The 113,957-nt window shown below is 73.8% G+C and carries 99 protein-coding genes (2 of these 99 running past the window's edge); 52 read left to right on the forward strand and 47 right to left on the reverse strand.

Going from position 1 to position 113,957, the window contains the following annotated elements:
• Both AB0H75_RS27490 and AB0H75_RS27495 read left to right on the forward strand, forming a co-directional pair.
• Positions 1-182: the final stretch of an LLM class flavin-dependent oxidoreductase gene (locus AB0H75_RS27490; protein ID WP_367800920.1), read on the forward strand. It extends 934 nt beyond the left edge of the window; 182 of the gene's 1,116 nt are visible here — the last part of the coding sequence; its start codon lies beyond the left edge, outside the window; its stop codon occupies positions 180-182.
• Positions 179-1,060, forward strand: a complete 882-nt coding sequence (locus AB0H75_RS27495; RefSeq protein ID WP_367800922.1) for a DNA-3-methyladenine glycosylase — start codon at positions 179-181, stop codon at positions 1,058-1,060. Before AB0H75_RS27490 ends, AB0H75_RS27495 begins: the two co-directional genes overlap by 4 nt.
• On the opposite strand, the gene AB0H75_RS27500 is transcribed toward AB0H75_RS27495, so the two are convergent.
• Complete coding sequence (locus AB0H75_RS27500) at positions 1,039-2,193, reverse strand: sensor histidine kinase (RefSeq protein WP_367800924.1); 1,155 nt, start codon at positions 2,191-2,193, stop codon at positions 1,039-1,041. The genes AB0H75_RS27495 and AB0H75_RS27500 overlap by 22 nt on opposite strands.
• Positions 2,190-2,846 (reverse strand): response regulator transcription factor, encoded by a 657-nt coding sequence (locus AB0H75_RS27505; protein WP_367800926.1) that lies wholly within the window; start codon positions 2,844-2,846, stop codon positions 2,190-2,192. The genes AB0H75_RS27500 and AB0H75_RS27505 overlap by 4 nt, the downstream gene beginning before the upstream one ends.
• Positions 2,847-3,006: 160 nt before the next feature.
• Between AB0H75_RS27505 and AB0H75_RS27510 the strand changes: the two genes are divergently transcribed.
• The 3 genes from AB0H75_RS27510 to AB0H75_RS27520 all read left to right on the forward strand — a co-directional run bounded on the left by AB0H75_RS27510 (position 3,007) and on the right by AB0H75_RS27520 (position 6,316).
• On the forward strand, positions 3,007-4,404 hold the full coding sequence (locus AB0H75_RS27510; protein WP_367800928.1) for a hypothetical protein: 1,398 nt from the start codon (positions 3,007-3,009) through the stop codon (positions 4,402-4,404).
• 80 nt (positions 4,405-4,484) lie between these two features.
• A complete protein-coding gene (locus tag AB0H75_RS27515; protein ID WP_367800930.1) occupies positions 4,485-5,360 on the forward strand; it encodes an MEDS domain-containing protein in 876 nt (291 codons plus the stop codon).
• Complete coding sequence (locus tag AB0H75_RS27520; protein WP_367800932.1) at positions 5,357-6,316, forward strand: anti-sigma factor RsbA family regulatory protein; 960 nt, start codon at positions 5,357-5,359, stop codon at positions 6,314-6,316. Before AB0H75_RS27515 ends, AB0H75_RS27520 begins: the two co-directional genes overlap by 4 nt.
• 10 nt (positions 6,317-6,326) lie before the next feature.
• On the opposite strand, the gene AB0H75_RS27525 is transcribed toward AB0H75_RS27520, so the two are convergent.
• The 3 genes from AB0H75_RS27525 to AB0H75_RS27535 are packed head-to-tail and all read right to left on the reverse strand — an operon-like array spanning position 6,327 to position 8,981.
• Positions 6,327-7,580, reverse strand: coding sequence for an MFS transporter (locus AB0H75_RS27525; RefSeq protein WP_367800934.1), 1,254 nt, complete (start codon positions 7,578-7,580; stop codon positions 6,327-6,329).
• Entirely contained in the window at positions 7,580-8,257 is a 678-nt protein-coding gene (locus AB0H75_RS27530) for a phosphatase PAP2 family protein (RefSeq protein ID WP_367800936.1), read from the reverse strand. The genes AB0H75_RS27525 and AB0H75_RS27530 overlap by 1 nt, the downstream gene beginning before the upstream one ends.
• A complete protein-coding gene (locus AB0H75_RS27535; RefSeq protein ID WP_367800938.1) occupies positions 8,250-8,981 on the reverse strand; it encodes a phosphatase PAP2 family protein in 732 nt (243 codons plus the stop codon). Before AB0H75_RS27535 ends, AB0H75_RS27530 begins: the two co-directional genes overlap by 8 nt.
• 122 nt (positions 8,982-9,103) lie before the next feature.
• On the opposite strand from AB0H75_RS27535, the gene AB0H75_RS27540 reads away from it, so the two are divergent.
• Together AB0H75_RS27540 and AB0H75_RS27545 are read left to right on the forward strand one after the other, a co-directional pair.
• On the forward strand, positions 9,104-9,991 hold the full coding sequence (locus AB0H75_RS27540) for a diacylglycerol kinase family protein (RefSeq protein WP_367800940.1): 888 nt from the start codon (positions 9,104-9,106) through the stop codon (positions 9,989-9,991).
• A 116-nt stretch (positions 9,992-10,107) separates the two neighbouring features.
• Complete coding sequence (locus tag AB0H75_RS27545) at positions 10,108-12,378, forward strand: catalase (protein ID WP_367800942.1); 2,271 nt, start codon at positions 10,108-10,110, stop codon at positions 12,376-12,378.
• A 43-nt stretch (positions 12,379-12,421) separates the two neighbouring features.
• Here the strand turns inward: AB0H75_RS27545 and AB0H75_RS27550 are convergent, their stop codons facing one another.
• Positions 12,422-13,018, reverse strand: a complete 597-nt coding sequence (locus AB0H75_RS27550; RefSeq protein WP_367800944.1) for a TetR/AcrR family transcriptional regulator — start codon at positions 13,016-13,018, stop codon at positions 12,422-12,424.
• A gap of 105 nt (positions 13,019-13,123) precedes the next feature.
• Between AB0H75_RS27550 and AB0H75_RS27555 the strand changes: the two genes are divergently transcribed.
• From AB0H75_RS27555 to AB0H75_RS27580, 6 genes are all read left to right on the forward strand, one after another.
• Entirely contained in the window at positions 13,124-14,200 is a 1,077-nt protein-coding gene (locus AB0H75_RS27555) for a Gfo/Idh/MocA family protein (protein WP_367800946.1), read from the forward strand.
• On the forward strand, positions 14,197-15,021 hold the full coding sequence (locus AB0H75_RS27560; RefSeq protein WP_367800948.1) for an NAD-dependent epimerase/dehydratase family protein: 825 nt from the start codon (positions 14,197-14,199) through the stop codon (positions 15,019-15,021). The genes AB0H75_RS27555 and AB0H75_RS27560 overlap by 4 nt, the downstream gene beginning before the upstream one ends.
• Before the next feature lie 94 nt (positions 15,022-15,115).
• The gene (locus tag AB0H75_RS27565; protein ID WP_367800949.1) at positions 15,116-16,585 is read left to right on the forward strand and encodes an aminotransferase class I/II-fold pyridoxal phosphate-dependent enzyme; all 1,470 of its coding nucleotides are present in this window, start codon (positions 15,116-15,118) and stop codon (positions 16,583-16,585) included.
• A gap of 103 nt (positions 16,586-16,688) precedes the next feature.
• A complete protein-coding gene (locus AB0H75_RS27570; protein ID WP_367800951.1) occupies positions 16,689-17,258 on the forward strand; it encodes a DUF5709 domain-containing protein in 570 nt (189 codons plus the stop codon).
• Positions 17,259-17,296: 38 nt separating this feature from the next.
• On the forward strand, positions 17,297-17,899 hold the full coding sequence (locus tag AB0H75_RS27575) for a hypothetical protein (RefSeq protein ID WP_367800953.1): 603 nt from the start codon (positions 17,297-17,299) through the stop codon (positions 17,897-17,899).
• A gap of 19 nt (positions 17,900-17,918) precedes the next feature.
• Positions 17,919-19,106 carry an acyl-CoA dehydrogenase family protein gene (locus AB0H75_RS27580; RefSeq protein WP_367800955.1) on the forward strand — a complete coding sequence of 396 codons (1,188 nt, stop codon included), beginning with the start codon at positions 17,919-17,921 and terminating at the stop codon, positions 19,104-19,106.
• Here the strand turns inward: AB0H75_RS27580 and AB0H75_RS27585 are convergent.
• The 5 genes from AB0H75_RS27585 to AB0H75_RS27605 all read right to left on the reverse strand — a co-directional run bounded on the left by AB0H75_RS27585 (position 19,034) and on the right by AB0H75_RS27605 (position 25,960).
• A complete protein-coding gene (locus tag AB0H75_RS27585; protein ID WP_367800956.1) occupies positions 19,034-19,366 on the reverse strand; it encodes a DUF3040 domain-containing protein in 333 nt (110 codons plus the stop codon). The two genes, AB0H75_RS27580 and AB0H75_RS27585, sit on opposite strands and share 73 nt — an antisense overlap.
• Positions 19,363-21,144: a cytochrome c oxidase subunit I gene (ctaD, locus tag AB0H75_RS27590; RefSeq protein ID WP_367800958.1), complete on the reverse strand. Its 1,782-nt coding sequence runs from the start codon at positions 21,142-21,144 to the stop codon at positions 19,363-19,365. Before ctaD ends, AB0H75_RS27585 begins: the two co-directional genes overlap by 4 nt.
• Before the next feature lie 70 nt (positions 21,145-21,214).
• Positions 21,215-23,047 (reverse strand): prolyl oligopeptidase family serine peptidase, encoded by a 1,833-nt coding sequence (locus tag AB0H75_RS27595; RefSeq protein WP_367800960.1) that lies wholly within the window; start codon positions 23,045-23,047, stop codon positions 21,215-21,217.
• Between the two features lie 8 nt (positions 23,048-23,055).
• A complete protein-coding gene (locus tag AB0H75_RS27600; protein ID WP_367800962.1) occupies positions 23,056-24,882 on the reverse strand; it encodes an N-acetylglutaminylglutamine amidotransferase in 1,827 nt (608 codons plus the stop codon).
• Positions 24,863-25,960 carry a glutamate--cysteine ligase gene (locus AB0H75_RS27605; RefSeq protein ID WP_367800963.1) on the reverse strand — a complete coding sequence of 366 codons (1,098 nt, stop codon included), beginning with the start codon at positions 25,958-25,960 and terminating at the stop codon, positions 24,863-24,865. Before AB0H75_RS27605 ends, AB0H75_RS27600 begins: the two co-directional genes overlap by 20 nt.
• 124 nt (positions 25,961-26,084) lie before the next feature.
• Here AB0H75_RS27605 and AB0H75_RS27610 point away from each other — a divergent pair, with 124 nt between their 5' ends.
• The 3 genes from AB0H75_RS27610 to AB0H75_RS27620 are packed head-to-tail and all read left to right on the forward strand — an operon-like array spanning position 26,085 to position 29,389.
• Positions 26,085-27,200: an acyltransferase family protein gene (locus AB0H75_RS27610; RefSeq protein ID WP_367800965.1), complete on the forward strand. Its 1,116-nt coding sequence runs from the start codon at positions 26,085-26,087 to the stop codon at positions 27,198-27,200.
• Positions 27,201-27,209: 9 nt separating this feature from the next.
• Complete coding sequence (locus tag AB0H75_RS27615; RefSeq protein WP_367800967.1) at positions 27,210-28,388, forward strand: winged helix DNA-binding domain-containing protein; 1,179 nt, start codon at positions 27,210-27,212, stop codon at positions 28,386-28,388.
• Positions 28,389-28,441: 53 nt separating this feature from the next.
• Positions 28,442-29,389 (forward strand): diacylglycerol kinase family protein, encoded by a 948-nt coding sequence (locus tag AB0H75_RS27620; protein ID WP_367800968.1) that lies wholly within the window; start codon positions 28,442-28,444, stop codon positions 29,387-29,389.
• Positions 29,390-29,392: 3 nt separating this feature from the next.
• On the opposite strand, the gene AB0H75_RS27625 is transcribed toward AB0H75_RS27620, so the two are convergent.
• Positions 29,393-30,616, reverse strand: a complete 1,224-nt coding sequence (locus AB0H75_RS27625; protein WP_367800970.1) for a low temperature requirement protein A — start codon at positions 30,614-30,616, stop codon at positions 29,393-29,395.
• Between the two features lie 101 nt (positions 30,617-30,717).
• Entirely contained in the window at positions 30,718-31,506 is a 789-nt protein-coding gene (locus tag AB0H75_RS27630; RefSeq protein ID WP_367800972.1) for an SDR family oxidoreductase, read from the reverse strand.
• 111 nt (positions 31,507-31,617) lie between these two features.
• Between AB0H75_RS27630 and AB0H75_RS27635 the strand changes: the two genes are divergently transcribed.
• From AB0H75_RS27635 to AB0H75_RS27650, 4 genes are all read left to right on the forward strand, one after another.
• Positions 31,618-32,205, forward strand: coding sequence for a TetR/AcrR family transcriptional regulator (locus AB0H75_RS27635; protein WP_367800974.1), 588 nt, complete (start codon positions 31,618-31,620; stop codon positions 32,203-32,205).
• A gap of 373 nt (positions 32,206-32,578) precedes the next feature.
• Positions 32,579-33,424, forward strand: a complete 846-nt coding sequence (locus AB0H75_RS27640) for an SAM-dependent methyltransferase (protein ID WP_367800976.1) — start codon at positions 32,579-32,581, stop codon at positions 33,422-33,424.
• 245 nt (positions 33,425-33,669) lie between these two features.
• Positions 33,670-33,885 carry a hypothetical protein gene (locus tag AB0H75_RS27645; RefSeq protein ID WP_367800978.1) on the forward strand — a complete coding sequence of 72 codons (216 nt, stop codon included), beginning with the start codon at positions 33,670-33,672 and terminating at the stop codon, positions 33,883-33,885.
• A gap of 124 nt (positions 33,886-34,009) precedes the next feature.
• Positions 34,010-35,299, forward strand: coding sequence for a hydroxyacid-oxoacid transhydrogenase (locus tag AB0H75_RS27650; protein WP_367800980.1), 1,290 nt, complete (start codon positions 34,010-34,012; stop codon positions 35,297-35,299).
• Positions 35,300-35,318: 19 nt separating this feature from the next.
• On the opposite strand, the gene AB0H75_RS27655 is transcribed toward AB0H75_RS27650, so the two are convergent.
• The 3 genes from AB0H75_RS27655 to AB0H75_RS27665 all read right to left on the reverse strand — a co-directional run bounded on the left by AB0H75_RS27655 (position 35,319) and on the right by AB0H75_RS27665 (position 36,965).
• On the reverse strand, positions 35,319-35,750 hold the full coding sequence (locus tag AB0H75_RS27655) for a MarR family winged helix-turn-helix transcriptional regulator (protein ID WP_367800982.1): 432 nt from the start codon (positions 35,748-35,750) through the stop codon (positions 35,319-35,321).
• Positions 35,751-35,881: 131 nt separating this feature from the next.
• The gene (locus tag AB0H75_RS27660; protein WP_367800984.1) at positions 35,882-36,274 is read right to left on the reverse strand and encodes a hypothetical protein; all 393 of its coding nucleotides are present in this window, start codon (positions 36,272-36,274) and stop codon (positions 35,882-35,884) included.
• A gap of 154 nt (positions 36,275-36,428) precedes the next feature.
• Positions 36,429-36,965, reverse strand: coding sequence for a hypothetical protein (locus tag AB0H75_RS27665; RefSeq protein WP_367800986.1), 537 nt, complete (start codon positions 36,963-36,965; stop codon positions 36,429-36,431).
• A 150-nt stretch (positions 36,966-37,115) separates the two neighbouring features.
• On the opposite strand from AB0H75_RS27665, the gene AB0H75_RS27670 reads away from it, so the two are divergent.
• Both AB0H75_RS27670 and AB0H75_RS27675 read left to right on the forward strand, forming a co-directional pair.
• Positions 37,116-38,351 (forward strand): FAD-dependent monooxygenase, encoded by a 1,236-nt coding sequence (locus AB0H75_RS27670; RefSeq protein ID WP_367800987.1) that lies wholly within the window; start codon positions 37,116-37,118, stop codon positions 38,349-38,351.
• Between the two features lie 111 nt (positions 38,352-38,462).
• Positions 38,463-38,933 carry a proteasome activator gene (locus tag AB0H75_RS27675; RefSeq protein WP_367800989.1) on the forward strand — a complete coding sequence of 157 codons (471 nt, stop codon included), beginning with the start codon at positions 38,463-38,465 and terminating at the stop codon, positions 38,931-38,933.
• 72 nt (positions 38,934-39,005) lie between these two features.
• Here the strand turns inward: AB0H75_RS27675 and AB0H75_RS27680 are convergent, their stop codons facing one another.
• Positions 39,006-39,431, reverse strand: a complete 426-nt coding sequence (locus tag AB0H75_RS27680; protein ID WP_367801004.1) for a nuclear transport factor 2 family protein — start codon at positions 39,429-39,431, stop codon at positions 39,006-39,008.
• A 110-nt stretch (positions 39,432-39,541) separates the two neighbouring features.
• A complete protein-coding gene (locus AB0H75_RS27685; protein ID WP_367801006.1) occupies positions 39,542-39,955 on the reverse strand; it encodes a peptidase inhibitor family I36 protein in 414 nt (137 codons plus the stop codon).
• A gap of 211 nt (positions 39,956-40,166) precedes the next feature.
• Here AB0H75_RS27685 and AB0H75_RS27690 point away from each other — a divergent pair, with 211 nt between their 5' ends.
• Positions 40,167-41,390: a PP2C family protein-serine/threonine phosphatase gene (locus AB0H75_RS27690; protein ID WP_367801008.1), complete on the forward strand. Its 1,224-nt coding sequence runs from the start codon at positions 40,167-40,169 to the stop codon at positions 41,388-41,390.
• A gap of 41 nt (positions 41,391-41,431) precedes the next feature.
• Here the strand turns inward: AB0H75_RS27690 and AB0H75_RS27695 are convergent, their stop codons facing one another.
• From AB0H75_RS27695 to AB0H75_RS27705, 3 genes are all read right to left on the reverse strand, one after another.
• Positions 41,432-41,764, reverse strand: a complete 333-nt coding sequence (locus tag AB0H75_RS27695) for a chorismate mutase (protein WP_367801010.1) — start codon at positions 41,762-41,764, stop codon at positions 41,432-41,434.
• A gap of 70 nt (positions 41,765-41,834) precedes the next feature.
• On the reverse strand, positions 41,835-41,993 hold the full coding sequence (locus AB0H75_RS27700; RefSeq protein ID WP_367801012.1) for a hypothetical protein: 159 nt from the start codon (positions 41,991-41,993) through the stop codon (positions 41,835-41,837).
• 148 nt (positions 41,994-42,141) lie between these two features.
• Positions 42,142-43,608, reverse strand: a complete 1,467-nt coding sequence (locus AB0H75_RS27705; RefSeq protein ID WP_367801014.1) for a glycoside hydrolase family 43 protein — start codon at positions 43,606-43,608, stop codon at positions 42,142-42,144.
• Between the two features lie 195 nt (positions 43,609-43,803).
• On the opposite strand from AB0H75_RS27705, the gene AB0H75_RS27710 reads away from it, so the two are divergent.
• Both AB0H75_RS27710 and AB0H75_RS27715 read left to right on the forward strand, forming a co-directional pair.
• Positions 43,804-44,082: a WGxxGxxG family protein gene (locus AB0H75_RS27710; protein ID WP_367801016.1), complete on the forward strand. Its 279-nt coding sequence runs from the start codon at positions 43,804-43,806 to the stop codon at positions 44,080-44,082.
• 189 nt (positions 44,083-44,271) lie between these two features.
• The gene (locus tag AB0H75_RS27715) at positions 44,272-45,204 is read left to right on the forward strand and encodes a DUF2382 domain-containing protein (protein ID WP_367801018.1); all 933 of its coding nucleotides are present in this window, start codon (positions 44,272-44,274) and stop codon (positions 45,202-45,204) included.
• A 137-nt stretch (positions 45,205-45,341) separates the two neighbouring features.
• On the opposite strand, the gene AB0H75_RS27720 is transcribed toward AB0H75_RS27715, so the two are convergent.
• From AB0H75_RS27720 to AB0H75_RS27730, 3 genes are all read right to left on the reverse strand, one after another.
• Complete coding sequence (locus AB0H75_RS27720) at positions 45,342-46,613, reverse strand: glycosyltransferase (RefSeq protein WP_367801020.1); 1,272 nt, start codon at positions 46,611-46,613, stop codon at positions 45,342-45,344.
• Positions 46,610-48,859 (reverse strand): glycoside hydrolase domain-containing protein, encoded by a 2,250-nt coding sequence (locus AB0H75_RS27725; RefSeq protein ID WP_367801368.1) that lies wholly within the window; start codon positions 48,857-48,859, stop codon positions 46,610-46,612. Before AB0H75_RS27725 ends, AB0H75_RS27720 begins: the two co-directional genes overlap by 4 nt.
• 77 nt (positions 48,860-48,936) lie before the next feature.
• Positions 48,937-50,400 carry an FG-GAP-like repeat-containing protein gene (locus tag AB0H75_RS27730; protein WP_367801022.1) on the reverse strand — a complete coding sequence of 488 codons (1,464 nt, stop codon included), beginning with the start codon at positions 50,398-50,400 and terminating at the stop codon, positions 48,937-48,939.
• Positions 50,401-50,563: 163 nt separating this feature from the next.
• On the opposite strand from AB0H75_RS27730, the gene AB0H75_RS27735 reads away from it, so the two are divergent.
• The 11 genes from AB0H75_RS27735 (at position 50,564) to AB0H75_RS27785 (ending at position 59,123) form a co-directional block, all read left to right on the forward strand.
• Entirely contained in the window at positions 50,564-51,775 is a 1,212-nt protein-coding gene (locus AB0H75_RS27735) for a sensor histidine kinase (protein ID WP_367801024.1), read from the forward strand.
• Complete coding sequence (locus AB0H75_RS27740; RefSeq protein WP_367801026.1) at positions 51,772-52,380, forward strand: response regulator; 609 nt, start codon at positions 51,772-51,774, stop codon at positions 52,378-52,380. The genes AB0H75_RS27735 and AB0H75_RS27740 overlap by 4 nt, the downstream gene beginning before the upstream one ends.
• A gap of 121 nt (positions 52,381-52,501) precedes the next feature.
• Positions 52,502-52,849 carry a hypothetical protein gene (locus AB0H75_RS27745; protein WP_367801028.1) on the forward strand — a complete coding sequence of 116 codons (348 nt, stop codon included), beginning with the start codon at positions 52,502-52,504 and terminating at the stop codon, positions 52,847-52,849.
• Positions 52,850-53,175: 326 nt separating this feature from the next.
• Positions 53,176-53,913, forward strand: a complete 738-nt coding sequence (locus tag AB0H75_RS27750) for a hypothetical protein (RefSeq protein ID WP_367801029.1) — start codon at positions 53,176-53,178, stop codon at positions 53,911-53,913.
• On the forward strand, positions 53,910-54,302 hold the full coding sequence (locus tag AB0H75_RS27755) for a phage holin family protein (protein WP_367801031.1): 393 nt from the start codon (positions 53,910-53,912) through the stop codon (positions 54,300-54,302). Before AB0H75_RS27750 ends, AB0H75_RS27755 begins: the two co-directional genes overlap by 4 nt.
• The gene (locus AB0H75_RS27760) at positions 54,278-54,976 is read left to right on the forward strand and encodes a DUF3618 domain-containing protein (RefSeq protein WP_367801033.1); all 699 of its coding nucleotides are present in this window, start codon (positions 54,278-54,280) and stop codon (positions 54,974-54,976) included. Before AB0H75_RS27755 ends, AB0H75_RS27760 begins: the two co-directional genes overlap by 25 nt.
• A 36-nt stretch (positions 54,977-55,012) precedes the next feature.
• Positions 55,013-55,999 carry a YihY/virulence factor BrkB family protein gene (locus tag AB0H75_RS27765; protein ID WP_367801035.1) on the forward strand — a complete coding sequence of 329 codons (987 nt, stop codon included), beginning with the start codon at positions 55,013-55,015 and terminating at the stop codon, positions 55,997-55,999.
• 79 nt (positions 56,000-56,078) lie between these two features.
• Positions 56,079-56,819: a hypothetical protein gene (locus tag AB0H75_RS27770; RefSeq protein ID WP_367801037.1), complete on the forward strand. Its 741-nt coding sequence runs from the start codon at positions 56,079-56,081 to the stop codon at positions 56,817-56,819.
• A 79-nt stretch (positions 56,820-56,898) separates the two neighbouring features.
• Positions 56,899-57,204, forward strand: a complete 306-nt coding sequence (locus AB0H75_RS27775; protein WP_367801039.1) for a 4a-hydroxytetrahydrobiopterin dehydratase — start codon at positions 56,899-56,901, stop codon at positions 57,202-57,204.
• Between the two features lie 149 nt (positions 57,205-57,353).
• Positions 57,354-57,731, forward strand: coding sequence for a YciI family protein (locus tag AB0H75_RS27780; protein ID WP_367801040.1), 378 nt, complete (start codon positions 57,354-57,356; stop codon positions 57,729-57,731).
• A gap of 15 nt (positions 57,732-57,746) precedes the next feature.
• A complete protein-coding gene (locus AB0H75_RS27785; protein WP_367801042.1) occupies positions 57,747-59,123 on the forward strand; it encodes an RNA polymerase sigma factor in 1,377 nt (458 codons plus the stop codon).
• 303 nt (positions 59,124-59,426) lie between these two features.
• Here the strand turns inward: AB0H75_RS27785 and AB0H75_RS27790 are convergent, their stop codons facing one another.
• Genes AB0H75_RS27790 through AB0H75_RS27805 form a run of 4 tightly spaced genes read right to left on the reverse strand, consistent with a single transcriptional unit; the run spans position 59,427 to position 62,718 of the window.
• The gene (locus tag AB0H75_RS27790; RefSeq protein WP_367801044.1) at positions 59,427-60,230 is read right to left on the reverse strand and encodes an ABC transporter permease; all 804 of its coding nucleotides are present in this window, start codon (positions 60,228-60,230) and stop codon (positions 59,427-59,429) included.
• Positions 60,227-61,192 (reverse strand): ATP-binding cassette domain-containing protein, encoded by a 966-nt coding sequence (locus AB0H75_RS27795; protein WP_367801046.1) that lies wholly within the window; start codon positions 61,190-61,192, stop codon positions 60,227-60,229. Before AB0H75_RS27795 ends, AB0H75_RS27790 begins: the two co-directional genes overlap by 4 nt.
• Before the next feature lie 18 nt (positions 61,193-61,210).
• Positions 61,211-62,152, reverse strand: a complete 942-nt coding sequence (locus AB0H75_RS27800) for a DUF4097 domain-containing protein (RefSeq protein ID WP_367801048.1) — start codon at positions 62,150-62,152, stop codon at positions 61,211-61,213.
• On the reverse strand, positions 62,152-62,718 hold the full coding sequence (locus AB0H75_RS27805; RefSeq protein ID WP_367801050.1) for a hypothetical protein: 567 nt from the start codon (positions 62,716-62,718) through the stop codon (positions 62,152-62,154). The genes AB0H75_RS27800 and AB0H75_RS27805 overlap by 1 nt, the downstream gene beginning before the upstream one ends.
• A 137-nt stretch (positions 62,719-62,855) precedes the next feature.
• On the opposite strand from AB0H75_RS27805, the gene AB0H75_RS27810 reads away from it, so the two are divergent.
• Positions 62,856-65,804: a hypothetical protein gene (locus AB0H75_RS27810; RefSeq protein ID WP_367801051.1), complete on the forward strand. Its 2,949-nt coding sequence runs from the start codon at positions 62,856-62,858 to the stop codon at positions 65,802-65,804.
• A 20-nt stretch (positions 65,805-65,824) separates the two neighbouring features.
• Here the strand turns inward: AB0H75_RS27810 and AB0H75_RS27815 are convergent, their stop codons facing one another.
• Complete coding sequence (locus AB0H75_RS27815) at positions 65,825-67,009, reverse strand: acyltransferase family protein (RefSeq protein WP_367801053.1); 1,185 nt, start codon at positions 67,007-67,009, stop codon at positions 65,825-65,827.
• A gap of 142 nt (positions 67,010-67,151) precedes the next feature.
• Here AB0H75_RS27815 and AB0H75_RS27820 point away from each other — a divergent pair, with 142 nt between their 5' ends.
• Positions 67,152-69,377, forward strand: coding sequence for an MFS transporter (locus AB0H75_RS27820; RefSeq protein WP_367801055.1), 2,226 nt, complete (start codon positions 67,152-67,154; stop codon positions 69,375-69,377).
• A gap of 105 nt (positions 69,378-69,482) precedes the next feature.
• Here the strand turns inward: AB0H75_RS27820 and AB0H75_RS27825 are convergent, their stop codons facing one another.
• Positions 69,483-69,629: a hypothetical protein gene (locus AB0H75_RS27825; RefSeq protein ID WP_367801056.1), complete on the reverse strand. Its 147-nt coding sequence runs from the start codon at positions 69,627-69,629 to the stop codon at positions 69,483-69,485.
• A gap of 225 nt (positions 69,630-69,854) precedes the next feature.
• Between AB0H75_RS27825 and AB0H75_RS27830 the strand changes: the two genes are divergently transcribed.
• Positions 69,855-71,135: an ArsB/NhaD family transporter gene (locus AB0H75_RS27830; RefSeq protein ID WP_367801058.1), complete on the forward strand. Its 1,281-nt coding sequence runs from the start codon at positions 69,855-69,857 to the stop codon at positions 71,133-71,135.
• A 6-nt stretch (positions 71,136-71,141) separates the two neighbouring features.
• Here the strand turns inward: AB0H75_RS27830 and AB0H75_RS27835 are convergent, their stop codons facing one another.
• The 9 genes from AB0H75_RS27835 to AB0H75_RS27875 form a co-directional block, all read right to left on the reverse strand.
• Positions 71,142-73,739 carry a CBM35 domain-containing protein gene (locus tag AB0H75_RS27835; protein ID WP_367801059.1) on the reverse strand — a complete coding sequence of 866 codons (2,598 nt, stop codon included), beginning with the start codon at positions 73,737-73,739 and terminating at the stop codon, positions 71,142-71,144.
• Positions 73,740-73,782: 43 nt separating this feature from the next.
• Positions 73,783-74,658 (reverse strand): carbohydrate ABC transporter permease, encoded by an 876-nt coding sequence (locus AB0H75_RS27840; protein WP_367801061.1) that lies wholly within the window; start codon positions 74,656-74,658, stop codon positions 73,783-73,785.
• Positions 74,655-75,599, reverse strand: coding sequence for a carbohydrate ABC transporter permease (locus AB0H75_RS27845; RefSeq protein WP_367801063.1), 945 nt, complete (start codon positions 75,597-75,599; stop codon positions 74,655-74,657). Before AB0H75_RS27845 ends, AB0H75_RS27840 begins: the two co-directional genes overlap by 4 nt.
• A 59-nt stretch (positions 75,600-75,658) precedes the next feature.
• The gene (locus AB0H75_RS27850) at positions 75,659-76,978 is read right to left on the reverse strand and encodes an ABC transporter substrate-binding protein (RefSeq protein WP_367801065.1); all 1,320 of its coding nucleotides are present in this window, start codon (positions 76,976-76,978) and stop codon (positions 75,659-75,661) included.
• A 60-nt stretch (positions 76,979-77,038) separates the two neighbouring features.
• The gene (locus AB0H75_RS27855) at positions 77,039-79,138 is read right to left on the reverse strand and encodes an alpha-galactosidase (protein ID WP_367801067.1); all 2,100 of its coding nucleotides are present in this window, start codon (positions 79,136-79,138) and stop codon (positions 77,039-77,041) included.
• 123 nt (positions 79,139-79,261) lie between these two features.
• A complete protein-coding gene (locus AB0H75_RS27860) occupies positions 79,262-80,302 on the reverse strand; it encodes a LacI family DNA-binding transcriptional regulator (protein WP_367801069.1) in 1,041 nt (346 codons plus the stop codon).
• Positions 80,303-80,369: 67 nt separating this feature from the next.
• Entirely contained in the window at positions 80,370-80,576 is a 207-nt protein-coding gene (locus AB0H75_RS27865) for a hypothetical protein (RefSeq protein ID WP_367801070.1), read from the reverse strand.
• A 57-nt stretch (positions 80,577-80,633) separates the two neighbouring features.
• Positions 80,634-83,087 (reverse strand): PEP/pyruvate-binding domain-containing protein, encoded by a 2,454-nt coding sequence (locus tag AB0H75_RS27870; protein WP_367801072.1) that lies wholly within the window; start codon positions 83,085-83,087, stop codon positions 80,634-80,636.
• 71 nt (positions 83,088-83,158) lie between these two features.
• Positions 83,159-84,811: a bifunctional 3-(3-hydroxy-phenyl)propionate/3-hydroxycinnamic acid hydroxylase gene (locus AB0H75_RS27875; RefSeq protein WP_367801074.1), complete on the reverse strand. Its 1,653-nt coding sequence runs from the start codon at positions 84,809-84,811 to the stop codon at positions 83,159-83,161.
• Positions 84,812-85,064: 253 nt separating this feature from the next.
• Here AB0H75_RS27875 and AB0H75_RS27880 point away from each other — a divergent pair, with 253 nt between their 5' ends.
• The gene (locus AB0H75_RS27880; RefSeq protein ID WP_367801076.1) at positions 85,065-86,270 is read left to right on the forward strand and encodes an MFS transporter; all 1,206 of its coding nucleotides are present in this window, start codon (positions 85,065-85,067) and stop codon (positions 86,268-86,270) included.
• Between the two features lie 16 nt (positions 86,271-86,286).
• On the opposite strand, the gene AB0H75_RS27885 is transcribed toward AB0H75_RS27880, so the two are convergent.
• The 4 genes from AB0H75_RS27885 to AB0H75_RS27900 are packed head-to-tail and all read right to left on the reverse strand — an operon-like array spanning position 86,287 to position 89,466.
• Positions 86,287-87,045: an IclR family transcriptional regulator gene (locus AB0H75_RS27885; protein ID WP_367801078.1), complete on the reverse strand. Its 759-nt coding sequence runs from the start codon at positions 87,043-87,045 to the stop codon at positions 86,287-86,289.
• A complete protein-coding gene (locus AB0H75_RS27890; RefSeq protein WP_367801080.1) occupies positions 87,042-87,431 on the reverse strand; it encodes a nuclear transport factor 2 family protein in 390 nt (129 codons plus the stop codon). Before AB0H75_RS27890 ends, AB0H75_RS27885 begins: the two co-directional genes overlap by 4 nt.
• A complete protein-coding gene (locus AB0H75_RS27895; protein WP_367801082.1) occupies positions 87,428-88,687 on the reverse strand; it encodes a DUF3500 domain-containing protein in 1,260 nt (419 codons plus the stop codon). Before AB0H75_RS27895 ends, AB0H75_RS27890 begins: the two co-directional genes overlap by 4 nt.
• Before the next feature lie 41 nt (positions 88,688-88,728).
• The gene (locus AB0H75_RS27900) at positions 88,729-89,466 is read right to left on the reverse strand and encodes a FadR/GntR family transcriptional regulator (RefSeq protein ID WP_367801084.1); all 738 of its coding nucleotides are present in this window, start codon (positions 89,464-89,466) and stop codon (positions 88,729-88,731) included.
• Positions 89,467-89,529: 63 nt separating this feature from the next.
• Here AB0H75_RS27900 and AB0H75_RS27905 point away from each other — a divergent pair, with 63 nt between their 5' ends.
• The 3 genes from AB0H75_RS27905 to AB0H75_RS27915 all read left to right on the forward strand — a co-directional run bounded on the left by AB0H75_RS27905 (position 89,530) and on the right by AB0H75_RS27915 (position 92,437).
• A complete protein-coding gene (locus AB0H75_RS27905) occupies positions 89,530-90,432 on the forward strand; it encodes a fumarylacetoacetate hydrolase family protein (protein ID WP_367801086.1) in 903 nt (300 codons plus the stop codon).
• Positions 90,429-92,033 (forward strand): carboxyl transferase domain-containing protein, encoded by a 1,605-nt coding sequence (locus AB0H75_RS27910; protein WP_367801088.1) that lies wholly within the window; start codon positions 90,429-90,431, stop codon positions 92,031-92,033. Before AB0H75_RS27905 ends, AB0H75_RS27910 begins: the two co-directional genes overlap by 4 nt.
• Positions 92,034-92,158: 125 nt before the next feature.
• Complete coding sequence (locus AB0H75_RS27915) at positions 92,159-92,437, forward strand: WGxxGxxG family protein (protein ID WP_367801090.1); 279 nt, start codon at positions 92,159-92,161, stop codon at positions 92,435-92,437.
• 101 nt (positions 92,438-92,538) lie between these two features.
• On the opposite strand, the gene AB0H75_RS27920 is transcribed toward AB0H75_RS27915, so the two are convergent.
• Entirely contained in the window at positions 92,539-92,922 is a 384-nt protein-coding gene (locus AB0H75_RS27920; protein ID WP_367801092.1) for a hypothetical protein, read from the reverse strand.
• Positions 92,923-93,162: 240 nt separating this feature from the next.
• Between AB0H75_RS27920 and AB0H75_RS27925 the strand changes: the two genes are divergently transcribed.
• Both AB0H75_RS27925 and AB0H75_RS27930 read left to right on the forward strand, forming a co-directional pair.
• Positions 93,163-93,801, forward strand: a complete 639-nt coding sequence (locus AB0H75_RS27925) for a chemotaxis protein CheB (protein ID WP_367801094.1) — start codon at positions 93,163-93,165, stop codon at positions 93,799-93,801.
• 74 nt (positions 93,802-93,875) lie between these two features.
• Positions 93,876-94,118, forward strand: a complete 243-nt coding sequence (locus AB0H75_RS27930; protein ID WP_367801096.1) for a hypothetical protein — start codon at positions 93,876-93,878, stop codon at positions 94,116-94,118.
• Positions 94,119-94,150: 32 nt separating this feature from the next.
• On the opposite strand, the gene AB0H75_RS27935 is transcribed toward AB0H75_RS27930, so the two are convergent.
• Positions 94,151-94,735, reverse strand: a complete 585-nt coding sequence (locus AB0H75_RS27935; RefSeq protein ID WP_367801098.1) for a hemerythrin domain-containing protein — start codon at positions 94,733-94,735, stop codon at positions 94,151-94,153.
• Positions 94,736-94,991: 256 nt separating this feature from the next.
• Between AB0H75_RS27935 and AB0H75_RS27940 the strand changes: the two genes are divergently transcribed.
• Together AB0H75_RS27940 and AB0H75_RS27945 are read left to right on the forward strand one after the other, a co-directional pair.
• On the forward strand, positions 94,992-96,143 hold the full coding sequence (locus AB0H75_RS27940; protein ID WP_367801100.1) for a glutamate--cysteine ligase: 1,152 nt from the start codon (positions 94,992-94,994) through the stop codon (positions 96,141-96,143).
• An 80-nt stretch (positions 96,144-96,223) separates the two neighbouring features.
• On the forward strand, positions 96,224-97,243 hold the full coding sequence (locus AB0H75_RS27945) for a LacI family DNA-binding transcriptional regulator (protein ID WP_367801102.1): 1,020 nt from the start codon (positions 96,224-96,226) through the stop codon (positions 97,241-97,243).
• A 27-nt stretch (positions 97,244-97,270) separates the two neighbouring features.
• On the opposite strand, the gene AB0H75_RS27950 is transcribed toward AB0H75_RS27945, so the two are convergent.
• Complete coding sequence (locus AB0H75_RS27950; RefSeq protein WP_367801104.1) at positions 97,271-99,337, reverse strand: family 43 glycosylhydrolase; 2,067 nt, start codon at positions 99,335-99,337, stop codon at positions 97,271-97,273.
• A gap of 274 nt (positions 99,338-99,611) precedes the next feature.
• On the reverse strand, positions 99,612-101,954 hold the full coding sequence (locus AB0H75_RS27955) for a polysaccharide lyase 8 family protein (protein ID WP_367801106.1): 2,343 nt from the start codon (positions 101,952-101,954) through the stop codon (positions 99,612-99,614).
• Positions 101,955-102,347: 393 nt separating this feature from the next.
• Between AB0H75_RS27955 and AB0H75_RS27960 the strand changes: the two genes are divergently transcribed.
• The 5 genes in view from AB0H75_RS27960 to AB0H75_RS27980 are tightly spaced (at most 11 nt apart) and all read left to right on the forward strand, a layout consistent with a single transcriptional unit that may run on beyond the window.
• On the forward strand, positions 102,348-105,695 hold the full coding sequence (locus tag AB0H75_RS27960; protein WP_367801108.1) for a hypothetical protein: 3,348 nt from the start codon (positions 102,348-102,350) through the stop codon (positions 105,693-105,695).
• A gap of 11 nt (positions 105,696-105,706) precedes the next feature.
• On the forward strand, positions 105,707-105,880 hold the full coding sequence (locus tag AB0H75_RS27965; protein ID WP_367801110.1) for a hypothetical protein: 174 nt from the start codon (positions 105,707-105,709) through the stop codon (positions 105,878-105,880).
• The gene (locus tag AB0H75_RS27970; RefSeq protein WP_367801112.1) at positions 105,877-108,660 is read left to right on the forward strand and encodes a LamG-like jellyroll fold domain-containing protein; all 2,784 of its coding nucleotides are present in this window, start codon (positions 105,877-105,879) and stop codon (positions 108,658-108,660) included. Before AB0H75_RS27965 ends, AB0H75_RS27970 begins: the two co-directional genes overlap by 4 nt.
• A gap of 2 nt (positions 108,661-108,662) precedes the next feature.
• Positions 108,663-109,967, forward strand: a complete 1,305-nt coding sequence (locus tag AB0H75_RS27975) for a ComEC/Rec2 family competence protein (protein ID WP_367801114.1) — start codon at positions 108,663-108,665, stop codon at positions 109,965-109,967.
• Positions 109,967-113,957, forward strand: the 5' portion of a protein-coding gene (locus tag AB0H75_RS27980) for a DUF6603 domain-containing protein (RefSeq protein WP_367801116.1). It continues 356 nt past the right edge of the window; only the first 3,991 of its 4,347 coding nucleotides appear in the window; the start codon lies at positions 109,967-109,969; the stop codon falls past the right edge of the window. Before AB0H75_RS27975 ends, AB0H75_RS27980 begins: the two co-directional genes overlap by 1 nt.

Genomic DNA, 113,957 nt, shown 5'->3' on the forward strand with positions numbered 1-113,957 from the left:
CGTACGCCGAGGTCGCCGCCCTGATCAGGGAGTACGCCGAGGCAGGCGTGTCGGAGTTCGTGCTGTCGGGCTGGCCGCACCTGGAGGAGGCGTACCGGGTGGGCGAGTACGTGCTCCCCCGCCTGGCCCCGGCGCCGGCCGGTCCCGAGCTGTCGCGGGAGGCTCCTACCATACGCGCATGACCCTGCACGGATTCACGCTCACCGCCGAGGGCCCGTTCGACTTCGGCGACTCCCTGCGCTTCGTCGAGGACTGGCCGGCCACCAGCGCGCTGCCCACCGACGGGCGGGCGCTGCGCTTCGCCTACTGCGCGGAGAGCGACTGGCTGCCGATCGGAGTGCGCGTGACGGCGGCGCCCGGCGGGGTCGAGGTGGCCACCACCCGGCCCGCCGGGCCGTCGATCCGCGGCGAGGTGGCGCGCATCTTCTCCCTCGACGTCGACGGCGCCGGCTTCGCCAAGACCGCCGGGGCCGACCCGGTGCTCGACGACCTGCGGCGCCGCCGCCCCGGCCTGCGCCCGGTGTGCTTCTGGAGCCCGTGGGAGGCGGCGTGCTGGGCGGTGATCGTGCAGCGCTCGTCGATGCTCATCGCCGCGCGCATCAAGCAGCGCATCGCCGAGCGCTACGGCACCCGGCTCACCGTGGACGGGCAGCCGTGCCTGGTCTTCCCGCCACCCGTGTCGCTGCTGGAGGCGGGCGGGCTCGGGCTGCCCGCGCAGAAGGAGGAGTGGGTGCGCGGGCTGGCCAGGGCCGCGCTCGACGGCGTGCTGACCACCGAGCACCTGCGCTCGCTCGCCCCCGAGGAGGCGCTGGCGGAGCTGCGCGCGCTGCCGGGCGTGGGGCCGTTCTCCGCGGGGCTCATCCTGATCCGCGGCGCGGGCGCGCCGGACGCCTTCCCCGGCGACGAGCCGCGGCTGTTCGCGATCCTGCGGGAGGCGTACGGGCTGCCCGAGGACACCCCGCCGGCCGCCTACCGCGGGCTGGCCGAGGCGTGGCGGCCCTACCGCTCCTGGGCGTCCTTCCTCTTCCGCGCCACCTCCTACGGCACGCCCGAGGACTGAGGGTCCACCGGCAGCTCGACGGTGATCGACAGGCCGCCCTCCTCGCGCGGCCAGCCCGTCACCGTGCCGCCGTGGGCCTCGGCGATGACCTTGACGATCGACAGGCCGAGCCCGCTGCCCCGGTCCGAGCGCAGCCGGTCGCCGTGCAGCCGGCGGAACGGCTCGAAGATCGTCTCGATCTCGTACGGCGGCACCTGCAGCCCGGTGTTGGCCACGACCAGCTCGACCCGGTCGGCCCTGCGCCGCGTGGAGACCCAGACCTCGCCCTTGGGGTGGTTGTGCCGGATCGCGTTCTCCACCAGGTTCTGCACCAGCCGCTCGACCAGCACCGCCTCGCCGTGGGTCGGGGCGGGGTCGAGCAGCCGGTGAACGGTCACCTCCCGCTCGGCGGCCTCGGCCGCGGCCTGGTCGAGCACGTGCTCGGCCACGTCCGTCAGGTCGAACGGCCGCCGGTCCAGCACCGCCTGCTCGCCCTCGGCCAGCGCCAGCAGGCCGTCGATGAGGCGTTCGTGGCGGGCGTTGACCAGCAGCAGCGACTCGCCGAGGCGCTTGACGTCGTCGGTGGCGTCGGGACGGCGTACGGCGACGTCCACGAGGGTCCTGTTGATGGTCAGCGGGGTGCGCAGCTCGTGCGAGGCGTTGGCGACGAACCTGCGCTGCCCGTCGAAGGCGCGGGCCAGCCGGCCGAGCATGGTGTCGAAGACGTCGGCCAGCTCCTTGACCTCCTCGCGCGGGCCGTCGTAGGCGATGCGCCCGGTCAGGTCGTGGCTCTGGGCGACCTTCCCCGCGGCCTCGGTGACCCGCCTGAGGGGCCGCAGCACCCAGCCGGCCGTCCGCCAGCCGAGCCCGAACGCGCCCGCCGTGGCGGCCAGCACGACGGCCCCGCCGATGGTGCGTACGGCGTCGAGGGTGCCGCGCTGGTAGGCGGCGCGGACCCGCATGGCCTGCCGGCGCGCCACTTCGTAGGTCGTGTCGTTCCTGCAGTACCCGCCCTCGATGCAGCCAGGGGTGAGCAGGTCGGCGCGGTACTCCAGGTTGGCGCGCACGACGAGCCACACGCCGGCCAGCGCCAGCGCCCCCAGGACGAGGAACACCCCGGCGCAGGCCAGGGCGAAGCGCAGGCGCGTGCTCATGGGATGCGGTACCCCGCTCCGGGCACGGTCTCGATGATCTGGGGCTCACCGAGCTTCTTGCGCAGCTTCACCATCGTGGTGCGCACGGTGTTGGTGAACGGGTCGATGTGCTCGTCCCACACCTTCTCCAGCAGCTCCTCGGCGGAGACCACCGCCCCGCGGGCGCGCAGCAGCTCGGCCAGCACGCCGAACTCCTTGCGCGCCAGCGGCACGTACACGCCGTCGCGGAACACCTGCCGGTGGGCCCGGTCCAGCCGCACCCCGGCCCGCTCCAGCATGGGCGGGTCGGCCTTGCGCGCGCGGCGGCCGAGCGCGTGCACCCTGGCCACCAGCTCCTCGAACGCGAACGGCTTGGACAGGTAGTCGTCGGCCCCCAGCGACAGCCCGCTCACCCGGGAGCGCACGTCCCCGGCGGCGGTCAGCATGAGCACCCTGACCAGCCACTCCCGCTCGACCACGGCCCTGCACACCTCGTCGCCGTGCACCTGCGGCAGGTCGCGGTCGAGGATCAGCACGTCGTAGTCGTGCACGCCGAGCCGTTCCAGGGCCGACTCCCCGTCGTAGGCGATGTCCACCGCCAGCGCCTCGCCCCGCAGGCCCTCGGCGATCGAGTCGGCGAGCATCTTCTCGTCCTCGGCCACCAGCACCCGCACGTCCGCCCCCTTGCTCGTTCCATGAACGCCGACGATCCTCGCCGAACCGACATAACGCCGGCATAACCAATTCTGGTGACGATCAGGTTAGCCGCCGACCGCTGGACTGCCTCCCCTACGGCCGGGATCCGCCCGGCCCCGCCGCACGGGAGGACACTTCGTGACTCTCACCCTGCCCCGCGCGGGCGCCCCCGTCGCCGGCCTCCGCACGCCGCCGGGGCACCGGCTGTTCGCCTGCGTGCTCGCCCTGGCCGCCGCGCTGCGCGTGCTGGTCATGCTCGGGTACGACACCGCGCAACTCTACTGGTACGACTCCTTCACGTACCTGGACACGGCGCTGCACCTGCGCCCGCAGGAGGCGTTCCACCCGGCCGGCTACTCCTGGTTCCTGCGGGCGCTGAGCCCCTTCCACAGCGTGGAGGTGGTGGTCGGGGTGCAGCACGCGATGGGCCTGGGCATCGCGGTGATGTCGTACGTCCTGCTGCGCCGCTGGTCGCTGCCCGGCTGGGGGGCGACGCTGGCCACCGTGCCGGTGTTGTTCGCCCCGCCGTTCCTCCGCCTGGAGCACGCGGTGCTGTCCGACCTGCAGGTGATCTTCCTGGTCATGGCCGCGCTGCTGGCCCTGATGTGGCGGCCCGCGGCGATCTCCACCAGGGCCGCCGCGGCGGCCGGCCTGCTGCTCGCGCTGGCCGGGCTGACCCGCACCGCCGCCGTGCCGCTGCTCGGCCTGGCCGCGCTGTACCTGCTGCTGCGCCGCACGCCCTGGCGGCGGGTCGTGGCGCTGGTGCTCGCGGGCGGCCTGCCGCTGCTGGCCTACGCCGGCTGGTACGCCCACCACCACGGCAGGTTCGCCCTCAGCGGCTCCGACGGCGTCGCCCTGTGGGCCCGCACGATGACGTTCGCCGACTGCGCGCGCATCCAGCCGCCGCCCGAGCTGGCCCCGCTGTGCCCGAACGGCACCGTGGTGGACGCCGCCTCCGAGTACGTCTGGGCCCCCGGCGCCGCGATCAACCGCCTGCCCGGCGGCCGGTTCGCCCACAACGACCTGGCCAGGTCGTTCGCCGTGGCCGCGATCACCGCCCAGCCGCTGGACTACCTGCGGGCGGTGGCGGCGGACACCGCGCTGGCCTTCTCCTGGACCCCGGTCGCCCATCCGAAGCGGGTGGTGCCGGCGGTGACCTTCCCCGTCGGGTCGTGGACGCTGCCCGAGGAGCACGCGCTCATCGGGAAGGTCCGCGCCGAGTACGACCGGGACATCCGCGGCATGTCCTCGGTGGAGCCGTACGCGTCGCTCCTGGCGGCCTACCCCTACCCGTGGGCGCTGCACGGCCCGCTGCTCGGGGTGCTGCTGGTGGCCGGCGGGCTGGGCGTGGTGGCCGGGCGCGGGCGGCGGGCGACGCTGCTGCCGTGGTCGTTCGCGGTGTTCCTGCTCGTGGCGCCGGTGGCCGCGCTCGACTTCGACCACCGTTACGTGTTGCCGGCCGTTCCGCCGGCGTGCCTGGCCGCCGCGCTGGCCCTGCGGGGATTGGCCCACAGAATGCGGCATTCGTCCTATTAGGGAGCCTGCCGTAGTCTGGGGGTGATCGACGGGCGGAACCGGCACAGGTCCCGCCTTCCTCAAGATCGGCAGGTGGGTTCGTGCGGCAGATCAAGGATGTGCGGCTCGGCGACCACGTCTGCCTGACGTTCGCCCACGAGACGGAGCAGCGGGCGGTGGCCGGCGCGTTCGTCTCCGACGGCCTTCACCGGGGCGAGCGGGTGATGTACTTCACCGACGAGCCGGCCCCCGACGGGGTGCTCGGCTGGCTGGCGGACGCGGGCGTGGACGTCGCCGGAGCCACCGCCAACGGCCGGCTGGAGGTGCTCACCGCCGCCGGCAGCTACCTGAGCCCCGGCCGCTTCGACCCCGACCTGATGATCGCCCTGCTGCGCGACACGGTCGGCGACAGCCTGGCGGCGGGCTTCACCGGGCTGCGGGTCACCGGGGAGATGAGCTGGGCGCTGCGCGAGGTGCCCGGCGGCGACATGCTGGAGGACTACGAGCGCCGGGTCACCGCGCTGTTCGCCGAAGGTGACTCCGCGGCGCTGTGCCAGTACGACACCCGCCTGTTCCCCGCGCCCCGGCTGGGCGAGCTGACCGTCTGCCATCCGGGCGACGTGGGGATGAACGCCCTGGCCGAGGACGACCGCCTGTGCGTGCTGCCGTCGTACAGGCCGGGCGGGGAGCTGGTCCTGCGCGTCCAGGGCATGATCGACCGCGACAGCGCGCCGGCGTGGCGGGCCGTCCTGGAGCACGCCGCCGGCGCCGGCGGTGACGTGTGGATGGACATAGGGGAGCTGGAGTTCATCGACGTGGCCGGCACGCGCGCGCTCGCGCGGACCGCCGGGCTGGTGGGCGGCGCCGGTCACCGCGTCCGGGTGCGGCATGCGACGCCCCTCTTACGCAGGCTGCTGCGCCTGACGGGCTGGGACGGTGCCGAGGGTCTGAGCATCGAGGAGGACGTCCGTCCATGAGCGCCGCCGCAGCCGACGAGGGAGCGCCGCCGCGGCTGGTGCACCACGCGCTGCTCTACGGCAGTGACGGGGAGTTCCTGTCCGCGACCGAGCCGTTCTGCCGCGAGGGGCTGGCCGCCGGCGACAGGGTCCTGGCCGTGACCACCGCCGCCAACATCGGGCTGCTGCGGGCGGCGCTCGGCGGCGACGCCGACCGGGTCGAGTTCGCCGAGGCCGCCGACTGGTACGACGCGCCGGGCCGCGCCCTGGCCGCCTACGACCGCTACGTGGACGCCCACCGGAACGGGCACGGCCGGATGCGGGTCATCGGCGAGGCGGCCTGGCACGGCCGCAGCGCGGCCGAGGACGCCGAGTGGATCCGGTACGAGTCGGTGCTCAACGCCGCGTTCGCCGGCCGGCCCGCCTGGATCCTGTGCCCGTACGACGAGCGGGCCGTGCCCGGCCACATCGTCGCCGACGCCCGGCGCACCCATCCCGAGCTGCTGACCCCGGGCGGCGACGCCGAGCCCAGCGCCGCCTACGTCGAGCCCGAGCTGTTCGCCTGCGAGCACGACACCCTCCCGCTGCCCCCGCCGCCGGCGCACCCGCTCGCGGACTTCCCCTTCGACGGCGACCTCTACTTCATGCGCCGCGCGGTGCGGAGCGCGCTCGCCCCGCTGGGGACGTCCGAGGAGCGCGTCGGGCTGCTGCTGCTGGCCGTCAACGAGGTGGTCAGCAACGCGGTCGAGCACGGCGGCGGGCACGGCCGCCTGGTGTTGTGGGCCGACGGGCCCGTGGTCGTCTGCGACGTGACCGACCCGGGGCAGATGAAGCGGCTGCTGCCCGGCTACCTGCCGCCCCCGCCCATGTCGGCCCGCGGTCACGGCCTGTGGGTGGTGCGGCGGCTGTGCGAGCTGGTGCAGATCCGCTCCGGCGACCAGGGCACCCAGATCCGCCTCCACATGGCCCGCGGCTGACCCCGCCCTCCTACGCCCCCTCGCGCCCGCCCTGGGCGGTGCGGCCGCGCCCGGCGAAGGCGAACAGGACGCACGCCAGGGCCGCGAGCACGGCGCAGCCCACCAGGGCCGCCCGGTAGCCGAGGGCCTGCGCGGTGGCGCCCGCGGCCACGCCCGACACCAGCGAGCCCGCCGTCGCGGCGTTGGCGAACAGGGTCGTCGCCCGTCCGGCCGCGCCCGGCAGGCGGTCCTGCACGTACGTGATGCCGAGGGCGCCCACGACCGCGATGGCCACGCCGCGCGCGATCTGGGCGAGCACCAGGGCCGTGACGGTGGTGGCGGCCGCCGTGACCGCCAGGTACCCGGCCAGCAGCGCCATCCCGAGCAGGATCAGCCGGCCGTGCCGGGCCCGTCCCGGCAGCAGGACCAGGGCGAGCGCGGCGGGGATCTCCACCAGCGCGCAGACGCTGAACATCAGCCCCACCTCGCTCGCCGGGCGGCCCAGCTCCTCGGTGACGTAGAGCGGCAGGGCCACGGACCCGGCGTACATGGCGGTGTGGAACAACACGAACGCGCCGATGGCCGCCGCCAGCGAGCCGCCCGCGGCGGGCGCGGGCGGCGGGGCCGCGGCGGAGGAGGCGGGCGGGGCCGCGGGCGGCGGCGGGGCGGGCAGGCACAACACGGCCACGACCGTCAGGGCGAAGCCGAGCGCCGTGGCCGGGAACAGGGCGTCGAAGCCCCGCCAGGCCAGCAGCGCGCCGCCCGCCACCGGCCCGGCCGCCCACGCCAGCGACCAGGCCGACCGCAGGACGGGCGTGCCGCTCGCCGGCATCGGCGAGCCGCCGTCCAGGTGGCTGCGGCTCAGCGCGAACACCTGCGGGAACACCGCCTGTCCCGCTCCGAGGAAGAGCACCGCCACGGCCAGCAGCGACCAGTACGCCGTCGCCCCCGTCAGCAGCAGGTAGCCGGTTCCGGCCACCGCCGCGGCCACCAGAGCGGGCCACCGGCCCGGCGCGCGGTCGTAGCGCCGGCCGAGCCACAGGCTGACGGCCATGCCGCTCACCGCCGTCGCCGAGACGAACGTCCCGATCTGGAACGCCGTCAGGTGCGCCCGCTGCGAGCCGAACAGCACGAGGTACGGCCCGGTCATGGACTCGGCGACGCCGAGCAGCAGCACGGCGGCGAGCAGCGGGGGCAGCGGCCCCCGCGGCGCGGCCGTCCGGCCACCACCCGGCGAGGGCCGGCCCGCTTCCGAGGGCCGGCCGTCCGTTTCCGGGGAGCGCACTACGCGGTCACGACCGGCCGGGCCACCCCGCTACGCCGCTGCTCCCGCTCCCGCCGGAACAGGATGGCCCGGGCCGCCACCACCACGCAGACGGTGCCGAGCAGCAGCCCCCAGCTCACGTCGGTGAGGAAGTGCATGCCCCGGTACAGCCGGGAGAAGGCGACGATCAGCGGCGCGGCGATCCCGAGCACCCAGATCACCACCCGCAGCGCCTTGTTGCGCGTGTGCGTGGCGAGCACGAGCGCGAGCCCGCAGTAGAACGCGACGGCCGCGCTGACGTGCCCGGACGGGAAGCTGGAGGTGGGCGGCGCGGGGTCGAGGTGCTGGACCGGCGGCCGGTGCCGCCCGACGACCTCGGTGGTCGCCAGGAAGACCAGCGACTGGCTCCACACGGCCACGATCAGGAAGGCGGACTCCAGCCAGCGCTTCCACGCCAGCCGGAAGGCGATCGCGGCGATCGCGGTGAGGGCGACGATGTAGGGGGTGTCGGACAGACTGCTGCCGTAGTCGGTCAGGGTGTTCCACAGCGAGGTGCGGTCGGCCGCCAGCGTGCGGCTCACCGTCGCCTCGCCGGTGGGCCAGGCGAGGATCGCCTCGCCCACGCCGTAGGTCACCGCGGCCATCAGCAGCAGCGGAGATAACACCGTCATCGCGTAGTACTTCACATGCTCACTCACGGGTCACCTTCACCGACTCGGGTTCCACTCCTTCAGTCACCGGCGAGGCCGGTCTGCGCCCCTGCTCGCGCCGCCACGTCTCGAACGCCGCCGAGGTGGCGGCGATCACCGCCACGCCCAGCACGATCCCGCCGACCACGTCGCTCATCCAGTGCACGCCGAGCGCCACCCGCGTGTACGCCACCGACAGCACCACGAACCACGCCAGCGCCCACGCCAGCCGCCGCCCCCACCGGGGCAGCGAGGGCAGCAGGAGCAGGACGACCACGCCCGCGCCGAGCGTCACGTTGACCGCGTGGCCCGACGGGAAGGAGTCGCCCGGCGCGAGCGCGACGGGGTCCGGCAGGTGCGGCCTGGCCCGCGCCACGACGATCTTGAGCGCGAGGCCGAGCAGTCCGCCCACGGTCACCGTGGTGACCGCCCAGGCGGCCAGCCGGGGCGCGCCCTTGCGGAGCAGCCAGACGGCGTACGCGACGACCGCGACGCGCCACGGCCACGGCCCGAACAGGTCCGTCCAGACGATCAGCAGCCGGGTCACGCCGGGATGGTCGAGCGCGTAGGCGTGCAGGTTCTCGGCGACCTGGCGGTCCAGGTCGTTCAGCGGCATCTTGGCCACCACGAGCAGGAGGGTGAAGGGCACCATGAGCAGCGCCACGGCGAAGCTCGCGACCATGAGCCGCAGCCCCAGGCCGCGTTCGGGATCTTTGAGCAGTGGACGCCTCACGTTCTCCGGCCCTCCCTCGATGCGCGTCCGCCACGGCTACCCCGCACGGGCCGGATGATGCGCCCGGATCATGAAAGCGAAACGTCTGCCTGCCGGCCGCCGGCCGGGGTAGTCGGAGTGGCATGTCCCCCACTGTGGCGGTGATAGCGCACCGCAAGAAGACTTTAGGAGCCGGCCTGGACAGGCTGCGCGTGCTGATCACCGAGGAAGGCGTCTCCGACCTGCTCTGGTACGAGGTGCCGAAGAGCAAGAAGGCCCCCAAGAAGGTCCGCAAGGCGCTCAAGGAGGGCGCCGAGCTGGTGTTCGTCTGGGGCGGCGACGGCATGGTGCAGCGCTGCGCCGACGCGCTCGCCGACACCAAGGTGCCGATGGCCATCCTGCCCGCCGGCACCGCGAACCTGTTCGCCGGCAACCTCGGCATCCCCGTGGACCTGGAGGAGGCCGTGCGGATCGGCTTCCACGGCCGGCGCGAGAAGCTGGACCTGGGCGTGCTGAACGGCGAGCACTTCGCGGTGATGGCGGGCGCCGGGTTCGACGCCGAGATGATCGCCGGGGCCGACGGGGCGGCCAAGCGGCGCCTCGGCAAGCTGAGCTACGTCAAGGCGGCCATCCGCGGGGTCGGCGGCCCGCTGGTGCCCATGAAGATCGACATCGACGGCACGACCTGGTTCGACGGCATGGCGAGCTGCCTGCTGCTGGGCAACGTGAGCACGATCGCGGGCGGCATCGAGGCGTTCGACGACGCCCGGCCGGACGACGGCTGGCTCGACGTCGGGATCTCCACCGCCAAGGGCCCGCTCCAGTGGGCGCGGGTGCTCGGCAGGATGGCGGCCGGGCGCTCCGACGAGTCGCCGCTGGTGCGCATCACCCGGGCGCGGAAGGTGTCGGCGCGCTTCGGCTCGCCCCTGATGTACGAGCTGGACGGCGGCGAACGCGACAAGGTCACCAGCATCGAGGCCGAGGCCGCCCCGGGCGCGCTCACGATCTGCCTGCCCCCCAGGCGGGAGTGACCGGAATCACCTATCAGGGCAGAACTCTCCCGAGTGGCGCTTGGTGACGTGGGTACTGAACGACGCCTGACAGAAGCCGCAAACCCGTCACGGCGTGCGCCGAGGAGATTCCATCGATGAGTGAGTCCAACCCGATCAAGTCCGCGGTCGACAAGGTCGTGGACGCCGTCACCGACCACGGTCACGCGCCGGCGGCCGAGATCCCCGGGGTGCCCAACAGCGCGCCGCCCGCGCTGGAGCAGCCCACCGAGCCAGGGGAGCCGTTGCCGCCCAAGCCCGACCAGACGGGCCCGGACACCTTCTCCCCCACCGGGCAGCCCACCGGCGCGGACCGGGCGGCGACGGCGCAGGGCGGCGCGTACCTGACCACGGCGCAGGGCGTGCGGCTGCGGGACACCGACCACTCGCTCAAGGCCGGCCCGCGCGGCCCGGTGCTGCTGCAGGACCACCACCTGCGCGAGAAGGTCATGCACTTCGACCACGAGCGCATCCCCGAGCGGGTGGTGCACGCCCGGGGCGCCGGCGCGCACGGCGTCTTCCGCTCCTACGGCACCGCCGCGAACATCACCCGCGCGGCCTTCCTCGCCGAGAAGGCGGAGACGCCGGTCTTCGTGCGCTTCTCCACCGTGCTCGGCTCGCGCGGCTCGGCCGACACCGTCCGCGACACGCGCGGCTTCGCGACCAAGTTCTACACCAGCGAGGGCGTGTTCGACCTGGTGGCCAACAACATCCCGGTGTTCTTCATCCAGGACGGCATCAAGTTCCCCGACGTCATCCACGCCGGCAAGCCGCACCCGGACCGGGAGATCCCGCAGGCGCAGAGCGCGCACGACACGTTCTGGGACTTCGTCTCCCTGCACACCGAGGCCACCCACCACACCCTGTGGAACATGTCGGACCGCGGCATCCCGCGCTCCTACCGGATGATGGAGGGCTTCGGCGTCCACACCTTCCGCCTGGTCAACGCGGCGGGCGAGACGACGCTGGTGAAGTTCCACTGGAAGCCCAAGCTCGGCGTGCACTCCCTGACCTGGGAGGAGGCGCAGATGATCGCCGGCGTGGACCCGGACTACCACCGGCGCGACCTCGCCGACGCCATCGAGGCGGGGGCGTACCCGCAGTGGGAGCTGGGCGTCCAGGTCTTCCCGGACAACCCGGAGCAGATGTTCGAGGGCATCGACCTGCTGGACCCGACGAAGATCGTGCCCGAGGAGCTGGCGCCGGTCCAGCCCATCGGCCTGCTGGAGCTGAACCGCAACCCGTCCAACTTCTTCGCCGAGACCGAGCAGGTCGCCTTCCACGTCGGCCACCTGGTGCCCGGCATCGACGTCACCGACGACCCGCTGCTGGCCGCCCGGCTGTTCTCCTACCTCGACACGCAGCTCACCCGGCTGGGCGGACCCAACTTCCCGCAGCTTCCGATCAACCGGCCGCACGCGCCGGTCAACGACATGCAGCGCGACGGCTACCACCAGACCGCGGTGCACCGGGGTGTGGCGCCGTACAAGCCGAACTCGCTGGACGGCGGCTGCCCCTTCCACGCGGGCCTGGGCGAGGGCGCCTTCGTCGAGGTGCCGACCGAGGTGTCCGGGCGCAAGGTGCGCGAGGCGCCGGCGACCTACGCCGACCACTTCAGCCAGCCGCGGCTGTTCTGGCTCAGCCTGTCGCCGACGGAGAAGGAGCACCTCATCGACGCCTTCACCTTCGAGCTGGGCAAGTGCTACGAGCAGGCGGTCAAGGAGCGGCAGCTACGGGTGCTGGCCAACGTGGACCCGGTGTTGTGCCGCGAGGTGGCCCAGGGGCTGGGGCTGCCCGCGCCCGAGCCGTCCGTGCCGCTGGCCGACGCGGCGCCGAGCCCGGCGCTGTCGCAGCTCGGCCGGGAGTGGCCGGCCGACGGGCGGATCATCGGCATCGTCGCCGACGAGTCGTGCGACCTCGGCGTGGTGGACGCGGTGCGGCAGGCCGTGCTCGCCGGCGGCATGGTGCCGCTGCTCGTCGCGCCGAAGGGCGGCATGCTGGGCACGATGCCGGTGCAGCGCACCTTCCTCACCGCGCGCTCGGTCGAGTTCGACGCCCTGCTGCTGGCGGGCGCGCCGCTGCCGGGCAGGGACGCCTACGGGGCGCGCGACGCCAAGGCCGGCAACCGGGCGCCGGACGAGCCCGTGGACCCGCGCGTGGTGCTCATGGTCATGGAGGCGTACCGGCACGCCAAGGCCATCGGCGGCTGGGGGACGGCGGCGCGGGTGCTCGCGCAGGCCGGCGTGCCCGAGCAGGCCCCCGGCGTGGTCGTCGGCGAGGACGGCGAGCAGGTGCTGCGCGGGACGCTCGGGCTGCTGTCCCTGCACCGCGTCTGGGACCGGTTCCCCCCGGCGGCCGACGTCGCCTGAGCCTCACCTCGCCCGATCCTCACCTCGCCCGACCCTCACCTCCTCATGAGGCGCTCCCGTCGGGCGGGAGCAGGGCCCGCAGGGCGAGCTCGGCGATCTCGCTCAGCTCGTCGTGCGGGCGCCCGCCCGCGGCCTGCACCGCGATGCCGTCGGTGATCGTGTGGAGCAGCCGGGCCAGGGTCGCGGGGTCCTGGCCCGGCGGCAGGTCGGGGGCCTGTTCGAGGCGGCGCCGCAGGGCGGTCTCCCCCGCTTTGCGGCAGTCGATCGCCGCCTGCCGCGCCGGGGCCGAGTCGGGGCCGCAGGCGTGCACGCTCTTGACGTTCAGGCAGCCGCCGGGCGTCCCCGGGCCGCTGGTCAGCTCGACCGCGCCGCGGACCAGCCGCTCGGCGACCTCCCGCACGGTGGGGGCCTCCAGCGCCTCGGCGGCGAACGCGCCGGGGCCGCCGACGTAGCGCTCCAGGACCTTGGCGAACAGCTCCTCCTTGTTGCCGAACGTCCCGTACAGGCTGGGGCGGTTGATGCCCATCGCCGTGGTCAGGTCCGACAGCGACGTGCCCTCGTACCCCTGCCGCCAGAAGACCTCCAGCGCCCGGTCGAGTGCGGCGTCGGGGTCGAAGGCCCGGGGCCGGCCGCCTGGCATGCGTACCTCCTCATATTTTTTTACCTATCGGTACATTACCTCTTGATTCCCGGCCCCGTCCCGCCCTAGTTTCATACCGATCGATATGAAACTCAGGGAGGACCTGTGATCGGAGTCGGAGTGATCGGCGCGAGCGGGTGGGCCGCCGGTTCCCACCTGCCCGCGCTGGCCGGGCTGCCCGAGTACCGGATCGCCGCCGTCGCGACGACCCGGCGGGAGAGCGCGGAGCACGTGGCCGCCAGGTTCGGCGCGCCCGCGGCGTTCGCCGACGCGGCGGAGCTGATCGGGCATCCCGGCGTGGACCTGGTCGTCGTCTCGGTACGCGCCCCGCTGCACGCGGAACTGATCAGGGCCGCGCTGGCGGCGGGCAAGCACGTGCTGTCGGAGTGGCCGCTGACAGTGGGCGCGGACGAGGCCGGCGAGCTGGCCCGCGCGGCGTCGGCCGCCGGGGTGGCGCACGCGGTGTGCCTCCAGGGGCACCACTCGCCGGACGTCCGCTTCGTCGCCGACCTGGTGGCGGAGGGGCGGCTCGGCCGGCTGGAGTCGGCCGTCCTGGTGGCCTCCGGCGGGCCGCTGGGCGGCGCCGCCATCGCGCCGGAGCTGGCCTGGGGCACCGAACCGGCGGGCGGGAACACCGTGCTGACCATCATGGGCGGCCACTTCGTGACGACCCTGGAGCGGCTGGCCGGGCCGCTGACCGAGCTGTCGGCGCGGCTGCCCCGCCTGTACGACGAGGTCGAGGTCACCGGCACCGGCCGTACGGTCCCCAACCGGGTGCCCGGCCAGGTCCTCCTGCACGGCACGCTCGACGGCGGCGCCACCGCCTCCGTCACCGTGCACGGCTCGGCCGCGCCGCCCGACGGGTTCCTCGTCAAGCTCGCCGGCTCGCGGGCGGTGCTGACCGCCACGGCGCCCCGGCCGGGCACGTACCTGCACTGGACCGACTGGGACATCCGCATCGACGGGAAGCCGGTGGAGGTGCCGGACTCCTACCGGACCGTCCCGTTCCACCCGAAGGACGGCCCGGTCGCCAACATCGCGGCCCTCTACCGCGACCTGGCCGCGGCCCTCGCGGAGGGCCGCGACCCGCACCCCGACTTCCACGCCGCCGCCCGCCACCACCGGCTGCTCGCGGCCGTCGAGCGCGCCGCCGGGCACGGCGGCAAGGAGGAGATCTCATGAACGTCCTGGTCATCGGCGCCACCGGCTACATCGGCGCGGCCGCGGCCGCCGCCCTCGCGCGGGCCGGGCACGAGGTGGCCGCGCTGCGCCGCCCGGACGGCGGCGCCCCGCCGGACGGCGTGCGGGCCGTGGCCGGCGACCTGGCCGACCCGGCCTCGCTGGCGGGCGCCGCCGAGGGCTTCGACCGCGTGGTCCACGCCGGGCCGCCGCTCGGCGCGGAGATCGACCTGGCGGGCGCGGACGCCCTGGCCGCGACCGGCGTCCCGGTGCTCTGGACGACCGGCGCGGCCGTGCTGGGCGGCGGCCGGGCGGACGAGGACAGCCCGCCCGACCCGCACCCGCTGGTCTCCTGGCGGGCCGAGGTGGAGCGGCGGGTGCTCGCGGCGGGCGGCCAGGTGATCAGGCCCGGCATGGTGTACGGGAACGGCGGCGGCCTCGTCCCCGGGCTGCTGGCCCGCAAGGCCGCCGAGCGGGGCACCGGCGTCTACATCGGCGAGCCGGGCGTGCGCTGGCCGGTCGTGCACGTGGACGACCTGGCCGCCCTGTACGTCGCCGTCCTGGAGCGGGCCGGGCCCGGCACGGTCTGGCACGGCGTCGGCGAGACCGTGCGCCTGGACGCGATCGCGGCGGCCCTGGGTGGGGGCCGGGCCGCCTCCTGGCCGCTGGAGGAGGCGCGGGCCGAGCTGGGCGCGCTGGCCGACCTGTTCACCCGGGACCAGGAGGTCTCCTCGGAGCGGACGCGGAGCCTGCTCGGCTGGCGCCCGGTCCACACCTCCCTGCTGGACCGGCTGGGCGAGCGGAGCGGGGCCGCACCGGTCTGACCTCACCTTTCCCGGCCTTGACCGCCGGAGTGGGCAACCGTGGCGAATACCACTCCGGCGTTTCCGGCCGTCCTGTCAGGGCAAAAGCGGGCCCATGGATCATTCCCAGGCACCGATCTTGCAGGCTATGGAGGCCTACCACGACAGCGGGCAGCTCCCCTTCACCCCGCCCGGGCACAAGCAGGCCCGGGGTGTCGATCCGCGCGTCTCCGCGGTGCTGGGCGAGGCCGTCTTCCGCGACGACGTGCTGGCCACCGGCGGCCTGGACGACCGCTCCTCCTCGGGCGGCGTCCTGGAGAAGGCCGAGCAGCTCATGGCCGACGCCGTGGGCGCGGACCACACCTTCTTCTCCACCTGCGGCAGCTCCCTGTCGGTCAAGGCCGCGATGTTGTCGGTGGCCGGGCCCGGGGAGAAGATCCTGATCGGCAGGGACGCGCACAAGTCGGTGGTGGCGGAGCTGGTGCTGTCCGGCAGCCATCCGGTGTGGGTCGAGCCGCAGTGGGACGCCGAGCGCCACATGGCCCACGCGCCCTCCCCGCAGTCGTTCGCCGAGGCGTTCGACCGGCATCCCGACGCGCTGGGCGCGCTGGTGGTGGCCCCCACCCCGTACGGGACGTGCACCGACCTGGCCACGCTGGTCCGCGTGTGCCACGAGCGCGGCAGGCCGCTGCTCGTGGACGAGGCGTGGGGCGCGCACCTGCCCTTCCACCCCGACCTGCCGACCTGGGCCATGGACGCGGGCGCGGACGTCTGCGTCACCAGCATCCACAAGATGGGCTCGGGCCTGGAGCAGAGCTCGGTCTTCCACCTCCAGGGCGACCTCATCGCGCCGGAGCTGCTGAAGGAACGTTCCGACCTCTTCAGCACCACCAGCCCCTCCGTGCTCATCTACGCGGCCCTGGACGGCTGGCGCCGCCAGATGGTCGAGCACGGCCACGAGATGTACGACCGCGTGCTGAAGCTGGCCCGCGAGGTGCGCGCCGAGATCGCCGCCATCGACGGCCTGCACGTGCACGGCCGTGACGACTTCGTCGGCGGGGGCTACGCCTTCGACGCCGACCCGCTGCAGATCATGGTGGACGTCACCGGCCTCGGCACCGGCGGGTACCAGGTCACCGACTGGATGCGCGAGCACCACCGGATCAACCTCGGCCACTCCGACCACCGCCGGTTCGGCGTCCAGCTCACGCACGCCGACGACGAGGAGACCGCCGGCCGGCTGCTGACCGCGCTGCGCGACCTGGGCGAGCGCGCCGCCGAGCTGCCGCCCGCGCCGGAGCTGGAGATCCCGCCGCCGTCCGGGCTGCGGATGGAGCAGGCCGTGCGGCCCAGGGACGCCTTCTTCGCCAAGGTCGAGCACGTGTCCTGGCAGCGGGCCGCGGGCCGGGTCAGCGCCGAGCTCATCACGCCCTACCCGCCGGGCATCCCCGCCGTGGTCCCGGGCGAGCGCCTGACCGCCGAGGTCGTGCGGTACCTGCGCAGCGGCCTGGCGGGCGGGATGGTCATCCCGGACTCGGCAGACCCGTCCCTGGACACCTTCCGGGTGGTGGCCGAAGACGATTGAGCTGTTCACGTGGCCTTATGGCCGGCGTGGGTAGGGGCCGGGGTGTCCGGACACCCGGCTCCAGAGACGAGACGACGACGAACGGAAGAACGGGGGGAGCGTCATGACGCACCACACGCCCGAGCACGACCCGCACTCGCGCTTCGAGGACGAGGGCATCCCCGACCTGCAGGACGGCACGCCCCAGCAGCAGTGGGCGGTGGACCCGCAGGAGGCGCCGCTGCCCGCCGACCACCCGGTGGCCGTGAACGACTTCGGCACCACGATCGACGAGCAGATCCAGGGCGAGTCGCTGACCGGCCGCCTGGACCGCGAGCTGCCCGAGGAGCAGGCGATGTTCGGGGTGGACGAGTCGGCCACGGCCGACCGCCTGCCCACCGACCAGGACGACGCGCCCGAGGTCGAGCGGGTGACCGAGGAGAGCGGCCTGGGCGTGGGCTCGGACCTGGACACCGGTTACGAGCGCGACGACGACGTGGACCCGGGGTGGGACGCGCAGCCCGAGGAGCCCTCCGGCCAGGTCTGGGACGAGCCGCGGCGGGCCGGCCGGCTGGTCGCCCCCGACGAGGGGGCGCACGGCGACGTCGAGCCCGACGAGATCGCCACCGAGGTCGGCCCCGACATGGGCGGCTACACGGCGGAGGAGGCCGCCATGCGGATCGAGCCCGAATGAGCGACAGGGACCGGCCCGGGACGAGCGAGGAGGCGAAGATGACGGACCAGGAGCGCTCCGACGAGGAGCGCGAGGAGCGCGACAAGCGGCGCGAGCAGGACAAGGGCACGACGTTCGACGCCGAGCTGCACAACATGGGCGGTGACATCGGCCCCGCCTCGATCCGCGGCTCGAACCCGAGCCCGGGGTCGAAGCCGCGCGACGACGCCGAGCCGAAGAGCGGCTACTCCACGCCCATGGGGTTCGTGGCCGGCCGAGACGACGAGTGGTCGGCCACGGCGGGCTCCGGCGAGAAGTCGGTCGCGGCGCGTACCGACGAGATCGAGGGCCACGTGGCCACCTACGGCCCGAGCCCGCACCCGATGCCGCCCGACCAGCTCGAACCGCAGGGCGAGGGCGGCGACCCGGGCTTCCGCGTCCAGGGCCCGGTGGACGAGGCCGAGCACGGCATGATCATCGACGACGACGGCGGCGAGCCGCCGTCCGAGCCGGAGCCCGGCCTGCCCGGCGGCGAGCACATCAACGCGAGCGGCGACTGGGTGGGCTCCGACGAGGAGGACGACCCGGACGGCGGCTCGGGCCGCACCGACAGCAGCGACGGCGGTTACCTGCCCGGTGAAGGGACCGGGCGGCCGTACTGACGAAAGCGGAGGGGTGGAGATGGCGGAGTCGCCGGCGGACCTGCTGACGGGGGACTTCTACGCGTTCGAGGAGCTGCTTCCCGACGAGGAGCGGAAGATCCTGCTGCGGGTGCGGGAGTTCCTGCGCGAGAAGGTCGTGCCCATCGCCAACGACTACTGGGCCCGCGCGGAGTTCCCCACCCATCTGGTGCAGGGGTACGCCGACCTGGGCATCGCCGGGCTGGCCTACGACGAGGTGCCGGGGCCGAAGCCGAGCAGCCTGCTCAGCGGCTTCCTGGCGATGGAGATGGCGCACGCCGACCCGTCGATGGCGACCTTCTTCGGCGTGCACACCGGCCTGGCGATGGGCAGCATCGCGGCCTGCGGCTCGGCCGACCAGCGCGAGCGCTGGCTGCCCGCGATGAGCAGGATGGAGAAGATCGGCGCGTTCGCGCTGACCGAGCCGGACGGCGGCTCCGACGTCTCCGGCGGGATGCGCACCACGGCCCGGCGCGAGGGCGACACGTGGGTGCTGGACGGCGCCAAGCGCTGGATCGGCAACGCCACCTTCGCCGACCTCGTCGTGGTCTGGGCCCGTGACGCCGACGACAAGCACGTCAAGGGCTTCGTGGTGGAGAAGGGCACGCCCGGCTTCACCGCCACCAAGATCGAGAACAAGATGGCGCTGCGGTCGGTCCAGAACGCCGACATCACGCTGGACGGCTGCCGCGTGCCCGAGGCGAACCGGCTGCAGAACGCCCGTTCCTTCCGCGACACGGCCGGGATCCTGCGCCGCACCCGCAGCGGCGTGGCCTGGCAGGCGGTCGGCGTGATGCTGGCCGCCTACGAGATCGCCCTGGCCTACTCCAAGGAGCGCGAGCAGTTCGGCCGGCCCATCGGCAAGTTCCAGCTCGTCCAGGACCTGCTGGTGCGGATGCTGGGCAACGCCACGGCCTCGCTGGGCATGGTGGTGCGGCTGGCCCAGCTCCAGGACGCCGGCACCTACCGCGACGAGCACTCGGCGCTGGCCAAGGCGTACTGCACCACGCGCATGCGCGAGGTCGTCGGGTGGGCGCGCGAGCTGCTGGCCGGCAACGGCATCGTGCTCGACTACGACATCGGCCGCTTCGTGGCCGACGCCGAGGCCCTGTACTCCTACGAGGGCACGCGCGAGATCAACACGCTCATCGTGGGCCGCGCGGTCACCGGGCTCAGCGCCTTCGTGTGACCCGCCGGCGCGGACGGGCGGCCCCCGGGAGGACGGCCGCCCTCGGGGGCCGTCAGCACCAGGACGGCCGCCGACAGGAGGGTCAGCGCGACCACGGCGAGCAGGATGCAGACGAACTGCCGGGTACTCACGTGGCAGGCGAAGCGCTGCGGCCCCTGCCGGCTCAGCGCCTCGATGCGGCGGGTGAAGCGGGGATCGCGGCAGCGCAGGTCGCGCTCGATCTGGGCGAGCAGGCGCCGCTCGCGATCGGAGAGGCTCACCGCCCGCTTTCCGTGCCACTCCCGGGGCCGAGCCTGCCTTCGGGGCCGTCCTCGATCCCGGGGCCGTCCTCGATCTCGGGGCCGTCCTCGATCCCGGGGCCCGCCTGCTCGTCGTCGTCGCGGTGCCGGACGGTGTGCGGGTAGTGCAGGTCGAAGGCGGGCCGCTCGGAGCGGATCATCGGCATGCTGGTGAAGTTGTGCCGGGGCGGCGGGCAGGAGGTGGCCCACTCCAGCGAGTTGGCGTAGCCCCACGGGTCGTCCTGGGTGACGCGGGGCGAGTGCCGGGCGGTCCACCAGACGTTGTAGAGGAACGGCAGCGTGGACAGGCCCAGGATGAACGCCCCGATCGAGGAGATCAGGTGCAGGTCGCTGAAGCCGTCGGCCGAGCTGTAGTCGGCGTAGCGGCGCGGCATCCCGGCCACGCCGAGCCAGTGCTGCACCAGGAACGTGGTGTGGAAGCCGATGAACAGCAGCCAGAAGTGCCACTTGCCGATGTGGTCGTTGAGCATCCTGCCGGTCATCTTCGGCCACCAGAAGTAGAACCCGGCGAACATCGCGAACACCACGGTCCCGAACACCACGTAGTGGAAGTGCGCCACCACGAAGTAGGAGTCGTGCAGGTGGAAGTCCAGCGGCGGCGAGCCGAGGATCACCCCGGTCAGCCCGCCCAGCAGGAACGTGATGAGGAACCCGACGGCGAACAACATCGGCGTCTCGAAGCTCAGATGGCCCCGCCACATCGTGCCGATCCAGTTGAAGAACTTCACCCCGGTCGGCACCGCGATGAGGAACGTCATGAACGAGAAGAACGGCAGCAGCACCTGCCCGGTGGCGAACATGTGGTGCGCCCACACCGCCATCGACAGCCCGGCGATCGCGATCGTGGCCCCGATCAGGCCGACGTAGCCGAAGATCGGCTTACGGCTGAAGACCGGGATGACCTCGGTGATGATGCCGAAGAACGGCAGCGCGATGATGTAGACCTCGGGATGGCCGAAGAACCAGAACAGGTGCTGGTACAACATCGGGCCGCCGTTGGCCGCGTCGTAGATGTGGGTGCCGAGCTTGCGGTCGGCCTCCAGCGCCATCAGCGCCCCGGTCAGCACCGGGAACGCCATCAGCACGAGCATGCTGGTCAGCAGCGTGTTCCAGGTGAAGATCGCCATGCGGAACATGCTCAGGCCCGGCGCGCGCATGCAGATGATGGTGGTGAAGAAGTTCACCGAGCCGAGGATCGTGCCCAGGCCGGACATCGCCAGGCCCATCACCCACAGGTCGCCGCCGATGCCCTGGCTGAAGGTGGCGTGCGACAGCGGCGTGTACGCCGTCCAGCCGAAGTCGGGCGAGCCGAAGTTGGTGAAGATCGCGCTGCACACCATGAGGCCGCCGAACAGGAACAGCCAGTAGCTGACCGCGTTGAGCCGCGGGAAGGCCACGTCGGGCGAGCCGATCTGCAACGGCATGATGACGTTGGCGAACCCGGCGAACAGCGGGGTGGCGAACAGCAGCATCATGATCGTGCCGTGCAGGGTGAAGAGCTGGTTGTAGGCCTGCTGGCTGACGACCTCCATGCCGGGCTGGGCCAGCTCCGCGCGGATGATCAGCGCCATGATCCCGGCCAGGGCGAAGAACAGGAACGCGGTGATCAGGTACAGGTACCCGATCACCTTGTGGTCGGTGGAGGTCAGCCACGACACGATCACCGCGCCCCGGCGGTGATGGCGCGCCGGGGCCAGGGGTGAGGTCAGCGGCTCCTCGCCGGACTTGAACGTCGTCATACCTGCTCTCCGTCATGCGCGCCACGGGTCGAGCATCCGGTACCCGGGCCCCTGACGGGGAACCGCCTGGTTACCGGGCCTGGCCGGAGTCCTTACGACCGGTTGAGGAGTACTCGACCGTTTGCAGGTGATGGGAAAGCCAATCCACCACTTTGGCCACGAAGCTGATCCGGTTGGCGACCCGGCGGATCTCGTGCCCCTCGTCGTCGAAGATCAGGGCCTCGCAGGGCAGGCCGAGCGCGCGGGCGGCGGCGAGGACCTGCTCGGCCTCGTACAGGGGGACGTTGGTGTCCGCGGCCCCGTGCACGACCAGGAGCGGGGCGGCCAGCCGGGACAGCGAGCGCAGCGGCGACAGGGCGCGCAGCAGGTCGCGGTCGCGGTCCGGGTGGCCGTACTCGCTGACGGCCGCCTCGGCGACCCACGGCTCGGTACGGGCGTAGAAGGTCTCGAAGTCGGCGATGCCCGCCACGTCCACGCCCGCGCGGAACAGGCCGGGATGGGTGACCAGGGCGGCCAGGGTGAGGTAGCCGCCGTACGACCAGCCCGTGCAGGCCAGCCGGCCGGGGTCGGCCAGGCCCCGGCGGACCAGCTCGGCGGCGCAGTCGGCGACGTCCTCGACGGCGCGGAAGCGCAGCGGGCCGTCGTCGGCCTGGCGGAAGGCGCGGCCGTGGCCGCCGGAGCCGCGCACGTTCGGGGCGAACACCCCGATCCCGGCCGCCAGCAGGTTCTGGAACAGCGGGTTGAAGGTCGGGCGCTCCTCGTCCTCCGGGCCGCCGTGCAGGTAGAGCGCGTACGGAGCGGGGCCGGTGACGCGCGGCGGCCGGTAGAGCCAGCCGGTCAGCTCCAGCCCGTCGCTGGCGCGGAAGCGCAGGTGCTCGGCCCCCGCCAGCGGCAGCGGGGCGGCGCCCGCGACGCGCCGGTAGCGGCCCGCGTCCAGATCGCACACCAGCACGTGCGAGGGCTCCTCCGGGCTCTCGGCCGCCAGGGCGGCCAGCGTGCCGTGCCAGGCGATGCGGGCCGAGGTGACCACGTCGGCGGGCGGGGGCGGCAGCGGGCGCAGCTCGCCGCCCTCCAGGTCGAGGACGTCCAGCTCGGAGCGGCCGTGCCGGTTCCACACCAGCAGCGCGCGGCGGCCGTCCGCGCTGAGCGCGAACAGGTCCAGCTCGGCGTCCGGCCGCTCGGCCAGCACCACGGCCTCGGCGCCGTGGCGCACCGCCAGCAGCGCGGCGCGGTCGCGGCCGGCGTCGGACACCAGGTAGGCCGTGCCGCCGTCCGGCGACAGGGCGCCGAGGTCGGTGCTGCCGGGCAGGCCGGGCAGCAGCCGCCGCTCCTCGCCGTGCGCCAGGTCCGCCACGTACATCGCGCGGGCGCCGCGCGGGCCGCGCCGCAGCAACATCCGGGCGTGGTCGCGGCTGACCGCGGCCGGCCGCAGCAGGTGGCCGGCGGCGATCGGCCGGCGCGCGCCGGTGACGGCGTCCACCAGCACGGCGGTGGTCAGGCCGTCGGCCGCGGTCTCGGCGGCCAGCAACGTCTCGCCGCGCCCCGTCCAGCGCACCATCGAGGCGCTGCCGCCGGGCGGGGCGGCGAGCGCGCGCAGGTCGCCGCCGTGCGCCTGGACGGCCCACACCTGCGTGTGCTCCCCGCCGCCGGGCGCCACCAGCACGGCCAGGTGCCCGCCCGTGGGCGCCCAGCTCACGTCCACGACGGGCTGCGGCCCGGTGTCCACCGGCCAGGGCTCGGCGTCGCCGTCCAGCGGCTGGATCCAGACGCGGGGCAGGCCGTCCCGGTCGCTGACGTAGGCCACGGCGCTGTCGTCCGGGGCGAGGGCGGGGGCCAGGCAGTTCTCGACGGTCAGGCTCGCGGGCGCGGGAACGCGCGCGAGCCCGTCCAGGGGCGGCGTCATACGCCGCGTCATACCCCGTGGGCCTGCATCCACAGTTCGAGCAGGCCGAGCTGCCAGAGGGTGTTCACGCCGGTCGTGGTGCGGTCGGCCTCGGGGTCGGCGAGCAGCCGGTCCACGTACTCGGGGCGGAACAGGCCGCGCTCGCGCGCCGCCCGGCCGGTCAGCGCGTCGCGCACCAGCTCCAGGAGGGGCCCGTCCACGTGCCGGACGGCGGGCACCGGGAAGTAGCCCTTGGGCCGGTCGATGATCTCGGCGGGCAGCAGGCGGCGGGCGGCGTCCTTGAGCACGCCCTTGCCGCCGTGCGCCAGCTTGAGCTCGGCGGGGCAGGCCGCGGCCAGCTCGACCAGCTCGTGGTCGAGGAACGGGGTACGGGCCTCCAGGCCGTGCGCCATCGTCATGTTGTCCACCCGTTTGACCGGGTCGTCCACCAGCATGGCGGTGGTCTCCAGGCGCAGCACGGCGTCCAGCGCGGTGTCGGCGCCCGGCCGGGCCAGGTGGTCGCGGACGAAGGCGCCGCTGGCGTCGTGGTCCAGCAGGTACTCCGGCGCGACGAGGCCGGCCAGCGCCGCGTGCGGGCGGTCGAAGAACTCGCGGGCGTAGACCTCGGCGGCCCGCTCGCGCGGCACGTCCGCGAGCGGCGGGAACCAGCTGTAGCCGGCGAACACCTCGTCGGCGCCCTGCCCGGACTGCACTACCTTGACGTGCTGGGCGACCTCCTGCGAGAGCAGGTGGAAGGCCACGCAGTCGTGGCTGACCATCGGCTCGCTCATCGCCCTGATCGCCTGCTCCAGCCCCTCGGCCAGCCGGGCGTCGGGGATGCGGATGCGGTGGTGGTCGGTGCCGAAGCGCCGGGCCACCAGGTCGGAGTAGGCGAACTCGTCGCCCTTCTCGCCGCCGGCCGGCTCGAAGCCGATGCTGAACGTGGCCAGCCCCTCCTGCCCCTCCTCGGCCAGCAGCGCCACGATGAGGCTGGAGTCCAGGCCGCCGGACAGCAGCACGCCCACCGGCACGTCGGCCACCATGCGGCGGCGCACCGCCGTGCGCAGGGCGTCCATGACGGCCTGGCGCCACTCGCCGGCGCTCAGGCCGGCGTGCTCGGGCAGCGCGCCCCGGGTGTAGGACGGGTCCCAGTACCGGTGCTCCTTGCTGGTGCCGTCCCGGTCGATCACCCGGACGGTGGCGGCGGGCAGCTTGCGGATCCCGGCCAGGATCGTACGCTCGCCCGGCACCAGCGAGTGGAAGGTCATGTAGTGGTGCAGGGCCACCGGATCGACGGAGGTGTCCACGTCGCCGGCGGCCAGCAGGGCGGGCAGCGAGGAGGCGAAGCGCAGCCGGCGGCCGTCCTCGGCCAGGTACATCGGCTTGATGCCGAGCCGGTCGCGGCCCAGGACCAGCCGGCCGGTGTCGCGCTCGGCGACGGCGAAGGCGAACATGCCCTTGAAGTGCTCGACGCAGGCCACGCCCCACCGGTGGTACGCCTTCAGCAGCACCTCGGTGTCGGAGGTGGAGTAGAAGTCGTAGCCCTCCCGGCGCAGCTCCTCGCGCAGCTCGCCGTAGTTGTACAGGCAGCCGTTGAACACGACCGCGAGCCCCAGCTCGCCGTCCACCATCGGCTGGGCCGCCTTCTCCGACAGATCGATGATCTTGAGACGGCGGTGGCCCAGGGCGATCGGGCCCTGGGACCACAGTCCCGAGCCGTCCGGCCCGCGATCGTGCATCGCCTCCGTCATCCGGTCCACAGCGGCGATGTCCGCCTCTTCACCGTCGAAGCGGATCTCCCCGCTCAGCCCGCACATGCGTACGTCCTCCTCCTCGTCACGCGACCGGCAGGTCACGGTCCCACGCGCGGTCGCGCGTCTCGGTCAGCAACAGGTCCACCACGTCCTCCAGGCGGCCGCGCCGGGCGTGGGCCGCCCGCTGCCGCGCCGCCGAGCTGCCGCGGGCCAGCGCCCGCCGCGCCAGCGCCTCGACCAGCTCCTCGTCGCCCGCCCGCGCGAGCTGGGGGCGCACCCGGTCGAGCAGGCGGGTGACCACCTCCGCCGCCGGGAGCGGCACGCCCTCCACCGGGTCCACCAGCTCGGCCTCCAGCCCGAAGCGGGCCGCCTGCCAGGTGGCCCCGCGCACCGTCTCCAGGTGCACCTCGGGCTCGCGGCCGGGGTGCCGCTCCAGCTCGTCCAGCTCCCTGGCGACCAGCGCCCGGAAGAGCCCGGCGATGAGCACGACGTCCGTCACGCGCGAGCAGGAGTCGCAGATGCGCATCTCGACCGTCGGGACGTGTTGCGACGGCCGGATGTCGAAGTAGATCATCCCGGGGTCGCCGATGACCCCGGAGCGGATCAGCTCCTTGACCATGTGCTGGTAATCGGCCGCCGAGTCGAAGCGCGGCATCGGGCCGGCGGTGGGCCAGCGCTGCCAGATCATGGTCCGGTAGCTGGCGTAGCCGGTGTCGGAGCCGTCCCAGAAGGGGGAGCTGGCGCTGAGGGCCAGCAGCGTCGGCAGCCACGGCGCGAGCCGGTGGGCGACCGCCACGGCGAGGTCCTGGTCGCGGACCTCGGCGTGCACGTGCATGCCGCAGATGAGCTGCTCGCGGGTGAGCACCTGGTAGTCGGTGAGCATGCGCTCGTAACGGGCGTCGGGGTAGATCTTGAGCTGGTCCATGTCCACGAGCTGGGCGCTGCCCGCGGCCAGGATGCCGAGGCCGAGCGCGTCGGCCTCGCCGATCAGCCTGGCGCGCATCTCGCACAGGTCGCGGGCCAGGTCCTCCAGCCGGTGGAAGGGCAGGCTGTTGGTCTCCACCATCGAGCGTTGCAACTCGTGGGTGAAGCGGGCGGCCGGCAGCGAGGCCAGCAGCAGCCCCGAGCGGGCGGCCACGTGCCGCGTACGCAGATCCACCACGTGGAACTCTTCCTCCACTCCGACGCGGATCGGTCCTTCCGGCTCCGGCACCGCCACCACCCCCGACATATAGCGCTAAAAGCGACTACTCCCCCAAAAGCGGCAGGTTTAGCATCGCCCTTTATGGCCTAGACTCCGACGAATGTCCCTGCCCCCTGCCCGGCTCGCCTGGTTGGATGCCCTGCGGGGGCCGGCGGCCCTGGCCGTCACCGCCCATCACGCCGGCTGGACCTACGTTCCCGCCCTCTACACCGCCGTGGACGCGCGCATCGACCTGGGCACGTGGGGCGTGTTCGTGTTCTTCCTGGTCAGCGGCTACATCATCCCCGCCTCGCTGGAGCGCCGCGGCGACCTGCGCGCCTTCTGGACCGGCCGGGCCTTCCGCCTCCTGCCGCTCCTGCTGACCGCCTTCTGCGCGGTGCTGCTGCTGGCCGCCGCCGGAGCCCTCGCGCTGCCCGCCGGGCTCGGCTCGCGCCCGCTCCCCCTGGTCGCGCTCGGGAACGTGACGATGCTCCAGGAGCTGCTCAACCTGCCCGCCGTCGTCAACGTCACCTGGACGCTGTCGTACGAGATGGCCTTCTACCTGATCAGCGTGGCCCTGTACGCGCTGGGCCAGGCCCGCAGGTCCGCGGGGATCTCCCTGTCCCTGGCGGTGCTCGCCGTGCCCCTGGGCCTGCTCTTACCGCGTGCCGCCATCGGCCGCCACGACCTGCTCGCCGCGCTGCTCGGCCTGGCCGTGGTCGCCGCCGTCGCGGTGACCGCCCTGGCGGGCGGCCGGGCCAGGACGGCGGCCGCCGCCGCGGGCGGCCTGCTCGGCCTCGCGCTGGTGGTCCTCGGCAGCCGGGGCGGCACCTGGCAGGGCGTGATCGTCCTGGCGGCCATGTTCGCGGGCACCGCCGTGTACCGGGCCGAGCGCGGCGAGATCCGGTGGCGGGCGGCCGCGCTCGCCGTGGCGGCCGTGCTGTGCTGCGGCGCCCCCGCCAAGGACGACCCCGGCTGGGCGCCGGCACTGGTGCTGGCCTTCGCCGGGTTCGGGCTGGCGTTCGCGCTGCGCGGGCGGGCGTTCCCGCGCTGGCTGACCTGGCTCGGCGTGGTCAGCTTCTCGCTCTACCTGCTGCACCCGATCCTGCTGCACCTGGTGCCCGGCCTCGGGCTCTACTATCTCGTGCTGATCCCGCTCAGCGGGCTGGCGTACCGCGTGGTCGAGGCGCCCGCCCAGCGCCTGGGCCGGCGGCTGCGTACTCCCGAGAACGCCTAGATTGTCCCCATGCCGCTCACCCTCCGCGACCTCAACCGCGCCACGCTGGCCCGGCAGCTCCTGCTGCGCCGCGAGCCCCTGGACGTGGCCGGCGCGGTCCGCCGCCTGGTCGCGCTCCAGGCGCAGGAGCCCGCCTCGCCCTACCTCGCGCTCTGGAACCGGCTGGCCGGCTTCGACCCCGCCGGCCTGGACGCCGCGTTCGCCGCCGGGTCGCTGGTGAAGGCCACGCTCATGCGCATCACCCTGCACGTGGTGCACGCCGGCGACCACCCGGCGATGCGCCTGGCCATGCGGCGGACGCTGCGGGCCTCGCGGCTCGGCGACAAGCGCTTCGCCGCGACCGGGCTCACCCCCGCCGAGGCCGACGCGATGGTGCCGGAGCTGCTGGCCTTCGCCGACCGGCCCAGGACGGCGGCCGAGCTGGAGGCGTGGATCGCCGAGCGGGCGCCGCTGTCGCCCAAGGACGTGCTGCGGACGATGCGCTCGATCGCGCCGCTGCGGCACGCGCCGACCGGCGGCCCGTGGTCCTTCGGCCCGCGCCCGGCCTACCTGGCCGCCCCCGACACCGCACCTCCGGCCACCGCCGACGCGCCCCCGGCCGCCTCCGGCTCCGCACCTCCGGCCGGGGACGCCGACGCCTGCCTGCGGGCGCTCGTCCTGCGCTACCTGGCGGCGTTCGGGCCCGCGTCGGTGCTGGACGTGGCCCAGTTCGCCATGGTCTACCGGCCGCAGGCACGCGCGGCCTTCCAGGCGCTCTCCGGCGAGCTGGAGCGCCTGGAGGGGCCGGACGGCGCGGAGCTGTTCGACCTCCCCGGAGCACCCCGCCCCGACCCGGACACGCCCGCCCCGCCCCGCCTCATGGCCATGTGGGACAACGTGCTGCTGGCCTACGCCGACCGCGCCCGCGTCATCCCGCCCGCCTACCGCAGGCTCGTCATCCGCGCCAACGGCGACGTCCTGCCGACGCTCCTGGTGGACGGCCACGTGGCCGGGGTGTGGCGGCCGGCGGAGGGCGGCATCGAGGCCACTGCCTTCCACCGCCTGCCCGAGGAGGCGTGGCACGGGCTCGCCGTCGAGGCCAAGGAGTTGCTGGCGCTGCTGGCCGGCCGCGAGCCGCGCGTCTACGGCCGCTACGCGAGGTGGTGGGGCGACCTGCCGGCGGCCGAGGTCAGGACGCTGCCCGGCTGATCGCGTTTGACCCGCGCGCGGCGGGGCACCGGACGATCTCTGGGAGGGGACGGATGGCACGCAGGCTGCTGGCGCTGGGCAACCCGGCCGCGGGCGGGGACGACGAGCGCACCCGGCAGGCGGTGCTCGACGTGCTCGCCGGCGGGGCGGACGTGGTGTCCCGCACCATGGAAGGGCCGCAGGACCTGGAACGGGCGCTGGCCGAGCACCCCGGCCACGACCCCGTGGTGCTCGGCGGCGACGGCACGCTGCACCGGGTGGTGGCGGCGCTGCTGGCCCGCGGCGAGCTGGAGCACCGGCCGGTCGGCCTGATCCCGATGGGCACCGGCAACGACCTGGCCCGCACGCTCGGCATCCCGCTGGAGCCCGCCGAGGCCGCCAGGATCGTGCTGCGCGGCACGGCCCGGCCGCTGGACCTGCTCGTCGCGGACGGCGACGGGGACGGGGACGGCCGCGACGGCGACGGGGACGACGGGGATGACGGCGAGGACGGGATCGTGCTCAACGCCGTCCACGTCGGCGTGGGCGCGGTGGCCTCCCAGCAGGCGACCCCGCTCAAGCCGTTCCTGCGCCGCGCCGCCTACGCGGCCGGCGCGCTGATCGCCGGGGTACGCAGCAAGGGCTGGCGGCTGCGGGTGCGGGTGGACGGCGAGCAGGTCGCCGACGGCCGCCGGCGCGTCCTCATGGTGGGCGTCGGCAACGGCGTCTCGATCGGCGGCGGCACCCCCCTGGCGCCCGGCGCGCGGCCGGACGACGGCCTGGCCGACGTCGTCGTCTCCTACGCCGTCTCCCCCTGGGCGCGGCTGGCGTACGGGGTGCTGCTGCGGCTCGGCCGGCACCCCGAGCGGCACGACGTGGCGACGTTCCGGGGCCGCGCGATCGTGGTCGAGGGCGAGCCGGTGCCCGCCAACGCCGACGGCGAGCTGCGCCCGCCCGCGCCCCGCCGCGCCTGGACCCTGCGCCCGGCCGCCTGGAGCGTCATCGCGCCGCCGCCGGAGTGAGGCTCAGACCTCGCGCAGGTCGCGGCGCTGCTCGGCGTACCGGATGGTCTCCACGGCCACCAGCGCGGCGAGCACGAGCGTCAGCAACGCCAGCGCGGCCAGCGGCGGCACCATGATCGCCACCGGCAGCGCGGCCAGCAGCACCCCCACGGCGACCAGCCGGGGCAGGCTGAGCACCGCGTGCATGCGGGCCCCGAACAGCACGTGCCCGCCCAGGTACAGGGCCGCCCCGCCGAACAGCGCCGGCGCGTAGAACCCGCCGAGCGCCGCCCCCTGCTCCGCGCGGGCCAGCACGCCCTCGACGCCGAGCGCGGTGACGACGATGCCGGCGACGATCGGGAAGTGCCCGTAGGTGTAGGCGTCCACGACCATCTTGGCGCGGATCGCGCCGAGCGTACGGACCAGCCGGTGCTCGGCCGCGAGCGCGACCACGTCGAAGTACAGCCACCACAGGCACAGGGCCACCACGACGCCGAGGACGGCGGCGGCCAGCGGCGCGGCCCCGACAGCGCTCCCGACGGCGCTCCCGGCGGCGCCCACGCCGATGGCCGCCACCGACTCCCCGATGGCCAGCAGCACGAACAGGCCGTGCCGCTCGCTCCAGTGCGCGGCGCTGTGCACCCGCCAGTCGCCGTCGCGCGCGGCCAGGTACGTGCCCGCCCAGTCCACGGCCAGCGCCCCGGCGAACAGCAGCGTCTGCGTCCAGCCGCCGAACAGCGCCCCGGCCACCAGCAGCGGCACGCCGGCCAGCAGGGACGCCCACGAGAGCGTGAGCCGGCGGCGCGGCCCCGCGGCGCCCCCGGCCGCCACGCTGTGGACGGTGAGGTGCACGGCCCGCACGAACAGGTACGCGCACACCAGCACGAGCGGCCCGTGCAGCCCGCCGGGCGCGTCGTGCCAGGCTTCCGGGACGGCCAGCGCGACGACGAACACCCCGACGGTTGCCACCGCCATCCCGCCCCGCACCACGCCCTCGTCGGCGCGTGCCTGGTTGCCGAGCCAGGTGTAGGCCTCCCACGTCCACCACAGCAGCGCGAGCAGCAGCAACCCCTGAAGCAGGCCCTGGAAGTCGTGCTCGTGCGCCATGAGGGCGGTGACCCGGGTCGCCGCGAAGACGAAGACCAGGTCGAAGAAGAGCTCGAAGGTCGTCGCCCGGTGGTTCTCCCCCGTGGGGCGCGCCCCGCTCAGTAACCGCGGCCGGCGCCGCGGGCCCTCCTGGTCCGTCATGGCTGGACCCCCCTTCCCCCAGATCGCATGCCGACGGAAGGTTATAGGCGCATATAGCGGGACGTCCTAGGCATTGGCGGTTTTCACGCGTTTCGTTGCCGTCAGACGGTCTTGATGGCGCCGCCGTCGATGACGTAGTCGGCGCCGCTGACGCTGGCGGCGTGCGGCGAGGCCAGCCAGGTCACCAGGGCGGCGACCTCGTCCGGCTCGACGAGCCTGCCGGTGGTCATGCCGGTGCTCGCCGGGAGGCCGGCCAGGAGCTGCCGGTGCTCCAGGCCGAGGGCGGCGGCCAGGGCGGCTCCGTACCCGTCGGGGGACTCCCACAGGGAGGTGCGGACGGCACCGGGCGAGATCGTGTTGACCCGCACCCCCTGCGGGCCGAACTCCTCGGCCAGGGCCTTGCCGAACGCGGTCAGCGCCGCCTTGGCCGTCGTGTACGTCATGGGCCCGGCGTGCGGCAGGCGGGCCCCGTTGGAGGAGATGGTGACCACGGCGCCGCGCCGGCGCAGCAGGCCGGGCATGGCGGCCCTGGTGGCGCGGACGGCGCTGAGGAAGTTCAGCTCGTAGTCGCTCAGCCACTGCTCGTCGGCGAGGCCGAGCAGGCCGCCGAGCCGGTCCGCGCCGCCGTCGCCGCCGCCCACGTTGTTGACCAGCAGGTCCAGCTCACCCAGCTCCTCCTGCGCCCGCCGGATCAGGGTGGCGGGGCCGTCGGGGGTGGACAGGTCGGCCGTCAGCGCGATCGCGCCGGTCTCCTTCAGCTCGGGCGAGATCGTCCGGGCGGCGGCCACCACCCGCATGCCCTCGGCGGCCAGCGCCCGGACGATCGCCAGCCCCAGGCCCCTGCTCGCCCCGGTCACCACGGCGGCCTTGCCCGCGAGTTCCATGTCCATGATCAGTCGGTCCTTCCGAAAATGCTTCCCTCAAGACGCTCAAACCATACGACTTGCAACACTGAAGATGCAACTAATGAACGAGCGGCGTCGATGCCGTACTCTGGACCGATGAACGAGACGACGCCGACCCGGACGCGGGCGCTGAGGTCCGACGCCGAACGCACGGTCCGCACGATCCTGGAGGCGGCCGAACGCGTGCTCAGCCAGAACCCGGCGGCCAGCATGGAGCAGATCGCCGAGGCCGCCGGGGTGGCGCGCACGACCGTGCACCGCCGCTTCGCCTCCCGCGACGCGCTGGTGGCCGCGATGGCGTCGTGGGCCACCCGCCGCTTCGCCGAGGCGGTCGACTCCGCCCACCCCGAGACCACGCCGCCGCTCGTCGCGCTCTACCAGGTCACCGCCAACGTGCTGCGCGTCAAGATCGACTGGGGGTTCGCCATGAGCCGGGCGATGACCGCCGACCGCGACGCGGCCCGGGTGCACGCCGACATCGGGGAGCGCTGCGTGCGGCTGTTCGCCAGGGCCAAGGAGGCCGGCGTGCTGCGTGCCGACGTCGATCCCCTCTGGGCCCAGCGGGTCTACTACGCGCTGATCCACGAGACGGCGCAGTCGCGCGACGGCGACGCCGACGTCCTGGCCGCCCGCCTGGTCGACACCCTGCTCCGCGGCGTGGGCACCGGCCAGACCCTGACCTGACCCCGGGCCGCCGATCGGGCCGGTCACTCCCGCCCGCGCACGCTCCTCGTCCCCATCGGCACCCTGCGAATCAATGGCCCGAAATACCACAAGCCGCCGGCGATCGTCCGGACCGCTCGTCAACCGGCCCTCCCCCGGTCCGCGGAAGCCCCGCGCCACCCCCTCCGGCCTGCGCGAACCCCTCGATCGGCACTGATCGAAAAAGCCCCGCCCTGGCATTCACGAAGATTCTGGTCACAAACATTTCCCGAAATAACCGGTCTATCGCATTGCGATTAACTGGAATTGTTGGAACATATGGTCAGAGTCATCGAGTGAGGTCCAAAGATCGTCCACCGCGAACGGGTGGCGGCGAGGGAAAGGGGCAACGCTCATGCACCAAAGGGCTGTCCGTAACCTGGCCAAGCTCGAAACGACACAAGCGAGAATGACGCGCATCTTCGACGCGGCCGCCGGCGGGAAGAACAACTTCCAGGCGGACAAGGAGATGGTCCGCCATTTCGATCAGGCCGCCCCCGTCCTCACCACCGCAGCCCGCGCCGTCCTGCAGTTCCTGACCCGCGTCGTCCGCCACCTGGCCGCCACCGAGGGCGTCGACCAGTTCATGATCATCGGTAGCGGCGTGCCCAGCGGCCTGCCGCCCGGCCGCCGCCTGCACGACGTGGCCCGCCAGGCCGCCCCCGGCCCCGCCGTCCGCGTCGTGTACGTCGAGAGCAACCCCATGGTCGTCACCATGGCCCAGGCCACCATCGAGCCCTTCTCCGACCTGGTGCGTGTGCTGGACGGCGACATCCGCGAGATCGACGACCTGCTCGGCGACCACGTCGTCCAGACGTTCCTGGACTGGGAGCGGCCCATCGCCGTCCTGCTGCTGTCCTCGCAGAGCCTGGACGACGAGGAGTACGCCCACTACGTCATCAAGCGCCTGCGCCACACGGCCCCGGCCGGCAGCTTCCTCGCCCTGGTGCACACCACGTTCGACGCCGTCCCCCCGGAGCTGCTCCCCGCCGTCCGCGACGTCCTCGCCATGACCCTCCCCCACCTCGCCATCCGGACGAAGGAGGAGGTCGAAGCCCTGCTGGACGGCCTGGACCTCATGCCCCCCGGCCTCGTCTGGGTCCCGCAGTGGCACCCCGCCCTCCCGGACGACGACACCCCGGCCTGCGCCGACCAGCCCTCCTCCTCCGGCAACTACGGCGCCGTGGCCCACATCCCGTGACCGCTGCACGTGCAGACACCGTCAGCGGTGATCGGTGACGGTCCGTACGGATCGGGTCTCGGCCTGTTCCCTCCAGGCCGGATTTTCCGCCGCGACGGACCCCCGAAATGGGGAAATGCCACTCTTTCGCGAAAAAGCATCTTTGCACGTGCATCTGCACCTGCATCACGGCCCAGGAACCGCAATAATGCGGAGCATCGGCGTACCGGCGTCGGAGAACGGCCCTGATGACAGGCGAGGAAAAGATGAACGTTGGGCTGCGCATCGCGCTCTGGTTAGCCGTCGACATGCTCTTCTCGCTGGTGATAGCACTCGTCGCGCTCATCGTGGCGCGGGAGAACGGCCTGCCGATGGCAGGGGCGCTGGGGTGGGGCGGAGGCGCCTTCATCGCCATCGCCGGCCTCGTGACCACGATCATGAGCCATACCGGAGCGTTCGACCGGGGCCACCGGACCCCGTAGGCGCGGAGTGGGCCACTGGAGATGCGGGACGGGTGCGTGCTACAAAGCGGACATCGGGCACTTCTGATGGAGGAACACGCATGAAATTGCCCCCGCGACCGGCAGACCCGCTGAGGAGAGCCCGATGACGTTCGCCGTCCCCGCCGACCCCGAGTCGGTCTTCACCTACGGCGCCCCCGCGCTGAAGTTCGGCCCCGGCGCCGCCGCCGAGATCGGCTTCGACCTCGCCCAGTACGGCGCCCGCCGCGTCCTGGTCGTCACCGACGCCCGGGTGGCCGCCACCGGCGCGCCCGACCGCGTCGCCGCGCGCCTGGCCGATCACGGCATGGAGGCGCGCGTCTACGACGGCGTGCACGTCGAGCCCACCGACGAGAGCCTGGAGGCGGCCGTCGCCCACGCCCGCGACAGCGGCCCGTGGGACGCGTTCGTGGCCGTCGGCGGCGGCTCCAGCATCGACACGGCCAAGGCCGTCAACCTGCTCACCACCAACCCCGGCGCGCTCATCGACTACGTCAACCCGCCCGTGGGCGGCGGCCGGGCCCCGTCGCAGCCGTTCAAGCCGCTGGTCGCGGTGCCGACGACCACCGGCACCGGCTCGGAGTCCACCACGATCTGCGTCCTGGACGTGCTGGAGCTGAAGGTCAAGACGGGCATCAGCCATCCGCGGCTGCGGCCGGTGCTGGCCGTCGTGGACCCGGACCTGACCATGACCCAGCCGGCGAGCGTGACGGCCGCGGCCGGCATGGACATCCTGTGCCACGCCCTGGAGAGCTACACCGCCCGCCCCTACACCTCCTTCGAGCGCAAGCGGCCGGAGGAGCGGGTGCCCTACTGCGGGGCCAACCCGGTCTCCGACATGTGGGCCGAGCAGGCGATGCGGCTGCTGGCGGGCTCGTTCCGCGCGGCGGTGCGCGACGGCGACGACGCCGGCGCGCGGGGGCGGATGGCGCTGGCGGCGACGTTCGCGGGGCTGGGCTTCGGCAACGCCGGCGTGCACATCCCGCACGCCAACGCCTACCCCATCGCCGGCCGGGTCAGGGACTTCCGCCCGGAGGGCTACCCGAAGGACGAGCCGCTGGTGCCGCACGGCATGGCGGTGGCGCTGACGGCGCCGGAGGCGTTCCGCTTCACCTTCGACGCCTGCCCGGAGCGCCACCTGCGGGCCGCCGCGATCCTGGACCCGGCCGCCGGGCAGGAGGGCGACCCGGCGGGCCGGCTGCCGGCGGTGCTGGCGGCGCTGATGCGCGAGATCGGCATCCCCAACGGCATCGGCGGCGTCGGCTACTCGCGGGCGGACGTGCCCGCCCTGGTGGAGGGGGCGATGAAGCAGCAGCGGCTGCTGGCCATCGCCCCGCGCCCGGTGGACGGGGACGACCTGGCGGCGATCCTGACCCGTTCCGTCGAGCTGTGGTGAGGGGCGGGCGGGCGGCGGTCTACGAGCCGTGGGCCCGCGGCCAGGGGCGGCGTCCGCCGAGGCGTTCGACGTCGGTGTTGAAGCGCCGCAGGTAGCCGGCGAACTCGGCCACCTCCCCGGGCGTCCACTCGGCCAGCACCTTCTCCAGGCCCTCGATGTTCCTGGCCCGCTCCTCGTCGAGGTGGCGCTCGCCCGCCTCGGTGAGGCGGAACTTCCTGGCGATCCCGCCCTCGGGGTCGGGGATGCGCTCGGCCAGCCCGGCCCGCACCAGGGCCGAGGTGTGCCGGTTGAGGGTGGACACGTCCAGCCCCAGGGCCTCGCTGAGCTGCCCGATCGTCATCATGCCGGCCACGCGGATGCGGCTGAGCAGGATGTACGCGCTGCGGTCGAGATGGCGGTGCCTGCCGAGCAGCATGGTCTCGTACTCGACCAGGTGCGTGGGCTTGTCCATGGCGACCTGTCTACCACAACCATGTGCAACCTACACAGAACGTGCATGCCGCACGAGACCTGCGGGGCGCACACGGCGCGGGCCGCGCGCCCGCGGGGGACGCGCGGCCCGCGCGAGGTGCGGTGCGGACGTCAGGAGATGAGCATGTCGAAGCCGCCGTCCACCCGGCTCCCGCTGCGCACGCTGATCACCTCGACGGCGATCGTGTTGATCTGCCTGCCGCACTGCTCCGACGGGAAGCGGTAGGCGATGAACGGCAGCCGCCCGACGTGGCGCGGCGTGAGCTGGATCAGCGCCTCGCGGGTGTCGACGTAGTGGGCGACCTGCACGCAGTACTGGCCCGTGCCGGAGCGCCAGGAACGGTAGACGTTCTTCTCGTCGATCAGGGCGCCGTCCGGGTCCACGATCGCCGCCGCCCGGGCGAACGGCGCCCTGATGTCGGCATGCGCGGCGGTGCCGGCTGCGGTGGTGACGAGGCCGGCGGCGGCCAGCGCCAGACAGCCGGCCAGAGCACGACGAAGCATGTTTCCCCCCTGGGTTACACACGGATAGGAGCCATGACAGAACGTAAGTTCGCCGAGGTCCCCGCGGTCCGCGCCACCCCGCGCCGCAACGCCAATCTTTATTGGCGGAGGGCGCACGAACTTCTGGTGCCCGCCAAGCGTCCGCCAGGAAAGGTCAGGGCGTCACGAGGCCCGCGCGGTCGGGCACCACCCGGGGCAGGCCGCGCAGCCAGCCCTCCAGGTCGGCGGGCCACCAGCGGCCCGCCGCCAGCCGTCCCAGCTCGCCGGCGACCGCTCCGGCCACCGGCTGCACCGGCACCACCCGCACGGGCGCGGCCCCGGCCAGCACCCCGAGCCACCAGTGCCGCCAGGTCTCCGTCATGGCGTCGGGGTCGAGCACCAGGTAGTAGTCGGGCAGCACGAGCCGGTCCGCGCGCAGCTCGCCGAGCGCGGCCTCGATCGCGACCTCCAGCGCGCCGACGACGCCCGTGCCGTCGAAGTAGGCCGTCCAGGCCGCCGCCACGCCGGCCAGCGGGTCGGCGTCGTGCACGACGTACGTGGCCGCCGAGCGCGCCGCCAGCTCCGCCACCTCGGCCGGCGAGCGCTCGCCCTTCGGGATGGCCCGCACGTTGTGCAGCCCGTCCAGGCCGGCGACCACCTCGCCGGCCCCGTCCCCCGCCACCACGACCACCGTACTGGTCAATCGCCGCATGACGGGCAGTCTACGACCCTCCGGATGAGCACCGGCGGGCCGGACATGTCCTGAGCATGGCCATGTCATGACCTGCGGCTCGATGGCACAAGACCTCATCCTGTAACCGCGATGCTACGTTCTGCTACATAGCAGCCGCAGTATGTGTTATTGGGAGTTCCTGTGAAGGTCGCCTGCGTCGGCGGAGGGCCCGCCAGCCTGTACTTCTCCATCGTCATGAAGCGGATGAACCCGTCCCACGAGCTCACCGTCTACGAGCGGAACCCGGCCGGCTCGACGTTCGGCTGGGGCGTGACGTACTGGCTGCAACTGCTGGAGAACCTGTACGCCGTCGATCCCGAATCCGCCCGCGCCATCCAGGAGAACTCCGTCCACTGGGACGACTGGGTGGTCAACCTCCAGGACCGGGCGACGCTCACCATGGAGCACGGGGACGACGGCTTCGGCATCGGCCGCCGCCGCCTGCTCGACATCCTCGCCGCGCGCGCCCGCGAGCTGGGCGTGCGGGTCGAGTACGAGCACGAGGTCGCCGGCGAGGACGCGCCCGAGCTGTCCGGGGCCGACCTCGTCGTCGCCGGCGACGGGATCAACAGCGCGCTGCGCGAGCGCCACGCCGGCCACTTCGGCACCGAGGTCTCCGTGGGCCGCAACGTCTACATGTGGCTCGGCACCACCAAGATCTTCGACTCGTTCGTCTTCTCCTTCGTGGAGACCGCGCACGGCTGGATCTGGTGCTACGGCTACCCGTACGGCCACGAGCACAGCACCTGCGTCGTCGAGTGCGCCCCCACGACCTGGACGGGCCTCGGCCTGGACGCGACCAACGAGGCCGACAGCCTGGCCGTGCTGGAGAAGCTGTTCGCCGACGTCCTGGACGGTCACGCGCTGATCGGCCGCGCGCAGCCCGACGGCAGCGCCCACTGGCTCAACTTCCGCACGCTCACCAACCGCACCTGGCACCGCGGCAACCTGGTGCTGCTCGGCGACGCCGCCCACACCACCCATTACTCCATCGGCGCGGGCACCGCCCTCGCGCTGGGGGACGCGGCCGTCCTGGCCGACGCCCTCCACAGGGAGGCCGACCTGGGCGCCGCCCTCGCCGCCTACGAGCGCGAGCGCATGCGCGCCATCCGGCCCACCCAGCGCTCGGCCCGCTACAGCGCCCGCTGGTACGAGAGCCTGCCCCGCTACGTCGACCTGCCGCCGCGGCAGCTCATCACGCTGCTCGGCCAGCGGCACAGCGCACTGCTCCCGCACGTCCCGCCGGGCCTGTACTACCGCTACGGCCAGGTGCTCGACGGCCTGCACCAGGGCGTCCACCGGCTGCGGCGCAAGCTGGGCCGCGGCCCGTCGTGCGAGTGCTGCCGGCCGCCGTCCGGCAGGTAATCAGGACACACCACAACGTAATTTCCGCATGAAGAGGCCGTTCAGGGCCGATCCGTGGGCAGGGGGTGGTTGACCGAGATCGAGCAGGACCAGCACCCCGGAGGACGGTCCATGATGACGACGCCCGGCCCCTTCCGCCCAGAGGACCACCGCCGACCGCCCGTGCCCCAGCAGGAGGCCGCCGAACGCGAGATCGCCCGCATCACCGAGCCGGCCCGCCTGCTGCGCATGAGCGACATGGTGCACATGCTGCTGGACGAGGCCCAGGGCCTGTCGCTGGACGACCGCGCCCGCGACCAGCTCAAGCACATCCACCTGCGGGCGGTCGAGGAGATCGGCGAGTCCGTGGCGCCGGAGCTGCGCGAGGAGCTGGAACGGCTCATGCCCGAGCCCTCCGGCTCCCCCAGCGAGGCGGAGCTGCGCATCATGCAGGGCCAGCTCGTGGGCTGGCTGGACGGCGTCTTCCAGGGCATCAAGGCGGGCCTGGCCCTGCAGCAGGCCGGCGCCCGCGCGCCGCGGCCGCCGGAGGTCCCGGGACGCGGGACGCCGGACCGCCCGTCCGGCTCCGGCCCGTACCTGTAGGCCGCGGCCCGCGCTTCCGGCCCGCCTCCGGCCCGCGCCTCCGGGCAGCGGGCCGGGTCACGGCGGGCCGGGTCAGCCGCGTCTGGCCGGGGCCCAGCCGTGGCCCCAGCCGCCCTGGATCATCGTCTGGAAGCCCCAGCCGTCCTCGGTGCGCACCAGCAGGTCGGCGTAGTGCATCTCCTGCCGCGCGCCCTCGACGGTCATGGTCGCCTCCGTCTCCACCACCACCAGGTTGGGGCTCAGGAAGTGCGGGGTGCGCTTCGAGGTGAGGTCGAGCCCGGCCGTGCCGCCGCCCATGGCCTCGCGCATCGCCTCCAGGTACTCCTCGCGCGTCCACTGCCGCGCCGCCGCGTGGCCGCCGGGCACGTCGGTGACCACGTTCATGGGGAAGACGGCCAGGTCGGCCAGCTTCTCCAGCGCGCCCTGCTCGGCCAGCGCGTCGTACTCGGCGAACCACTCCTCGACGCTCTTCAGGTCCTCGCCGCTGGGCTGATACATGTGTGACTCCTCACCTTCGTCGTACGCCGTACCGTACAACATACGGGAACGACCCGCAAAACGAAGGCGCCCCGCCACCCGTAAGGGAGCCGGGGCGCCTCGCGAAGGGATCAGAGGTGCGACTTGACGCTGAACTCGGTCGAGGTCCCGCAGGAAGGGCCGTTCGGGCCGCCGATGCGGACCGAGTTAAAGAAGTCGCGGTAGGTGCTGAAGAAGTTGCCCTTGTCGCGCGGCGCGGTCACCGCCGTGCAACCGCCGTAATTGGCCTCGGAGTAGAGGTGGATGTAGGAGTCGGTGCGGTTCCAGTCGGATTTGGCCCGGTCGGCCATGCCGTAGAGGGCGAGGTCCGGGGTGCTGGCGTTGAGCTCGACGATGTCCCCGGTGCCGTCGAGGCCGGAGAACAGGCAGTAGGAGCCGTCGTGACAACGGTCGTAGCCGTCGGCGGCGTGCGCGGGAACGGCCAGGAGGGGCAGCGCGAGGGCCGCGATCGGCAGAGTCAGAAGCGGGTGTAACTTCTTGCCCATTTCACCTCTTCGGATGAAAGTTTCTTTCGCCGGTGGCCCGAACATACCTCGCGGATCTTCACCGGGAAAGTCTTGACCTGCGCCGGATTCCGTGCCGCACCCGCGCGGAGCGGGACCCTCGGCGCATGAAGGGTACGACGGAGGGTAATCAGACGGCTACTGGCTCCGGGGGAAGGCCGCACGGCCCGCCGTGCGCGCGTGTGAGGCTGTGATGAGCGATCAGGTGGACGTACGCGCGCTGGCGCGCATGGTGGCGGGGCTGCTCGACGACAGCCACGGCAGCACCCTCGACGACCTGCCCGCCCTGGCCTGCCGCCACGCCGCCGAGATCGGCGTCACCGACGTCCAGATCTACCTGGCCGACCTGCAGCAGCAGAAGCTGCGCCGGCTCAGCGGCGAGGGGCCCGAGGCGGAGTCGGTACGGCACCCGGACGAGCTGCGCATCGAGACGAGCCTGGCCGGCCGCGTCTTCCAGGACGTCCGCCTGCTCCCCCGGCCCGCGACCGACGTCACCCCGGGGCACTGGTGGGTCCCGATCATCGACGGCACCTCCCGGCTCGGCGTGCTGCGCCTGACCACGGACGGCCACCCCCTGGACCACGACGCGGCCCGCCTCTTCGCCACGCTGGTCGCGCTGCTGATCAACAGCATGCACGTCACCAGCGACTCCTACTTCCGGCTGATCCGCACCCGCCCGATGAACGTGGCCGCGGAGATGCAGTGGAAGCTGATGCCGCCGCTGACCTTCGCCAACGAGAGGGTGACGGTGTCGGCGACGCTGGAGCCGGCCTACGAGGTGGGCGGCGACGCCTTCGACTACGCGGTCTCCGGCAGCGTGCTGCACCTGGCGGTCTTCGATGCGATGGGGCACGACATCGCGGCCGGCCTGACCTCGAACCTGGCGGTGGCCGCCTGCCGCAACCACCGCCGCCAGGGCGCCGGCCTCGCCGAGAACAGCGTCGCCATCGAGCACGTCCTGACCGAGGAGTTCGGCCGGGGGCTGCGGTTCGTCACGGCGATCATGGCGGACCTCGACATGGACACGGGCGTGCTGAGCTGGATCAGCCGGGGCCACCACCCGCCGGTGGTGATCAGGAACGGCCGGTGGGTCAGCGTCCTGGAGTGCCCGCCGGCCCACCCGATGGGCCTGGACGTCGGGCTACCGGTGACCCTGTGCCGCGAGCAGCTCCAGCCGGGCGACCGCCTGCTGCTCTACACCGACGGCGTCACCGAGGCGCGCGACGCGAGCGGGCGCGAGTTCGGGCTGCACCGCTTCACCGAGTTCGTCATCCGCCACCACGCCGACGGCCTTCCGGTGCCCGAGACCCTGCGCCGGCTGATGCACGCCGTCCTCTCCTACCACCACGGGAAGCTGCACGACGACGCCACCGTGCTGCTCACGGAGTGGCACGGCAAGCCCGCCACGGAGGGGTGAGCCCGCGCGCGCCGCGGCCACGGCGGCGCGCCGCGCCGGGCTCATCGATCGGCGGTCTCGGACATGCTGCTGGCGATCAGCTCGTGGTGGCGGACCACCTCGGCGATGATGAAGTTCAGGAACCTCTCGGCGAAGACCGGATCGAGCTTCGACTCCTCGGCCAGGCTGCGCAGGCGGCGGATCTGCCGCGCCTCGCGCTCGGGGTCCGCCGGCGGCAGCCGGTGCTCGGCCTTCAGCCGCCCGACCTCCTGCGTGCACTTGAACCGCTCCGCCAGCAGGTGGACCAGTGCGGCGTCGAGGTTGTCGATGCTGGCGCGGAGCCGCTGAAGCTCATCGAGGACGGACGCCTCCGGGCTGGGCTGGGAGTTCTCCATGCCGACAGCCTGCCATCAAAGCCGCGGGCCGCCCGCATCGGGGCCGATCTTCAGTGGTGCCGGAAGGCGGTCATCCGATGTCGGTGACACCGCACACGTCGCACCGGTAGAGAGTGCCACGGCTGTCCTCGCCGAACTCGCTCCACCAGTGGGCGTTGCCGGCCAGGTTGGACGGGTCACCGGAGCAGAACGCGGCGGGGTCAGCGGGAGCCGGGGCGGCCGGGGGCATGGCGTCTCCATAACGAGGGGTCGGAGCCGAGATCGGCTTCTCCAGGGTCTTGACTCCTTACCTCTGCCCTGATAAAGGGATTCAAAACCTTTCGCCTCCCGAGGAGACGCAGGTCACGCCGCCGTCGCCGCCGTCGCCGCCCCCGCCGTCAGGGGTAGGCGATCCGCTCGAAGCGCGCCGAGCAGCCCTCCCCCGCCAGGTCCTGCACCCAGAAACCGACGAACGCGCCGGTGAAGCCGAAGGCGCGGGCCATGCCGTCGCTGAACTCGTCGGCGTACTCGTCGGACAGGATCGTGGCGTCCAGGTCAGGTCCGTGGTTGAAGCGCACCGCCGGCCCGTCGAACTCCACCCTCAGCCGCACCTCGCCCTCGGCCGGGCCGAGCAGCCGCTCGGTACGCACGCCCCGGTCGCTGGTGGTCAGCACCAGCCCGTCGGTGGTCAGGGCGAGGTAGTGCCAGTTGCGCGAGTTGTAGTAGGCGGTGATCCCCGCCGACTGGTGGACCCCTTCGGGGGTGAAGCGCATGACCGCCTCCAGCGAGCACGTCCTGGAGGTGACGCGGCGGGCGACCAGGCTGGGGCTGCGCAGGCCGTACGGTGACTGGCCGCCGCGGACGGTGAGGCCGCCGGGGTCGGCGGTCAGCCAGTCCGGCGTGGCGGGCCGGCGCAGCGTGCTCCAGTCGCGGTCGAGGGCGAAGGAGCCGTCGTCCTGCCACGGGTGCGCGGGCAGCGCCGGCGCCGGCACCTCGACGGCGGGGACGCCGCCCGCCACGCGCGGCCAGCCGTCCTCCCAGACCACGCGCTGCAACGCGCTCTCGCGCCCGAGCACGCACCTGCGGTTCCCGTACGGGCGGGCGGCCAGGTGGGCGAGGTACCACTCGCCGGTCTGCGTGCGCACCAGGCAGCCGTGGCCCGCCTTCTGCAGCTCCAGGCCGGGGTCGTGGCGCGAGGTCAGCATCGGCCCGGCCGGGTCGTCCTCGTACGGGCCGGACATCGAGCGGGAGCGCAGCACCGAGACCCGGTGCTCGTAGCCGGTGCCGCCCTCGGCCACCATCAGGTAGTACCAGCCGTCGATCCTGTAGAGGTGCGGGCCCTCGGTGATCTCGCGGTTGGGCAGGATCAGCTCGGGCTCGCCGCCCTCCAGCGGGCGCAGCTCGATGCCGGAGAAGCCGCGGCCCGGCCTGGAGTCGAAGACCATGTTGAGCAGCCAGCTCCGGCCGTCCTCGTGATAGAGCGAGGCGTCGAAGCCGCGGCCGGGCAGCCGGACCGGGTCCGACCACGGGCCCTCGACGGCGGGCGCGGTGATCAGGTAGTTGGCGACGTCCTTGTAGCCGAGGGCGTAGTCGTCCATCACGCCGTAAACGAGGTGGAACAGGCCGTCGTGGTAGGTCAGGTCGGGGGCCCAGACGCCGCCGGAGTCGGGCACGCCGGACAGGTCGAGCAGCCTGCGCTCGGTCAGGATGCCGCCCAGGGGGCGCCAGTGCACCAGGTCGCGCGAGTGGTGGACGCGGACGCCAGGAAACCACTCGAAGGTCGAGGTGGCCAGGTAGTAGTCCTCCCCCACCCGCACGATCGACGGGTCGGGGTGGAAACCCGGCAGGACGGGGTTGCGGATCATGGGTCATGAGGATAGGGGCGGGACCTACGCGACGGATAGCGCTTTCATAGCGATATGTGCGTTTAGTGGTGGTTCATGACGGTATGGACCTCTTGAGCAGGGAATAAGGAGATCGCCCCGCTTTGGGGGCCTTCCTCGGGAAGGCGAAACAGGCGGTCTCCGCTACCGCGGGGATCGCCGGATCGGGGGAACCCAATGCGCAAGACACTCACCGGACTGGGCCTGGCGTTCTTTCTGACGCTCGCCCCAGCCGCCGCGGCCACGGCCGACACACCGGTCGAGCCCGTGGCTCACAGCCAGGTCACTCCTGCGCCGCAGGACAACAACCGTTCCAACGACGACGGCGGCGGCAAGGCCGGTCTGTGGGGCCTGCCGGGCCTGCTCGGCCTGCTCGGCCTGCTGGGCCTGCGCCGCCACGAGCGGCACGACGTCGGCACCGCCGAAAACGTCGGCAACCGCAACATGCGCCGGTAGAGCACCGGCGTGCCCGGGGCGCGGCGACGGCGCCGCGCCACCACCTGCTCGCCCGGGGCCCGTCGTGAACGGCGGGCCCCGGCCACGCCCGCGCGAACTTTGCCAAGACATATGCCCCAATTGTGGTGATTAGCGAGTGTTGAGGGTATTTGTCCCTTGAATCCAGGACGAACAAACGGGGGAATCGTCGTGGTACTGCAGACAGAGATCCGAAGCCTGTTCGACTGCCACCTCGTGGGATCGGACGGGCAGTCCATCGGCCAGGTCGGCCAGGTATACCTCAACGACCGCACCGGCCAGCCGGAGTGGGTCACCGTCCGGACGGGGATGTTCGGCACGAAGGAGACCTTCGTCCCCCTGAGCGGCTGCCGCCGCACCGGGAACGAGATCCACGTCCCCTTCGACAAGGAGAGGATCAAGGACGCGCCCAACATCGACGTGGACGGCCGCCTGTCCGTCGAGGAGGAGGCCCAGCTCTACCGGCACTACGGCATCCAGCCGCCGACCATCCCGCAGCAGCGCAGCACCTCGCCCACGGGCGAGCGCCCGGTCAGCGACACCATGCCCCGGGACATGCCGTCGCCGAGCGCCGCCGCCGGTGACACCGAACGCCGCGACATGGGCGACATGGAGCGCATGGGCGGCATGACCGGCACGGAGCGCATGGGCGACGAGCGCATGGGCACGGAGCGCATGGGCATGGGCGACGAGCGCGGGTTCGACATGACCGCCTCGGAGGAGCAGCTCCACATCGGCAAGGAGACCGTCGAGGCCGGCCGGGTCCGGCTGCGCAAGTACATCGAGACCGAGAACGTGCAGGAGACGGTCCCGCTCAGCCACGAAGAGGTCGTCATCGAGCGCGAGCCGGCCCGCGAGGGCGAGACGGCCGCCCCGTACGAGATGGGCGAGGACGAGCGGACCATCACCCTGCACGAGGAGCGCGCGGTGGTCGGCAAGGAGACCCGGCCGGTCGAGCACGTGCACGTGCGCAAGCAGACCGTCCAGCACGACGAGACGGTGAGCGGCCAGGTACGCCGGGAGCACGTCGAGGTCGACGAGGACGGGATGGTGACCGACAAGGACGCCGACATGAAGCGGGGTGACAAGCGCCCGCCGCTGTAGGCGGGCACGTGACAGACCCTTCCCGGACGGCGGGCGGACCTCAGCGACGGGGCCCGCCCGCCGGCGTTCCCGGACGGCGCTCCTGGACGGCGCTCCTGGACACCGCTCCCGGACGGCTCGCGGGGCGGGGGCGGCGGTCAGGCGACCTCGACGGCGGGCGTCCGGGGGAAGAGGTCGTCGAACACCGCCGCCCGGTCGAAGCGCAACGCCCGCGCCCTGGCCCGCAGCTCCAGGTCACGGCGCTCGGCGGCGGGCATGTCCAGCACCACCCGGTCCAGGGCCGCCGCCAGGCCGGCGACGTCCTCCGGCCCGACGACGACGGCGGTGTCGCCGACCGCCTCCAGGGTGCCGCCGGTCGGGGTGGTGATGATCGGCCCGCCGCCGGCCAGCATCTTCTCGGCCAGGGCGATGCCGAAGGTCTCGACGAAGTCCGGCTCGGGCTTGGTGGGCAGCGCGTAGGCCGCGCACCCGTGCATGAGCAGCGCCTTCTCCTGGTCGTCCACGTCCGTGAGGAAGACGACGCGGTCGTCACCCGCCGCCGCGGCCCGGACGTCCTCCAGCGCCGGCCCGGTGCCGGCCACCACCAGCTTCACCCGCGAGCGGCAGCGGGCCCGCGCGAAGGCCGTCACCAGCTCGTGGATCCCCTTGGCCCGGGTCACCCGGGACAGGAACAGCACGTACCCGTCGCGCTCCAGCCCGCGGCGGGCGAGCGCGGCGTCCACGTCGGCCTGGTCCAGGTCGAGGAAGGCGGTGGAGTCGATCGGCGGGTAGCTGACGGTCACCCGGCGCCGGCACTGCTCGGCGAAGGCGGTGCCGCAGTGGGCGTCCACCTGCTCGGCCGCGGCGACGATCTCGCGCCTGGTGTAGTCGGAGACCGCGACGACCTCGTCGTTGGCCAGGAACGTGGTGAACAGCACGGTCGCCGCGCCGAAGCGGCCCTCGCGCAGGCACGAGCGGATCACGTTCGTCACGTCGGAGCCGACCGCCTTGGCGACGGTGTGGACGTCCGGCGCGAACCCGGCCGCGCGGGCCGCCGCGACCGCGTCCACGACCACCGAGGTGTGCGGCGCGAGGTACATCGACAGGCAGACGGTGGGCACCGGCTCGGCCAGCAGCTCGACCAGGCGGCCGGTGAGCCCGGACTGGTGGCGCCCGTCCGGCACCCGGTAGTCGCCGACCGGCTCCGGCCGCTCCACGGTGATCCCGGAGCTGTACGGCAGCAGCCGGTCCAGCGGCTTGAGCGGCAGCCCGGCCGCCTGGAGCGCCGGGATCGGCCAGGTCAGCAGCCGCACGTCGGTGAACCCGCGGGTCAGCGCCACCTCGGCGAGGTTGCGTGCCTCGCCGGAGTGACCGCAGATGACCGGGTCGGCCCTGACCACGATGACGAGACGGCGACGCGGGTGGTTCATCGCTCTTCCTCCGGGGACACGGGGGGATCGGAAAGGGACGGCGGCCGGAGGTCCCGGCCCCACGCCGACGGCTCCGGGCCCAGCCGGAGGTGGAGCACGCCACCGCGCCGCACGGTGGCGGCGTCGAGGTGCGTCGCGTGCAGCGGCACGCCGTCGAGGGTCGCCGACTGCACGTACTGGGGAGGCGGGTCGCCGTCGGGGGCGTCCACGCCGATCGGGGTCTCGCGGTGCCCGCTGGTCTCGATGACGAACTCGCCGTCGCCGGTACGCAGCACCGCCCGGGCGAACGCGGGCGCGTTGACCAGGAACAGGCTCTGCCCGGCGACCGGGAACAGCCCCAGCGAGGCCCACACGTACCACGAGCTGAGGCCGCCGGAGTCGTCGTTGCCCGGCAGCCCGCCGGGCCCGGTGCCGAACTGCCAGGTCAGCGCCGCGTGCACCACCTCGCTGGTGCGGTCGGGGCGGCCGGCGTAGTGGTAGGCCCAGGGGGCCTCCATGTCGGGCTCGTTGTTGAGCCCTTCGAACCGGTTGAGCGCGTAGCCGGCCGCCATCTCCGCCGGGCTCGGGGCGCGGCCGGGCTGGCGCACCGGCCGGGCGCCGAAGCCGAAGAAGCGGTCCAGCTTGTCGGCGAACTCCTTGTCGCCGCCGGCCAGGGCGATCCTGGCGGCCATGTCGTGCAGCAGCCGGAAGGAGTAGTTCCACTTGCCGCCCTCGTAGAACTCCGAGTCGCGCAGCAGGCCGGTGGCCGGGTCGAAGGCGTTGACCCACTGGCGGCCGCGCTCCTCCAGGTCGGCGGCGAGGCGGTGGTCGTTGAGCGCACGGGCGACCTTGGCGGTGCAGTGGTGGGCGTAGGCCAGGTCGAGGGTGTGGGTGATGGGGTGGACGACGCCGTGCTCGAAGAAGTCCTCGCCGTACAGGCGGCGCAGGTCGCCGACCATGTGGACCAGCGCCCAGTTCCAGTCGAGCGCCGTGCGGCCGAGGGCGTGGGCGTCGGCCAGCGCGGTGTGGACGAGCGCGCTGGCCTGGCGGAAGAACCGGTCGGCGCCGCGGGCCATCCGGTAGCCGATCGGGAAGTTGCCCTCCTCCTCGCAGACCCGGATCAGCGACTCCAGCAGGTCCGCCGCCCGGTCGGGGACGATGGTGGCCAGCAGCGGGAGCTGGGTCTTGTACATGTCCCACATGGTGCACACGTCGAACGCGAACGGCCCCGGGCTCGGCCAGAACGGGCTCTCGTCGTCGGCGAAGCACGGCTTGACCAGCGCGTGGTAGAGCGCCGTCGCGAACACGGTGCGGCGGGCGGGCGTGCCGCCCTCCACCTGGACGCGGCCCAGGTGGTCGCCCCAGCCGGCGCGGGTGCGCAGGCGCACCGTGTCGAAGGCGGGCCGCGCCTGCCCGCACTCGCGCTCCAGGTTCTGGCGGGCCTGCTCGCAGCCGCGCAGCGAGAACCCGAGCCGCACCTCGACGCTCTGGCCCGCCGCGGCCGGGCCCATGAACACCATGCCGAACGGCCGCAGCGTGGTGTGCCGGATGCTGTCGAAGTCGAGCCGGGTGCCGCCGTGGATGAGCCGGCGGTCGTACCAGAGCATCTGGCGCCAGCCGGGGCTGTCGACCTCCAGGTAGACCGACAGCGGCACGCCCTCCATCACCACCGTGCCCTGGGCCCGGCCGTGCCCCATGCTCTCGGCCTGCGCCCGGACCGGGACGGTGCGGCCCAGGTCGATGTCGAGACCGCCGCAGGACAGGTCCACCACGACGCGGGCGCTGGAGTGCTCGGGGAAGGTGTAGCGGTGCACGGCGACCTTGGCGCCGACGGTCAGCTCGCAGCGGATGCCGGTGCCGAGGGTGGCGGCGTAGTAGCCGGCCGCCGCCACCTCGTCGTGCAGCGGCCACGCCTGGTCGAGGTCGTCCAGCGGCTGCACCATCGGGGTGACCCGGACGTAGTTGTAGTACTTGCGGATCGCGCCGGTGCCGGACTGCTGGAAGTGGGTGAAGCCGGACGCCTGGAGTCGCTCGTGCATCTCCTCCGGCACGCCCTCGGTGTTCTTGGCGTAGCGGCCGTAACCCGTGGGGTACGCGCCGGAGTAGGCGCACGCCGACACCATGCCGAGCGGCGAGGTCGCGCCCGGATGGGTGTTGCCCACCTGGGGTTTCGGCCACCACCAAGTGGCGGCCAGACCGCGGGCGGGGGGCAGGTCGGTGGCCGCTGTGCCGATGAAGGGGTCAACGTTCGCGAGAATGGCGGGAATCTACCCCGGCGGAGGGCGGCCGAAGGTTTCGGCGAGGTGAAATTCTCGTTCAGATCGGGTGAGGGCGGCGGCGCCTGTCAGCGCAGCAGGTCGCTCCCGAACGCGGCGGCGGGCGAGGTCATGCCGATCTGCGCGGGGTGGACGACCTGGGCCCGCGTGGCGGAGGCCCCGTCCGCCGTGCCGTGCACCACGGCCACCATGCCGGCGCCGCCGTTCTTGCCGGGGGCACCGATGATCAGCTCGCCCTTGCCGTCCCCGGTGACGTCGAGGACGGACAGGCCGCGACCGAAGCGGTCCCCGTTCCTGCCCTGCTCGCCGATCGGGTCGCCGGAGGCCGGGCCCGACCACGGGCCGACCCCGTCCTGGCTGACGACCTGCGCACCCGCCAGGACGGGGCCGGTACGGGAGCCGGGAAGGAGCACGACGTCACCCGGCCGGCCCGGGCTGGTCCACCCGTTGCCCGGTCTGCCCAGGACGACCTCGGCGGCGCCGTCGCCGTTGACGTCGCCGACCGCCACGGTGGTGACGTCCCGGGTGAGCCAGGGCTGGTCGCGCGTGGTGAACGAGGGGGCGCCCCGCACTCCCGACGACGCGCCGTACCAGATGTGCAGCACCCCGCGCGCGGGGGTGACCATGACCAGGTCGTCGTAGAGGTCGCCGTTGACGTCGCCCGTCGCCAGCCTCGACTCCGCCTCGGGGCAGACCTGGAGGGCCGGGCAGGTGGAGGACGTGCCGGCGAGGTCGAGGACGGCGGGGTTCTCCCCAGGAGAGTCGATCACGACCAGGTGGTGCTCAGGCCAGAGGTCACCGGTGGCGGAGTCCTCCAGGTACCGGGTCTGGACGACCGCGATCTCCCGGTCGAAGCCGCCGTCGAGGTCGCCGTGCGCGAGGTTGCCGTAGCGCGTCTCGGTCATCCGCACGTCCTGGACGGCGGGCAGGTCCATGGAGCTGTACCACGTCTCGGCGTCGTACCAGCCGCCGGCCTTCCCCTGCCGGTTGCCCTGGCCGGGCTCCAGCACCAGGACGTCGGGCCTCACCTGCCGGTCGAAGGGGCCGACCAGCGCTCCGCCGGACGACAGGACGGGCGACTTGTGCGCCTCCACCGTGGTGATCCCGCCCGGCTTCCAGCCCAGGGCGCGCATCTCGCCCGTGCCGCCCACGTACAGGTCGGTCCGGCCGTCGTGGTCGGAGTCCGCGGCTCCCAGGGTGAGGCCCCAGAACCGGCAGGCGACGGTGCCGCCGCCGCCGTCGAGGCCCGTGCAGCCGGGTTCGGGGGCCAGGAGGGCGTGCCCGGACAGGCCGCCGGGGCCGCCGTACAACACGGCCACCTTGCCGGCGGTGTACCAGTGGGAGTCGGTTCGGTCGTAGTACGGGCTGGCGACGGCGAGGTCGTTGTAGCCGTCGCCGTTGAAGTCGGTGTTCCTGGCCGGGGCCGCCGCCTGCGCGGTCGCGGCCGGGGCCCCGGCGTGAGCGGCGGTGACGGCCAGGCAGGCCGTGAGCGCGAGCAGCGCCACCGGGCGTGTGATCCTTTTCGCGGACATGCCCGCAGCATCGAGGTGATCTCTTGGAACCGGCTTGCGGGTGGATGAGAAGGGCGCCGTCCCCGGGACCGGCAGGGGCGCGGGATTCGCGGGTCCCGGCTCCGGTCCTGAAGGCGCTGATCGCTCTTACCTCCGCGTGGACCGCGGCGTAGTGTTCGATCTCGTGCGGTTGGGAGTCGGGCGGTGGGAAGCCGGGCGGTGGGAAGCCGGGCGGTGGGAAGCCGGGCGGTGGGAAGCCGGGCGGGCCCTGCGCGACCTCAGCCCTCTCGACGTGGAGCGGGTCTGGGGGGTGCGCAACCTGACGCGCTCCCTGATCATGCTCGCGGCGACGGTGTGGGCGGCGCTGTACCTCGTCGTCGTCCAGCGGCCCGCGCCCTGGCAGGTGGTGCTGGCCGTGGCCGGGGCGGCGGGGATCTCGGCGCTCGGGATGGCCGCGCGGATCAAGGCCCAGCGGGACGAGCCTTCCTTCGCCCGCGCCTACGCGGCGCTGGTGGCGGCGGTGCTGGCGCTGGAGGTCTGGGGCGGCTGGACGTGGGCCGTCACGATGATGTGGGCGACGACCGCGTGCGGGTGGAGCCGCCTGCCCCGGGTCCGCGCGCAGCTCGCCGGGCTGTCGGCAGCGGCCGGGCTGGTCGCCGTGGCGCGCGGCCTGGAGGCGGCGCCGGCCGCCGCGCTGGCGGTGTTCGTGCTGCTGCCGGGCGTGTTCTCGGTGCAGGCGCGGCAGACGGCCGAGCTGGTGCGGGAGCTGCGCGAGACCCGGCGGGAGCTGGCCCGGCTGGCGGTCTCCGAGGAGCGCAACCGCATCGCCCGCGACCTGCACGACCTGGTGGGGCACAGCCTGTCGGTGGTCGTGGTCAAGACCGAGCTGGCCCGCAGGCTGGTGCCCGTCGAGCCGGAGCGGGCGGTGCGCGAGCTGGAGGACGTCGAGGGCGTCGTCCGCAGGTCGCTGGCCGAGGTCCGGCAGGCGGTCACGGACTACCGGCGGCCCACGCTCGCGGCCGAGATCGCCGGGGCCGAGTCGGCCGCCCGCTCGGCGGAGATCGCGTGCGCGGTGCGCGTACCCGGCGACTGGGACCTGCCCGCGCCCGTCGAGGCCCTGCTGGCCTGGGCCGTCCGGGAGGGCGTCACCAACGTGCTGCGCCACAGCGCGGCCACGCGCTGCTGGATCACGCTGGAGCAGGACGGGCGGGAGGCGAGTGTGGAGATCCGCGACGACGGCCGCGGCCCCGGCGGCGCCGGCGCCGCCCGGGAGGGGAACGGGCTGGCCGGGCTCGGCGAGCGCGTCGCGGCCCTCGGCGGCCGCGTCGAGGCCGGCCGGCCCGCCGACGGAGGTTTCCGGTTGACCGTGCGAGTGCCCCTGGAGGCGCGGGGATGATCCGAGTGCTGCTGGCCGAGGACCAGACGATGTTCCGCGGTGCCCTGGCCGCGCTGCTGTCGCTGGAGCCCGACATCGAGGTGGTGGGTGACGTGGGCCGCGGCGACGAGGTCGTGGGGGCCTGCCAGGCGTTCCGGCCCGACGTGGCGCTGCTGGACATCGAGATGCCCGGCATCGACGGCCTGGAGGCGGCCCGCCGCCTGGCCGCCGCCGCCCCCGCGACCCGCGTGATGATCGTGACCACGTTCGGCAGGACCGGCTACCTGCACGCCGCCCTGGCCGCCGGCGCCGCGGGCTTCCTGCTCAAGGACGCGCCCGCCCCGGAGCTGGCCGCCGCCATCCGCAAGGTGGCCGCCGGGCAGCGGGTCGTCGATCCCGCGCTGGCCATCGCCGCGCTCAGCGAGGGCTCCTCCCCGCTCACGCCGCGCGAGACCGAGGTGCTGGCGGCCGCCGCCGGGCACGGCACCATCGCCGAGATCGCCAAGGGGCTGCACCTGTCCGCGGGCACCGTCCGCAACCACCTGTCCGCGGCCATCCAGAAGCTCGGCGCCCGCACCCGCGCCGAGGCCATCGACCTCGCGCGCGCCAAGGGCTGGCTGGTGTGACGCCGGCCGAGGTGACGCCGGGGGTGACGCCGGGGGTGACGCCGGGGGTGACAATCGTCAGGGGTCGGATCGCGACGCGCGACACTTATCGCCCGGTCCGCCGCCCCGTAGCGTCAAGGACATGACGAACACCTCCTCCACCCAGCGGACCGACTGGCACCTCTCCCTCATCGGCGGCCTCAAGCGGCGCTACGACCGCGTCCCCGCCCGCACCGTCGTCGTCACCCCCGTCGGCGGCCTCAACGCCGACCTGTCCGGCGCCGGGCTCGCTCCCGAGACGACGCTGACGAAGGTCTCGCTCGCCGGCGGCGTGACGCTGCGCGTCCCCGCCGGCGCGGACGTCCGGGTCACCGGTTTCCACCTGTTCGGCGGGCGCCACGTCCAGCCCGGCAAGCCGGCGGAGGACGCCCCGGTCGTGCACGTCCGGGCCTACGGCCTGTTCGGCGGCGTCGCCGTCACCCGCGCCTGACCCGCGCGGACCCGATCTTCCTCCGGCCCCGCGCGTCTGCTGGAGCGGTGCCTCGGCGCGTACCCGGGGCGAGCTGGTGGCGTACCGCTACCGGATGGCCGGCTCTCGGTCCGCGAGGCCGAGGGCCTGGCGCAGGAGACGATGGTGCGGGCGCGGCCGTCCTCGCCCGGTACGCCGGAGCCGCCGCGCGGTGAGCGGAGCCGGGTTTATATCACTGCTTCGGCTCCGGGGTTTATGGAACCACTTTGCCGTTGTTGAGGCATTTTTGGTTTGGAGCTGACGCCCAGGGTAGCCGCAGGCGACATCAGTCGCACGAGGAGGCATCCATGAGCGAGTATCCGACGGGGACCGGGCGACCGGCTTCCCCACAGGAGGGAACGCTCCAACAGGGCAAGGAAGCCGCGCGCGAGGTCGCCGGCACCGCCAAGGAGGCCGCGCGCGAGGTCGCCGGCACCGCCGTGGAGCGTACGGCCCAGGTCGCGGACGAGGCCAAGGCCCAGACCCGCCGGGCCGTGGACGAGCTGCGCGACCGCGTACGGGCGCAGTCCGAGCACCAGAGCCACCGCGCGGCCCAAAGCCTGCGCCAGTGGTCGGAGGACCTGGCGGTCATGCAGGAGCACGCCAAGCCGGACTCCCCGGTGAGCAACATCGTGCGCCAGGTCGCCGACCAGGGCCAGCGGGCGGCCGACTACCTGGAGCACAACGGCCTGGCCGGCGTCGTCAGCGACGTGCAGCGCTTCGCCCGCCGCCGCCCCGCCGCGTTCCTCGCCGGGGCGCTGGCCGCGGGCTTCCTGGTGGGCCGGATCGTCAAGGCCTCGGGCGAGAGCTCCGGGACGGCGTCCCAGCCGCAGAGCGGCGGCGGCCCGCTGCCCGCCGGCGGCACCCTGCCGAGCGCCCCTGGGCCCTACGTGCCGCCCGAGCCCCTGGAGACCACGACGGCCGGCGACGCGCTCGGCCGCGAGGAGACCAGGCCGGTGACACCGCCGCCCGTCGCCCCGCCCGTCGCCCCGCCCGCCGCTCCCCCGGCCCCGCCCACCTACGGAACCGGGAGCCAGCTGCCATGACCGCGCAACCCGAGGAACCGACGCTCGGCCAGCTGGTCGGCGAGATCGGCGAGGACATCTCCAAACTGTTCCGCCAGGAGGTGGAGCTGGCCAAGGCCGAGCTCCGTCAGGAGGCCGCCAAGGCCGGCAAGGCCGCCGGGATGCTCGGCGGCGCCGGGTTCGCCGGTTACATGACCGCGCTGCTGGTGACCCTGGCCGTCATGTTCGGCCTGGGCAACGTCATGGACCTGGGGTGGGCCGCGCTCATCGTCGCGGTGATCTGGGCGATCGCCGGCGGCGTGATGTTCGCGACCGGACGCAACCGGCTGCGCGAGGTCAACCCCAAGCCCGAGCAGACCATCGAGACGCTCAAGGAGGACGCGCAATGGGCACGCGACCTGAGGAAGTAAGAAGCGAGATCGCGGCCACGCGCGCCGAGCTCGCCGCCGACGTCGACCGGCTGGCCGACCGGACCAGCCCGGCCCGCATCGCGCGGCGGCGGACCGACCGCATGCGGCAGGCGGCGCGCTCGTTCCGCGAGCGCGTGATGGGCACCCCGTCCTACGCCGCCGACCGGGCGCGCGAGGGCGCGCACCGCACCGCCGACACGGTGAGCCACGGCGCTCACCAGGCCGCCCAGACGGTCCGGGAGGGCTCGCAGCAGGCGGCGGAGAGCGTCAAGCACGGCGCGCAGCAGGCCGCCGAGGTCGTGCGGGCCGCGCCGCAGCAGGCGATGCGCGGCGCCCAGGGCAACCCGCTGGCCGCCGGGCTGATCGCGTTCGGCGCCGGGCTGCTGGCCGCCACGCTCATCCCGCGCACGCAGATGGAGGAGCAGGCCGTCGGGCAGCTCCGCGAGCAGGTCGGCGACGCGCTGGAGCCGATCAAGGAAGCCGGCCGCGAGTCCATCCAGCAGCTCGGCCAGGAGGCCAAGGAGGTGGCCGGCCAGGCCGCGCAGCAGGTGCGGCAGACCGCCGCCGAAGCCGCCGGCGCCACCGCCGAGCACGCCCGCGAGCAGGCCCGCCAGGTCGGCGAGCAGGGCCGTGACCAGGCCCGCCAGGTCGGCGAGCAGAGCCGCGGCTTCTGACGTCCGTTCCCCCGCAGCACCCGAAGGAACACCCTCATGGCCGAACGCCCCACCCGGGACACCGCGCGCGAGCCGGACGCGCCGCAGGCCCCTGAAGGACCCACAGAACTGCGCAGCCGTTCCTGGTGGGGCGTGCTGCGGCGGACCGTCAAGGAGTTCCAGGACGACAAGCTGACCGACTGGGCGGCGGCGCTGACGTACTACGCGATGCTGTCGATCTTCCCGGCGCTGCTGGCCGTGGTGTCCCTGCTCGGGGTCTTCGGCCAGTCGGTGACGCAGCCGCTGCTGGACAGCCTGAGCCCGATGGCCCCCGGCCCGGCCCGGGACATCCTCCAGCAGGTCCTGAAGGCGTTGCAGGAGCACCGGCAGGCGGCGGGCGTCGCGATGGTGATCAGCGTCGCCGTCGCCCTGTGGTCGGCCTCCGGTTACGTCGGGGCGTTCATGCGGGCCTCGAACGTCATGTACGAGATGCCCGAGGGCCGCCCGGTGTGGAAGACCCTGCCGCTGCGGCTGGCCATCACCACCGTGCTGGTGATCCTGATGGCCGTCGGCGCGGTCGCCGTGGTGCTCACCGGCGACCTCGCCGGCCAGGCCGGGGCCTTCCTGGGGATCGGCGGGACGGCGCTCACCATCTGGAGCTGGGCCAAGTGGCCCCTGCTGGTGGTGGTGGTCATCGTCGTGCTGGCCCTGCTGTACTGGTCGGCGCCGAACGTGCGGCACCCCGGGTTCCGGTGGATCACGCCCGGCAGCGCGCTGGCCGTGGTGACGTGGATCGTGGTCTCGGCCGCGTTCGCGTTCTACGTCGCGAACTTCGCCTCCTACGGCAAGACGTACGCCGCGCTCGGCGGGGTGATCGTCTTCATGATCTGGCTGTGGTTGTCCAACGTGGCCATCCTGCTCGGGGTGGAGTTCGACGCCGAGCTGGCCAGGGAGCGGGCCATCGACGCCGGGCAGCCGCCGGAGCGGGAGCCGTACGTGGAGCCGCGCGACACCCGGAAGATGGACGAGGACGAGCTGCCCTGACGCCGGGCCCGCCCGCGCCCTGGCGGTCTGCAAGCGGGGGGCAATTCCGGCGCAAGACGCCAACCGTAACGTCGGGGACGTGTTCAGACGACTGCTCCTCGGCACCGCCGCCCTCGCCGCGGCCACCACGACGACACTCACCCTCACCACTCCCGCTTCCACCACTCCTGCTTCGGCTTCCGTTTCCACCTCCACCGCCGCGCCCGGTCTCACCCTCACCTCCGTTTCCACCTCCACCGCCGCGCCCGGTCTCACTCTCACCTCCGTTTCCACCTCCACCGCCGCGCCCGGGGAAGGGGTGGCGAAGGCGCTCTTCCGCGCCTGGCTCGCCACCGACCGCAGGGCCGCGGCGAGGGTCGCCACCCCCTCCGCGGTCAGGGCCCTGTTCGGGTACGCCTACCGCGCGCCCGACCGCTTCGCCGGCTGCTCCGGCCGCGTGTGCCGGTTCGTCCACACCAGCGTCGGCGTGCCCGGCGGGCTGGACGGCCTCGCGATGGTCGTGACCGGCCGGAAGGTCACCAAGGTCTACCTGTCGCGGCACCTCACCAAGCCGCCGGCGGTGGCCCGGCACCTCTTCGCCGCCTGGCAGCGGGCCGACCGGTACAGCGGCCTGGAGGTCGCCACCACGGGCGCGGTCAGGACGCTGTTCAAGGCCAGGTACGACCCGCACGGCGTCGCCTACCACTTCCAGGGCTGCACCAAGGAGCCCCGGGGGTACGCGTGCGCCTACTCGTACGAGGGCGGTGCGATGCTCATGCACGTCCGCGGGTCGAGGACGGCCGGGTACGAGGTCCGCTCGATCAGTTACCTCGCCGACTGAGCGTCCCAGGTGTGAACGCGCCCGCCTGTGGTAGCCGGAACCCGACATCGATGAAGGCGACGACGACATGGAGGGCGGCATGGCCGAGGGGCTTCTGACCGACGAGGAGATCGACACCGCGCTGGTGGCGCTGGAGGGCTGGCGCCGCGACGGCGATGCGCTGGTCAAGGACGTTCCGGTGACGCCGGACAGCCACGGCTGGCTGACCGAGGCGGTGATGAACGAGGCCGGCGTGCTCGACCACCACCCGGACATCGAGCACACCGGGAAGGGCGTGCGCTTCCGGCTGTCCACGCACAGCGCGGGCGGGGTGACGGCGCGGGACGTGGAGCTGGCCGCCCGCATCGATCACGTCCTCGACGGCGCGGCCCGCGACCGCGGCTGACCCGGCCGGACCAGACAGAGCGGTCGTACGCGGAAATTTCGGAATTCGTCCTGGGGAGGTGTCCATCCGCGGCGTGCCCGTCCGTCGTCATTGCGTAGGGTGACTCGATCCCGTGGTCACCTCGACGCGGACACGACAGGAGCACGACCATGAAGTACATGCTGATGATGCAGGCCCCCGCCCCCGCCCCCGGCGCCGCCCCCACCGCCGCCGCCGAGACCAGCTCCCTCCCCGCCGAGGGTTGCGAGGTCTCGGACTGGATGGCCTACGACAAGGCCGTCCAGGAGGCCGGGATCTTCGTCGCCGGGCACTCGCTGGCCGACCTGACCACGGCGACGACGGTGCGGGTCGGGCCGGGCGGCGAGCGTACCGTCACCGACGGGCCGTTCGCCGAGACGCGGGAGGTTCTCGGCGGTTACTACGTCATCGACGTGCCCGACCTCGACGTGGCGATCGACTGGGCGGCCCGCTGCCCGGGCTCACGCGGTGACGGCTGGATCGTGATCCGCCCGGTGGCCGAGTTCTAGCCGGAGCCGCACGTCATGACGGAGGCGGGGACGCCGGGCGCGGGGACGCCGGGCGCGGGGACGCCGGGCGCGGGGACGCCGGGCGCGGGGACGGCGAGTGCGGGGGCCTCGGTGGAGGCGGTCTTCCGGGAGGAGCGGGGGCGGCTCCTGGCGGCCCTCGTCCGGCGCTTCGGCGACCTCGACCTGGCCGAGGAGGTGACCTCGGAAGCCATCGAGGCGGCCCTGGTCCACTGGCCGGTGGACGGCGTACCGGCCAGGCCAGGCGCGTGGCTGATGACGACCGCCCGCCGCCGCGCCGTGGACCGGCTGCGGCGCGACCAGGCGTACGCCGCGCGCCTGGCCGTCCTCCAGGTCGAGGCCGAGCGGGCGGCGCCGGCCCCGCCCGCCGACGCCGGCAGCGGCGGCGGGCTGCCCGACGAGCGGTTGCAGCTCTTCTTCACCTGCGCCCACCCCGCCCTGCCCGCCGAGGACCGCGGCGCGCTCACGCTGCGCTGCCTGGCCGGGCTGACCACCCCGGAGGTCGCACGGGCTTACCTGGTGCCGCCGGCCACCATGGCCAAGCGCATCGTGCGGGCCAAGAAGAAGATCCGCGAGGCCCGCATCCCGTTCCGGGTGCCCGACCAGGACGAGCTGCCCGAGCGGCTGCCGGGCGTGCTCCAGGTCGTCTACTCGATCTTCACCGAGGGGTACGCGGCCAGCTCGGGGCCACGCCTGCAACGGCTGGATCTGGCCGAGGAGGCCATCCGGCTGGCCCGGATCCTGCGCCGGCTGCTGCCCGCCGAGCGCGAGGTCACCGGTCTGCTGGCGCTGATGTTGCTGGTCCACGCCCGGCGGGCGGCCCGCACCGGACCCGGCGGCGAGCCGCTCCTGCTGCACGAGCAGGACCGCGGCCGCTGGGACCGGGCGATGATCGAGGAGGGGCTGGCACTGGTCCCCGCCGCACTGACCGGCACCCCGCCCGGCCCGCCCGGCCCGCCCGGACTACCCGGACTGCCCGGGCCGTACGCGGTGCAGGCCGCGATCGCCGCGCTGCACGACGAGGCGGCGGACGTCGCCACGACCGACTGGCCGCAGATCGTGGCGCTCTACGACGTGCTGCTCGCCCTGGCGCCGTCCCCGGTGGTCGAGCTGAACCGGGCGGCGGCGGTGGCGCTGCGCGACGGGCCGGAGCGGGGGCTGGCCCTGCTCGACGCGCTGGCCGGCGAGCCCCGGCTGCGCGACTACGCGCCGTACCAGACGGCCCGCGCCGACCTGCTGGAACGGCTCGGCCGCCGGGACGAGGCCGCCGTGGCCTACCGGGAGGCGCTGCGGCTGGCGGGCACCGCCCCCGAACGCGCCCGCCTCCGCCATCGCCTGGCCGCCCTCGGCCACCCGACCCCCGACGGCGACTGACCCCGACCGACGACCGGCCGGAACCTACCGACACACGGCCCGCCCGGCGACCGGCCCGACCCGACCCGACCCGACCAGCGAGCAGACCCGCCCAGCGGGCTGGGCCGGTCGCCGGGCTGGGCCGGTCGCCGGGCTGGGCCGGTCGCCGGGCTGGGTCGGGCGGCGAGCGGGGCCGGGCGGCGAGCGGGGCCGGTCGGTGAGCGGGGCCGGGCGGCGGGCTGGGCCGGGCGTCCGCGTGCGCCTGCTGGAGCAGCTCCACCGCCCCGTCGCGCCCCCTCCCGGAGGCGGGTGACGTCACGCGGTTCACCGGCTGACCGCTCGCTTGTACAGCCGCGTGGCCAGCGGCACGAACACCACCAGGAGCAGGACCGACCACAGCAGCGACACCGGCACCGCGTGCCGCAGCGGCCAGGCGTCCGGCACGGGCAGGGCCGGGCTGGTGTTGCCGAACAGGTCCCGTGCGGCCTGGACCATCGTGGAGACCGGGTTCCAGTCGGCGACCGGCCGCAGCGGGCCGGGCAGGCGGGCGCTGTCGACGAAGGCGTTGGACAGGAAGACGATCGGGAACGAGATGATGGTCACCACGTTGTTGAACACCTCGGGCGTGCGCAGGGCCAGCGCCACCGTGGCCGTCACCCAGGAGAAGGCGTAGGAGAACAGGACCAGCATCACGAAGCCGAGCGCGGCCTGCGCCGGGGAGCTGTGGACGCGCCAGCCGACCACCAGCCCGACGAGCGCCATGACGACGATGCTGACCAGGTTGATGATCACGTCGCTGACGGTCTGGCCGGTCAGCACCGCCGAGGGTGACATCGGCAGCGTGCGGAACCGGTCGAAGATGCCCTTCCGCAGGTCCTGGGTGAGGGTGTAGCCGGTGATCTGCGCGCTCATGACGATCGTCATGACGAAGATGCCGGGCAGCAGGTACTCGCCGTACGACATGCCGGGCAGGTCGACCATGCTGCCGAAGATGTAGGTGAACAGCAGCACGAACACGATCGGCAGCAGGACGACGCCGCCCAGCATGTCGGGTGCCCGGCGGATCTTCAGCGCGTTGCGCCTGGCGATCGTCATGCCGTCGGCCAGGGCCACCTGGAGAGTGTTCATCGCGCGTTCTCCTCGATCTTCTCGTCGGTCTCGTGGCCCGTGAGGGTCAGGAACACGTCGTCCAGGGTCGGACGGCGCAGGCCGGCGTCGCGCACGGCGATCCGCTCGGCGGCCAGGTGGCCGAGCGCTCTGGTCAGCGTCGCCGCGCCGTCGGCGACCGGGAACGCCACCCGCAGGGCGGCGGTGTCGACCTGCGGCGGCTCGGCGGCCAGCGGCGCCAGCGCGCGGGCGGCGGCCGCCAGGTCGGCCGCGCTCGTCACCGACAGCTCGACGCGGTCGCCGCCGACCTGGCTCTTCAGCTCGTCGGCGGTGCCGAGCGCGATGACGCGCCCGTGGTCCACCACCGCGACGCGGTCGGCGAGCCGGTCGGCCTCCTCCATGTACTGGGTGGTGAGCAGCACCGTCGTGCCCTCCGCGACCAGCTCGGCGATGACGTCCCACAGGCCCGCCCTGGCCCGCGGGTCGAGGCCGGTCGTGGGCTCGTCGAGGAACAGCACGGGCGGCTCGGCGACCAGCGCGCCGGCCAGGTCGAGCCGCCGCCGCATGCCTCCCGACCAGCCCTGCACCGGGCGGTCGGCGGCGCCGGTCAGGTCGAAGCGCTCCAGCAGCTCGCGGGCGCGCTGCCGGCTGCGCCGGGCGCCGAGGTGGTAGAGGCGGCCGACCATCTCCAGGTTCTCGGCGCCGGTGAGGTGGTCGTCCACGGCGGCGTACTGGCCGGAGGCGCCGATGCGGGCGCGCAGCAGGCGGGCGTCGCGGACGACGTCGAGCCCGGCCACCTCGGCGTGCCCGGCGTCCGGTCTCAGCAATGTGGTCAGGATGCGCACGGTGGTGGTCTTGCCGGCGCCGTTGGGGCCGAGCAGCCCGAAGACCGTCCCCTCGGGGACCGTGAGGTCCATCCCGTCGAGGGCGACCACGTCGCCGTACTTCTTGACCAGGCCGGTGGCCTTGATCGCGTCGGACATGAAAATTCTCCCGGTGGGTCAGGAACGGTGGATGACGATGTCGCCGTAGGCGGTGTGGGCGCGCACCTCGACGACGTGCTCGGCGGGGCCGGGGCCGTCGGTGGGCTCCAGGCCGACGTTTACGTGACCGTAGGTGGAGCTGACGTCCAGCCAGGCGGCGCTGCCCTCGCGGATGCCGAGGCGCAGCCCGCCGCCGGTGGTCTCCATGACGACCGAGCCGGAGACCACCTCGCCGATGCGCACGTTGCCGTACGCGGTCTTGGCGGCGACGCCGGCCAGGGCGCGCTCCACGGTGACGTCGCCGTAGGCGCTGTTGAGGCGCAGCTCGCCGGCCACCTCGCCGAGGCGCAGCTCGCCGTGGGAGGTCTTGACGACCGCCGTGCCGGCGATCTCGCCGACGCGGATGCCGCCGTTGGTGGTGGTGATCTCGGCGTGCCCGGCGGAGCGGGTGACCGAGATGTCGCCGTGGGTGCTCTTCAGCCGCAGCCGGCCGGCCTGCTCGACCTGGATGTCGCCGTAGGAGGTGGTGTGGGCGACCTCGCCGAGCGGCCCCCGGCAGTGGAGGCCGCCGGCCGTCCTGGCCTCGACGTGGGAGCCGGCGGGCAGGTCGATCGCGACCTCGACCGAGCCGCCCAGGCCGAGCAGCGAACGTGCCCAGCTCGCGGGCGACTCGACGAGCTTCCCCAGCGACAGGCCCCAGCCGGGCGCCGGGCCCGCGTCGTCCCGGCCGGCGCGGATCAGGAGCCGGCCGCCGGAGTACTCGACCCGGGTCAGGAGGGCGGCCTGCACGTCGGCGTCGTCGGACCCGTCGGCGGGGCGGACCTCGACGACGGTGTCGGCACGGTCGCTCGCGGTGATCCGGACGGTGGCGGTGGCCAGCTCGATGCTGACGTGGATGGGCTCCGGGGTGTCGAAGACCGGCATCACGTTCTCCCCGTCGTAGGGCGGTGTGGTTCTCATCAGCGCACCCAGCCGCTGTAGCGCTTGCCGGGCTGGGGCGCCGGTGCCGGACGGCCGCCCGCGCGGCGGCCGGGCCCGGCGGAGTCGAGCACGGCGGGGTCGAGCACGGCGGGGTCGAGCACGGCGGAGACGGCGCGGACCAGCCAGGCGTTGACCGACAGGCCGTCGCGGGCGGCCGCCTCCTCGATGCGCGGCTTGAGGTGCTCGGGCACCCGGAGCGAGATCCGGGAGGTGCCGCCGTCGTCGGCCTCGGGCGGTGGCGGTGGCGGTGACGGTGCGGGCGGGGGGATCGTCTCCCTTTCCTCCGCGTACGGACCGCCGCCCGGCGGTGGCGTCACGACGAAGTCGGGGTCGCGGCCGCGCAGGCGCACCTCGACCGAGCCGGGCGCGAGGTCGCGGGTGATCTCGTCCGCGGCGGCGGACAGCGCCTCCAGCAGCGCGAGCCTGGTGGCCGCCTCGACCGCGGCGGACAGGTGCTCGGCCAGCGCCCGGGCCTCCTCGCCGCCCGCGCTCGCGGCGAGGGCCAGCTCACGGCGGAGGCGATCGACATACGGTGCGAGATCCATGACGCCACTATGACATCATCATGGCGCCATCACAACCGCAAAGATGGCGCCGCATGGTGTCATGGAGACGTCGCGGACCGGCGCCCGGCAGAGATATCGGTTGCCCCAGACCGTTCGGGGGCCGAATCATGAGGTCTGTGGTGCGATTGGCGTACGGGGTCACGACGGGGCGGGGCCAGCAGGTCCGCGACGCCTCCGGGCAGGCGGTGGCGGAGCCGTCGCCCGGCAGGCCCGGCGCGCCCGTCGCGGTCGGGCCCGCCGACGCCGACCCCCGGCCCGCCGTCGCCGAGCTGAACCGGTTGCTGGCCGCCGACGGCGGTGATGTCGCGGCGGGCGCCGGGATCGAGCTGGGCGGCGGGTTCGTCTCCGCGCGACTGGAAGGGGCCCCGGGCGACCGGCGCGACGCGGTGCTGGTCGCGCTGCGCGTCCTGGGGCTGGACGGGCTCGCCCGGCTGGGCGAGCGGGCGGGCGTGCTGGTCGCGCTGTTCGGCGTGGAGGCCACCAGGCGGGTCGGCGCCGCCGCGGGGCGTGCCATCGCCGAGGAGCGCTGGGCCGCGTTGCAGCTCGCCTCCGCCGCCAGCGCCCTCCTGGGCGCCGAGCAGCTCGAACACGTCCTCGACCTGGGCAGGGCCGCCCCCTCGCCCGCCGTGGGCCCGGGATCCCGTCCCGCCGCGTCGCCCGTCGCGCCCGAGCCGCACGCCATGCCGTCCGCGCTCGCCGACCACCTGCGGCGGATCCTCGGCCCGCTCCCCCGCCACCGCCGCCTCCCCCTTCTCCTCGACCTCTGGCAGCAGGTCGCGGACCGCCAGGAGGCCGCCCGGCGGACCCGCCGCCACCTCGCCACCCAGGGCAGGCAGAACAGGCTGGAGGAGCTGCGCCGCCGCTACCTCGCCCACGAGGACGACCTCGTCGTCCGGGCGCTCCGTGCGAGCGTGGGCCACGAGCCGACCCTCGCCGACGCCGCCCGCTGGCGCCCGCCGACCTGGTACCACACCCGGCTCATGACGCGCGCGATGCACAACGCGATGGCCGCGACCGTCCTCCTCCGTACCGCCGTGGCCGTCGCCGACCACGGCGTCACCGAAGGGCTCGCCCGCTGCGCCGGCCCGATCCGCGCCGCCGCCGCCCTCATGGACGACGGGGAGGCGGGCGAGGCCGCGCGCCGCGTCCCCGGGCTGACCGGCCTGCCGGCTCGCCCCGGCTGCTACGTCCGCAACCTGGCCGCGCGGCTGGACGCTCCGCCCGAGCAGTACGTCAGGCAGCGGCTCGCCAGGGCGAGCGAGTACGCCCGCGTCGTGCTGGAGGCGATCAGCGACATGGTCTACGACGTCGCCGACGACCTGCGCGACTGGTCGCCGGCCGAGCTGCGCGACTGGCGGGCCGCGGCCGGCTACACCCCGGAGCGCCCGCCGGCCATCTGGTCCCAGCCGCCGCTCGCCGGCGAGGGCCGCCCGCCGCTCTCCGACCGCCTGGCGGCGCGGCCCGGCGTGCCGCCCGAGGAGGTCGAGACCGCCGGCGACCTGCTCTGGTACGCCGAGCTGGCCGACGCCCTGCTCCAGCTCCACGGCGGCGTCCGGGCGGAGGTCACCTTCCAGCACCCGTTCCCGTACGTCAACTGGTGGGCGCCGGACCAGGACGAGGGCCCCGCGCCCGGCCTGGACACGATCTCCTCGGCCCTGGCCGGCGCCGCCCAGCTCGTCTCGCTCGGCGCCCGGCCGTCGCCGCGCCGGTGCGCGAGCTGGCCCGACCTGGTCGGCGGGCTGAGCGCCGAGCTGGAGACCGCGCAGGGGCTCATGGCGGCGTTCCCGGTGCCCGAGCCGCTGGCCGCCGCGGACGGCACGACGATCCCGGGCACGGACCTCCGGGTGGAGTGCGCCCGCGATCCGCGCGTGCTCGCCGGCTGGTCGTCGTACATGGGCAACTGCATCGCGGGCCCTGACTACGTCGAGGAGGCCGCGAAGGGCGAGTGCGCCCTGCTGGCCCTGCGCGGCCCGGACGGCCTCGTCGTGGCCAACGCCGAGATCCGGCCGCGCCGCCTGGGCTGGCAGATCGCCGAGCTGAAGGCCAGGTTCAACGCCGAACCCGACCCGGAGCTGCGGGAGCGGCTGACCCGCTGGGTGGCGGCCCTGCCGGTGCCGCGACCGGCGGGGCCGGAGCCGGAGCCGGAGCCCGACGCCTCCGAGCTGTCCGTACGCGGGCGCCCGCCGGGCCGGCGGGGGCCGCGCCGCGCCGGCCGCGTGTTCGGCGAGCTGCGCGCTCCGCTGGCGGAGCTGGCCGGGCGCGCGCTGGCCCGCCCGGCGGCCGTGGCGGCCCTGGACACGTTACGCGCCCTGGACGCCGCCCGCCGCCTGACGCCCTCCCGTACGCTCTCCCGTACCAGCGCCGGGAGCGCCCGCCCGGTCCGGGACGAGGGCCTGGACGTGCTCACGGCGCTGCGCAGGCTGCCGTACCCGAGCGGGATGGAGCGCGCCTGCCTCGCCGCCCTGCCGGTGACGGGCCTGCCCGCCCTCTGGCAGGCCACGGGCGTGCGCCCGCTCGCCCTCGCCCTCGAAGCACTCGACCCGGAGCTGCGTGCCCGGCTCGGCGACCTGGATCCGCTGCTGGCCGACGCGCCGCTGCCGGGCCGGCTGCGCGAGCTCGCCCGGTACGGCGCGATCGCGCCCGCCCGGTCGATGGAGCTGGTCGCCCGCCGGGTCCGCGCCGCGCTGGGCCGGCTCGCCCGCGCCGCCGACCCGGCCCTGGCCCGCCAGATCGCCCGCCATCCGGACAGGGACGCCCTGTGCGCGCTGGTCATCGCCGTCACCGGCCGCCCGCCGGCCGAGCCGATGTCGCCGATCACCGCGTCTGGCGAGCATGCCGTGCCGGGCCGTCCGCGTTCGGACCTGGACGACCCCGCGGGCCCGTGGCGGCGCGCCCTGCTGGGGGCCGTCGAGCTGGGCGCCGACCTGGACGCCTTCCGCGACCGGGTGGCCGAGGGCGGGCTGCGCGTCCCGGTGTCGTGGCTCGGCGACGGCGGCTGGCCCGCCCTCTGGCAGCGCGCCTGCCGCCCCCACCGCGCCGCGCCTCCTCCCCGCCCCGACCCGTGACGGCGAGCCGCCGCTCCCCCCTACCCCTGCCCGTGGCCGATCCGGGCGGCGAGCCGCCGGCCCAGCCGCTGTCCCGGCAGCTCGACGAAGCGGTGGCTGAGCCAGGCCAGCGGCAGCAGCAGGGCGATCACGAGCACGCCGACACCGACCTGCGCCGCCGTGGGCGCCCAGCGCATCTCCCCGACCAGCTCCATCAGGACCAGCAGCAGCGGCAGGTGCACCAGGTACAACGAGTAGCTGATGACCCCGAGCCGGGTCAGCGCGGCGGGCACCCGCCGTGACCGCAGCGCCATGCCGGCGGCGAACGTGACGCCGGCCAGCACGACGGTCGCGATCCACACCGGCGGCCGCACCCACCACCAGCCGGCGCTGAGCGCCCACGCCGGCGTCGCGGCCACCAGCACCGCAGCGACGACCACCGGCCACAACGGGCCCTGCCCGCGCTCCCACCGCCGGATCGCCGTGCCGGCGAACATGACCGCCACGATCGCCGCCCCGAACCACGGCACCCGGCTGCTGAGCAGCAGCAAGCCCAGCGCCACCACCCCGACCGTCACGCTGGCGGCCCGGACGGCCCGCGCCGCCAGCACGCATCCCAGTCCGGCGGCGAGCACGCCCAGCGACGCCCACGACAGCCAGGCCCCCGACAGCGGCGCCGCCGCCCACGCCGCGCCGGTCACCGCGGCGACCCCGGCGAACAGCACCGGCAGCACGCCCCGCCCGTCGCGCACGCCCAGCACGAACAGCGCCGCCGCCAGCAGGTAGAAGACCATCTCGTACGACAGCGTCCACATGGTGTTGAGCACGCCGCCCACGCCGACCACGTCCAGCAGCATCGTGGCGTGCGCGGCCACCGCCGAGCCGTCGCGGGGCACCTCGTCCCGTACCGCGATCCACGGCGAGAGCGCCAGCGTCACCCCGATGACCGCCAGGTACAGCGGGTACAGCCGGAAGGCGCGCCCGATCCAGAACGTCCGCACGTCCCCGTGCCGCTCCAGCGAGTGCGGGATGATGTAGCCGCTGACCAGGAAGAACACCAGCACCCCGTAGACGCCCAGGTTGACGGCCGTCGGCCGGAGCCAGGGCATGGCCCACGTCGTCAGGTGCTCGCCCACCACCGCCAGCGCCCCGATGCCGCGTAGCGCGTCCAGCCAGCCGAGCCGAGCAGTCCCTTTTAAGGCGATATGAGAGGCGGCGGCGAACATGGGAGCAAACGTAGCGGATTGCGGGCCAAGCGCCCGAGGGTCCGGGTGGCGGCCGGCCGGCGCGAGCGCCCACCCCCTGATGTGCACGCTGCACACGTTGCGTATAGTGCATTCGGATTAACAGGCCATAAGGGGATAAATAGTGCATTCCGCGCCCACCTCGCGCTCTGGCGGCGGCATCGTCAGCGTGCTCGCCGTGGCCGGCATCGTCGGCTCCCTCATGCAGACGCTGGTGGTGCCGCTCGTCGGCGAGCTGCCCCGGCTGCTCGACGCGAGCGCCGCCGACACGTCCTGGGTGATCACCGTGACGTTGCTGGTGGGCGCGGTCGCCACCCCGGTGGTGGGCAAGCTCGGCGACCTGTACGGCAAGCGCCGCCTGATGCTCGCCTGCTCCGTACCGCTGGTCGCCGGGTCGGTGGTGTGCGCGCTGGCCGGCTCGCTGCCGCCGATGATCGCCGGACGCGGCCTCCAGGGACTGGGCGTCGGCATGATCCCGCTCGGCGTGAGCGCGCTGCGCGACCTGCTGCCGCCGCAGCGGATCGGCCCCGCGATCGCGCTGATGAGTTCGTCGATGGGCATCGGCGGCGCGCTCGGCCTGCCGATCTCCGCGGCTGTCGCCGAGTACGCCGACTGGCGGATGTTGTTCTGGGGCTCGGCCGCGCTGAGCCTCCTGGTGGCCGCGCTGATCTGGCTGCTCGTCCCCGCCACGCCCGCCCGCCGCCGCGGCCGGGGCCGCCTGGACCTCGCCGGCGCGGCCGGCCTCGGCGTCGCGCTGGTCTGCCTGCTGCTCGGCGTGTCCAAGGGCGCCGACTGGGGCTGGACGAGCGGCACCACGCTCGGGCTGCTCGGCGCGGCCGTCGTGGTCCTGCTCCTGTGGGGGCTGTGGGAGCTGCGCGCCCGCGACCCGCTGGTGGACCTGCGCACCACCGCCCGGCCGCAGGTCCTGCTCACCAACGCCGCCTCCGTCCTGGTCGGCTTCGCCATGTACGCCCAGTCGCTGGTCGTCATGCAGATCCTCCAGCTCCCCGAGGCCACCGGGTACGGCCTGGGCCAGTCGATGCTGGCCGCCGGGCTGTGGCTGGCCCCGTCCGGGCTGATGATGATGGCGGTCTCCTCGCTCGGCGCCCGGCTGTCGGCCGCCCGCGGGCCCAGGACGACCTTGTTCGTCGGCGCGCTGGTCATCGCCCTCGGGTACGCCTCCGCGTTCGGCCTGATGGGCTGGGCCTGGGGGCTGATGATCGCCGGCAGCGTCGGCAGCATGGGCGTCGGCCTGGCCTACGGCGCGATGCCCGCCCTGATCATGGGCGCCGTCCCGCGGCACGAGACCGCCTCCGCCAACAGCTTCAACACCCTGATGCGCTCCATCGGCACCTCGGTCTCCGCCGCCGTGGTCGGCGCCGTCCTGTCGCAGATGACGGTGACGGCGGGCGGGCACGTGCTGCCGTCGGAGTCCGGGTTCCGTACGGCGCTGCTGGTGGGCTGCGGAGTCGCCCTGGTGGCCGCCCTGGTGACGCTGGCCCTCCCCCGCTCCCGCCCCGCCCCCGCCGAGCCCCCGGCCGTCGCGACGCCGGCCCCTGCGGCCCCGGCCCCTGCGGCCTCGGTGCTCACGACACCGCGCGGCGCCCACCCGGGTCACCGAGAGCACTCAGAGCCCCCCGAGCACCTTGAGCACGCCGAGCGACCCGAACACCCCGACCACCTGGAGCGACCCGAGCGACCCGAACACCCCGACCACCTGGAGCGACCCGAGCGACCCGGACGGCCCGAACACCTGGAGCGACCCGAGCGACCCGTCCACCCTGACCACCCCGCACGCCCCACGCACCCGGAGCACCCGGAGCACCCGGGGCTCGCGGCGCTGGCGGCGCTGGCGGCGCCGCGTGGTGCGCATGCGGCGCCCCGGCCGGAGGGCGACTCGTCCGGCCCGACCACCGCACCGATCCGGCCGCCGTCGTCACCGGCGCCGACCGGGCACGAGGAGCCGGGCTCGTGGCCGGACGCGTTCCGCTCCCCTCCCTGGCGCGGCCGGCCCGCGGACGAGCGCGCCGCTCTCCCGGCGCGACCGCACGCCGAGAACGCCGAGCCACGCACCTCCGACGCCGAGCCACGCACCGCCGGCGCCGAGCCACGCACCGCCGGCGCCGAACTGCTCGCCGAGAACGCCGGCCTGCACAGGCGGAACCAGGAGCTGCGCAGGCTCAACCAGGAGCTGCACGGAGAGAACCACGAGCTGCGCGAGCAGGTCCGGGAGCTGAGCGGGGAGAACCACGGGCTGCGCGCCGAGAACGCCGAGCTGCGCAAGGAGCTCGACGTCCTCATGCAGGGCGTCTCCGCCTGGGTGAAGAGCCTGGCCGGCGGGACGGACTGACCCCGCCCCGCCCGCTGAAGCCCGCGCGCGGCCCGTGCCCGGATCGCGGCCCTGGTCGCCACCGGTGCCCGCGTCACCGCGCGGGCGCCGGGGCGGGGGTGACGCCTACGGCAGGGCGTCGATGACGGCGTCGCGCCAGTCGTAGTTCATCCAGTCGTAGTTCGCCCACATGCCTCCGGTGACGGCGGCCAGCTCGCGGTCGTCCAGCTCGCGGTCGGCCAGGTCGCGCAGGCCGTTGTCGAAGTCGTTCATCTCGGTCGGAACCTTTCCTCGGTGATGTGCCCCCACAAGGTCCCAGGCGGCACTTGTCGCGCTCTTGGCGAACACTTGTGACCGGCTGGTGCCGGAGCCGGCGCGCAGGTGAGGCTCGGGGCCGTTGGTATGTTGGGGGCTGGTGTGCCGGGAAGTCTGGTCGGCGAATCTCTGTCCGTTGAGCGAAAAGGATGAGCTCGTGCGATTCGTTGACCGGTTCGCCGCGTGAGCGTGCTGTCGTGGGTGAGCGTGGCGGTCTTCCTGGCCGCGTACACGCTGATCGCCACCGAGAAGGTCCACCGCGTGGCGGCCGCGCTCGGCGGGGCCGGGATCATGCTGCTGATCCACGCCACCGGGGGCGAGGCCGCGTTCTTCTCCCCGCACACCGGCGTCGACTGGAACGTCGTCTTCCTGCTGCTCGGGATGATGGTCATCGTCGGGGTGCTCAAGGAGACCGGTGTCTTCGAGTACCTCGCCATCTGGGCGGCCAAGCGCGCCCGCGGCCGGCCGTTCCGGCTGATGGTGCTGCTGCTGCTCATCACCGCCTCCGCCTCGGCGTTGCTGGACAACGTCACCACGGTGCTGCTCGTCGCGCCGGTGACGTTCCTGGTGTGCGCGCGGCTGGCGCTGCCCGCCGCGCCCTTCCTCATCGCCGAGGCCATGGCCTCCAACATCGGCGGCGCGGCCACGCTGGTCGGCGACCCGCCGAACATCATCATCGCCAGCCGCGGCGGGCTGACCTTCAACGACTTCCTCCTCCACATGGCCCCGATGGTCGTCGTGCTGATGGTGGTGTTCATCGGATTGTGCTGGGTGATGTTCGGGCGGCGGTTCCGCCACGACCCCGGCCGGGCCGCCGAGATCATGGCGCTGGACGAGCGGGAGGCCATCCGCGACCGGCGGCTGCTGTGGCAGTCGCTGGCGGTGCTGGCGCTGGTGATCGCGGCGTTCGTGCTGCACCCGGTGCTGCACTACGAGCCGTCGGTGGTCGCGCTGCTCGGCGCGGGCGTGCTGGTCGCGGTGACGAGGGTGACCACCGAGCAGGCCATCGCCGAGGTGGAGTGGCCCACGCTGGTGTTCTTCGCCGGGCTGTTCGTCATGGTCGGCGCGCTGGTGGAGACCGGGGTCATCGGCGCGCTGTCGCGGGCGGCCGTGTCGGCCACCGCCGGGCGGCCGGAGCTGACCACGATGGGGCTGCTCGGCGTCTCGGGGGCGCTGTCGGCGGTCGTCGACAACATCCCCTACGTCGCCACGATGAGCCCCATCGTGGAGCAGCTCGTCCACGCCGGCGGCGGCCGGGCGCTGTGGTGGGCGCTGGCCTTCGGCGCCGACCTGGGCGGCAACGCCACCGCCGTCGGCGCCGCGGCCAACGTGGTGGTGCTCGGCATCGCCGCCCGCAACGGCACCCCGATCAGCTTCTGGCAGTTCACCAAGTACGGCCTCGTCGTCACGGTGGTCACCGTCGGCCTGGTCGCGCCCTACCTGTGGCTGCGCTACCTGGGCTGATGCGCGTCAGCCGTTCTCGACCTCCAGCACGAGGCGGGCGAGCTCCAGCCGGTCCACGTTGGGGCCGTAGGCGCCCGCGTTGCCGAGCACGAGCGCGCCGGCCTGGGTGGTGAGGGTGAGCGGCGTGGCCTGCGGCCAGAAGTTGTCCCAGGCGTAGTTGTGCCGGAACACGCCGCGGGTCGTCGCGCCGCCGGTCTCGGTGATGTCGAGGAAGCGGCTGATGACGTCGGTGTTGTACGGGTGCCCGGTGTTGCGGTCGGCGTTGGCGTAGTGCGTCAGCAGGACGTACTCGCCGGGGCCGAACCCGGCCGGGCGGGCGAGGGTCAGGGTGTTGCCCGCGCCGTTGCCGAGGTCGCCCACGTAGGCGCCGCCGGAGGCGTTGGACGCGCTCGTGGCGGGGACGGTGACCGCCTTCGCCGCGCCGGCGAGCCGGGCCTGCTCCGCCTCGACCCGGTGGATCGCGGCGTCGGCCCGCGCGGCCCTGACCGTGGTCAGCTCGCGCAGCTCCAGCCCGGCCGGGCCGCCCACCTCGACCTTGGAGACGCCGGCCGGCAGGTAGACCCGGGCGCGGGAGGCCGCCTCGCCGGGGCGGGTGGCCCGCAGGCCCCGCACCTGGCGGCCGTCGAGCCGGACCCCGAGGTCGCCGGCGGCGCTCGCCTTGTAGGAGAGGGTCAGGTCGTAGTAGCCGTCCTGGCCGGCGGCGACGAAGAAGACGGCGCGGGCGTCGCCGCCGAGGGCGATCGCCGGGCCCTTCCCCTCGCGGGTGATCCGCGCCCCGCCCGACAGCCGCGCCTCGTCGGCCGGGTACGCGGCCCGCTCCGCCCCGGTGACCTCGGTGAGGTCGAACCTGTCGAGCGTGATGTCGCTGCCGGGCAGCCGCGTGGCGCCGTCGGCGCTGGTGCGCAGGGAGAGCTGGTGCGTGCCGGCGGACAGCTCCAGCTCCACGTCGGTGCGCCCGCGGTAGGTCCAGCTCAGGTCGGCCGAGTACTGCACGATCTGGTCGAGCTTGCCGTCCACGAAGAGCGCGTGCCTGCCGGGGGCCTTGTTGGCGCCCTGGTGGACGCCGAGGCGGTAGCGGCCGTCGCGGGGCACGGTGACGGAGAACGTCACGGCCGAGCCGGTCTGGTTCATGGCGCCGACGTCGCGCCTGCCGGAGGTGGCGTAGAGCTGCGGGTTCGCCGTGGTGTCCTGGCTGAACGCCTGGGCGGCGGTGAGGGTGGCCGACTCGGCCTCCACCGACGTGCTCCACGGCACGTCGGGGGCGGGCGCGGCCCCGGTGGAGGGCACGATCGTGACCCGGTAGGCGGCCATCACGTCCCCGCCGGGCAGGTCCACCTGGAGGCGCCCGTCCCGCACGGCGGCGCGCCGGGCGGCGACGACCGGCGGCTTGAGCGCGTCGCCCTCGTAGCCGGTCCACGTCGTCCTGGACACCAGGACGTCCACCTGCCGGCCGAAGACGGCGGTCGCGAGGCCGGAGACGTCGAGGCGGACGGGCTGCGCGCCGCCGCCCACCAGGACGGTGCCGCGCCGGGCGGGCTCGTCGATGGCGGCGACGGCCTGCACGGTGTCGGCCACGTTCAACTGCGGCGGGGTGGTCCTGACCGTCTGCCCGGTCAGGTCGGCGTACCACTTGAGCAGCCACCAGCCGCCGTTGGCCTGGCGGGTGCGCACGGCGTGGTCGTCGAGGTTGCCGGCGTAGGTCCAGTAGGCCATGTCGGCGTCCACCTTGGTGTCCTCGAACAGGGAGATCCACTGGATGATCTGCCCGGGGACGGACATGTCGCGGCGGTTGCCGTACTCGTCGATGTTGATGGGCAGCGGGCCGATGCCCAGCTCGCGCTCCATCCGGCGGTAGTCCTCGTAGTGGCCGCGGTAGTCGGCGAGCCGGCTGCGTGACAGCTCGTGCCAGGACATGATGTCGGGCAGGCAGTCGCCCTGCTGGTCGCCGGCGCAGGAGGTGGCCTTGGCCCAGGTGAGGAAGTCGCGGACGCGGCCGGGGTTGTAGTTCGCCTCGTTGGGGCCGACGATGCGGGCGGCGGGGTCGATGGAGCGGATGCGCTCGAACACCGCCTTCCAGTCGCTGAAGAACTTCTGCTTCGAGGCGTTCCAGTCCTGGTACCAGATGCCGTCGGGCTCGTTGAACGGCACCCAGACGAACCTGCCCTTGTCCTTCGGCCGCTCGCGCACGACCTTGCGGACCATCGTGTCCACCTTGGCGAGGTAGTCGTCGATGCCGCGGTTCTCGTAGGGCCACTGGCTGTAGACGTCCTGCATGTAGACGACGATCTCCTCGCCGCCCGCGGCGAAGAAGCCGTCGGCGACGGCGAGCGCGTCGCCGTTGGGGTGCTGGTCACCGTCCGGGGCCTTCTGGGCGATCGTGCGCGGCCGGGCGCCGGCGAGGAGGGAGTCGCCGGGCACGCCGGGGTCCGACAGGCCGTACAACATGCCGGTCGCGCCGCCGTGCACCGCTCCGGTGCGCTGGGCGAAGTCCACGGCGACCACGTCGGGCGCGGCGGCGGCGTGGGCCGGGACGGCCGTCAGTGAGGCGAGAGCCAACGCGGCGGCGGCCGTCGCCGCGCGTGATCGGCGCTGTGATCGGGACATGGCGTCCTCTCTCATGGGGGGCTGGGGGGACGAGCGGGCCGGGCTACTTGACGGCGCCGCCGGTGATGCCGGAGATGATCTTCCGCTGGGCGACGGCGAAGACGACCAGCAGCGGCAGGCTCATGAGGATGATGTAGGCGAAGATCAGGTGCCAGTTGTTGAGGTACAGGCCGGCGTTGGCGACCTGGAACAGGTTCAGCGGCAGTGTGTCGAGCCGGCCGCCGACGACGAAGAAGGCGTAGAAGACGTCGTTCCAGACGTACAGGCAGATGAGAATGGTGGCGGTGGCCAGCACCGGGCGCAGCAGCGGCAGGATGACGGAGAAGAACACCCGCACGGGACCGGCGCCGTCCATGCGGGCGGCCTCCTCCAGCGACAGCGGCACGGTGCGGACGAACCCGGTGACGAAGAAGATCACCGTGGACAGGTAGATGCCGACGTAGACGCCGATCATGCCCACCGGGCTGCCGGCCAGGCCGAGCTGGCGCAGCAGGAGCACGATGGTGACGACGGCGGGCGGCAGCACGATGCCGCTGATGGCCAGCGCGTACAGCACGGCGTTGAGCCGCGTGGCGCGGCGGGCCAGGATCCAGGAGGCCATCGAGCCGAACGCCAGCACCAGCGCGACCGACGGCGCGACGACCAGCACGCTGCCGAGGAACGCCTTGGGCACCTCGCCCTGCTCCCAGACCTGGGCCAGGTTGTCCCAGAGCCGCCAGCGCGAGGGCAGGGACAGGTCCGGCGACAGCGCCTCGCCCTGCGACTTGCCGGCGGTGACCACGACCAGCCACAGCGGCATGCCCATGACGAGCAAGACGAGCGCGACGACGGCGGCGGGCCGCAGCCGCGCGGCCCAGCCGCGGGCGGCCGGCGGGCGGGTGGCGCGGCGGCGCGGCGCGCCGTAGACGGGGGCGGTCACAGGATGTCCTCTCTCTTGCGCAGGACGCGGATGACCGGGAAGGCCAGCAGCGCGACCATGAGGAACAGCACCAGGCTCATGGTGGTGGCCTGGGCGAACAGGCCCTGGCCGAAGGTGCGGTAGATGAAGATGTTGAGGATCTCGGTGCTGCGGGCCGGGCCGCCGCCGGTGAGCGCCTGCACGATGTCGAAGCCGTTCATGGAGCCGAGCAGGGCGGTGGCCACGTTGAAGGTGATCGCGGGGGCCAGCAGCGGGAAGCGCACCGCCCAGAACGCCTGCCGGCCGGTGGCGCCGTCGATGCGGGCGGCCTCGGTGACGTCCTCGGGGACGGTCTTGAGCCCGGCCAGGTAGATGAGCATGGACAGGCCCATCCACTTCCAGGCGTGGATGGCCGCGGCCAGGACGAGCGTCCAGGTGGTGCTGCCCAGCCAGGCGATGTCCACCCGCTGCCCGGTCAGGGCCGACAGCAGGTCGTTGAGGCTGCCGTCGGGCTTGAGCAGGGCCTGGAAGAGGTAGCCGACGGCCAGCGCGGACATCAGCACCGGGACGACGAAGACCAGGCGGGCGGCCCGGTTGAGCCAGGTGTCCTTCTCCAGCAGCACCGCCAGGCCGAAGCCGAACAGGTTCTGGAGCAGCGCGACCAGGGCGGCGTAGACCACGGTGACGCGCAGGGCGCTGAACAGGGTGCCGTCCGACAGCAGGGCGGTGAGGTTGTCGAGGCCGACCGGGCGGATCTCGCTCTTGAAGCTGGACCAGTCGGTGAAGGCGTAGATGAAGTTGAACAGGGTCGGCAGGAAGAAGAACACAAACAGGATCACGAACGCCGGGACGAGGAACCACATCGGGTGGGTGCGGTCGCGCGCGACGCGGCGGGGCGCCGGCCGGGCGGCCGGTGCGCGGCGTGCTGGGCGGGTGAGCGTCTGCCGGCCGGTCGGCACCATCGGCTCCTTGGTGGGTGTGGGGCGGGGCGGGAGGCCGGGGCCGCCTCCCGCCGGTGCGGTCAGAAGCCGGTGGCGCCGGCGGCCTTGGCGAGCTGGGCGAACTGCTTCTGGGTGGCGGCGGCCACCTGCTCGGGCGTCAGGCTGCCGGTGATCATGTCGGCCAGGTTGAGGTACAGGTCCGGATTGGCCACGGCCAGCGACTGCATGGAGCCGACCGACCGGCCGAGCGAGGCGTGCACGTCCCGCAGCGCCTGCGGCACGCCGTCGGGCGTGGGCACGTCCGGGCGCAGCGAGACGGTCTTGCGGTCGGCGACGAACCCGGCGTAGCCGGGCCCCATCCAGTACGCCAGCAACTGCCGCGCCGCGGCCTCCCGCCTGGCGTCGCCGGTGCGGAAGGCGACCAGCGCGTTGGACTGGTCGGGGATGGAGGTGCCGACGTTGCCGCTGGGCGAGATCGGGAAGAAGCCGATTCTCCGGTCCAGCTCGGCGGTGTCGGCCTTGGCCTGGAGCTGGCCGAAGAACGAGTTGACCTGGATCGCCATGGCGGCCTTGCCGGACAGCAGCGCCTCGCCCTGGTCCTCGAACGTGGCGGTCTTGATGTCGGCGTTGAACAGGCCCTCGTCGATGAGCGCCTTGTACTTCTTGATGGCGTCGAGGATGGTCTTGTCCTCGAAGGTCTCCTTGCCGGTGTTGATCCGGTCCCACAGGCCGTTCCTGGCGGCGTCGGCGAGCTGGACCTGCACCCACCATTGGGTGGCCCACTTGTCGCCGGCCATCTCGAAGAACGGGGTGACGCCCTTGCCCTTGAGCGTGCGGGCGACCTCCAGCATCTCGTCGAAGCTCTTGGGCGTCTGCTCGATGCCGTTGGCGGCGAAGACCTGCTTGTTGTAGTAGACGCCCTCGACGGCGGGGCTGGTGACGAGCGCGGCGTAGCGGGTCCCGTCCAGCAGGCCGGTGATGTCGCGCAGCTCCGGCGAGAGCGACGCGACCCAGGGGGCGCCGTCGAGGGGCTGCAGGTTGGCGCGGGCGTTCAGCGCGGTGAGCATGGAGGCGGTCGGCTGCCAGAAGGCCAGGTCGGGCTTGTCGCCGGTGGCGACCTTGGTCTGCACGCCCTGCTCGTACGGGTCGGGGATGGTGACGACCTCGACCTTGGCGCCGGTGGCCCGGGTGAAGGCGTCGGTGACGGCTTTGGGCACGGTGGTGCTGTTCTGGGCGGCCCAGATGGTCAGCGTGACCCCGTCCAGCCGGGCGGTGGGCGACGGCCAGGCGGCCGGGGAGCTGCCGGCGGCCGGCGCGGCGGGCCCGGCGGAGGGATCGCTGCAGGCCGCGACGGCCAGGGCGAGGGTCGCCGCGGCGGCGACACGCTGTACGAGCTTCACGGTTCGGCTTCCTTTATCCATGTTCGACCACCTATGGCATCGAACATCCCTTTAGGGAGGTTAGTGGGGACGAAGGTGCAGAATTCGGGCGGTGGGCGCGGGGGCCGTCGCGGTGACGGTCAGCTCCGCGGTCCGCGGGTTCCAGACGGCGGACCAGCCCTCCCGGCCGGCCGGATAGGCGGCCTCCACGCGCACGTCGCGCCCGGACAGGTGCGGCAGGCGCAGCACGGTGCGCTCCCCGGCTCCCGGCCTGCGCCAGATCCCCAGGTGGGTGACGTGCTCCGTACGCAGGCCGAGGGCGAGCCACGGATCGTCCCAGCCGGGCAGGCCGAGCGGCCAGCACGGCGTGGCGCGCAGCAGGTCCCGGCGCAGGCCCTGGTGGAGCCGCACTCCCTCCCTGACCAGGGCGAGCTGCCCCGGCGCCATCCGGTGCAGGTTGCCCGACAGGTAGAGGCGGCCCAGGATGCCGGTGCACATCGTGAAGGCGATCTCCTCGTCCGTCATCCCGGGCTGGGGGTAGGCCCAGTTGGCGGCCTGCTCGGGCAGCATCGACAGCGGAGCCGCGACCGCGATCGGCGGGTAGCGGAGGAAGTCCTGCTGGTCGCTGGTGGACTGGAGTTGCAGGCGCGAGAGCATCGCGTAGTCCATGCGCATCGCGCCGGAGCCGCAGTTCTCCAGCACCAGGCGCGGGTGGCGGTCCAGCACGCCCTCCAGCCAGGCCAGGTGGGCCCGGTTGTGGGCGAGCAGCCCCGCGCCGACGCTCGTGGCGCCGACGTCGGTGCCGGCGCCGGGGTTGACGTTGTAGTCCAGCTTGAAGTAGCCGATGCCCAGCTCCTCCACCAGGCGGTCCACCACCTGGTCCAGGTGCGCGACGGCGGCCGGGTGGCGCAGGTCCAGGTGGTGGCGGCCGTGCTCGGCCAGGCGCACGCCGCCCCGCTGGAGGAACGCCTCGGCGGGCAGCTTGTCGGCCATCGGGCTGCGCACGCCGATCACCTCCGGCTCCAGCCACAGCCCGGCCGTCATGCCGTGCCCGGCGATCCTGGCCAGCACCTCCTCCAGGCCCCGGGGGAAGCGGGTCTGGGACGGCAGCCACTCCCCCACGCTGTCCCACCAGTCGCCGCCGTCGTCGTACCAGCCGGCGTCCACGCAGAAGACCTCCGCGCCGGCCGCGGCGGCGGCGTCGATGAGCGGCAGCAGCTTGTCCGTCGTCGGGTCGCCCATCAGCGTGTTCATGTAGTCGTTGAACACCACCGGCAGCGCCGGCCGGTCGGGATGGGGGCGCAGCAGCGCCCGGCGGTACGCGGTCAGCGCCGCCGCCGCGCCCTCCACGCCGCCGTCGTCGGAGACGGCGACCCCGACGGGCACGGTGATGAACGACTCGCCGGGCGCCAGCAGCTCGCTCCACTGGTGGTCGGGGTCGGTGGGGCCGGACAGCGCCACGTACGCGCCGTCCAGCCGGTCGCCCGCCTCCCACCGCCACGCGCCGTTGTGCTCGATCTGCCACAGCCAGGTCCGGCCGGTACGCCGCTCGCTCAGCCCGCCCATCGGCACATGCCGCCCGCTCGACCAGGTGCCGGTGCTGGTCAGCGCGAAGACGCCCTTGCCGTGCTGGCCGTGCCCGGGCAGGCCGAGGTCGGCCAGGTGATCGGTGAGCGGCCGGCCGGTCCAGCGGCTCTCGCCCAGCCAGTCGCTGTCGCCGTACAGGACGTCCAGCTCGGCGGCCGGCAGGCCGAGGAAGCCGGCGGCGAAGGAGGTGACGGCCAGCAGGAGCACCGGCTGCTCGCCCACGTTCGTCACCCGCACCGACGCCTGCACGGCCGCCACGCCGTCGGGCGAGCGCAGGGTCAGCTCCGCGGCCAGCCCGGACACCTCGTCCCGCAGCCGCACCCGCAGCTCGTGCCAGCCGTCCGCGCTGGACTGCTCGGCCCCGGCGTAACGCAGCCGGCAGCCCACCGCCGTCTCCGAGAGCCGCTGCGAGGCCCGCGCCCGGCCCTCGCCGGGCACCAGCACCTCCACCACCGGCTGGGAGACCCGCGCCCGCACGGTGACCGGCCCCGCGGCCAGCTCGCGCAGCGCCACCGGGCGATCCGGCTGGACCTCCAGGACGGCGGAGAGGCCGGAGTGGCCCCAGCGCAGGATCTCGACGACGTCAGCAGGCATCAGGGAACTCTCTTTCGTGCGAGGTCCGGGCCGCACAGCTCGGTGTGACCGGTCACAAAGGCAGTGTGAGCGGTCACACCAGCGGGAGGGAAGACCTCTTTGCGGGATCGTTACGCGCGGGTTTCAGCCGCGGCGCGGGCTGCCGGTGGACTCGCGCACCACCAGGCTGGGCGCCACCAGGGCGGGCTCCGGCTGCTCCTGGCCGGTCAGCTCGGCCACGGCCGCGTGGAAGCAGGCCCGCCCCAGCCCGGCGAAGTCCATCCGGACCGTGGTCAGCGCGGGCGTCCAGTACGCCGAGCCCGGGATGTCGTCGAAGCCGACGATGCTCACGTCGCCGGGCACGTCCTTGCCCGCGTCGTACAACGCCCGGCGCACCCCCTGGGCGATGTCGTCGTTGCCGCACAGGATGGCGGTCACGTCCGGCTCGGCGGCCAGCCGCCGCCCGGCGGCGTAGGCCGAGGCGATGTCCCAGCCGCAGTCGAGCACGGCGGGGATCGGCGCGCCCGACTCGCCCAGCGCGTCGCGCCAGCCGGCCAGCCGGCCGCCCGCCCGGCCCTCGGACGGGATGGCCACGTGGTGCACGGTGCGGTGGCCCAGCGCCAGCAGGTGCCGGGTGGCGTCGGCCGCGGCGCGGCGCTCGTCCAGCGCGATCGCCACCCGGCCCCGGTCGGGCGCGGCCGGCTCGGTGGCGGCCACCGCCGGGACGTGCTCAGGCAGCGCCTCCAGCACGGCCACGCCCATCGGGTCGAACGCGATCACCACCACGCCGCCGGCGCTGGCGTCGCTGACGTCGTCGACGGTCTGCTTCACCTCGGCGGGCTCGGCCGACTCCACCACGCGGATCCCCACGGCCAGGCCCGCCGCGCGCGCGGCCTCCTCGATGCCCTGCAAGGTCGCGGCGTAGCCGTACAGGACCGTGTTGGACGTGACCACGGTGATGGAGCCGGCCCGGCCCAGGCTGAGCGCGCGGGCGGCGCGGCTCGGCCGGAAGCCCAGCCGGTCGATGGCCGCCAGCACCGCCGCGCGGGTCTCCGCGCGCACCTTGGGCGAGTCGTTGAGCACCCGCGAGACGGTCTGGTAGGACACCCCGGCGGCCGCCGCGACGTCCCGGATGCTGGGCACGGCGGCGGCGCTCCTGGACGCGCGCCGGGATGTCGAGGTCACGCTCACATGGTAGGCCCGGCCTCCCGGACCGGCCGCCAGGGGCGAGGCGGGCCGCGGCGGCCGGGGCTCAGCGGGTGGCCGCGCCCAGAGAGCGGACGAAGGTGGTGAGCAGGCGGGCGAACTGCTCGCGGTCGGCGGCCGGCCAGTCGCGTACGGCCTCGGCGTACAGCTCCTGGCGGAAGGCGCGGACGCGGGCCGACAGGCGGCGCCCGGCGGGGGTGCGCACCAGCAGGGGGCGGCCGCCGAGCGGGTCCTCGCCGGCGAGGACTACCACCGGACCGTGGACGTGCTGCGGCGCATGGCGGACAACCTGGAGCGCGCCGCCTGACGGTCAGCCGGAGGGCCGGTCGGCGGGCTCCAGGAGCACCGTGCCCGCCGTGCCGTCCACGGTGATCGTCTGCCCGGTCCTGATCGTGTGCGTGGCGCCGCGCACGCAGATGACGGCGGGGATGCCGTACTCGCGGGCCACGGTCGGGCCGTGCGCCACCGGCGAGCCGGTCTCAGTCACCAGGCCGCCCGCGGTCATGAACAGCGGCGTCCACCCCGGGTCCGTGGTGGGCGCCACCAGGATCTCGCCGGGCTCGATCCGCGCGCCGGCCGGGTCGCGGATCACCCGGGCCCGGCCGGTCGCCCGCCCGGTGGCCCCGGGCATCCCGGCCAGCACGCCGTCCCGCGCCGGCGGCGCGGGGGCGAGCGCTTCCACGTCGGTCCCGTCCGACAGCAGGGCGCCGGGCACGACCGGCCGCCGCAGCTCCCGCTCGTACTCCGCGCGCCGCGCGGCGACCAGCCGCCGCTGGTCGGTCCCCTCGTGCGCGGCGGCGGCGCGCGCCTCGTCGAGCGTCAGGAACATGATGTCGTCGGCGCGCTCCAGCCGGCCGCGGGCGGCCAGGTCGGCCCCGGCCAGGAGGAGCTGCCGCCGGGCCGCCTGGATCGCCGGCAGCCAGGCGAACTTGACCAGCTCCCGCAGCCCCGTCAGCTCGCGCGAGCGGCGCATGAGGAAGACCGCCGGCAGGCCGCGCACCGGCCGCCTGCGCAGCGCGCGCCGGGTCAGCGTCCCGATCGTCCGCTCGGCCCTCGCCGCCGCGGCGGCGAACCGCGCGTCGGGCGCCTGCTCGGGGTCGTCCACGCGCAGGTAGTTGGCGATCGTGGCGAACAGCGGCGCCGGGTCGTCCGCCCAGCGCGGCACGCCGACGTCGATCTCGGCCGCGGCGCGCATGCCGTACCGGTCGAGGAAGCCGGCCATGCCGATGTCCGGCAGCTCGCCGGCGACGTAGCGGGCGGCCAGCTCCTCCGGCGGCGTGCCGAGGAACAGCTCGCGGTGCTCGCGGGCCCGCACGGCCAGCCCCCAGAGCCGCAGGTCCATCTCCGTGGTCACGTTGTGCGGCATGCCGCCGAGCACGGCGCCCAGCTCCTCGTCCGTGGCGACGCCCTTGAGCAGGGCGGCCGGCAGCGTGCCGGCGAGCATCCCGGCCACCAGCGGCCCGAGGATGCCGTGCAGGCCGAGGCTCATGATGCCCTTGTGGGAGTCCTCGGCCACCCAGCGCAGCCGCTCGGCGGCCGTGGCGGACGCGTCCGGCGGCTCGATCATCCGCCTGATCCGCGCGGCGCCCCGGTAGGCGCGGGCCCGCGCCAGCGCCGGATCGGCCAGGCTCCACACCACCCCGGCGACCGTCAGGGGCAGCAGCCGCAGCGTGGCCCTGAGCGCGACGCCGACGTCGAACGGCAGGCCGGGCCGCGGCGCGAAGCGCGGATCGTCCAGCATGTGCAGCACGGCGCTCTGCACGCGCGGCCCGTAGACCTCCAGGGAGGGCCCGAGCCGGGCGCGCAGGGCCCTGCTGCGCAGGAAGTCGGTCAGGTCGAAGAAGATCCGGCCGCCGATGGGCACCATCCGGGGCAGCGGGTCCCGCGGGTCGACCCTCGCCCCCGCCGCCTCGAACCACAGGGCGGCGCCCGCCTTCAGCACCGACACCCCCATCGGCGTGCACGGGCGGAGCATGCCCTGCGTGTGGCCGGCCTCCAGGTAGAGCCGGGTGTCGCCGGTGTCGGGCGGCTGCGGGAAGAGCGTGGTGACCGGCCGGGACTGCAGCAGCCACAGCGTGCCCTCGGCGTCGATCGCCCACTCGACGTCCTGCGGCGAGCCGAAGTGCGCCTGCAACCGCGCCCCGGCCGCGCGCAGCTCCTCGAGCTGACCGGCGTCGAGGCAGCCGTCCGGGTTCGGCACGGCGGGCGTCCCCTGCCGCAGCACGTGGTGGTCCGGTACGACCGTGCCCTCGACGACGGCCGTGCCGAGGCCCGGGGCGGCGTCCACGACCGTCTCCACGCGGCAGCCGGTGACCGGGTTGGCGGTGAACAGCACGCCGGCCACGACCGGGTCCACCATGCGCTGCACCACGACGGCCATGGCCGCCTCGGTGACGCCGGCGGCCGCCCGGTAGGCGACGGCGCGCTCGGTGAACAGGGAGTCCCAGCAGCGGCGGATCGCGGCGGCCAGCTCGGCGGCCCCTTCGATGTTGAGATAGGTGTCCTGCTGGCCGGCGAAGCTCGCCTCCGGCAGGTCCTCGGCGGTGGCGCTGGAGCGGACCGCCACCCGGCCGCCGCCGAGCCGCTCGTACGCCTCGGCCAGCTCCTTCTCGGGCAGGTCGCGCGACCGGTAGGGCTCGACCGTCAGGCAGAAGCCGTCAGGGACGCGCTCACCCGCCCTGATCAGCTCCCCGAGCCCGGCGGCCTTGCCGCCCACCAGCTCGATCATGGAAGCGTCGATGTCGGACAGCCAGATCAGGTTCATGGCGCCTTCCCCCGGGCCTGAGACCACGAACACGCCGCCGGTCGAACGTCCCGGCGTCCCCTCGCCCGACGCTAACACCGGCACGGGCCCCGCACCAGGGCACCGTCGGCGCCGAGGTGGGTGAGGAGGCCGGTGGCCAGGTCGGTCGCGTCGTCGCCGGCGCCGTACACGTGGAAGTCCGGGCGGACCAGGACCGCCTCGGCGGCCAGCTCGTCCAGCCAGGCGGTGTAGACGCCGTCGGCGTCCTCGGCGACCGTGACCCCCGGGGTCTCCGGGCCGGACAGGACCACCAGGTCGATGCCCAGGTCGCCCAGCGCGGCGCGCGCCGGGCCGGGCAGCTCGCCGAGCGTGCCGGCGGAGCGGGCGACGAGCGCGCCGGGACCGCCGAACGCGTCGTCGAACCTGGCCGTGACGCCGCGCACCCGCACCCGCCCCTGGCGGGCCAGGCGGCCGCCGGCCGGGCCGGTGTGGACGCCGGGGCCGAGCGGGGGCCGGGGCGGGGCGGGCGGCTTCATCCCGGCGGCCCAGTCGGCGATCATCCGGGCGTCGCGGGCGGCCGCCTCGGCGGGGTCGGAGATGCAGATGACCTTGCCCAGGTCCATGGAGAAGCGGACGAAGGCGATGACGTGCCGCAGGCGCTCGGAGTCGTAGGTGTCCAGGAGCCCGTCGCCGGCCAGGCCGCGCAGCACCGCGTCCAGCTTCCAGCCGAGGTTCATGACGTCGCGGAAACCGGCGCCGAGGCCCTGGCCGGCGAACGGCGGCATCAGGTGCGCCGCGTCCCCGGCCAGCAGGACCCGCCCCTTCCGCCAGCGGGTGGCCCAGCCGGCCTGGAAGGTGTAGACGCTGTGCCGCTCCAGCTCGGCGTTGTCCGGGGTGATGCCGTAGGGGGCCAGCAGCTCCCACGCCTTGGCGGGGCGGTTGAGCTCGTCCTTGCTCTCGTGGGGCAGCCGCATGAACTCCCAGCGCCGCCGGCCCGGGCCGCCGGGGACCATCGTCGAGGGCCGGCGCACGTCGCAGCTCTGCGCCGCCACGTGCGGGAACTCCAGACTGGGGCTCGGCTTCACGTCCACCACGAGCCAGTCGTGGAAGTAGCCCTCGTCGTGCCAGTCGATGCCGGCCCAGCGGCGCACCTGGCTGTTGGCGCCGTCGGCGCCGACCACCCAGCGGGCGGTGACGTCGACCCGCCCGCCGTCACCGGCCGCGCGGAGCCCGACGGTGACCGTGTCGCTGTCCTGAGCCGGGCCGCTGTCCTGAGCCGGGCCGCTGTCCTGAGCCGGGCCGCTGTCCTGGGACAGCCGGACGGCTTCCCAGCCGCGCATCACGCGCACCGCGGACAGCCCGGCGATGACCTCGTCGAGGGCGGCCTCCAGCGCGGGCTGGTGGAAGAAGTAGGTGTTGTACCAGCCGGACTCGCCGCGGCCGCTCCAGTCCACCTCGACCAGGGTGCGGCCGTCGCCGTTGCGCCAGACGTACATGTCGTCGTAGGGCCGGGTGATCTCGGGGATGGTGTCCGGGGCGAGCCCGGCCGACTGCAGGATCCGGGCGAAGTCCGAGCAGTGGGTCACCGCCCGGGGCAGCGGGTAGCCGGCGCGCTGGCGGTCCACGACGACGACGTCATGACCGCGGCGGCCCAGCTGGATGGCGAGCAGCTTGCCCACGGGCCCGAAGCCGACGATCAGCACGTCGGCGGTCAGGGCGGGTGAGGCGGCGTCGGGGTGGTGCACGTCGGGTTCCGTTCTGCGTGGCTGGCCGTCGGCGGACACCGTCGAGGGTCGGCGCGCGGCGCGGCCGATGCCAGCACACCGTCCCGGAATCCGGGACAGTGAGGTTCCGCAGGCCAGGTGGTGTCCCCACGCTGTTGCGAAGCCATCGCGCCATCGGCGCCGACCCTCTGGAGAGGCCATGCACCTGTCGGCATCCGCGCCCCCGCCGCCTGCCGCGGAGACCCGATCGCATCCCGCGGTCATCACGCTCTGCATGATCATAACGGTGATCGAGGGCTTCAACCTGATCGTGTTCGGCTCCGTCGTCCCGCTGCTGCTGGAGGACGCCACGCTCGGGGTCACCGACGAGCAGACCGGCCTCATCGGCGGCCTGGTCTACATCGGGGCCGTCCTCGGCGCCCTGCTCGCCCCGGTGCTGGCCGAGCGCGCCGGGCGCAAGCGGGTCCTGATCCTGGCGATCGGCCTGTTCGCGCTCGGGGCCGTGCTCACCGGCGCGGCCACCGGGGCGTCCATGCTGGCCGTGGCCCGGTTCCTGACCGGCTTCGGCGTCGGCGGCGCGCTCACCACGGCGATGACGGTGGCCCGCAACAGCGCCGCCGCCGGGCGGGCCTCGATCGTCGTGACGGTCACGATGGCCGGGATCCCGCTCGGCGGCGTCGTGGCCTCGCTGCTGGCCATCCCGATCCTGCCGGCCTTCGGCTGGCGCCCGATGTTCTTCGTCGGCGCCGGCACCGCGCTGGCCATCCTGGTGGCCGTGGCCGCCATGAGGATCCCGGACGACACGCCGCAGGAGGTCGCCGGCCGGGAGTGGACCGGCCGGCAGAAGCTGGCCGCGTTGTTCACCGGCCGGGGCGCGGTCGTGGCGCTGGTCGTGGCGGCGTGCGCGATCGCCAACATGGTCGCCTGGCAGGGCCTCAACGTCTGGGCGACCCAGGCGATGGTCTCCCTCGGCCACTCGCTCAGCGCGGCGCTGCTGCTGTCCTTCACCCTGACCGGCGCCGCCGTGCTCGGCTCGTTCGCCTCCGGCTGGGCCGCCGACCGGCACGGCTCGGCGCTGCTGGCGGTCGCCACCGCCGCGTGCACGCTGCTCGGCATGGCCGGGATGCTGGTGCTGCCGGTCTCCGTCCCGGCGACCGTGGTCTGCGTCGCCCTCATGGGCATCGGCGGCCACTCCACGATGAACCTGGTGCACACGACGGCCGCGGACATCTACCCGCTGCCGGTCCGCGCCGCCGCCCTCGGCTGGTCCAACAGCACCTCCTTCGTCGGCTCCTTCCTCGGCCCGACGCTCGGCGGCGCGGCGATCGCCTCCGGCGGCGCGCACGGCCTGTTCACCACGTACGGCGTCGCCGCCGCGATCTGCTTCCTGGCGGTGTCCTCGCTGTTCGCGGCCGACCGCGGCTCCAGCCATGCCGCCTTCCGGCAGCCGGCGGCCGGGTCCGCCACGGCGAGCCACTGACCGCCCGGGCGGGCGGTCACGGGCGGTACTGCTCCAGCCCGTACTGCTCGATCGCGACGTCGGGCTCGACCAGCCGGTTGACCAGGCGCAGCGCCTCGACCGCGAGGGCGGCCTTCGCCCGGAACCGGCGGGTCGGCATGACCACCGCGACCGCCTGCAACGCGCCCGTCGGCCCGCTCATGCCGGTGGCCACCGCGCAGATGCCGATGTCGTGCTCCTCGACGTCCACGGCGACCCGCGAGCGCCGGATCCCGGCCAGCCGCGCCATCAGGGCGTCGTGGCCGGTGACGGTGTTCGGGGTGAAGCGCTCCAGCCGCTCCGGCAGCAGCTCCGCGACCCGCTCGTCGGGGAGCTGCGCGAGCAGCGCGGTGCCGATGCAGCTCGCGTGCAGCGAGAAGCTCCTGCCGACCTTCGTCACGCCCTTGAGCCGCTCCGGCGAGGCGATCTGGTCCACCACGACCACCTCGCGGCCGCTGAAGATGGCCAGCTCCACGTTCTCGCTGACCTCGCGGGCCAGCGTGGCCAGCCGGGCCCGGTTGGCCGCCAGCAGGCGCAGGTGCACGTTCATGCCGAACTTCAGCAGGCCGGGGCCGAGCACGTAGCCGGGGCGCTCGGGCACCCGGACGACGTACAGCTCCTGTTCGAGGGCCTGGACCACCCGGTGCACGGTGGAGCGGGGCAGCCGGGTGCGCGCGGCCAGCTCGGTCAGCGTCAGCGGGCCGCCGCTCTCGGCGATCGCGTCGAGGACGAGGGTGGCCCGGCCGAGGTCGGTCACGTCCCGGCGGTCCAGGTCCTGGTTACGGTCAGCTCGGCGATCGCCCAGCCGGGCTCGTGGACGACCAGCTCGTACTCGCCGAGGGTGTGCAGCACGGGCCCGGGGTCGAAGACCCAGCGGGTGTAGTGGGCGCGGGCCGTCCACGTGCCCGCCGCCCGGCCGGGCAGCACCACGAGGTTGGACACGTCGTGCCGGTGCGGCAGCGGCGAGGCCCACAGGCCGGTGAAGAACGCCGCCGCCCGGTCCGGCCGGTCGAAGCCGCCCGCGGGGAAGGACACGCGGGCGGAGCCGAGCAGCGCCACGGCGGCTTCGACGTCCTTGCGGTCGGCGAGGGCGGTGTAGGTGTGCAGCAGGTTGGCGATGCGGTGGCGGGCCTCGGCGCTCACGGCTGCTCCTGCCCCTGGCGCTCCTGCCACTGGCGGACCCAGGCGCGGCCGTAGTCGTTGCCGTGCGGGGTGCGCAGCACGGTGTGGACGTGGAACGGCTTCGGGGTGTCGTAGTCGAGGAAGACCCCGCAGTGGTGGTCGAGCTCGGCGATGAGCACCGGCGACTGCAGCCGGTAGTAGAAGACGTCGCCGGGCCGGTGGCCGCCGATCCAGCAGAACCAGGTCTCGTCGAGGTGGGCGGCGATCTCGCGCGTCCGGGCGGCGCGCGGGCCCTCCGGCAGCAGCTTGACGAAGCAGCCGGCGAGGTCCAGGGCGTGCTGCCGGGCCTCGGCGGACAGGTCGGCGACGCGGACGCCCTCGACCGGGATGACGCGGTTGTCCTGGAACGCCCCCGCGAGGTGGCGTTCGTCGCCGGGATGCACCCGGCCCTCCGGCATCGCCGGATCGACCATGTGCTCGTAGACGACGGCCCGCCGCCGCTGCTCCTCGGTCATCGCGGCCATCAGCCGCAGGCCCAGCTCCACCCGGTCGGCGAACAGGTCGCGCAGGCCCGCGTGCGCTCCGGCGTCGATCTCGTCCGGCTCGGCGCCGAGGAACACCGGCGACAGCGCCATGCGGCCCTCGACGACCAGGCAGTTGACCGCGCAGTGGTGGCCGTAGAGCTGCCAGCCCCACGGCGCCCGCGGGTCGGGGGTGCCGTAGAGGGCGAGGTTGTAGCTGAACTCGTTGAGCAGGGTCTCCAGGCCGACGACCTCGCCGAGGAAGCCGTTGATCAGCATCATCCCGTGCGTCAGCTCGTAGCCCTCCGGGGAGAGCGAGGCCCGTACGAGGGCCAGCGCCCGCTCGCGGACGAGCTGTGGTTGCAAGTCCAGCCGCAGGCCGGTGTCGAACTGCATGAACTCCGGGTTGGCCCAGGTCTGCCATTCCACGGCGTCCACCGGGTGGGAGACGCGCGCGCGGCCCTCGTCGTCGAGGGCGGCGAGCAGGTCGTCCGCGGCGGCCACCATCGCCGCGACCGGGGCCTCCTCCCCCGGCTCGGCGGGCGCCAGCGGGTGGAGGCCGGCGCGGAGGGTGCCGTTCTCGGTGATGCCGTGGAAGTCGTTCTTGTACAGCGGGGTCCAGCCCTCGATCAGGCCGCCGGTGAACGTGCCGGGCTTCCTGGCGAACTCGCCGTAGGCGTAGGGGTCCAGGCCCCGTATCTCGGCCAGCCTCGGATGGTCGTGCGGGAACAGGTGCTGGCGGTACTCACCGGGCATGACGGCCCTTTCGATCTGTCTCGGGTCTGTCTCAGGCTGTGTCAGGTGGTGGTGTTGTGCCGGGCGACGGCGGCGCGGACCGCGGCCTCGTCGCCGGCGGCGATCGCCTCCACCAGGTCGGCGTGGACCTGGTAGCGCCCGGCGCGGTAACCGGCGGCCGCCGTGCCGTCGCCGGTCCCGCCGTCGTCGCTGAGGTGGGGGGAGGCCGCGCCCAGGTGCCCCAGGGTGCCGGTGTAGACCGCGCGGGCCATCGCGTTGGGGCTGATCGCGGCGATGCGCTCGTGCAGCGCCCAGTTGGCGCGCATGAAGGCGTCCCAGTCCGGCGCGGCGCGCAGCTCTCCCAGCAGGCGGCGCAGGTCGGTGACGTCGTCGGCGGTGCGGTGCCGGGCGGCGCCGACGTCGATGAGCGCTTCGAGGTGGTCGCGCAGCTCGATGGCGTCGGCGACCGTGCCCGGCTCCTCCGCGACGCTCAGTAACGTGTGCCGCAGCCGCACCACCGGCCCGCGGTCGGCCACGAACAGGCCGCCGCCGCGCCCCGGGCGGATCTCCAGCACGCCCCGGTCGCGCAGCAGCCGGACGGCCTCGCTGACCGTGGCGTAGGCGAGGCCGGTCTCGGCGCGCAGCGACTCCAGCGTGCCGACCGGATCGCCGGGCGCCAGCCGGCGCGCGCGGATGCGCTCGTCCAGCGCGGCGGCCAGTTGCTCGGCACGGGTGCGCGCGCCCTGTCCGACGCCGGTCAGGGGTTGTCCGGAGGAGGAGGTCTGCGGCATAGTCCTCATCTAAGCACAAACCTTCTAACCTTTAGAAGGGTTATAAGCTTTCGTCGCGAGGGACGGGGACAGATGAGAATCGTGGGCATCCGCCGCGACGGCGGGCCGGTCGAGGTGGCGGCGCTGTCGCCCGACGGCACCGAGGTCGCGGTGCTGGCCGGGCTGCGGGAGTTCTGGGCCGACCCGCGCGGCGCGCTGGCGCGGGAGCCGTCCGGCGGGACGGCGCCGGCCGCGGCGGTCACCTTCGTGCCGCCGGTGCTGCCGGAGGCCCGGGTGATCTGCATCGGGCTGAACTACCTCAAGCACGTCACCGAGGGCTCCTTCGCCGGGGAGGGCGTCCCGCCGCACCCGACGCTGTTCGCCCGATGGACGCGGTCGCTGACCGTGGACGGCGCCGAGGTGCCGGTCCCCTCCAACGAGGAGGGCCTGGACTGGGAGGGCGAGGTGGTCGCCTACGTCGGCGCGCCGCTGGTGGACGCCTCCCCGGAGGAGGCGCTGGCCGCCGTCGTCGGCTACTCGGCCTTCAACGACCTCACCTCGCGGCGGGCGCAGAAGCTGACCAGCCAGTGGATCCTCGGCAAGAACGGCGACAGCTCCGGCCCGCTCGGCCCGCTGGTGCCCGCCGCCGAGGTCGGCGACCTGCGGGACGGCCTGCGGGTGCGCACCCGGGTCAACGGCGAGGTCGTCCAGGACGGGAGCACCGACGAGATGGTCTACACCGTCGGCGACACCCTGTCGCTCGTCTCGCACACCTTCACGCTGCACCCCGGCGACCTGCTGGCCACCGGCACGCCCTCGGGCGTCGGCTACGCCCGCACTCCCCCGTGGCTGCTGCACCCCGGCGACGTCGTCGAGGTCGAGGTGGAACGGCTCGGCACGCTGCGCAACCCGATCGTCGGCAACGACGCCCGGGTACGCGTCGGCAACGACGCCCGGGCACGCGTCGGCGACGACGCCCGGGCACGCCGGGCATGACCCGGCCGGGCGCCCGCGCGCTGATCGAGGCCACCGTCGATCCCGGCAGCTTCCACTCGTGGGACGAGCCGATCGACCGCACCGGCCTCGACGCCGACTACCGCGCCGCGCTGGAGCGGGCACAGGCGCGGACCGGCGCCGACGAGGCCGTGCTCACCGGGCGGGCCCTGATCCAGGGGCACCCGGCGGCGCTCGTCGTCAGCGAGTTCGGCTTCCTCGGCGGCTCCATCGGGGTGGCCACGGCGGCGCGCGTCGTCGCCGCCGTGCGGCGGGCCACCCGCGAGCGGCTGCCGCTGATCGCCGCGCCGGCCTCGGGCGGCACGCGCATGCAGGAGGGCACGCCGGCGTTCGTCCAGATGGTGGAGATCAGCCGGGCCGTCGTCGCGCACAAGGCCGCCGGCCTGCCCTACCTCGTCTACCTGCGCCATCCCACGACGGGCGGCGTGTTCGCCTCGTGGGGCTCGCTCGGGCACGTCTCGGTCGCCGAGCCCGGGGCGCTCATCGGCTTCCTCGGCCCCGTCGTCTACCGGACCCTGCGCGGGCAGCCGTTCCCTGAGGGCGTGCAGGTGGCCGAGAACCTGGTCGACAAGGGCATCGTGGACGCCGTCGTCCCCGTCGGGGAGCTGGCCGGCGTCGCCGCCCGCGCGCTCGCCCTCCTGTCCGGCAACGCGTCCCGCTCGGCCGCCCATCCGGCTGCCCGCCCGGCTGCCCATCCGGCTGCTCGCCCGGCTGCCCGCTCTGTCGCCCGTCCGGCCGTCCGGGAGGAGCCGCCCGGGAGGGGCCCGGCCGACGGGCGCGACGCCTGGTCCTCGATCCTGCTGACCCGCCGCCCCGACCGGCCCGGCGTGCGGGAGCTGCTCCGCTACGCCGCCGACGACGTGCTGCCGCTCAACGGCACCCAGTCCGGCGAGACCGACGACGCGCTCCTGCTGGCGCTGACGTCCTTCTCCGGCACCCCGTGCGTCCTGGTCGGGCAGGACCGGCGCGCCCAGTCCCAGCACCGCCCCCTCGGGCCGGCCGCGCTGCGCGGCGCCCGCCGCGGCATGCGCATCGCCCAGGAGCTGGGGCTGCCGCTGATCTGCGTCATCGACACCCCGGGGGCCGACCTGTCCGCGGCCGCGGAGGAGGGCGCGCTGGCCGGCGAGATCGCCCGCTGCCTGGCCGAGATGGTGGAGCTCACCGTGCCCACCGTCTCGGTGCTGCTGGGCGAGGGCAGCGGCGGCGGGGCGCTGGCCCTGCTGCCGTCCCGCCGGGTGATCGCGGCCGGCAACGCGTGGTTGTCCCCGCTGCCGCCGGAGGGCGCCAGCGCCATCCTGCACGGCGGCCCCGAGCTGGCGCCGCTGATGGCCCGCCGGCAGCGGGTGCGCGCCGTGGACCTGCTCGCCGACGGCACCGTGCACGCCGTCGTGCCCGAGGAGGTGCCGGCGCACGAGGACCCGGCCGGGTTCGCCCGCCGCGTCGCCGACGAGTGCCTGCGCCAGATCGGCCGCCAGCGCGGCGCCACGGCGGGCGGGCCGACGGGCGGGCCGACGGGCGGGCCGGTCGGTGACCTGATCGGTGACCCGGTCGGCGGGCCGATCGACCCGCCGCCGCGCGTTTGAGGCGCCACGTCCACGGTAGGGGTCTCTAGCAGGGCAAACGGAGACCGCCCCACGGGGGGCGCCTTCCTCGGAAGGCATCGAAGGCGGCTCTCGCAGGCGTGGGAACCGCCGGAACGGGGGACCCGATGCGCAAGACACTCACCGGGCTGGGCCTGGCGTTCTTCCTGACGCTCGCCCCAGCCGCCGCGGCGACGGCCGAGACACCGGTCGCGCCCGTGGCCCACAGCCAGGTCACTCCTGCACCGCAGGACAACAACCGCGACAACGACAACAACAACGGCACGACCGGCCTGTGGGGCCTGGCGGGCCTGCTCGGCCTCCTGGGCCTGCTCGGCATGCGCCGGCGTCACGAGCACCACGGCGTCGGCACCGCCGAGCACCCCGGCGGCCGCACCATGCCCTGACCGCTCGGCCTGACCGCTCGGCCTGACCGCTCGCCCACCGGGTGTGGCACGGCGATGGCCGCGCCACACCCTCGCCACGTGCCCACCGGCGAGGGCGGGCTTCAGCCGTGCCGCTCCTCCTCGGCGGCCCGGGCGAGCAGCACGGCCGCCCGGCGCCGGTGCCGCTCCACGTCGCCGATGCCCAGCGCGGCGGCCTGCTCGTGCAGCGCGGCGGCGCGGCGCGCGGCCCAGGCGGCGCGCCTGGAGCCCGCCTTGGCCTCGATCGCGGCCTGGTCGGCCGCCCGGGCGGCCTCCTCGGTGCGCGCGGCGGAATCCCGCATCCGGCCCGGCGCCGAGGACGACCAGACCTCGCGTGGCCCCGTGGCGAGGTCCTGGGCCCAGCGTCTCAGCTGCTCGGCACGCTCGCCGGCGCGCCCGGCCCGCGCGACGGCCCGCTCGTGCTGCTCCCGGAGCTCTCTGGAGCGCGTGTACAAGTCTTCGGTCATCTCTTCCGCCCCACGCTCTGGCCCGGACTGCGCGGATCGGCGGCCCGCACAGGCCCCGGCGGCCGAGTGCCGCGGCACGGCCCTGGAACGCCCGGTGCGCGCCTTCGAGGATAACGCGCGAGGCGGCCCGCCGGACGGTCGCATCCGGACGGAAACCACGCGAGGAATGGACCCGAAGGCATGGGCCGGAGCGGCCCCATGTGGTTGTCTGGCGATATGACCGGGCTGGGGGACGATCCGATGGCCCCGTTCGAGGGTGCCGCGCTCGTCGGCGGCGCGAGCGGAGCGGAGTTCGCCGTACCCTTCCCGGTGGTGGCGCTGATCGCCTCCGCCGGCGGGATCAACGCGCTGGCCCGGGTGCTGGCGCCGCTGCCCGCCGAGCTGCCCGCGGCCGTCCTGGTCTCCCTGCACCAGAGCCCGGGCAGCCCCGGCCGGCTGGCCGAGATCCTGGCCCGCCGGACCAGGATGGCGGTACGGATCGCCGCCAACGGCGACGGCCTGCGGCCCGGGCAGGTGCTGGTGACCGCGCCGGGCTGGCACCTGCTGGTCACCTCGCAGTCCAGGATCGGGCTGATCAAGGCCGACGACCTGCCGCCGTCCCGGCCGTCGGCCGACCTGCTGCTGGCCACGCTGGCGGTCACCTGCGGGCCTCGCGCGCTGGCCGTCGTCCTGACCGGGATGGGCCACGACGGCCAGGCGGGGGTGCGGGCCGTCGCGCACTGCGGCGGCACCGTCATCGCCCAGGACCAGGCCACCTCCCAGTTCTTCTCGATGCCCTCCGCCGCCATCGACACCGAGCAGGTCAGCCAGGTCCTCGCCCTGGACGACATCGCCACCGCCATCATCGCCCACACGATGGCAGCGACCGGGAACCGCTGACCCCGGCCGGCGCGGCCTCATCAGTCCGGGCCTGACGGTTGACCGCGGTGCCGGTACTGAGGCGCCATAGCGGTATGGATGCCTCCGAGGACGACACCCCGCCCCCGTCCGGACCGGACGGGAGCGCGGCTCTCGAACGAGCGCGCGGTCACGCGGCCTTCGCCGCCCTGGCCCGGCTCAAGGTCCAGGGACGCGTCCGCGACGCCGAGCTGCGCCGCCTGCGGGCCGATGCCGCCCGTGGCTACGCCGACGACGCCGATGACCGGCTGCACCGGTTACGGCGCGAGCGGCGCGACCGTCCCTCGACGCCCACCTGATCGCCGGGCGCGCCGTGCCTCTGGTCCGAGGGTCAGGGGCGCTTGCCCATGGCCTGGCGGATGACGTCCCGCGCGCGGTCCATCATCGCCACCGGCGTGCCGACGAGGACGTTCTTGGTCGCCGACTCCGTGCCCGGGTGCGGGTGCGTGGGGGCCATGGCCTCGGCGGCCTTCACGCCGGCGCCCATCGCGCGGCGCTCGGCCTCGGTGGTGTGCGCCACGATCTTGTTGAACTCGTAGCGCTCCTCGCTGCGCGCGTGCGCCTCGACCGCCGCGCGCAGGGTGAGCAGGTTCTTGAGGAAGTCGGGGTCCTCAGGACCGGCCTGGTCCATCTGCTGGAGCAGCTCCTTGGCCTCGTGCTCCTCGGCCAGGCGGTCGTCCACGACGTCGGCGCCGCCTTCGATCTTGCCGCGGGCGTAGGGGTGGACGATCTCCTCCTCGGCCGTCTCGTGCACGGCCAGCAGCCGCACCAGCCGGGTGAACGCCTCCGCCCGCTGCTCCGCCGTCGCCTGCTCGACCTCGTCGAACAGGTTCCTGATCATGCCGTGCTGGGCCAGCAGCAGCTCGATGACGTCGGTCTCCTCCATCGTCTCCGGCCTGGTGTGCTCATCCGCCATGGTCGTCTCCCTTCGTCACGCCCCCGGCTACCCGGGAAGGCCCGCACCAACCGCGGTTCGGCGGACCACCATGCGCGGGTCAAACCCGGGGCCCAGCCAACCACTAGAAAATGCATACAAAATATGACAAATCCTCCTTTATAGGACTTGGCTGCGGGCAGGAGTGGAAGGACGACGACGCCCTGCCGCAGGCGGGACTCCCGCTCCGGCGACGCCGGGCGCGGCCGGTCGCCGGCTCCCGAGCGAGGAGAGGTTCATGCCCGACACATCCCGGCCCGGCCCGCTCACCATGGGCGTGGAGGAGGAGTTCCTGCTCGTCGATCCCGCCACCGGCCGGACCGTGCCCGCGGCCAGGGAGGCGCTGCGCCACGTCGGCCGGTCGCTGGCCGGCCAGGTCGTCCCCGAGCTGACGCGGTTCCAGATCGAGACCAACAGCGGCGTCCACACCGACCTGTCCGCGCTCGCCCGCGAGTTGCTGGACCTGCGTACCACCACCGCCTGGGCCGCCGAGGCCGTCGGCGCGAGCCTGATCGCCTGCGGCGCCGCCCCGCTGGGCGGCACGGGCGTGCCGCCGCTGACGCCCGCGCCCCGCTACCGGCACATGCACCGCCACTACCGCGCCCTGCTGTACGGCCAGGGCGTGTGCGGCTGCCACGTCCACGTCGGGATCCCCGACCGGGAGGAGGCGATCCAGGTCGCCAACCACGTCCGCCCCTGGCTGCCGCTGTTGCAGGCCCTCAGCGCCAACTCCCCCATCGCCGGCGGCGCCGACACCGGCTACGCGAGCTGGCGGGCGGTGTTGTGGTCGCGCTGGCCCAGCAGCGGCCCGCCCCCGCTGTTCGCCTCGGCCGCGCACTACGACGCCCTCGTCGAGTCCCTGATCGCCTCCGGCGCCATCCTGGACCGCGCGATGGTCTACTGGCTGGTACGGCCCTCCCACCACCTGCCCACCCTGGAGTTCCGCGCCGCCGACACCTGCGCCACGGTGGAGGAGGCGGTCCTGCTGGCCGCGCTGGCCCGCGCGCTGGCCACCACCGGGCTGGCGGAGGTCCGGGCGGGGCTGCCGGCTCCTCCGGTCGAGCAGTGCGTGCTGGAGGCGGCCTGCTGGCGCGCGGCCCGCGACGGGCTGGAGGGCCACGCCGTCGATCCCTTCACCGGCCGCTCGGCGCCGGCCTGGGCCCTCATGGGGCGGCTGCTGGAGTACCTGCGGCCCGCCCTGGAGGCCGACGGCGACCTGCCGACGGTGATCGCGGCGCTGCGCCGGCTGCGGCGCGACGGGTCCGGCGCGGCCCGCCAGCGTGCCGCCCACCGCCGCCGCCACCACCTGCCGGACGTGATCGCCCTGCTCCTCCGGCAGGCCCGCACCGCTCCCCGGGCCGCGCGGTCCCGTCCCGTCGTGGTGGCGTGACGGGCCGTCGCGGCGCCAGGGATGATCCCGGCGGCCGGCGGGCGCGCGTCCCCCGTGGCCACGTGGCTAAACTGCGGGCTATGACCGCGGAGTCGTCCCCTCTGACCATCGCACAGCTCGCCGAGCTGGCCGGGGTCTCCACCGCCACCGTCTCCAAGGTCGTCAACGGCCGCTCCGAGGTCTCCCCCGAGACGCGCGCCGCCGTGGAGGAGCTGATCCGCCGCCACGGTTACCGCAGGCAGCGGCGGCGCTCCGCGCCGGCCGGCGTGGTGGAGGTGGTCTTCCACGCCCTGGAGGGCGACTACCCGATCGAGATCATCAAGGGCGTCGAGAAGGTGGCGCGCGAGCACCAGCTCACGGTGGGGATCTCCGAGCTGCAGCGGCCCGAGTCGGAGCAGGGCTGGCTGGAAGGGGTGCTGCGCCGCCGCCCGACCGGGATCGGGGTGATCGCGGTGTTCTCCAGCCTGAGCGAGGCGCAGCGCGAGCAGCTGGCCCGCCGCGAGATCCCGCTCGTGCTGGTCGATCCGGCCGACGACCCCGGCAGGGGTGTCCCGTCGGTGAGCGCGGGCAACTGGAACGGCGGCCTCACCGCCACCCGTCACCTGCTGGAGCTGGGGCACCGCCGCATCGCGATCATCACGGGCCCCGACTACGCCCTGTCCAGCCGGGCCCGGCTGGACGGCTACCGCACCGCGCTCGACATGGCGGGCGTGCCCGCCGACCCCGGCCTCGTCGTCCGCGGCGACTTCCTCATCGAGGGCGGCATGGCGGCCGCCCTCCGCCTGCTGGAGCTGCCCGATCCGCCCACCGCCGTCTTCGCCACCAACGACGGCCAGGCCATCGGCGTCTACCACGCGGCCCGCCGGCTCGGCCTGCGCGTCCCCGAGGACCTGAGCGTGATCGGGTTCGACGACCTGCCGCCGATGCGGTGGGCCATCCCGCCGCTCACCACGGTGCGCCAGCCGCTCACCGCGATGGCCGCCGCGGCCACCACCATGCTGCTGACGCTCGCCGGCGGCGGCTCCCCGCCGCAGAGCCGCATCGAGCTGGCCACCGAGCTGGTCCTCCGCGAGAGCACCGCCGCCCCCCGTTCCCGGTGACAGGGGGCGGCGGCCGTTCCTAGGGCGTCATGGCGTGGTCAGCGCGAAGCGGCTCACCGTGACCGAGCCGCCGAGGGCCTGGGTGGCGTAGTTGAAGATGCCGAAGCGGTAGCCCATGAAGAACTGCCAGGCGTTGTTGAGCGTGAACGCCGGGCCGAGCGCCGTGAACGTGGTGCCGTCGGTGCTGTAGGAGAAGCGGGCCTGCCGGCCGGAGCCGGGACGGATGTCGGCGTTGGCCCGCAGCCAGATCCTGCCTCCGGACACGGCCGCGCTCGCGGCCTCGGTGCCGGTGGAGGTCGTCTGCCAGCTGCTGTTCATGGCCAGGCCGTTGGTCATGACCACCCTGGTGGCGCCGTTGTCGCGCCGGACGCCGATCCACGCCGACGAGTCGCGCAGCATGGCCAGCCCGGCCCGGTCGCCGTCACGCATCGTGGAGTAGTCGAGCTCGATGGTGGCGGTGGAGCTCGGCCCCTGGATGCGGTGGGTGAGTGTGTTGCGTGCCGCGTAGAGGTCGCCGGTGACGGTGGCGGTCTGCAGCCGCAGGCCGTTGCCCGAGGACCACTTGCTGTCGTCGGGGTTGTGGTTCCACTCCCACTGCGGGCCGAGCGCGCTCGTGGTGAACGTGTCGGTGCCGGTCATCGGCTTCACGGTCCGGGTGGTCTGGATGTTCGGCTTGGGGTAGGTGGTGCCCCAGGCGCCGTTGACGGTCTGCAGGCTGGGCCAGCCGTCGGAGGTCCAGGTGATCGGCGCGAGGGCCGGCATCCGGCCGCCGGGGTAGGCGTCGACGAAGGCCATGTAGTACCAGTCGCCGTTCTGGGTCTGCACGAGGCCGCCCTGGTGCGGCACCCCGCCGCCGGAGATCGGCCCGGGCAGGTTCAGCAGGACCTGGCGCATCTCGTACGGGCCCCACGGCGAGGTGGAGCGGAGCACGTACTGGCCGTTGGCCGGGCGGGTGAGCCAGATGTAGTAGTAGCCGTTGCGCTTGTAGAAGCGGGAGCCTTCGAGGGTGCCGACGCTGCTCGGGGTCTGGAACACCTGCTGGGCGCGCACCTGGCCGAGCCCGTCGGCGGTGAGCTGCGCGACGCTGATGGTGGTGTTGCCGTAGGCGACGTACATGGTGTCGTTGTCGTCGATGAGCAGGCCGGCGTCGTAGTAGCAGTTGTTGATCTGCGACCGCTTGGTCCAGGTGCCGTCCACCGCCGAGGCGGTGTAGACGTAGGTGCGGTTGAACTCGACGCAGCCCAGCCAGTAGTAGGTGCTGTTGCTCTTGCGGTAGTTGAGGGTGGAGGCCCAGATGCCCTTGACGTACGCGCGCCCGCCGTTGAGGTCGTAGGCGTTCGAGCCGAAGTCCAGCCTGGGCACCGAGTGGCCGGCGTACTCCCAGTTCACCAGGTCGTAGGAGCGCAGGATCGGCGCGCCCGGCGAGTAGTGCATCGTCGAGGCCGAGTAGTAGTAGGCGTCGCCGACCCGGATGATGTCGCCGTCGGCGAAGTCCTGCCAGATCACCGGGTTGGTGTAGGTGCCGGTTCCGGGGTCGCCGCCACCGTTGACCTTGACGAGCTGCCACTGCTGGTTGGCGCCGCCCCAGTCGTCGTACTGCACGATGTTGGCGCCGTCGGCGGTGGAGGCGCCCTGCACCTCCAGGGCCTTGTTGCTGTTGCGGTTGACGAGCCGGACGTAGCCGCCGTCGGAGTCGGCCAGGCGCCACTGCTGGTTGGTGCCGTTGCCGTCGGCCCACTGGACGATCGCGCCGCCGTTGGCGGTGGAGAAGTTGTAGACGTCCAGGACCTTGCCCGAGTGGCGGGACTTGACGCGGTAGTAGCCGCCGCCGGAGTCCACGAACTGCCACTGCTGCTGGTTCTGGTCGTTGCGGGTCCACTGGGTGATCCGGCCGCCGTCGGCGGTGGAGAGGTTGTAGACGTCCAGGGCCTTGCCGCTGTTGCGGTTGACCAGGACGTACCAGGCGTTGGTGTCCACGGTCGCGGCGGCGGCCGGGGGCTGGTCGAGGGCGACCGTCATGCCGGCGAGGAGGGTTGTCACGAGGGCCGCGATCGTCGCGGCCCACCGGCGGCGGTGCCGTGCTGTTACAGCCATCGGAGCGCTCCTTCGGGGGTCGTACGCGGTCTTGTTAGCGCTAACATTCCGAAACGTACGCCAGATCTTGCCTTAAGATTCTGGCGGGTTTGGGACTGGAGCTAACCCGACGGGACGCTCGCGCGTCAAGACCCCGCGTCACACCACCCGGCGATCCCAGCTACAGGCGGGCGCGGCCGTGAAACGTTCACGGATTTTCCCTTGACGAGGCGGCCGCAGGGCGCCGTAGGTTACGGGCCCCATCGGAAGCCGTGCGACCGCCGCCTGGCGCCCTTCAGGCCCGCACCCGCACCACCGCGGTCCTGGCGTGGCCGCGGCTGCCGCCGACCTCCGCCCTGACCGACTTCCCGGCCCTGCGCACGCCGCGGTCGCCCTTCTCGACCGACGTCACCCTCCAGGGCAGCCGGACCGTCACCTCGTCGGCGGTCCTGGACGGGTCGGCGAGCGCGAGCCTGGCCCGCCGGCCGTCGTGGCGGACCAGCAGCGCGCACGGGGCGTCGGCGGCGAGCCGGCCGTGCGCGGTCTCGACGCTCCCCGCGCGCCAGAAGACGGCGGCCAGCAGGTCGCCGCGGGCGATCGCCTGGACCGTCCCGTTGTTGGCGAGGACCTTCAACTGCCCGCCGTAGGCGGCGGTCCGCTCGGCGGTGGCGCCGGGCAGCACGGCGTAGGCGTAGCGCGCCCTGCGTGGATCGACGCCGTGGTCGAGGAGGATCGTCGTGTAGTGGCGGGTGCGGGGGGTGTCGTCTCCGCCCGTGGTGGCGCCCTTGTCGATGTCGCGCCAGCGGCCGGTGCGCCGCTCGCGGACCACCTTCGCCTCGGCCCCGTCGAGCAGCGCGTACCCGGCCACGCCGGACAGGTGGACCCAGCCGTCGCCCCGGCACAGCGGCGGGTGCCCGTCGTGGGTGTTGCGGTTCTCCACGACGGTCTCGACGCGGCGGCCGTCGGAGGCGGTGATGCCGGTGCCGAGCGCGACCACCGCGTCGTCCAGCAGGAACCACGCCTTCTTGGCCCGTAACGAGGAGCCGCCGGCGACCAGCTTCATGGCCGCCACGCCGCACTCGCCGTCGAGCGCCACGCCGCCGGCCCACGGGGTGGGCGGCAGACGGCGCTCACCGTGCCGGAGGTCGGCGCGCCCGCGGGTGTCCACCGTCGTACCCGGCAGCCGGTACGGGTCGATCGTGGGCCACAGGTCGTCGCTCCAGTGGGTGAGATCGTCGGTGTAGAGATAGGTCATGCCGTCGCCGGTGTACCAGCCGTGCAGGTTCTCCTGGTTCATGGCCTCGGCCGCGCCGATGCGCTCCGAGCTCATCGCGATCGCGAAGGCCCAGCCGGGACGGCGGTGCACGACCCGGTCCATGTCGGCGAAGACGTACGTGCCGGTCGTCCGCGGCCCGACCGGCACCGACGGGTCGGCCAGCAGGGCGCCGGCCTTCTCGACGCTCGCCAGCGGCGCGAGCGTGTCGTAGGGGACGGCCTGGTTGCGGGTGAGCCAGCCCTTCACCAGCGGCCGCCAGCGCCGGGCGTGGCGCTCGGGCGCCGACTCCAGCAGGGTGAGGACGGCCTCGACCGCCTTCTGCCCCGAATGGTGGTCGCGGTGGCCCTGCACGGAGATCTGCCGGCCGCGCACGCAGTCCATCATCAGCCCGTCGAAGATGAACGGCACGAAGGAGCGGTCCACGATCTCGTAGATGTTCCCGATGTCGGGGATCTTCCAGGGCGAGTGGGCGAGCATGGCGATCAGCTTGGCCACGCTCTCCAGGTAGTCCACGCCGTAGCTGCCGGTGTAGGGGTACACGTCGTGCTGGATGAACGAGCCGTCGCGGTAGAAGCCGTCCCCCGGGCCCTTGGTCGTGCGCAGCAGGTCGGAGACGGCGTTCCTGGCCCGCTTGACGAGGCGGGCGTCATGGGTGAGCAGGCCGCGCATCGCCACCGCCATCGCCTTGCTCGCCCGGTTGGCGCCGGTCTCGACCACGCCGGGGTGGCTGACGCGGCGCTCCGGGTCGGGGCACCAGCGGCGCAGCGGGCGCAGCCAGCGTCCGAGGCGGTCCTGGGGCAGGCCGTCGTAGAGCAGGGCGCAGGTGTCGGTCAGCGCGCGGGGCACGCCGATCTCCCACCAGTACCAGTTGCTGCCCCGCCGGTCGAGCCCCTCGCGGTAGGCGTGCTCGTACAGGAAGTCCAGCGCCTCGGCCGCGGTCGCGGCGACCTGCGGGCTGCGGTGCATGGCGGTGCCCGGCGTGGCCCAGCCCAGCGCCAGAGTGCGCATGCGGTTGTAGGCGCGGTTGAAGTTGCCCGTCCTGGGGTCGTCCAGCGGCAGGTCCGGCCACAGGCTGGGGCGGCCGGGGGCGGGCCGCAGCTTGCGCAGCACCGCGCCGGCCGAGCGTTCGACCGCCTGCATCTTGTCGGCGTGGATGGGGTCGTACGAGTCGCCGGCCAGCAGGCTCACCCACCGCCGGCGCGCCGCGTCGAACGCGGCCTTCCCGGCCGCCGCACCCGTCGCCACACCGGCCGCCGCACCCGTCGCCGCACCGGTCGCCGCGGCCGGTTCGTCGAGGACGGCGAGACCGGTCACGACCGCCGCGCCCAGCAGGGCGGACCGGCGGCTGAGGGGGAGGGTCATGGGGGCCTTTCACCAAGCGGGCAAAGCATCAGAAAGGATCATATGTCGCTACAGGGAAGGCCCTCACCGACGTCGGCGTCCCGCGGGCCCCCGGAGCCCGGCGGAAGATCGGCTCGGCACCGCCGGAAAAGGCGGGGCAGAAAACCCTCAATAACACCCGCTCGAATAGCCACCACCCCGGCGCGGAAAAAGTAAGCCCCTGACTACAGAGCGTCTGGATAATAAGTTTTTTTCATGTTATGGGAGAGAAATTAGGACTTTTATGGCATCTATGACGCGCTTACGCTCCGGTGGGATCGGGGATGGCCAACGGCGGCGGGGAGACACGTGGTGGGGTTCGTTCTCGCGGTACCGATCAAACTCGATGCATTCTGTCCGGAACGTGACACAGCGGTGGCAGGCCCGTCGGCCGACTTCAGCCTGCTCCCCTATGTCGATCCGGTGACGGGCGCCGACGTGCGAGGGGACGCCCCCTACGTCAGCGAGCAGGTGGTGGCCGTGCCGTTCGAGGACAGCGGCCTGCTGCTGGAGGAGGGCGTCCACCTGCACTGGACGCTGCCGGACGCGCTGACCAGGATGGAGCAGGACGACGGCGTCCCCCGGATGCCCGCCGCGCCCGACCGCTGGCTGGTGACCAGGACGGCCGGCGGGTCGGTCACCGCCCGGTGGGTCGTGGAGAGCGACTACCTGGCCCCGCCCGGCGACGGCGGCGACGGCGTCGTCTTCCCGGCCGACGGGCCCGTGCCGTTCCGGCGGACCGGCCGGAAGCTGCCGTTCGACGGCTGGCAGGAGACAACGGCCGAGCGGCTGGCGGAGCTCACCGCGATCGGGTACGGCGAGCCGTCCTTCGCGGCGTTCTACCCCGACTGCCGCACGGTCTTCGGCCTGCACGACCCGGACGTGACCGGCGTCCCGCCCGAGCACGCCGGCTACGACGTGGTCGGCTGGTACTCCCGGCCGGAGCGGGACCCGCTGGCCGGCGCCACCGACCAGACCTGGCGGGACGTGCTCGCCGCCTTCGGTTGGAGCGTTCCCGACGACGCCTCCCGGCCGGAGCGCACGATCTGCTACGCCCGCCTGACGTTCGACCCGGCCTCCGCCGCGCCCACCCCTTCCGCGCCCGCCCCCGTCCCCTCCGACGGCGGCGACGACGACACCGGCGTGTGGGTGGGCACCACCGCGACCGAGGCACTGGCCGCCCACCTCGGCGCCGAGATCCCCGGCCTGTCGCCCGACGAGACCGAGTCCCTGATCGAGGCGCTGTCGTTCGCCGACGAGCTGGAGGCCAAGCCGCTGGACGTGGGGCCCGACCTCGCCCAGGCCCGGCACGCCGCCGGGTTCCAGGCGCTGCCGTCCGGCACGCTGTGGACGGTGCTGCGCGACGACGGCCCCGCGACCCCCGCGCAGCGGCAGGCCCGCGACCTGCTGACCCTGCCCGGCACCGTCGGCGACGCCCTGAACGCGCTGAACACCGCCCAGGACGCCTACGACCGCGCCCAGGACGAGCTGGCCTCCCGGCGCGAGCGCGTCTTCGCCGACTGGTACAAGTACCAGCTCTGCGTCTACCACGGCGATCCGGCGGACCACGACAGCTATCCCGACCCCGACGACGTGCGCGACTTCATCCTCGGCGAGCTGGGCGCGCTCGCCCAGGCCACCGCCACGGTCACCGACACGCTGGCGGCCGAGCTGGACAGCGCCCGCCAGGCGCTCGACGCCGGCCTCGCGGACCTCAACGCCGTCGCCACCACCACCGCCGCCTCGACGTTCCGGGCCGGCCCGGTCGCCGCGCCGCAGTTCTACCGGCCCGCCGAGCCCGTCGTGCTGCTGACCGGCTCCCGCGCGGCCCCCTCCGACCGGTACGGCACCGACGGCACCGGCACGCCGGACGGCCTGCTCCCCTGCGCGGTGCTGCCCGGCGACCCGGCCCAGCCCGCGGCGCTCCAGCAGGCCCTGGCCGCGCTGGACCTCGGCGCGACCACCTGGCGGCACGACCCGTGGCACCCGGTGCTGCTCCAGTGGGAGGTGGAGTTCTTCCCCGCCGGGGACAACCTGGACCCGTCCGACCGCAACTACAGCACCGGCTTCGTCACCGGCTCCTACACCCTGCCGCCCGGCGAGGTGGAGCTGTGCCCCGACCCCGGCGTCGAGATCCCCGACCAGCGGGCCGACCTCTACAGCGGCACGACGATCCTGGCGTCCACCGCGGGATCCGTCGTGTCCGCCCGGGTGCTGCGCTACCTCGCGGGCACCATCGTCGATCCCTACAACCAGGCCACCGGCGCGACCGTCGAGCCCGAGCAGTTCCAGGACGACCCCGGCACGATCCTGGACTGGTACGCCGCCCACGGCGACGACGACCGCCTCACGACGCTCATCGCGGTCTACCGCCACCTCCAGGCGCACGAGCGCGACAACCTGTCCCAGGCGCTGGGCGGGTTCGACGACGCCCTGCTGATGCGGCGCCTGACCCGCCAGCTCCCCATCGCCGACCCGCTCGGCTTCCCCGACTACCAGACGTTCGCCGCCCGCGTCGCGGTGGCCGTCGGCGACGAGACGGACCACGCGCCCGAGCCGACGAGCGACTTCAACCCGATCCGCGCCGGCGCGATGCGCCTGAGCAGGCTGCGCGTCATCGACAGCTTCGGCCGCTCCCGCGACGTGGACGTCACCGGCGCCGCCACGACCACCCAGTTACGGGTGCCGGGGCACCCGACGTGGGCGGCGATGGCCCCGCGGCTGGCGCAGCCGTCCCGCGTCCAGTTCCGCTGGCTCGACGCCGAGCACGACCTGCGGGAGATGAACGACGTGCCGGCCACCTCGCCGATCTGCGGCTGGATCGTTCCGGACGACCTCGACGCCGGCCTGGCACTCCACGCCGCGGACGGCACCGCCCTCGGCCTGGTCGAAGCCGTCGCCCAGCCGGACGACCCGCTCCTGGCCAGGTGGCGGCCGGCGCCCGGCACCTCGACCACGCCGGACGACATCGGCAACGCGCACCTGCGCGCGGTCGCCGCCCGGCTCCGGCAGCTCGGCGCGGACGGCGTCGCCGGCCTGGTCGCCGGGCTCGGCGCCGCCCTGGACCGGATCGAGCCGGAGGACTACGGCGACAGCCCGCTCTCGGTCCGGCCGCTGGCCGTGGTCCGGGCCGAGCTCGATCTCCAGCTCATGGGCCTGCCCGCCGTCCACCAGGACTGGAACGTGTTCCGGCAGGACATGCAGCGCGGGGTGCGGGAGTCCAGCTCCTTCCCCGAGGTCCTGCTCCCGCTCCGGATCGGCGCGCCGGACCTGCTCGACGACGGCCTGGCCGGCTACTGGACCGAGGACGACGACGGCGTGTCGGGCGACCTGGAGCTGATCACCTCCGACCCCGTCCTGGCCACGTCGCTCGACGGCCCGCCGATCCGGCTCACCCTGCTGGTCGATCCGCGCGCGCCGGTGCACGTCACCTCCGGGATCCTGCCGGTCAAGACCGCCCAGATCCCGTCCGCCCACTACCGCGCCGCCATGACCGGCCTGCGCGTGGCCTTCTTCACCGCGCCCGTCCTCACCGACGACGACGCCCCCTCGATGCCGCTCCCGGACGAGGCGGGCCAGGTGTGGGTCTGGCGCGAGCAGGATCCCACCTCGGCCTGGACCGACACCACGGTGCCCGCCGCCCGCGCCGACGCGGCCTTCCCGGCGGCGGCGACGCTGCGCGAAGGCTGGCTGACCCGCACCCCCGCCCCCGACCCCCAGTAGAGGAAGCAACGATGGACCAGCAGCAGATCAGCCTGTCGCTCACGGTCGCGGAGGCCAACGCCGTCCTCGACGCGCTCGGCCGGCTCCCCTACGTCCAGGTCTACGAGCTGATCGGCACGATCCAGGAGCAGGCCCAGACCCAGCTCCGCCCGAACCTCGCGGAAGCGCGGGAGGAGACCGCGTGAGCCCCACCCTCCTCGTTCACCTGCCGCTGGACGCCTCCACCGCGCAGGGAACGGCCGCCGACGCCTCACCGAACCACTTCGACGCGACCTTCAGCGGCCACCCGATCGGCGTCCTGGACGCCACGCTCGGCGGCTGCGTGCAGTTCGACGGCGTGGCCGACTACGCCACGCTGCCCGGCGGCGACCCGAAGCTGCGGCTCACCACCTACACCATCTCGGCCTGGGTGAAGCTGCGGCCGGGAGACCGTACCGACGTCGTCGGGATCTTCTGGCGCGCCGACTACCGGCAGGACGGCCGGTACTCGTCGCTGGCCCTCGGCGTGCAGCCGGACGGGACCATCTACCACGCCTACTCCGCCGATCCCGCGCGGATGGGCGGGTACCTCACGATCACCCCTCCGTCCACGGCCAAGGTGCCCGACGGCGCCTGGCACCACGTCGCCTGCACCAACGACGGGCAGAACTACCAGGTGTTCCTGGACGGCGTCCAGGTCGTCGCGGGGCCGTTCGGCAGCGGCGTGAAGGGCGGCGACAGCGACTTCCAGCTCGGCCGCACCGGGACCGCCACCGGTTTCCTGCCGGGCCAGCTCGCCCACCTGCGCGTCTACGACAACGCCCAGGACGTGCTGGGCCTGCGCCGCGACATGGCCGCCGACGGGGTGGCGGCCGAGGACCTCGACAGCAGGCCGTTCGACTTCACCCTGCTCAACGACGACCAGCAGGCCGTGCTCTACATCGACGAGGCGGCGACGGGGCAGGCCATGACCCTGCGCCTGACCAACACCTCGAAGTACACGATCGAGTTCCCCGAGATCGGCGCGCCGGACGCCACCACCCACCACTTCGCGCTGCGCCTGCGCAAGGGCACCCTCGCGGCCGGGCTGACCGTCCTGCCGGCCGACCCGTCCACGTGGGCGATGTCGGCCGAGCTCGACGAGACCGCGCTGTACTTCCAGTGGAAGAAGCCCGTGCCGCTGGCCCCCGGCGCCACCCTGGAGCTGCGGCTGACCGGCCTGAACGCCGACGGCGCCGCGGGCACCCGGGGCACCAGGGTCGAGCTGACGTACCAGGGGCTGCACTACTCGGGGGAGACCGACGAGCTGGCCGGCTCCCGGATGCGGCACCTGGACGTCGTCAACAGCCGCGGCCGCCGGGACCTGCCGGTGGACCTGCGGCTGGTCGGCGGCGACCGGGTCCTGTCGGACGGCGCGTCCGCCAGCACGGTGACCCTGCACCTGACGAACGAGCTGCGGGACGGGACGGGCGTCGCGCTGAGCGCCGCGGTCCCGGTCTCGGCGTTCACCGTCTCCTTCGACGTGCAGGAGAGCGACGAGGACCGCCCCTGGGCGCTGACCGACACGGCCAAGGCCGCCGGCGTCACCCTGACGGCCACCGACGCGACCCGCTGGAACGTCCAGCCCGAGCCGCTCGGCCAGCAGGCGATGTGGACCGTCACCCCCAGGTCGGACACCGTGCTGGCCCCCGGCGAGGCGATCGAGCTGACGATGGGGAACATCGTCGCGCTGCCCTCCGAGGGCCACGCCCCGATCGTCGTCGACTACCGCAACGTCCCCGGGTTCGCCGACGGCCTCATGACCGTCCCGGTGGAGCGTTCCCTGCTGATCACCACCTCGACCGGGGTCGGGATCGGCGTCGCCCCCCCGCAGGCGCAGCTCCACGTGGGCGCGCCCGAGTCGCCGCCCACCGACGGGTCGCTGGTCGTCGGCTGGCTGAACACCACCTCGGTCCGGCTCGGCCGGCAGTCCGACCGGGCGTGGATCCAGTCGCACGGCCCGGCCCCGCTCTCGATCAACCCGTACGGCGGCTACCACGTCGGTGTCGGCGACGGCCTGCCGGCCGCCCAGCTCCACGTGCTGACCAGCGGCACGCAGAACCCCGGCGACGCGGCGGCCCTGTGGGTCGGCAGCCAGAGCGGCGCCAAGGTGCAGATCGGCCAGGGCACCGCCACGGGCTGGATCCAGTCGTCCACCGGGCCGCTGGCGCTCAACCCGAACGGCAACTGGGTCGCCGTCGGCAGCGGCACCCCGCAGGGCAAGATGCACATCCTGTCCGACGACCAGGAGCCCACCGGCCCGCCCGCCCTGGTCATCTCCGCCGCCACCGGCCCCGGCCTGCGCCTCGGCCACAACGCGGCCTACTCGTGGGTCCAGTCGCAGAACGGCCCGATGGCGCTCAACCCGACCGGCAACCAGGTGACCGTCGGCCCCAACACCGGCCAGACCCACGCGGGCGAGGGCCGGCTCACCGTCAGCAGCACCGACAAGCACCTGCAGCTGCGGCGCGAGAGCCGGGACGGCGCCGCCGCCGGGCGGCTGCTCTTCCTCGACCTCTTCCAGGACGACACCACCGGCACGCAGGTCACCCATCCGGTCATCAGGTTCGGCCACAGCGGCCACTTCTCCTACCGGATCGAGGTCGCCCCCGACGGGTTCTGGTTCCAGAACGGCGACTTCGGCAGCGAGGACATGGCCGACGTGCACGGCGGGCTGGGCCAGTTCTCCTCCGTCAGCAGCAGCGGGACCGGCACCTTCGGCCAGTTGCGGATCGGCGGCACGGTGATCGGCGAGCACGAGCTGCAGGTCCTGCTCAAGCTGGCCGCCGGGCAGCTCCAGTTCGATCTCTACAACGCCTACCAGGACGAGTACGCCTACGCCGCCGACTACCACCCGTACGACGACGACCGTCGTTACGTCTGGACCTGGCGTCCCAAGGGGACGATCAGCCAGGGTGTCTGGCGCATCGACAACCCGAGGTGGTGACCATGCCCAAGAACCCCCGCAAGCGCACTGCCGACGACGACGGGTCCGACACCAAGGACCTCATGAGCAACAAGACGCCCAAGCTGCCCGTGGAGACGGCGCTCGACAAGAAGAACACCCAGGCGTTACAGAGCAGGATCAAGAAGGCCAACGATGACCGCGCCGCCCGGGACGCGGAGTGGGCGGCGCTCCATCCGGCGGGCGGCCCGCCGCCGCCGGCCGGCAGCCGGGGCGACGGGACGTTCCGGCTGACCCACCTCAGGATGGGCGCCGGCGACTGCACCATCATGTGCACGCCCGAGGGCCGCGTCGTGCTCGTCGACTGCGGCACCAACGACAGCGAGCAGGCCCCGGCCGACTTCGCCGCGATGGCGGCGGACGTCCTGGAGAGCAAGGAGTACCTGCTCAACTATCCGCGGATCGACGTGGTGATCCTCACCCACCCGGACAAGGACCACTACAACCAGCTCGCGCAGCTCCTCCCGCAGACCGCCATCCCCCGGACGGTCTACCACAGCGACGAGCGCAAGGAGTACGCGAAGGGCGGGTGGCTGAACCGGGTCGAGGGGTACGACGACCTCTGCCGCCGGGTGGAGCTCTCCGCCGACCAGGCCGAGCGGGAGATCTCGGAGAAGAAGGGCAAGAGCCGCGTCACGAAGAAGGTGAAGACGGCCATCGGCTACACCAGGCTGGCCGGCGGCACCATCCCCAGCTCCGGCACGCCCGAGGAGGAGAAGCTGGACGGCGACGGCGGCGGGCTGGTCGTCCTCTACGAGAAGGGCGCATGCAAGATCACCATACTGGCCGGGATGGTGCAGTACGACTACGAGGACGACAAGGACGACGGCACCAACCGGGCCAGCCTGGTCACCCTGGTGGAGGTCTACGACAAGAGCTTCCTGCTGCTCGGCGACGCCACCCGCAGCACCGAGCGCTACCTGGTCAACCAGCGGGCCGCCAAGATCAAGAACGTGGACTACACCACCGCCGGGCACCACGGCAGCAACCGGACCTCGACCGGGCAGTTCTTCGTCGACGCCGTCGACCCGGTGCGGCAGGCGACCGTGAGCGCCGGGAAGAAGGGGCTGGACGCCCACCGCCTGCCCAGCTGGCAGGTCATCGACCGGTACCAGATCCGGCTGAACGCCTCCGGCCGCGGCAAGTACCCCAAGCACACGGTCTCGGCCTGGCCGGACGCGGGGGACGTGGTGGAGAAGCAGGTCGAGGAGGGCGTGTTCACCACCGGCTGCTCCACCAAGGGCGTCCAGATCATCGTCCCGCCCGCCACCCCGCGGCCAGGTCTGTGATGGCGCTCACCCCCGGCCAGCTCAAGGCCCTGGCCCAGCTCACCGGCACCGGGTTCGACCTGCCGGTCTCCGCGCTCGGCTCGGCGGCACTCACCGCGTACCTGGCCCCGTTGCTGCCCGGCGGGTCGCTCGTGCTCACCGGCGCGACGCGCGCCGAGACGGACGGCGGCGTGCGGGTCACCGGCACCGGCTCCGGCGGCGTCCTGGACGGGCTGGCCGTCACCGCCGAGCTCACCGCCGGCCCGGCCGACACCGCCGTGCTCCTCACCGCCACCGCCCCGGGCCCGTGGAGCCCGCTGTCCGCCTTCCCCGTGCTGGCCGGCACGATCTGGGCGGACTGCGCCTTCACCGACGTGGCCCTCACCTTCGACTCGGCCACCCCGCCCGACGACGCCGGGCAGATCCCGTACGCCTTCACCGGCACCCTGGTGATCACGACCCGGCTGGCCGCGCTGGACCTGCTGTTCTCCGGGACCTCCCACACGCTGACCGGCATCCTCGGGATCGTCACGCCGCCCCCCGAGGTCACCGTCCCGATGACCACCGTGCCGCGCATCCTGCTGAGCAGCGGCACCTCCCCCGAGCTGGACCTCGGCCTGGTGACGCTGACCGAGCGGCGTTACTCGCTGCTGGCGCTGCCCGACTACAACTCCGTCCTGGCCGACCTGGACGTCGTCGCGCGGCTGCTCGTCACCACCTCGGTGCCGTTCCGGATCGCCGGCCAGGCGCAGCAGATCGCCTTCTGCGCCGAGCTGTCCGGATGGGACGCCGACCTGCTCCTGCGCGGGATCTTCGACGGGGTGCCCGCCATGGACCTCGCCGACGTCAGCGGCTTCGCCGGGCAGGGCGACGACGGCCTGACGATCCCGATGGACGTCACGATCACCGCCCCGGTGACGGTCACCGACATCACGCTGGCGGTCACGCCCCAGCTCACCATCGGCTACGCGGTCCTGGAGCTGCGGACCCAGGAGGAGTGGACCATCGCCCAGGGCGTCGAGCTCCAGGCGATCGACGTGCTGTTCCGGGTGGACGACCCGCTGGGCGGCCCGAAGCTGCGCGGCACGCTCAGCGGCCTGATCGCGTTCGGCGAGTACGGCACGCTCGTGGCGGAGGTGGACTTCGCCACCAAGGCGCTGGCGGCGTACCTGCGCGACGGCGACGACCCCCTCATGATCCGCGAGGTCTACACCGACCTCACCGGCCAGGACGCCGGGCACCTGCCGGACGTCGAGGTCGACCGGTTCGAGCTGTGGGGGGCGCTCGCCGACGGCGACCAGCCCTTCTCCTTCAGCGCCCAGCTCGACCTGTCCGGCGAGTGGCCGATCACCGGCTCCCTGAGCCTGTACGAGGCCGGCGTGCAGATCGACTACGGCGCGACCGTCACCTTCCGCGCCAGGGGCACCCTGCTCGTCGGCGGCGTGGAGGTCTTCCTGTACGCGGACTACGCGACCGGCACCGGCTGGACCTTCAGCGGGCAGACCGGCGGCCCGCAGGCCATCGCGATCGGCCCGTTCCTCGCCGAGCTGAGCAGCGAGTACGGCGACTTCACCCTCCCCGAGCCGCTCGCCGCCCTGACGATCGAGCGGCTCGCCGCCGAGATCTCCACCGCGCAGGGCCGGCTCGTCGCCACCGCCGAGGCGGCCTTCCCGATCGACGACGTCGACCTCGACCTGACCCTCACGATCGACACCGCCGCCCGCAGCCTGGACGGCCTGCTCACCGTCAGGATCCCCACCGTCCGCGAGCCGGGCTGGAGCGACATCCTCCTCGACTTCGACCTGCACCTCGCCGGCGACCAGGGGGCCACCTCGTACGCCGCCAGCTACACCGCGGGGGACGGCGACGCCGTGCCGGGGATCGACGAGCTGGCCGGGGCGATCTCCTCCGGCCTGGCCGCCCTGGTGCCCGGCGCCCTCGTCGTCGGCATCGGCGAGGTCGTCCTCGGCTCCGCCGCCGGCGCGCGCGTGCTCATGGTGGGCCTGACGGCCACGATCGACCTGGCCGGGCTGCCCGTCGCCGGCGCCCTGCTGCACGGCGACCAGGTCATGGGGATGGATCCGCTGCGGGTGATCGTCACGACCGCGGCGATGCCCGAGGACGCCGTGGCGACGCTGAACGGCCTGCTGCCCGCCGCGGTCGCGCCGCTGCCCGACCAGGACCTGCCCGAGGGGTTCACCTTCGACGGCCGGCTACGGCTCGGCGCGCTGGAGGCCCCGATGAGCCTGCCGGTGGCGCCGGCGCGGCCCCCGGCCTCCGGGCCGGCCCCCGCTCTGGCGCAAAGCGGCGACAACGTGGTGTGGCGCAAGATCGAGCTCTCGATCGGGCCGCTGCACGTGGAGCGGGTGGGCATCTCCTACCTGCACCAGAGCGGCAGGCCGGCCACGCTGGCGGTGCTGGTGGACGCGGCGCTGTCCGTGGGCGGGCTGACCCTCGCGCTGACCGGGCTGTCGGCCGCGCTGGCGCTCGACGATCCCCTCGCGCTGCCCTCCTTCGACCTGGCCGGCCTCGGCGTCGACTACGCCGAGGGGCCGGTGCAGATCAGCGGCGCCTTCCTCAAGGACACCCTCACCTACGAGGGCAAGAGCTACCCCTCCTACAACGGCAAGGCGGTCATCGAGACCGAGGCGTTCAGCGTCGGCGCGCTCGGCTCCTACGCCCAGCTCCCCGACGGCCCCTCGTTGTTCGTCTACGCCTTCCTCGACCACCCGATCGGCGGGCCCGCGTTCTTCTACGTGACCGGGCTGGCCGCCGGCTTCGGCTACGACCGGCGGCTCGTCGCGCCCGACGTGTCGGCCGTGGCGGACTTCCCGCTCGTCGCCGAGGCGCTCGGCACGCTGCCGCCGTCCGACCTGCCCGGCGAGCTGCACCGGCTCGCGGACGTGATCCCGCCCTCGCCCGGCGACTACTTCCTGGCGATCGGCGTGCGCTTCACCTCGTTCAAGATGATCGACTCGTTCCTGCTGCTGACCGTCGGGTTCGGGCAGCGGTGCGAGTTCGACGTCCTCGGGCTGTCCACCCTGGTCCTGCCCGCGCCGGACGAGGCGCGCGGCGACGTCACGCCCGTCGCGCAGCTCCAGCTCGCGCTCAAGGCGTCCTTCGCCCCCGGCGACGGCTACTTCTCGCTGCTCGCCCAGCTCACCCCGGGCTCCTACCTGCTGTCCCGGGACTGCCGGCTGACCGGCGGCTTCGCCTTCGTCACCTGGTTCGGGGAGGAGCACAGCGGCGACTTCGTGCTGACCGTCGGCGGCTACCACCCGCACTTCGCCGTCCCCGCCCACTACCCCTCGGTGCCCCGGCTCGGCTTCAACTGGCAGGTCTCGGAGCAGCTCACGCTCAAGGGCAGCGCCTACTACGCGCTGACGCCCGTCGCGCTGATGGCCGGCGGCAGCCTCTCCGCGACCTGGCAGGACGGCTCGCTGACCGCCTGGTTCGACGCCGGCCTGGACCTGCTCATCGCCTGGCAGCCCTACCACTACGAGGTGTCCCTGCACATCAGCGTCGGCGCCCGCTACAGCTTCACGTTCTTCGGCCGGCACACGATCAGCGTGCACGTCGGCACCGACGTGTCGTTCTGGGGGCCGGAGTTCGGCGGGCAGGCCACGCTGGACCTCGACATCGTGTCCATCACGATCAGGTTCGGCGACCAGCACAGCGCCGCGCCCCAGCCGCTGCCCTGGGACCGGTTCCGCGACGTGCAGCTCCCCCCGGCCGCCGGGATGACGACGATCGTGCTGCGGGGCGGCGGCGTGCTGCCGGGCTCCGACGACGATCTCGGCGTCGTCAACCCGCTGGAGCTGGCGCTCGTCACCGACTCCGCGATCCCGGCCACCGCCGGCCTGGCGCGCACGGCCGCGCTGCCCGGCGGGACGCCGTTCGGGATCGCGCCGTGCGGGATCGCGGGCGGGTTCGCCTCGACCCACACGATCACGATCACCCGGGACGGCGCGCCCGCCGAGGCGTCGTTCGTCTTCACGCCGGTGACCAAGG

The sequence above is a fragment of the Nonomuraea sp. NPDC050783 genome, from assembly GCF_040802095.1.
Lineage (GTDB): Bacteria > Actinomycetota > Actinomycetes > Streptosporangiales > Streptosporangiaceae > Nonomuraea.

Coding starts and splice junctions, on each gene's coding strand:
- AB0H75_RS27660 (WP_367800984.1), bottom strand. CDS start 36,274: ATGCTTCGTCGTGCTCTGGCCGGCTGTCTGGCGCTGGCCGCCGCCGGC.
- AB0H75_RS27845 (WP_367801063.1), bottom strand. CDS start 75,599: ATGGTGCCGACCGGCCGGCAGACGCTCACCCGCCCAGCACGCCGCGCA.
- AB0H75_RS27930 (WP_367801096.1), top strand. CDS start 93,876: ATGGATGCCTCCGAGGACGACACCCCGCCCCCGTCCGGACCGGACGGG.
- AB0H75_RS27720 (WP_367801020.1), bottom strand. CDS start 46,613: ATGAACCACCCGCGTCGCCGTCTCGTCATCGTGGTCAGGGCCGACCCG.
- AB0H75_RS27710 (WP_367801016.1), top strand. CDS start 43,804: ATGCGCAAGACACTCACCGGACTGGGCCTGGCGTTCTTTCTGACGCTC.
- AB0H75_RS27950 (WP_367801104.1), bottom strand. CDS start 99,337: ATGGCTGTAACAGCACGGCACCGCCGCCGGTGGGCCGCGACGATCGCG.
- AB0H75_RS27755 (WP_367801031.1), top strand. CDS start 53,910: ATGACCGCGCAACCCGAGGAACCGACGCTCGGCCAGCTGGTCGGCGAG.
- AB0H75_RS27690 (WP_367801008.1), top strand. CDS start 40,167: ATGAGCGATCAGGTGGACGTACGCGCGCTGGCGCGCATGGTGGCGGGG.
- AB0H75_RS27575 (WP_367800953.1), top strand. CDS start 17,297: ATGACGGACCAGGAGCGCTCCGACGAGGAGCGCGAGGAGCGCGACAAG.
- AB0H75_RS27595 (WP_367800960.1), bottom strand. CDS start 23,047: ATGACGCCGCCCCTGGACGGGCTCGCGCGCGTTCCCGCGCCCGCGAGC.
- AB0H75_RS27750 (WP_367801029.1), top strand. CDS start 53,176: ATGAGCGAGTATCCGACGGGGACCGGGCGACCGGCTTCCCCACAGGAG.
- AB0H75_RS27825 (WP_367801056.1), bottom strand. CDS start 69,629: ATGAACGACTTCGACAACGGCCTGCGCGACCTGGCCGACCGCGAGCTG.
- AB0H75_RS27685 (WP_367801006.1), bottom strand. CDS start 39,955: ATGGGCAAGAAGTTACACCCGCTTCTGACTCTGCCGATCGCGGCCCTC.
- AB0H75_RS27880 (WP_367801076.1), top strand. CDS start 85,065: ATGATCATAACGGTGATCGAGGGCTTCAACCTGATCGTGTTCGGCTCC.
- AB0H75_RS27910 (WP_367801088.1), top strand. CDS start 90,429: ATGACCCGGCCGGGCGCCCGCGCGCTGATCGAGGCCACCGTCGATCCC.
- AB0H75_RS27945 (WP_367801102.1), top strand. CDS start 96,224: ATGACCGCGGAGTCGTCCCCTCTGACCATCGCACAGCTCGCCGAGCTG.
- AB0H75_RS27565 (WP_367800949.1), top strand. CDS start 15,116: ATGGATCATTCCCAGGCACCGATCTTGCAGGCTATGGAGGCCTACCAC.
- AB0H75_RS27745 (WP_367801028.1), top strand. CDS start 52,502: ATGACGAACACCTCCTCCACCCAGCGGACCGACTGGCACCTCTCCCTC.
- AB0H75_RS27925 (WP_367801094.1), top strand. CDS start 93,163: ATGGCCCCGTTCGAGGGTGCCGCGCTCGTCGGCGGCGCGAGCGGAGCG.
- AB0H75_RS27915 (WP_367801090.1), top strand. CDS start 92,159: ATGCGCAAGACACTCACCGGGCTGGGCCTGGCGTTCTTCCTGACGCTC.
- AB0H75_RS27550 (WP_367800944.1), bottom strand. CDS start 13,018: ATGCCAGGCGGCCGGCCCCGGGCCTTCGACCCCGACGCCGCACTCGAC.
- AB0H75_RS27760 (WP_367801033.1), top strand. CDS start 54,278: ATGGGCACGCGACCTGAGGAAGTAAGAAGCGAGATCGCGGCCACGCGC.
- AB0H75_RS27935 (WP_367801098.1), bottom strand. CDS start 94,735: ATGGCGGATGAGCACACCAGGCCGGAGACGATGGAGGAGACCGACGTC.
- AB0H75_RS27965 (WP_367801110.1), top strand. CDS start 105,707: ATGGACCAGCAGCAGATCAGCCTGTCGCTCACGGTCGCGGAGGCCAAC.
- AB0H75_RS27800 (WP_367801048.1), bottom strand. CDS start 62,152: ATGAGAACCACACCGCCCTACGACGGGGAGAACGTGATGCCGGTCTTC.
- AB0H75_RS27870 (WP_367801072.1), bottom strand. CDS start 83,087: ATGAACCTGATCTGGCTGTCCGACATCGACGCTTCCATGATCGAGCTG.
- AB0H75_RS27955 (WP_367801106.1), bottom strand. CDS start 101,954: ATGACCCTCCCCCTCAGCCGCCGGTCCGCCCTGCTGGGCGCGGCGGTC.
- AB0H75_RS27730 (WP_367801022.1), bottom strand. CDS start 50,400: ATGTCCGCGAAAAGGATCACACGCCCGGTGGCGCTGCTCGCGCTCACG.
- AB0H75_RS27655 (WP_367800982.1), bottom strand. CDS start 35,750: ATGGACAAGCCCACGCACCTGGTCGAGTACGAGACCATGCTGCTCGGC.
- AB0H75_RS27580 (WP_367800955.1), top strand. CDS start 17,919: ATGGCGGAGTCGCCGGCGGACCTGCTGACGGGGGACTTCTACGCGTTC.
- AB0H75_RS27895 (WP_367801082.1), bottom strand. CDS start 88,687: ATGCCCGGTGAGTACCGCCAGCACCTGTTCCCGCACGACCATCCGAGG.
- AB0H75_RS27815 (WP_367801053.1), bottom strand. CDS start 67,009: ATGTTCGCCGCCGCCTCTCATATCGCCTTAAAAGGGACTGCTCGGCTC.
- AB0H75_RS27905 (WP_367801086.1), top strand. CDS start 89,530: ATGAGAATCGTGGGCATCCGCCGCGACGGCGGGCCGGTCGAGGTGGCG.
- AB0H75_RS27975 (WP_367801114.1), top strand. CDS start 108,663: ATGCCCAAGAACCCCCGCAAGCGCACTGCCGACGACGACGGGTCCGAC.
- AB0H75_RS27620 (WP_367800968.1), top strand. CDS start 28,442: ATGGCACGCAGGCTGCTGGCGCTGGGCAACCCGGCCGCGGGCGGGGAC.
- AB0H75_RS27920 (WP_367801092.1), bottom strand. CDS start 92,922: ATGACCGAAGACTTGTACACGCGCTCCAGAGAGCTCCGGGAGCAGCAC.
- AB0H75_RS27645 (WP_367800978.1), top strand. CDS start 33,670: ATGAACGTTGGGCTGCGCATCGCGCTCTGGTTAGCCGTCGACATGCTC.
- ctaD (WP_367800958.1), bottom strand. CDS start 21,144: ATGACGACGTTCAAGTCCGGCGAGGAGCCGCTGACCTCACCCCTGGCC.
- AB0H75_RS27520 (WP_367800932.1), top strand. CDS start 5,357: ATGAGCGCCGCCGCAGCCGACGAGGGAGCGCCGCCGCGGCTGGTGCAC.
- AB0H75_RS27615 (WP_367800967.1), top strand. CDS start 27,210: ATGCCGCTCACCCTCCGCGACCTCAACCGCGCCACGCTGGCCCGGCAG.
- AB0H75_RS27855 (WP_367801067.1), bottom strand. CDS start 79,138: ATGCCTGCTGACGTCGTCGAGATCCTGCGCTGGGGCCACTCCGGCCTC.
- AB0H75_RS27640 (WP_367800976.1), top strand. CDS start 32,579: ATGCACCAAAGGGCTGTCCGTAACCTGGCCAAGCTCGAAACGACACAA.
- AB0H75_RS27545 (WP_367800942.1), top strand. CDS start 10,108: ATGAGTGAGTCCAACCCGATCAAGTCCGCGGTCGACAAGGTCGTGGAC.
- AB0H75_RS27785 (WP_367801042.1), top strand. CDS start 57,747: ATGACGGAGGCGGGGACGCCGGGCGCGGGGACGCCGGGCGCGGGGACG.
- AB0H75_RS27705 (WP_367801014.1), bottom strand. CDS start 43,608: ATGATCCGCAACCCCGTCCTGCCGGGTTTCCACCCCGACCCGTCGATC.
- AB0H75_RS27570 (WP_367800951.1), top strand. CDS start 16,689: ATGACGCACCACACGCCCGAGCACGACCCGCACTCGCGCTTCGAGGAC.
- AB0H75_RS27795 (WP_367801046.1), bottom strand. CDS start 61,192: ATGTCCGACGCGATCAAGGCCACCGGCCTGGTCAAGAAGTACGGCGAC.
- AB0H75_RS27940 (WP_367801100.1), top strand. CDS start 94,992: ATGCCCGACACATCCCGGCCCGGCCCGCTCACCATGGGCGTGGAGGAG.
- AB0H75_RS27775 (WP_367801039.1), top strand. CDS start 56,899: ATGGCCGAGGGGCTTCTGACCGACGAGGAGATCGACACCGCGCTGGTG.
- AB0H75_RS27805 (WP_367801050.1), bottom strand. CDS start 62,718: ATGGATCTCGCACCGTATGTCGATCGCCTCCGCCGTGAGCTGGCCCTC.
- AB0H75_RS27560 (WP_367800948.1), top strand. CDS start 14,197: ATGAACGTCCTGGTCATCGGCGCCACCGGCTACATCGGCGCGGCCGCG.
- AB0H75_RS27650 (WP_367800980.1), top strand. CDS start 34,010: ATGACGTTCGCCGTCCCCGCCGACCCCGAGTCGGTCTTCACCTACGGC.
- AB0H75_RS27740 (WP_367801026.1), top strand. CDS start 51,772: ATGATCCGAGTGCTGCTGGCCGAGGACCAGACGATGTTCCGCGGTGCC.
- AB0H75_RS27700 (WP_367801012.1), bottom strand. CDS start 41,993: ATGCCCCCGGCCGCCCCGGCTCCCGCTGACCCCGCCGCGTTCTGCTCC.
- AB0H75_RS27500 (WP_367800924.1), bottom strand. CDS start 2,193: ATGAGCACGCGCCTGCGCTTCGCCCTGGCCTGCGCCGGGGTGTTCCTC.
- AB0H75_RS27695 (WP_367801010.1), bottom strand. CDS start 41,764: ATGGAGAACTCCCAGCCCAGCCCGGAGGCGTCCGTCCTCGATGAGCTT.
- AB0H75_RS27635 (WP_367800974.1), top strand. CDS start 31,618: ATGAACGAGACGACGCCGACCCGGACGCGGGCGCTGAGGTCCGACGCC.
- AB0H75_RS27680 (WP_367801004.1), bottom strand. CDS start 39,431: ATGTATCAGCCCAGCGGCGAGGACCTGAAGAGCGTCGAGGAGTGGTTC.
- AB0H75_RS27790 (WP_367801044.1), bottom strand. CDS start 60,230: ATGAACACTCTCCAGGTGGCCCTGGCCGACGGCATGACGATCGCCAGG.
- AB0H75_RS27665 (WP_367800986.1), bottom strand. CDS start 36,965: ATGCGGCGATTGACCAGTACGGTGGTCGTGGTGGCGGGGGACGGGGCC.
- AB0H75_RS27630 (WP_367800972.1), bottom strand. CDS start 31,506: ATGGACATGGAACTCGCGGGCAAGGCCGCCGTGGTGACCGGGGCGAGC.
- AB0H75_RS27675 (WP_367800989.1), top strand. CDS start 38,463: ATGATGACGACGCCCGGCCCCTTCCGCCCAGAGGACCACCGCCGACCG.
- AB0H75_RS27900 (WP_367801084.1), bottom strand. CDS start 89,466: ATGAGGACTATGCCGCAGACCTCCTCCTCCGGACAACCCCTGACCGGC.
- AB0H75_RS27610 (WP_367800965.1), top strand. CDS start 26,085: ATGTCCCTGCCCCCTGCCCGGCTCGCCTGGTTGGATGCCCTGCGGGGG.
- AB0H75_RS27495 (WP_367800922.1), top strand. CDS start 179: ATGACCCTGCACGGATTCACGCTCACCGCCGAGGGCCCGTTCGACTTC.
- AB0H75_RS27780 (WP_367801040.1), top strand. CDS start 57,354: ATGAAGTACATGCTGATGATGCAGGCCCCCGCCCCCGCCCCCGGCGCC.
- AB0H75_RS27765 (WP_367801035.1), top strand. CDS start 55,013: ATGGCCGAACGCCCCACCCGGGACACCGCGCGCGAGCCGGACGCGCCG.
- AB0H75_RS27540 (WP_367800940.1), top strand. CDS start 9,104: ATGTCCCCCACTGTGGCGGTGATAGCGCACCGCAAGAAGACTTTAGGA.
- AB0H75_RS27625 (WP_367800970.1), bottom strand. CDS start 30,616: ATGACGGACCAGGAGGGCCCGCGGCGCCGGCCGCGGTTACTGAGCGGG.
- AB0H75_RS27835 (WP_367801059.1), bottom strand. CDS start 73,739: ATGTCCCGATCACAGCGCCGATCACGCGCGGCGACGGCCGCCGCCGCG.